The organism is Kordiimonas sp. UBA4487 (assembly GCF_002389025.1).
GTDB classification, from domain to species: Bacteria; Pseudomonadota; Alphaproteobacteria; order Sphingomonadales; family Kordiimonadaceae; genus Kordiimonas; species Kordiimonas lacus.
Window position 1 is genome coordinate 1 of sequence record NZ_DGNR01000015.1, and the last position, 109377, is coordinate 109377.

General features: G+C 57.3%; 123 protein-coding genes, 1 tRNA gene and 1 pseudogene (1 of these 125 only partly in view). 83 read left to right on the forward strand and 42 right to left on the reverse strand.

The features are described from left to right. The first annotated feature begins 112 nt into the window (after nt 1-112). The 28 genes from rpsJ (at nt 113) to B3Z17_RS16470 (ending at nt 15350) form a co-directional block, all read left to right on the forward strand. Entirely contained in the window at nt 113-427 is a 315-nt protein-coding gene (gene rpsJ / locus B3Z17_RS16335; protein ID WP_068144725.1) for a 30S ribosomal protein S10, read from the forward strand. A 5-nt stretch (nt 428-432) separates the two neighbouring features. After that, nucleotides 433-1185 carry a 50S ribosomal protein L3 gene (rplC, locus tag B3Z17_RS16340; RefSeq protein WP_068307077.1) on the forward strand — a complete coding sequence of 251 codons (753 nt, stop codon included), beginning with the start codon at nt 433-435 and terminating at the stop codon, nt 1183-1185. 5 nt (nt 1186-1190) lie between these two features. Beyond that, complete coding sequence (gene rplD, locus B3Z17_RS16345; RefSeq protein ID WP_068307076.1) at nt 1191-1811, forward strand: 50S ribosomal protein L4; 621 nt, start codon at nt 1191-1193, stop codon at nt 1809-1811. After that, a complete protein-coding gene (locus tag B3Z17_RS16350) occupies nt 1808-2101 on the forward strand; it encodes a 50S ribosomal protein L23 (protein ID WP_068144713.1) in 294 nt (97 codons plus the stop codon). Before rplD ends, B3Z17_RS16350 begins: the two co-directional genes overlap by 4 nt. 3 nt (nt 2102-2104) lie before the next feature. After that, complete coding sequence (gene rplB, locus B3Z17_RS16355; RefSeq protein WP_068307075.1) at nt 2105-2941, forward strand: 50S ribosomal protein L2; 837 nt, start codon at nt 2105-2107, stop codon at nt 2939-2941. A gap of 12 nt (nt 2942-2953) precedes the next feature. Beyond that, nucleotides 2954-3235: a 30S ribosomal protein S19 gene (gene rpsS / locus B3Z17_RS16360; RefSeq protein ID WP_068144706.1), complete on the forward strand. Its 282-nt coding sequence runs from the start codon at nt 2954-2956 to the stop codon at nt 3233-3235. Nucleotides 3236-3297: 62 nt separating this feature from the next. Next, nucleotides 3298-3618, forward strand: a complete 321-nt coding sequence (gene rplV / locus B3Z17_RS16365; protein WP_241493421.1) for a 50S ribosomal protein L22 — start codon at nt 3298-3300, stop codon at nt 3616-3618. Next, nucleotides 3618-4313, forward strand: a complete 696-nt coding sequence (gene rpsC, locus B3Z17_RS16370; protein WP_068307073.1) for a 30S ribosomal protein S3 — start codon at nt 3618-3620, stop codon at nt 4311-4313. The genes rplV and rpsC overlap by 1 nt, the downstream gene beginning before the upstream one ends. 31 nt (nt 4314-4344) lie before the next feature. Next, nucleotides 4345-4755 carry a 50S ribosomal protein L16 gene (gene rplP, locus B3Z17_RS16375; RefSeq protein WP_068307072.1) on the forward strand — a complete coding sequence of 137 codons (411 nt, stop codon included), beginning with the start codon at nt 4345-4347 and terminating at the stop codon, nt 4753-4755. Nucleotides 4756-4774: 19 nt separating this feature from the next. Beyond that, nucleotides 4775-4966: a 50S ribosomal protein L29 gene (gene rpmC / locus B3Z17_RS16380; protein ID WP_068307150.1), complete on the forward strand. Its 192-nt coding sequence runs from the start codon at nt 4775-4777 to the stop codon at nt 4964-4966. 11 nt (nt 4967-4977) lie between these two features. Continuing rightward, complete coding sequence (gene rpsQ / locus B3Z17_RS16385; RefSeq protein ID WP_068307071.1) at nt 4978-5214, forward strand: 30S ribosomal protein S17; 237 nt, start codon at nt 4978-4980, stop codon at nt 5212-5214. Nucleotides 5215-5260: 46 nt separating this feature from the next. Then, complete coding sequence (rplN, locus tag B3Z17_RS16390; RefSeq protein WP_068307070.1) at nt 5261-5629, forward strand: 50S ribosomal protein L14; 369 nt, start codon at nt 5261-5263, stop codon at nt 5627-5629. After that, nucleotides 5630-5947: a 50S ribosomal protein L24 gene (rplX, locus tag B3Z17_RS16395; RefSeq protein WP_068307069.1), complete on the forward strand. Its 318-nt coding sequence runs from the start codon at nt 5630-5632 to the stop codon at nt 5945-5947. Next, on the forward strand, nt 5940-6500 hold the full coding sequence (gene rplE, locus B3Z17_RS16400) for a 50S ribosomal protein L5 (protein ID WP_286830841.1): 561 nt from the start codon (nt 5940-5942) through the stop codon (nt 6498-6500). The genes rplX and rplE overlap by 8 nt, the downstream gene beginning before the upstream one ends. A 24-nt stretch (nt 6501-6524) precedes the next feature. Continuing rightward, nucleotides 6525-6830 carry a 30S ribosomal protein S14 gene (gene rpsN, locus B3Z17_RS16405; RefSeq protein ID WP_068307067.1) on the forward strand — a complete coding sequence of 102 codons (306 nt, stop codon included), beginning with the start codon at nt 6525-6527 and terminating at the stop codon, nt 6828-6830. 12 nt (nt 6831-6842) lie between these two features. Beyond that, on the forward strand, nt 6843-7241 hold the full coding sequence (gene rpsH, locus B3Z17_RS16410; RefSeq protein ID WP_068307066.1) for a 30S ribosomal protein S8: 399 nt from the start codon (nt 6843-6845) through the stop codon (nt 7239-7241). Nucleotides 7242-7256: 15 nt separating this feature from the next. After that, nucleotides 7257-7790, forward strand: coding sequence for a 50S ribosomal protein L6 (gene rplF / locus B3Z17_RS16415; RefSeq protein ID WP_068307065.1), 534 nt, complete (start codon nt 7257-7259; stop codon nt 7788-7790). A gap of 12 nt (nt 7791-7802) precedes the next feature. Then, a complete protein-coding gene (gene rplR, locus B3Z17_RS16420) occupies nt 7803-8156 on the forward strand; it encodes a 50S ribosomal protein L18 (RefSeq protein ID WP_068307064.1) in 354 nt (117 codons plus the stop codon). 22 nt (nt 8157-8178) lie between these two features. Further along, nucleotides 8179-8754: a 30S ribosomal protein S5 gene (gene rpsE / locus B3Z17_RS16425; protein ID WP_068307063.1), complete on the forward strand. Its 576-nt coding sequence runs from the start codon at nt 8179-8181 to the stop codon at nt 8752-8754. Nucleotides 8755-8760: 6 nt separating this feature from the next. Then, nucleotides 8761-8949, forward strand: coding sequence for a 50S ribosomal protein L30 (rpmD, locus tag B3Z17_RS16430; protein ID WP_068307062.1), 189 nt, complete (start codon nt 8761-8763; stop codon nt 8947-8949). A 23-nt stretch (nt 8950-8972) separates the two neighbouring features. After that, nucleotides 8973-9428, forward strand: coding sequence for a 50S ribosomal protein L15 (gene rplO, locus B3Z17_RS16435; protein ID WP_068307061.1), 456 nt, complete (start codon nt 8973-8975; stop codon nt 9426-9428). Between the two features lie 56 nt (nt 9429-9484). Next, the gene (secY, locus tag B3Z17_RS16440; protein WP_068307060.1) at nt 9485-10816 is read left to right on the forward strand and encodes a preprotein translocase subunit SecY; all 1332 of its coding nucleotides are present in this window, start codon (nt 9485-9487) and stop codon (nt 10814-10816) included. Beyond that, the gene (locus B3Z17_RS16445) at nt 10813-11460 is read left to right on the forward strand and encodes an adenylate kinase (protein WP_286830842.1); all 648 of its coding nucleotides are present in this window, start codon (nt 10813-10815) and stop codon (nt 11458-11460) included. The genes secY and B3Z17_RS16445 overlap by 4 nt, the downstream gene beginning before the upstream one ends. A 115-nt stretch (nt 11461-11575) precedes the next feature. After that, nucleotides 11576-11944: a 30S ribosomal protein S13 gene (rpsM, locus tag B3Z17_RS16450; RefSeq protein WP_068144644.1), complete on the forward strand. Its 369-nt coding sequence runs from the start codon at nt 11576-11578 to the stop codon at nt 11942-11944. 51 nt (nt 11945-11995) lie between these two features. After that, a complete protein-coding gene (gene rpsK, locus B3Z17_RS16455; protein ID WP_068307058.1) occupies nt 11996-12385 on the forward strand; it encodes a 30S ribosomal protein S11 in 390 nt (129 codons plus the stop codon). Between the two features lie 88 nt (nt 12386-12473). Beyond that, nucleotides 12474-13490 (forward strand): DNA-directed RNA polymerase subunit alpha, encoded by a 1017-nt coding sequence (locus B3Z17_RS16460; protein ID WP_068307057.1) that lies wholly within the window; start codon nt 12474-12476, stop codon nt 13488-13490. 133 nt (nt 13491-13623) lie between these two features. Continuing rightward, nucleotides 13624-14049 (forward strand): 50S ribosomal protein L17, encoded by a 426-nt coding sequence (rplQ, locus tag B3Z17_RS16465; protein ID WP_068307056.1) that lies wholly within the window; start codon nt 13624-13626, stop codon nt 14047-14049. 182 nt (nt 14050-14231) lie between these two features. Continuing rightward, on the forward strand, nt 14232-15350 hold the full coding sequence (locus tag B3Z17_RS16470; RefSeq protein WP_286830843.1) for a calcium-binding protein: 1119 nt from the start codon (nt 14232-14234) through the stop codon (nt 15348-15350). Nucleotides 15351-15463: 113 nt separating this feature from the next. Here B3Z17_RS16470 and B3Z17_RS16475 read toward each other — a convergent pair whose 3' ends face one another. Beyond that, entirely contained in the window at nt 15464-15784 is a 321-nt protein-coding gene (locus B3Z17_RS16475; RefSeq protein ID WP_068307054.1) for a hypothetical protein, read from the reverse strand. Between the two features lie 347 nt (nt 15785-16131). Between B3Z17_RS16475 and B3Z17_RS16480 the strand changes: the two genes are divergently transcribed. The 5 genes from B3Z17_RS16480 (at nt 16132) to B3Z17_RS16500 (ending at nt 21484) form a co-directional block, all read left to right on the forward strand. Continuing rightward, on the forward strand, nt 16132-17190 hold the full coding sequence (locus tag B3Z17_RS16480) for a calcium-binding protein (protein WP_286830844.1): 1059 nt from the start codon (nt 16132-16134) through the stop codon (nt 17188-17190). A 124-nt stretch (nt 17191-17314) separates the two neighbouring features. Beyond that, nucleotides 17315-17845 carry an NUDIX hydrolase gene (locus tag B3Z17_RS16485; RefSeq protein ID WP_286830845.1) on the forward strand — a complete coding sequence of 177 codons (531 nt, stop codon included), beginning with the start codon at nt 17315-17317 and terminating at the stop codon, nt 17843-17845. 87 nt (nt 17846-17932) lie between these two features. Continuing rightward, nucleotides 17933-18538 carry an O-methyltransferase gene (locus tag B3Z17_RS16490; RefSeq protein WP_206594946.1) on the forward strand — a complete coding sequence of 202 codons (606 nt, stop codon included), beginning with the start codon at nt 17933-17935 and terminating at the stop codon, nt 18536-18538. Between the two features lie 151 nt (nt 18539-18689). Then, nucleotides 18690-20150, forward strand: coding sequence for a Do family serine endopeptidase (locus tag B3Z17_RS16495; RefSeq protein ID WP_286830846.1), 1461 nt, complete (start codon nt 18690-18692; stop codon nt 20148-20150). Nucleotides 20151-20152: 2 nt separating this feature from the next. Beyond that, a complete protein-coding gene (locus B3Z17_RS16500; protein ID WP_286830847.1) occupies nt 20153-21484 on the forward strand; it encodes a replication-associated recombination protein A in 1332 nt (443 codons plus the stop codon). Nucleotides 21485-21486: 2 nt separating this feature from the next. On the opposite strand, the gene B3Z17_RS16505 is transcribed toward B3Z17_RS16500, so the two are convergent. Continuing rightward, nucleotides 21487-23295 carry a bifunctional metallophosphatase/5'-nucleotidase gene (locus tag B3Z17_RS16505; protein WP_286830848.1) on the reverse strand — a complete coding sequence of 603 codons (1809 nt, stop codon included), beginning with the start codon at nt 23293-23295 and terminating at the stop codon, nt 21487-21489. Between the two features lie 83 nt (nt 23296-23378). Here B3Z17_RS16505 and B3Z17_RS16510 point away from each other — a divergent pair, with 83 nt between their 5' ends. The 13 genes from B3Z17_RS16510 to B3Z17_RS16570 all read left to right on the forward strand — a co-directional run bounded on the left by B3Z17_RS16510 (nt 23379) and on the right by B3Z17_RS16570 (nt 33883). Further along, complete coding sequence (locus B3Z17_RS16510; protein ID WP_286830849.1) at nt 23379-24266, forward strand: hypothetical protein; 888 nt, start codon at nt 23379-23381, stop codon at nt 24264-24266. 75 nt (nt 24267-24341) lie between these two features. Beyond that, nucleotides 24342-24719, forward strand: coding sequence for a fluoride efflux transporter CrcB (crcB, locus tag B3Z17_RS16515; protein WP_286830850.1), 378 nt, complete (start codon nt 24342-24344; stop codon nt 24717-24719). Next, the gene (locus B3Z17_RS16520) at nt 24716-25696 is read left to right on the forward strand and encodes an RluA family pseudouridine synthase (RefSeq protein WP_286830851.1); all 981 of its coding nucleotides are present in this window, start codon (nt 24716-24718) and stop codon (nt 25694-25696) included. Before crcB ends, B3Z17_RS16520 begins: the two co-directional genes overlap by 4 nt. Further along, nucleotides 25693-26367: an HAD-IA family hydrolase gene (locus B3Z17_RS16525; protein ID WP_286830852.1), complete on the forward strand. Its 675-nt coding sequence runs from the start codon at nt 25693-25695 to the stop codon at nt 26365-26367. Before B3Z17_RS16520 ends, B3Z17_RS16525 begins: the two co-directional genes overlap by 4 nt. Nucleotides 26368-26371: 4 nt before the next feature. Further along, nucleotides 26372-26827: a hypothetical protein gene (locus B3Z17_RS16530; protein WP_286830853.1), complete on the forward strand. Its 456-nt coding sequence runs from the start codon at nt 26372-26374 to the stop codon at nt 26825-26827. Nucleotides 26828-26830: 3 nt separating this feature from the next. Further along, entirely contained in the window at nt 26831-27544 is a 714-nt protein-coding gene (locus B3Z17_RS16535) for an ATP12 family chaperone protein (RefSeq protein WP_286830854.1), read from the forward strand. 106 nt (nt 27545-27650) lie between these two features. After that, complete coding sequence (locus B3Z17_RS16540) at nt 27651-29183, forward strand: acyl-CoA carboxylase subunit beta (RefSeq protein WP_068307041.1); 1533 nt, start codon at nt 27651-27653, stop codon at nt 29181-29183. Between the two features lie 24 nt (nt 29184-29207). Beyond that, nucleotides 29208-29426, forward strand: coding sequence for a hypothetical protein (locus B3Z17_RS16545; RefSeq protein WP_068307040.1), 219 nt, complete (start codon nt 29208-29210; stop codon nt 29424-29426). Between the two features lie 6 nt (nt 29427-29432). Beyond that, on the forward strand, nt 29433-30179 hold the full coding sequence (locus tag B3Z17_RS16550) for a TMEM175 family protein (RefSeq protein WP_286830855.1): 747 nt from the start codon (nt 29433-29435) through the stop codon (nt 30177-30179). Next, nucleotides 30179-30415, forward strand: coding sequence for a hypothetical protein (locus tag B3Z17_RS16555; RefSeq protein WP_068307038.1), 237 nt, complete (start codon nt 30179-30181; stop codon nt 30413-30415). Before B3Z17_RS16550 ends, B3Z17_RS16555 begins: the two co-directional genes overlap by 1 nt. Before the next feature lie 12 nt (nt 30416-30427). Beyond that, a complete protein-coding gene (locus B3Z17_RS16560; RefSeq protein ID WP_286830856.1) occupies nt 30428-32413 on the forward strand; it encodes an acetyl-CoA carboxylase biotin carboxylase subunit in 1986 nt (661 codons plus the stop codon). Between the two features lies 1 nt (nt 32414). Next, complete coding sequence (gene argE, locus B3Z17_RS16565) at nt 32415-33578, forward strand: acetylornithine deacetylase (protein ID WP_286830857.1); 1164 nt, start codon at nt 32415-32417, stop codon at nt 33576-33578. Between the two features lie 11 nt (nt 33579-33589). After that, nucleotides 33590-33883 (forward strand): acylphosphatase, encoded by a 294-nt coding sequence (locus B3Z17_RS16570; protein ID WP_286830858.1) that lies wholly within the window; start codon nt 33590-33592, stop codon nt 33881-33883. On the opposite strand, the gene B3Z17_RS16575 is transcribed toward B3Z17_RS16570, so the two are convergent. Beyond that, nucleotides 33880-35223 carry a PDZ domain-containing protein gene (locus B3Z17_RS16575; RefSeq protein ID WP_286830859.1) on the reverse strand — a complete coding sequence of 448 codons (1344 nt, stop codon included), beginning with the start codon at nt 35221-35223 and terminating at the stop codon, nt 33880-33882. The two genes, B3Z17_RS16570 and B3Z17_RS16575, sit on opposite strands and share 4 nt — an antisense overlap. Before the next feature lie 125 nt (nt 35224-35348). On the opposite strand from B3Z17_RS16575, the gene B3Z17_RS16580 reads away from it, so the two are divergent. After that, nucleotides 35349-36155, forward strand: coding sequence for a LytR/AlgR family response regulator transcription factor (locus B3Z17_RS16580; protein WP_286830860.1), 807 nt, complete (start codon nt 35349-35351; stop codon nt 36153-36155). A 143-nt stretch (nt 36156-36298) separates the two neighbouring features. Here B3Z17_RS16580 and lipB read toward each other — a convergent pair. Beyond that, a pseudogene (gene lipB, locus B3Z17_RS16585) lies at nt 36299-36934 on the reverse strand (lipoyl(octanoyl) transferase LipB); the annotation flags it as partial. Nucleotides 36935-37117: 183 nt separating this feature from the next. Here lipB and B3Z17_RS16590 point away from each other — a divergent pair. The 6 genes from B3Z17_RS16590 (at nt 37118) to B3Z17_RS16615 (ending at nt 44067) form a co-directional block, all read left to right on the forward strand. After that, entirely contained in the window at nt 37118-37360 is a 243-nt protein-coding gene (locus B3Z17_RS16590; RefSeq protein WP_068307032.1) for a FliM/FliN family flagellar motor switch protein, read from the forward strand. Nucleotides 37361-37475: 115 nt separating this feature from the next. Further along, nucleotides 37476-37563, forward strand: a tRNA-Leu gene (locus B3Z17_RS16595). Between the two features lie 487 nt (nt 37564-38050). Continuing rightward, nucleotides 38051-39709, forward strand: a complete 1659-nt coding sequence (locus tag B3Z17_RS16600) for an AAA family ATPase (RefSeq protein WP_286830861.1) — start codon at nt 38051-38053, stop codon at nt 39707-39709. A 282-nt stretch (nt 39710-39991) separates the two neighbouring features. After that, entirely contained in the window at nt 39992-41464 is a 1473-nt protein-coding gene (mgtE, locus tag B3Z17_RS16605) for a magnesium transporter (RefSeq protein WP_241493413.1), read from the forward strand. Nucleotides 41465-41476: 12 nt separating this feature from the next. Beyond that, the gene (locus tag B3Z17_RS16610; RefSeq protein WP_286830862.1) at nt 41477-42277 is read left to right on the forward strand and encodes a response regulator; all 801 of its coding nucleotides are present in this window, start codon (nt 41477-41479) and stop codon (nt 42275-42277) included. Between the two features lie 143 nt (nt 42278-42420). Continuing rightward, nucleotides 42421-44067 carry a M20/M25/M40 family metallo-hydrolase gene (locus B3Z17_RS16615; protein WP_286830863.1) on the forward strand — a complete coding sequence of 549 codons (1647 nt, stop codon included), beginning with the start codon at nt 42421-42423 and terminating at the stop codon, nt 44065-44067. A gap of 63 nt (nt 44068-44130) precedes the next feature. Here the strand turns inward: B3Z17_RS16615 and panC are convergent, their stop codons facing one another. After that, a complete protein-coding gene (gene panC / locus B3Z17_RS16620) occupies nt 44131-44988 on the reverse strand; it encodes a pantoate--beta-alanine ligase (protein WP_286830864.1) in 858 nt (285 codons plus the stop codon). Between the two features lie 27 nt (nt 44989-45015). Continuing rightward, complete coding sequence (locus B3Z17_RS16625) at nt 45016-45936, reverse strand: glucosaminidase domain-containing protein (protein WP_286830865.1); 921 nt, start codon at nt 45934-45936, stop codon at nt 45016-45018. A 151-nt stretch (nt 45937-46087) separates the two neighbouring features. Here B3Z17_RS16625 and B3Z17_RS16630 point away from each other — a divergent pair, with 151 nt between their 5' ends. The 5 genes from B3Z17_RS16630 to B3Z17_RS16650 all read left to right on the forward strand — a co-directional run bounded on the left by B3Z17_RS16630 (nt 46088) and on the right by B3Z17_RS16650 (nt 50346). Further along, nucleotides 46088-46966, forward strand: coding sequence for a division plane positioning ATPase MipZ (locus tag B3Z17_RS16630; protein ID WP_068307027.1), 879 nt, complete (start codon nt 46088-46090; stop codon nt 46964-46966). A 5-nt stretch (nt 46967-46971) separates the two neighbouring features. After that, nucleotides 46972-47418: a J domain-containing protein gene (locus tag B3Z17_RS16635; protein WP_286830866.1), complete on the forward strand. Its 447-nt coding sequence runs from the start codon at nt 46972-46974 to the stop codon at nt 47416-47418. A gap of 11 nt (nt 47419-47429) precedes the next feature. After that, nucleotides 47430-48194, forward strand: coding sequence for a substrate-binding periplasmic protein (locus B3Z17_RS16640; RefSeq protein ID WP_286830867.1), 765 nt, complete (start codon nt 47430-47432; stop codon nt 48192-48194). Between the two features lie 97 nt (nt 48195-48291). Next, nucleotides 48292-49671 (forward strand): phosphoglucomutase/phosphomannomutase PgmG, encoded by a 1380-nt coding sequence (gene pgmG, locus B3Z17_RS16645; protein WP_286830868.1) that lies wholly within the window; start codon nt 48292-48294, stop codon nt 49669-49671. Nucleotides 49672-49770: 99 nt separating this feature from the next. After that, complete coding sequence (locus B3Z17_RS16650; RefSeq protein WP_286830869.1) at nt 49771-50346, forward strand: DUF998 domain-containing protein; 576 nt, start codon at nt 49771-49773, stop codon at nt 50344-50346. Nucleotides 50347-50363: 17 nt separating this feature from the next. Here B3Z17_RS16650 and B3Z17_RS16655 read toward each other — a convergent pair whose 3' ends face one another. Further along, nucleotides 50364-50834 carry a nuclear transport factor 2 family protein gene (locus tag B3Z17_RS16655; protein ID WP_286830870.1) on the reverse strand — a complete coding sequence of 157 codons (471 nt, stop codon included), beginning with the start codon at nt 50832-50834 and terminating at the stop codon, nt 50364-50366. A gap of 305 nt (nt 50835-51139) precedes the next feature. Between B3Z17_RS16655 and clpS the strand changes: the two genes are divergently transcribed. From clpS to B3Z17_RS16670, 3 genes are all read left to right on the forward strand, one after another. Continuing rightward, the gene (gene clpS, locus B3Z17_RS16660) at nt 51140-51466 is read left to right on the forward strand and encodes an ATP-dependent Clp protease adapter ClpS (RefSeq protein WP_068307021.1); all 327 of its coding nucleotides are present in this window, start codon (nt 51140-51142) and stop codon (nt 51464-51466) included. A 55-nt stretch (nt 51467-51521) separates the two neighbouring features. Further along, nucleotides 51522-53900, forward strand: a complete 2379-nt coding sequence (gene clpA / locus B3Z17_RS16665; RefSeq protein WP_286830871.1) for an ATP-dependent Clp protease ATP-binding subunit ClpA — start codon at nt 51522-51524, stop codon at nt 53898-53900. Nucleotides 53901-54032: 132 nt separating this feature from the next. Further along, entirely contained in the window at nt 54033-54578 is a 546-nt protein-coding gene (locus B3Z17_RS16670) for a GNAT family N-acetyltransferase (RefSeq protein WP_286830872.1), read from the forward strand. Nucleotides 54579-54615: 37 nt separating this feature from the next. Here B3Z17_RS16670 and B3Z17_RS16675 read toward each other — a convergent pair whose 3' ends face one another. The 7 genes from B3Z17_RS16675 to B3Z17_RS16705 all read right to left on the reverse strand — a co-directional run bounded on the left by B3Z17_RS16675 (nt 54616) and on the right by B3Z17_RS16705 (nt 60209). Then, complete coding sequence (locus B3Z17_RS16675) at nt 54616-55764, reverse strand: GNAT family N-acetyltransferase (RefSeq protein ID WP_286830873.1); 1149 nt, start codon at nt 55762-55764, stop codon at nt 54616-54618. A 1-nt stretch (nt 55765) separates the two neighbouring features. Further along, nucleotides 55766-56524, reverse strand: coding sequence for a glycerophosphodiester phosphodiesterase family protein (locus tag B3Z17_RS16680; RefSeq protein WP_286830874.1), 759 nt, complete (start codon nt 56522-56524; stop codon nt 55766-55768). A gap of 1 nt (nt 56525) precedes the next feature. After that, entirely contained in the window at nt 56526-56990 is a 465-nt protein-coding gene (locus B3Z17_RS16685; protein ID WP_068307016.1) for a RidA family protein, read from the reverse strand. Nucleotides 56991-57180: 190 nt separating this feature from the next. Beyond that, the gene (locus B3Z17_RS16690; RefSeq protein WP_068307015.1) at nt 57181-57885 is read right to left on the reverse strand and encodes a GGDEF domain-containing protein; all 705 of its coding nucleotides are present in this window, start codon (nt 57883-57885) and stop codon (nt 57181-57183) included. A 92-nt stretch (nt 57886-57977) separates the two neighbouring features. After that, nucleotides 57978-59282: a DNA polymerase IV gene (locus B3Z17_RS16695; RefSeq protein WP_286830875.1), complete on the reverse strand. Its 1305-nt coding sequence runs from the start codon at nt 59280-59282 to the stop codon at nt 57978-57980. Beyond that, complete coding sequence (locus tag B3Z17_RS16700; RefSeq protein ID WP_286830876.1) at nt 59279-59929, reverse strand: hypothetical protein; 651 nt, start codon at nt 59927-59929, stop codon at nt 59279-59281. The genes B3Z17_RS16695 and B3Z17_RS16700 overlap by 4 nt, the downstream gene beginning before the upstream one ends. A 4-nt stretch (nt 59930-59933) precedes the next feature. Beyond that, nucleotides 59934-60209, reverse strand: a complete 276-nt coding sequence (locus tag B3Z17_RS16705) for a DUF3572 domain-containing protein (protein ID WP_286830877.1) — start codon at nt 60207-60209, stop codon at nt 59934-59936. A 218-nt stretch (nt 60210-60427) separates the two neighbouring features. Here B3Z17_RS16705 and B3Z17_RS16710 point away from each other — a divergent pair, with 218 nt between their 5' ends. Then, nucleotides 60428-60793, forward strand: coding sequence for a response regulator (locus B3Z17_RS16710; RefSeq protein ID WP_020401241.1), 366 nt, complete (start codon nt 60428-60430; stop codon nt 60791-60793). A 6-nt stretch (nt 60794-60799) separates the two neighbouring features. Then, the gene (locus B3Z17_RS16715; protein WP_068307011.1) at nt 60800-62179 is read left to right on the forward strand and encodes a PleD family two-component system response regulator; all 1380 of its coding nucleotides are present in this window, start codon (nt 60800-60802) and stop codon (nt 62177-62179) included. Nucleotides 62180-62327: 148 nt separating this feature from the next. On the opposite strand, the gene rpmG is transcribed toward B3Z17_RS16715, so the two are convergent. Further along, the gene (rpmG, locus tag B3Z17_RS16720) at nt 62328-62495 is read right to left on the reverse strand and encodes a 50S ribosomal protein L33 (RefSeq protein ID WP_068307010.1); all 168 of its coding nucleotides are present in this window, start codon (nt 62493-62495) and stop codon (nt 62328-62330) included. A gap of 212 nt (nt 62496-62707) precedes the next feature. Here rpmG and B3Z17_RS16725 point away from each other — a divergent pair, with 212 nt between their 5' ends. Beyond that, nucleotides 62708-63472, forward strand: coding sequence for an Hpt domain-containing protein (locus B3Z17_RS16725; RefSeq protein ID WP_286830878.1), 765 nt, complete (start codon nt 62708-62710; stop codon nt 63470-63472). A gap of 122 nt (nt 63473-63594) precedes the next feature. On the opposite strand, the gene rnr is transcribed toward B3Z17_RS16725, so the two are convergent. The 12 genes from rnr to B3Z17_RS16785 all read right to left on the reverse strand — a co-directional run bounded on the left by rnr (nt 63595) and on the right by B3Z17_RS16785 (nt 76558). Then, nucleotides 63595-65928 (reverse strand): ribonuclease R, encoded by a 2334-nt coding sequence (gene rnr, locus B3Z17_RS16730; protein WP_286830879.1) that lies wholly within the window; start codon nt 65926-65928, stop codon nt 63595-63597. A 60-nt stretch (nt 65929-65988) separates the two neighbouring features. Next, entirely contained in the window at nt 65989-68574 is a 2586-nt protein-coding gene (gene topA, locus B3Z17_RS16735) for a type I DNA topoisomerase (RefSeq protein ID WP_286830880.1), read from the reverse strand. Between the two features lie 102 nt (nt 68575-68676). Next, nucleotides 68677-69849, reverse strand: a complete 1173-nt coding sequence (dprA, locus tag B3Z17_RS16740) for a DNA-processing protein DprA (protein WP_286830881.1) — start codon at nt 69847-69849, stop codon at nt 68677-68679. Nucleotides 69850-69909: 60 nt separating this feature from the next. Next, entirely contained in the window at nt 69910-70509 is a 600-nt protein-coding gene (plsY, locus tag B3Z17_RS16745; protein WP_286830882.1) for a glycerol-3-phosphate 1-O-acyltransferase PlsY, read from the reverse strand. A gap of 2 nt (nt 70510-70511) precedes the next feature. Then, entirely contained in the window at nt 70512-71753 is a 1242-nt protein-coding gene (gene pyrC / locus B3Z17_RS16750; protein ID WP_286830883.1) for a dihydroorotase, read from the reverse strand. Next, entirely contained in the window at nt 71750-72754 is a 1005-nt protein-coding gene (locus tag B3Z17_RS16755) for an aspartate carbamoyltransferase catalytic subunit (protein ID WP_082714655.1), read from the reverse strand. Before B3Z17_RS16755 ends, pyrC begins: the two co-directional genes overlap by 4 nt. 115 nt (nt 72755-72869) lie before the next feature. Beyond that, nucleotides 72870-73442, reverse strand: coding sequence for a carboxymuconolactone decarboxylase family protein (locus tag B3Z17_RS16760; RefSeq protein WP_068307004.1), 573 nt, complete (start codon nt 73440-73442; stop codon nt 72870-72872). A 105-nt stretch (nt 73443-73547) separates the two neighbouring features. After that, nucleotides 73548-73889, reverse strand: a complete 342-nt coding sequence (locus B3Z17_RS16765) for a winged helix-turn-helix transcriptional regulator (protein WP_286830884.1) — start codon at nt 73887-73889, stop codon at nt 73548-73550. Nucleotides 73890-73900: 11 nt separating this feature from the next. Continuing rightward, the gene (locus tag B3Z17_RS16770; RefSeq protein ID WP_286830885.1) at nt 73901-74404 is read right to left on the reverse strand and encodes a GNAT family N-acetyltransferase; all 504 of its coding nucleotides are present in this window, start codon (nt 74402-74404) and stop codon (nt 73901-73903) included. Beyond that, a complete protein-coding gene (gene ruvX / locus B3Z17_RS16775; RefSeq protein ID WP_286830886.1) occupies nt 74394-74852 on the reverse strand; it encodes a Holliday junction resolvase RuvX in 459 nt (152 codons plus the stop codon). Before ruvX ends, B3Z17_RS16770 begins: the two co-directional genes overlap by 11 nt. Then, nucleotides 74849-76000 carry a DUF3089 domain-containing protein gene (locus B3Z17_RS16780; RefSeq protein WP_286830887.1) on the reverse strand — a complete coding sequence of 384 codons (1152 nt, stop codon included), beginning with the start codon at nt 75998-76000 and terminating at the stop codon, nt 74849-74851. The genes ruvX and B3Z17_RS16780 overlap by 4 nt, the downstream gene beginning before the upstream one ends. Before the next feature lie 42 nt (nt 76001-76042). Next, entirely contained in the window at nt 76043-76558 is a 516-nt protein-coding gene (locus tag B3Z17_RS16785; RefSeq protein ID WP_286830888.1) for a GNAT family N-acetyltransferase, read from the reverse strand. Between the two features lie 211 nt (nt 76559-76769). Here B3Z17_RS16785 and B3Z17_RS16790 point away from each other — a divergent pair, with 211 nt between their 5' ends. From B3Z17_RS16790 to B3Z17_RS16810, 5 genes are all read left to right on the forward strand, one after another. Then, on the forward strand, nt 76770-77264 hold the full coding sequence (locus tag B3Z17_RS16790; RefSeq protein WP_286830889.1) for a hypothetical protein: 495 nt from the start codon (nt 76770-76772) through the stop codon (nt 77262-77264). 140 nt (nt 77265-77404) lie between these two features. After that, the gene (gene gatC / locus B3Z17_RS16795; protein WP_068306997.1) at nt 77405-77695 is read left to right on the forward strand and encodes an Asp-tRNA(Asn)/Glu-tRNA(Gln) amidotransferase subunit GatC; all 291 of its coding nucleotides are present in this window, start codon (nt 77405-77407) and stop codon (nt 77693-77695) included. Nucleotides 77696-77704: 9 nt separating this feature from the next. Beyond that, nucleotides 77705-79180: an Asp-tRNA(Asn)/Glu-tRNA(Gln) amidotransferase subunit GatA gene (gene gatA, locus B3Z17_RS16800; RefSeq protein ID WP_286830890.1), complete on the forward strand. Its 1476-nt coding sequence runs from the start codon at nt 77705-77707 to the stop codon at nt 79178-79180. Nucleotides 79181-79185: 5 nt separating this feature from the next. Beyond that, complete coding sequence (gatB, locus tag B3Z17_RS16805; protein WP_286830891.1) at nt 79186-80673, forward strand: Asp-tRNA(Asn)/Glu-tRNA(Gln) amidotransferase subunit GatB; 1488 nt, start codon at nt 79186-79188, stop codon at nt 80671-80673. A gap of 112 nt (nt 80674-80785) precedes the next feature. Continuing rightward, nucleotides 80786-81472: a hypothetical protein gene (locus B3Z17_RS16810; protein WP_286830892.1), complete on the forward strand. Its 687-nt coding sequence runs from the start codon at nt 80786-80788 to the stop codon at nt 81470-81472. A gap of 52 nt (nt 81473-81524) precedes the next feature. Here B3Z17_RS16810 and B3Z17_RS16815 read toward each other — a convergent pair whose 3' ends face one another. The 4 genes from B3Z17_RS16815 to B3Z17_RS16830 are packed head-to-tail and all read right to left on the reverse strand — an operon-like array spanning nt 81525 to nt 83914. Continuing rightward, entirely contained in the window at nt 81525-82283 is a 759-nt protein-coding gene (locus B3Z17_RS16815; protein ID WP_286830893.1) for a DUF799 domain-containing protein, read from the reverse strand. A gap of 11 nt (nt 82284-82294) precedes the next feature. Continuing rightward, nucleotides 82295-82654 carry a DUF4810 domain-containing protein gene (locus tag B3Z17_RS16820; protein ID WP_286830894.1) on the reverse strand — a complete coding sequence of 120 codons (360 nt, stop codon included), beginning with the start codon at nt 82652-82654 and terminating at the stop codon, nt 82295-82297. A gap of 22 nt (nt 82655-82676) precedes the next feature. Continuing rightward, nucleotides 82677-82979, reverse strand: a complete 303-nt coding sequence (locus B3Z17_RS16825) for a hypothetical protein (protein ID WP_286830895.1) — start codon at nt 82977-82979, stop codon at nt 82677-82679. Then, complete coding sequence (locus B3Z17_RS16830) at nt 82979-83914, reverse strand: CsgG/HfaB family protein (RefSeq protein ID WP_286830896.1); 936 nt, start codon at nt 83912-83914, stop codon at nt 82979-82981. The genes B3Z17_RS16825 and B3Z17_RS16830 overlap by 1 nt, the downstream gene beginning before the upstream one ends. Before the next feature lie 411 nt (nt 83915-84325). On the opposite strand from B3Z17_RS16830, the gene B3Z17_RS16835 reads away from it, so the two are divergent. Then, nucleotides 84326-85435 (forward strand): glycine zipper 2TM domain-containing protein, encoded by a 1110-nt coding sequence (locus B3Z17_RS16835; protein ID WP_286830897.1) that lies wholly within the window; start codon nt 84326-84328, stop codon nt 85433-85435. A 358-nt stretch (nt 85436-85793) separates the two neighbouring features. Here B3Z17_RS16835 and B3Z17_RS16840 read toward each other — a convergent pair whose 3' ends face one another. After that, nucleotides 85794-86450 (reverse strand): hypothetical protein, encoded by a 657-nt coding sequence (locus B3Z17_RS16840; RefSeq protein ID WP_068306991.1) that lies wholly within the window; start codon nt 86448-86450, stop codon nt 85794-85796. Between the two features lie 147 nt (nt 86451-86597). On the opposite strand from B3Z17_RS16840, the gene B3Z17_RS16845 reads away from it, so the two are divergent. The 3 genes from B3Z17_RS16845 to B3Z17_RS16855 all read left to right on the forward strand — a co-directional run bounded on the left by B3Z17_RS16845 (nt 86598) and on the right by B3Z17_RS16855 (nt 89076). Continuing rightward, the gene (locus B3Z17_RS16845) at nt 86598-87776 is read left to right on the forward strand and encodes an ATP-binding protein (RefSeq protein ID WP_286830898.1); all 1179 of its coding nucleotides are present in this window, start codon (nt 86598-86600) and stop codon (nt 87774-87776) included. A gap of 185 nt (nt 87777-87961) precedes the next feature. Further along, complete coding sequence (locus B3Z17_RS16850; protein ID WP_068306989.1) at nt 87962-88240, forward strand: SEL1-like repeat protein; 279 nt, start codon at nt 87962-87964, stop codon at nt 88238-88240. 77 nt (nt 88241-88317) lie between these two features. Beyond that, nucleotides 88318-89076: an SDR family NAD(P)-dependent oxidoreductase gene (locus B3Z17_RS16855; RefSeq protein ID WP_068306988.1), complete on the forward strand. Its 759-nt coding sequence runs from the start codon at nt 88318-88320 to the stop codon at nt 89074-89076. Between the two features lie 76 nt (nt 89077-89152). Here B3Z17_RS16855 and B3Z17_RS16860 read toward each other — a convergent pair whose 3' ends face one another. From B3Z17_RS16860 to B3Z17_RS16880, 5 genes are all read right to left on the reverse strand, one after another. After that, entirely contained in the window at nt 89153-91825 is a 2673-nt protein-coding gene (locus B3Z17_RS16860) for a zinc-dependent metalloprotease (protein ID WP_286830899.1), read from the reverse strand. 195 nt (nt 91826-92020) lie between these two features. Then, complete coding sequence (locus tag B3Z17_RS16865; protein ID WP_286830900.1) at nt 92021-92359, reverse strand: hypothetical protein; 339 nt, start codon at nt 92357-92359, stop codon at nt 92021-92023. Between the two features lie 77 nt (nt 92360-92436). Next, nucleotides 92437-92949, reverse strand: a complete 513-nt coding sequence (locus B3Z17_RS16870; protein ID WP_068306985.1) for a DUF6702 family protein — start codon at nt 92947-92949, stop codon at nt 92437-92439. Nucleotides 92950-92975: 26 nt separating this feature from the next. Then, nucleotides 92976-94058, reverse strand: a complete 1083-nt coding sequence (locus B3Z17_RS16875) for a GGDEF domain-containing protein (RefSeq protein ID WP_068306984.1) — start codon at nt 94056-94058, stop codon at nt 92976-92978. Nucleotides 94059-94315: 257 nt separating this feature from the next. Beyond that, entirely contained in the window at nt 94316-96685 is a 2370-nt protein-coding gene (locus B3Z17_RS16880) for a M1 family metallopeptidase (protein ID WP_286830901.1), read from the reverse strand. Between the two features lie 205 nt (nt 96686-96890). Between B3Z17_RS16880 and B3Z17_RS16885 the strand changes: the two genes are divergently transcribed. Beyond that, complete coding sequence (locus B3Z17_RS16885; protein WP_286830902.1) at nt 96891-97478, forward strand: EF-hand domain-containing protein; 588 nt, start codon at nt 96891-96893, stop codon at nt 97476-97478. Nucleotides 97479-97634: 156 nt separating this feature from the next. On the opposite strand, the gene B3Z17_RS16890 is transcribed toward B3Z17_RS16885, so the two are convergent. Continuing rightward, nucleotides 97635-99446, reverse strand: coding sequence for a methyl-accepting chemotaxis protein (locus B3Z17_RS16890; protein ID WP_349680338.1), 1812 nt, complete (start codon nt 99444-99446; stop codon nt 97635-97637). A 362-nt stretch (nt 99447-99808) separates the two neighbouring features. Here B3Z17_RS16890 and dapA point away from each other — a divergent pair, with 362 nt between their 5' ends. Both dapA and smpB read left to right on the forward strand, forming a co-directional pair. Further along, nucleotides 99809-100699: a 4-hydroxy-tetrahydrodipicolinate synthase gene (gene dapA, locus B3Z17_RS16895; protein WP_286830904.1), complete on the forward strand. Its 891-nt coding sequence runs from the start codon at nt 99809-99811 to the stop codon at nt 100697-100699. Between the two features lie 5 nt (nt 100700-100704). Continuing rightward, nucleotides 100705-101196, forward strand: coding sequence for an SsrA-binding protein SmpB (gene smpB / locus B3Z17_RS16900; RefSeq protein ID WP_068306980.1), 492 nt, complete (start codon nt 100705-100707; stop codon nt 101194-101196). On the opposite strand, the gene B3Z17_RS16905 is transcribed toward smpB, so the two are convergent. Beyond that, nucleotides 101193-101978, reverse strand: coding sequence for a cyclic nucleotide-binding domain-containing protein (locus B3Z17_RS16905; protein ID WP_286830905.1), 786 nt, complete (start codon nt 101976-101978; stop codon nt 101193-101195). The genes smpB and B3Z17_RS16905 overlap by 4 nt on opposite strands. A 148-nt stretch (nt 101979-102126) precedes the next feature. Here B3Z17_RS16905 and B3Z17_RS16910 point away from each other — a divergent pair, with 148 nt between their 5' ends. Beyond that, on the forward strand, nt 102127-102366 hold the full coding sequence (locus B3Z17_RS16910; protein ID WP_068306978.1) for a hypothetical protein: 240 nt from the start codon (nt 102127-102129) through the stop codon (nt 102364-102366). Nucleotides 102367-102453: 87 nt separating this feature from the next. Here the strand turns inward: B3Z17_RS16910 and B3Z17_RS16915 are convergent, their stop codons facing one another. The 3 genes from B3Z17_RS16915 to B3Z17_RS16925 all read right to left on the reverse strand — a co-directional run bounded on the left by B3Z17_RS16915 (nt 102454) and on the right by B3Z17_RS16925 (nt 104062). Further along, on the reverse strand, nt 102454-102753 hold the full coding sequence (locus B3Z17_RS16915) for an antibiotic biosynthesis monooxygenase family protein (RefSeq protein ID WP_286830906.1): 300 nt from the start codon (nt 102751-102753) through the stop codon (nt 102454-102456). After that, nucleotides 102750-103394, reverse strand: coding sequence for a uracil-DNA glycosylase (locus B3Z17_RS16920; protein ID WP_286830907.1), 645 nt, complete (start codon nt 103392-103394; stop codon nt 102750-102752). Before B3Z17_RS16920 ends, B3Z17_RS16915 begins: the two co-directional genes overlap by 4 nt. A gap of 74 nt (nt 103395-103468) precedes the next feature. Next, nucleotides 103469-104062 carry an NYN domain-containing protein gene (locus B3Z17_RS16925; protein ID WP_068306975.1) on the reverse strand — a complete coding sequence of 198 codons (594 nt, stop codon included), beginning with the start codon at nt 104060-104062 and terminating at the stop codon, nt 103469-103471. Nucleotides 104063-104212: 150 nt separating this feature from the next. Here B3Z17_RS16925 and folK point away from each other — a divergent pair, with 150 nt between their 5' ends. The 6 genes from folK to B3Z17_RS16955 form a co-directional block, all read left to right on the forward strand. Further along, nucleotides 104213-104791 (forward strand): 2-amino-4-hydroxy-6-hydroxymethyldihydropteridine diphosphokinase, encoded by a 579-nt coding sequence (gene folK / locus B3Z17_RS16930; protein ID WP_286830908.1) that lies wholly within the window; start codon nt 104213-104215, stop codon nt 104789-104791. Nucleotides 104792-104912: 121 nt separating this feature from the next. Further along, complete coding sequence (rpoZ, locus tag B3Z17_RS16935) at nt 104913-105224, forward strand: DNA-directed RNA polymerase subunit omega (protein WP_068306973.1); 312 nt, start codon at nt 104913-104915, stop codon at nt 105222-105224. A gap of 167 nt (nt 105225-105391) precedes the next feature. Then, the gene (locus B3Z17_RS16940; protein ID WP_286830909.1) at nt 105392-107530 is read left to right on the forward strand and encodes a RelA/SpoT family protein; all 2139 of its coding nucleotides are present in this window, start codon (nt 105392-105394) and stop codon (nt 107528-107530) included. 107 nt (nt 107531-107637) lie between these two features. Next, complete coding sequence (gene pyrE, locus B3Z17_RS16945; RefSeq protein WP_286830910.1) at nt 107638-108222, forward strand: orotate phosphoribosyltransferase; 585 nt, start codon at nt 107638-107640, stop codon at nt 108220-108222. A gap of 62 nt (nt 108223-108284) precedes the next feature. Continuing rightward, on the forward strand, nt 108285-108809 hold the full coding sequence (locus B3Z17_RS16950) for a DUF2062 domain-containing protein (protein ID WP_160328630.1): 525 nt from the start codon (nt 108285-108287) through the stop codon (nt 108807-108809). Between the two features lie 18 nt (nt 108810-108827). After that, nucleotides 108828-109377: the 5' portion of a pyridoxine 5'-phosphate synthase gene (locus B3Z17_RS16955; RefSeq protein ID WP_286830911.1), read on the forward strand. The gene runs 185 nt beyond the window's last position; 550 of the gene's 735 nt are visible here — the first part of the coding sequence; its start codon is at nt 108828-108830; the stop codon falls past the right edge of the window.

The following is a 109377-nucleotide window of genomic DNA, read 5'->3' on the forward strand; positions in this document are numbered from 1 at the left end:
CGATCCGCGAAGGTGGCCGTACTGTCGGCGCCGGCGTTGTTGCTAAAATCATCGCGTAATTCAATCACGGCGCCGGGCCTCGTTCCGGCGCCACTGTTAAGGTGTTAGATCAATGGAAGCGCAAAATATTCGCATCCGCCTGAAGGCATTTGACCACCGTGTGCTTGACCAAGCCACCGGTGAAATCGCCAACACGGCCAAGCGTACGGGCGCCATGGTTCGCGGGCCTATCCCGATGCCAACCAGGATCGAAAAATTCACGGTACTGCGTGGCCCACACGTAAACAAAAAGTCTCGTGAACAATTCGAAATGCGTACCCACAAACGCTTGCTCGACATTGTCGACCCAACTCCACAGACCGTAGACGCGCTGATGAAGCTCGACCTCGCTGCTGGTGTTGATGTTGAAATCAAACTGCAAGGATAAGACCCATGCGTACAGGTTTGATTGCAAAAAAACTCGGTATGACCCGCGTATTCAATGACGCCGGTCACCACGTGCCAGTAACTGTTCTGCAGCTCGACGGCTGTCAGGTTGTTGCTCAGCGCACGGTAGAGAAAGACGGGTACACCGCCGTACAGCTTGGCGCCGGTGTCCGTAAAGTAAAGAACGTTTCGAAGGCACAGCGTGGCCACTTCGCGAAAGCTGAAGTTGAGCCAAAGGCAAAAATTGCGGAATTCCGCGTTGCCGCTGATGCGCTCGTTGAAGTTGGTGCTGAACTGACTGCAGATCACTTCCTGGTAGGCCAGCGCGTTGACGTTGTTGGTACTTCCAAGGGTAAGGGTTTTGCTGGTGCAATGAAGCGTCACAACTTCGGCGGTCTGCGTGCTTCCCACGGCGTATCCATCTCCCACCGTTCGCACGGTTCCACGGGTCAGTGTCAAGACCCAGGCCGCGTGTTCAAGGGCAAGAAGATGGCTGGTCACATGGGTGACGCGCGCACGACTGTGCAGAGCCTTGAAATTGTTGAAACGCGGGTTGATGAAGGTCTCATCCTCGTTAAAGGCGGTATCCCTGGTTCCAAGTCGGGCTGGGTACTGATCTCTGACGCTGCGAAAAAGGCCGCTCCGGAAGGTCTGCCAATGCCGGCAGCGTTCCGCGCCCCTGCGAAAGCAGAAGCTCCTGCTGCTGAAGCTCCGGCTGAAGCACCAGCAGAAGCCCCTGCAGAAGCTAGCGAGGAATAAGCGTCATGAAGACGAACGTCCTTACATTAGACGCCAAGAAAGCCGGCGACATCGAACTCGATGAGGCGATCTTTGGCGTAACTGCACGTGCAGACATCCTGCACCGTGTGGTGAACTGGCAGCTTGCCAAGCGCCGGGCCGGTACTCACGCTGTGAAGTTCCGTTCCGACATCGCTCGCACGGGTAAAAAGTGGGGCCGCCAAAAAGGTGGTGGTACCGCTCGTCACGGTGATCGTCGCTCCAACATCTTCATTGGTGGTGGTCGCGCGTTCGGTCCTGTTGTGCGCGATCACGGCTTCGACCTGCCGAAAAAAATCCGCAAGCTCGGCCTCAAGTCGGCTCTGTCTGCTAAACAAGCGGACGGCAAGCTGATCGTGGTTGATGTTGCTGAACTCAAGGATGGCAAGACGAAAGAACTGGCAGCCAAGCTCGCGAAGCTCGGCCTTGCTAACGCTCTGTTCGTTGACGGTGCTGAAGTGAATGAAAACTTCAAGCGCGCCGTTGCCAACATCCCGAACATTGATGTGCTGCCAAGCCAAGGTGCGAACGTGTACGACATTCTGCGTCGTGACACGCTGGTTCTCACCAAAGCTGCAGTCGCCAAACTCGAGGAGAGGCTCAAATGAGCATGGTCAAGCATTATGACGTGATCAAGAGCCCTGTAATCACCGAGAAGGCGACGCTCGGCTCTGAAAACAACCAAGTAACCTTCAAGGTTGCGATCGATGCTACTAAGCCAGAGATCAAAGCCGCTGTCGAAGCTCTCTTCGACGTGAAGGTGAAGAAGGTCAATACGCTGCGCCAAGAAGGCAAGGTAAAACGTTTCCGTGGTGTAACCGGCAAGCGCGCCGAATACAAAAAAGCCATGGTAACGCTTGCTGAAGGTAACAGCATTGACGTGACGACGGGGGTTTAACCGATGGCACTCAAGCAATATAAACCGGTGACCCCAGGCCAGCGCGGCCTCGTTCTTGTTGACCGTGACGGTCTGCACAAGGGCAAGCCTGTAAAAGCGCTGACTGAAGGTCTCACCAAATCCGGTGGCCGCAATAACAAGGGCCGCATCACTGCACGTCGCATTGGTGGTGGTCACAAGCGTACCTACCGGGTAATCGACTTCAAACGTGCGAAATGGGACGTGCCAGCAACTGTTGAGCGTCTTGAGTACGATCCTAACCGGACCGCATTCATCGCACTGATCAAATATGAAGACGGTGAACTGTCCTACATCATCGCGCCACAGCGTCTCGCCCCTGGCGACACTGTGATTGCCGGTGAAAAAGTGGACGTGAAGCCAGGCAACGTTATGCCGCTCGCCAACATGCCAATCGGTACCATCATCCACAATGTGGAGATGAAGAAAGGCAAAGGCGGCCAGATCGCTCGTTCCGCTGGTGCTTACGCTCAGCTGATCGGTCGTGACCGCGGTTACGCCCAGCTTCGTCTGTCTTCTGGTGAGGTACGCGTGGTACGCGGCGAGTGTGTCGCAACCGTTGGCGCTGTGTCGAACCCTGACAATCAAAACACCAAGCTCGCTAAAGCGGGCCGGAATCGTTGGCTGGGCAAACGCCCAAGCGTTCGTGGCGTTGCCATGAACCCGGTTGATCACCCACATGGTGGTGGTGAAGGCCGGACGTCTGGTGGTCGTCACCCAGTGACGCCATGGGGCAAGCCAACTAAAGGTAAGAAGACTCGGTCTAACAAAGAGACTGACAAACTTATCATCCGGTCGCGCCACGAGCGCAAGAAACGCTAAGGAGTCCTGAATATGGCACGCTCTGTATGGAAAGGCCCTTTCGTTGACATGCACCTTCTCAAGAAGGTGGAAGGCGCCCTGGAAAGCGGCAAAACGGCTGCAGTAATTCAGACCTGGTCTCGCCGGTCTACAATTCTGCCAAACTTCGTTGGCCTGACCTTCAATGTCTACAATGGGCAAAAGTTCATTCCGGTTTATGTGACCGAAGACATGGTTGGTCACAAGCTGGGTGAATTCGCTCCAACGCGGACCTACTACGGTCACGCTGCGGACAAGAAAGCGAAGAGGAAATAACTGTGGGTAAGCAATCTGCAAAACGCCGTTTGGCGGATAACGAAGCAGTAGCAACCGCTACAATGCTTCGCGGCTCGCCACAGAAATTGAACCTCGTGGCAGCCTCGATCCGTGGCATGAAAGTGGAAAAAGCTCTGGCAAGCCTGAGCTTCAACCGCCGCCGTACCGCGATTGATGTGAAGAAAGTTCTGCAGTCTGCAATTGCAAACGCAGAAAACAACCACAACCTGGATGTGGACAGCCTCGTTGTTGCTGAAGCAACTGTGGGTAAAGCGCTGACGATGAAACGTTTTCGCGCTCGTGCTCGTGGTCGCGTTGGCAAGATCGTTAAGCCGTTCAGCCGCCTGCGCATCGTTGTGCGCGAAGTAGAGGAGACTGCATAATGGGTCAGAAAGTAAGCCCTGTTGGTCTGCGCCTGGGTGTGAACCGCACCTGGGATTCGCGCTGGTACGCCGAAGGCGAAGAATACGGCTCGATGCTGCATGAAGACCTGAAAATCCGCGAGTTCATAACCAAGGAACTGTCGCAAGCCGGCATTTCCAAGGTTGTGATCGAGCGCCCGGCAAAAAAATGCCGCGTGACCATCTACTCGGCTCGCCCGGGTGTGATCATCGGTAAAAAAGGCGCCGACATTGAGAAGCTCCGCCGCAAGGTGGCAAACTTCACTTCTTCTGAAGTAAGCCTCAACATTGTCGAAGTCCGTAAGCCGGAAATCGATGCGAAACTGATCGCCGACAACATTGCACAACAGCTGGAGCGTCGTGTTGCGTTCCGTCGTGCGATGAAGCGTGCGGTACAAAGCGCAATTCGTCTTGGTGCCGGTGGTATCCGGATCAACTGTGCCGGCCGTCTGGGCGGTGCTGAGATCGCACGGACCGAATGGTACCGCGAAGGCCGCGTGCCGCTGCACACTCTGCGTGCCGACATCGACTACGGTGTGGCTGAAGCCCTGACTGCCTACGGCATCTGCGGCATCAAAGTATGGGTGTACAAAGGCGACATCATGGAACACGACCCGATGGCTCATGAACGCCGTGCTAACGAAGTTCAAAGCCAAGGAGGCCCGTCCCGCCGCTAGGCGTGGACGGCTAGAGTAGGAGCGACAAACGATGTTGCAACCGAAGCGTACTAAGTTCCGTAAGGCCCACAAGGGCCGCATCCACGGCACAGCCCCTGGCGGAACCTCGTTGAACTTTGGTCAGTTTGGTCTGAAAGCGACCACGCCTGGCCGCGTAACCGCTCGTCAAATCGAGGCGGCTCGCCGCGCCATGAACCGCCACATGAAGCGTTCTGGTAAAGTCTGGATCCGCATCTTCCCAGATGTGCCCGTGACTGCGAAGCCTGCCGAAGTACGGATGGGTAAAGGTAAAGGCTCTGTCGATCGTTGGGTGTGCAAGGTTAAGCCTGGCCGCATCATGTTTGAGATCGACGGCGTCTCTGAAGAACTGGCCCGCGGTGCATTTGAGCGCGCAGCTGCAAAGCTTGCTGTTCAAACTCGCATCGTGGAACGGATGCATTAAGAGCTAACGGAGAAAAATGATGAAGGCAGCTGATCTTCGCCAAAAGTCGCAAGACGAGCTCCGTAAAGAGCTCGAAGACCTGAAAAAAGAGCAGCTTAACCTGCGCTTTCAGGCGGCGTCTGGCCAACTCGAAAACACGGCTCGCGTACGCGAGATCCGTCGCGACGTAGCCCGGATCCAAACGATCCTGGGTCAGTCGGCTGAGGCGTAAGGAGTAAACCCATGCCAAAGCGTATTCTGCAAGGAACTGTGGTAAGCAACAAAGGCGAAAAAACCGTTGTTGTAAAAGTAGAACGTCGTATTAAGCATCCTTTGCTTGACAAAATTATTCGACGCTCTAAGAAGTACCACGCTCACGATGAGAGCAACAGCATTCAGGTTGGGGAGACAGTCCGTATTGAGGAATGTCGTCCTATTTCGAAACTGAAGACCTGGCGTGTAGTAGGCGGTGAGGCTTAGGCCTCACCTTCTTGCTATTCGTCGGCAATAACAAAGGGTGTAACCCATGATTCAGATGCAAACCAACCTCGACGTGGCCGATAACTCCGGGGCCAAGAGGGTGCAGTGCATTAAAGTGCTTGGTGGTTCCAAGCGCAAAACCGCTGGAGTAGGCGACATTATTGTCGTCTCCGTAAAGGAAGCGATCCCACGGGGTCGTGTAAAAAAAGGTGACGTGCATCGCGCCGTCATCGTTCGTACTGCTAAAGAAGTTCGCCGCAACGATGGCACTGCCATCCGTTTCGACCGTAACGCTGCAGTACTGGTAAACAAGAACCATGAGCCGATTGGTACCCGTATTTTTGGCCCAGTCGTGCGTGAACTGCGTGCAAAGAAGCATATGAAAATCATCTCGCTTGCACCGGAGGTACTCTAAATGGCCGCGAAACTTAAAAAAGGTGACAAGGTCGTTGTGATTGCCGGTAAAGACAAAGGCAAGCGCGGCGAAATCACGTCTGTTATCCCTAAGCAGGGTCGTGCCGTTGTATCGGGTGTAAACCTGATCAAGAAGCACAACCGTCCTACTCAGGCGAGCGCAGGCGGTATTGAGACGAAAGAAGCTGCTATCCAGCTCTCCAATCTGATGATTGAAGATCCGAAGGACGGCGCTCCTACTCGTGTTGGTTTCAAAGTTCTCGAAGACGGTCGCAAGGTTCGCTTTGCGAAAAAGTCCGGGGAGGTGATCGATGGCTAAAGCAACTAAAGCATTGCCACGTCTTCGTACGATGTACGAAGAAAAAGTACGTGCTTCCCTGCAGGAGCAGTTCGGCTACAAAAACCCGATGCAGGTTCCAAAACTCGACAAGATCGTCATCAACGTTGGTGTTGGTGAAGCTGTTGCCGACAAGAAGAAGATCGACAAGGTTGTTGACGAGATCACAGCCATTGCTGGTCAGAAGCCTGTTGTTACGAAAGCTCGCAAGTCCATCGCAGGTTTCAAACTGCGTGAAGGCATGCCTCTTGGCGTGAAAGTGACTCTGCGTAGCGAACGTATGTACGAGTTTCTCGACCGTCTGATCACCATTGCAATGCCACGTATCCGTGACTTCCAGGGCGTAAACCCGAAGTCTTTCGACGGCCGCGGCAACTACGCAATGGGTCTGAAGGAACAAATCGTCTTCCCAGAAGTGAACTACGATGAAGTTGATCAGGTTCGCGGGATGGACATTATCATCTGCACCACGGCTCCAACCGATGACGAGGCGCTCGCGCTTCTCGCCGGTTTTGACATGCCGTTTAAGAAATAACGGCAGCCGAAGGAGGGTTTTGATATGGCTAAGAAAAGCGCCATGAACAAGAACGCACGGCGGGAAAAGCTGGTAGAGAAGTATGCTGCCAAGCGCGCTGAGCTCAAAGCGATTGTCTATGACAAGAGCCTGGGCGAAGATGAGCGTTGGCTTGCTGCACTCCAGCTCGCTAAACTACCACGTAACGGCGCTGCTACGCGTCTTCGCAATCGTTGTGAAGTCACGGGTCGCCCACGTGGTTACTACCGTAAATTCAAGATGTCCCGTATCGCGCTGCGTGAGCTAGGCTCCGCTGCGAAGATCCCGGGCGTCGTAAAATCCAGTTGGTAAGGGGATAGGCTCATGTCGATGACAGATCCGATCGGCGATATGCTGACCCGTATCCGCAACGGTTTGCAGGCTCGCAAAACCGTTGTATCCACGCCAGCCTCCAAGACGCGTCAGCGCATCTTGGACGTGCTTCAGCGTGAAGGTTACATTCGCGGCTATTCGCGTGAAGAAGGTGAAGGCAACAAAGCCTCCATCTCCATCGAACTCAAGTATCACGAAGGCGAACCGGTTATCCGCACGATCAATCGTGTGTCCAAACCTGGTCGTCGCGTCTACAGCTCAGTTCGTGACTTGCCACGTGTTCACAACGGCCTTGGTATTTCGATCGTCTCCACACCGAAAGGTGTGCTTTCCGACGCTGAAGCGCGGGAAAGCAATGTGGGCGGCGAAATTCTTTGCACCGTATTCTAAGGAAGGGAAGAAGACATGTCCCGTATCGGTAAAAAGCCAGTGGCGATCCCGTCCGGCGTGACCGTTTCCTTGAACGGCGCGGACCTGACGGTAAAAGGCCCTAAAGGCGAACTCGCAATGACGTTCGTTCCTGAAGTAGAAGTTGCTCAGGACGACGCCGGCATCGCGGTAACGCCAGTAAACGACACCAAGCGTGCTCGCTCCATGTGGGGTATGCAGCGCACGATGGTTTCCAACATGATCGAAGGTGTAACCGACGGCTTCTCCAAGAAGCTTGAGATCACCGGTGTTGGTTACCGTGCTGCAATGAAGGGTTCTGCCCTTAACCTGCAGCTTGGCTACAGCCATGATATTGATTTCCCGGTTCCAGCAGGCATCAAGATTGAGACGCCTGATCAGACCACGATCATTATCTCGGGCATCGACAAACAACAGGTCGGTGAAACTGCAGCCAAGATTCGCGAATTCCGTAAGCCTGAACCTTACAAAGGTAAGGGTATCAAGTACGCAGGCGAATATATCTTCCGCAAGGAAGGTAAGAAGAAATAATGGGTGGCACGAATGGCTTCTATTGATAAATTTGAACGGCGCCGCCAGCGCAACCGCATCGCGCTTAAGAAGCGCGCAGGCGGTCGGCCGCGTCTTTCTATTCACCGTACAAACCAGCATATCTATGCGCAGATTATCGACGATGTGAAAGGTGCAACCCTTGCGGCTGCTTCCACCGTTGAGAAGGACCTGCGTGCAGATTCGTCCAAGAATATCGAGGGCGCTTCTAAAGTTGGTAAGTTGATTGCCGAGCGAGCCAAGGCTGCGGGCGTTAAATCAGTGGTCTTCGACCGTGGTGGTTTCATCTACCATGGCCGTGTGAAGGCTCTTGCTGATGCGGCGCGCGAAGGCGGCTTGGAATTCTAAGAAGAGATAGAAAGGAAATCCAATGGCACGCCCAGAACGCAATCGCGAAGAAAGCGAACTGATTGAAAAATTGGTTCACATTAACCGCGTAGCTAAAGTTGTTAAAGGTGGTCGTCGGTTTGGTTTCGCCGCTCTCGTAGTGGTTGGTGACCAACGTGGCCGTGTAGGTTTCGGTAATGGTAAGGCCCGTGAGGTTCCTGAAGCCATCCGGAAAGCAACTGAAGCTGCAAAGAAAAACATGGTTCGTGTACCTCTCCGTGAGGGTCGCACGCTGCACCACGACATTAAGGGCCGTTGGGGCGCTGGTCGGGTACTGCTGCGGACTGCTCAGGCTGGTACCGGTATCATCGCAGGTGGTCCGATGCGCGCAGTGTTTGAAGCACTCGGCGTACAGGACGTGGTGACGAAGTCGCAGGGCTCATCGAACCCGTACAACATGGTACGGGCTACGATCGACGCTCTGACGAAACAGAACTCCCCACGTCAGGTCGCAGCGGCCCGTGGCAAGAAAGTAGCTGACATCGTAGCTCGTCGTGGCGACATCAAAGTCGTTGACGGTGCTGCTGACGACGCTGCTGACGAAGCACAAGCGGAGTAATGATCAATGGCTGCGAAGAAAAAAACTATTAAAGTCACCCAGATTGGTAGCCCAATCCGCCGCCAGAACGACCAGCGTCAGACGCTGGTTGGCCTGGGTCTTAATAAAATGCACAAAACGCGTGAGCTCGAGGATACTCCTGCTGTACGCGGCATGATCAACAAGGTGCACCACCTGGTGCGCGTTGAAGATTAAGCCGGCGCGTTCGGAGAAGACTGATGAAAATCAACGAACTTCGTGACAACCCAGGCGCTCGCAAATCTGCAATGCGCGTGGGTCGTGGTATCGGTTCCGGCAAAGGTAAAACTGCCGGTTCCGGTCACAAAGGCCAAAAAGCCCGTTCAGGTGTGGCGATCAACGGTTTTGAAGGTGGTCAGATGCCAATCTACCGCCGCCTTCCAAAGCGTGGTTTCACCAGCCTGAACAAGAAGGACTTCCAGGTTCTCAACATCGGCCGTCTGCAAAAGGCGATCGACGACAAGAAGCTGGACGCCAAGAAGCCAATCACTGTTGAGACGCTGGTGGAAGCCGGTGTTGTTGGCAAGGTTGTCGACGGCGTACGTCTGCTGGCCAAAGGTGAACTGAAAGCCAAAGTCGACATCACTGTGACTGGCGCATCCAAGGGTGCGGTAGAAGCTGTTGAAAAGGCTGGCGGCAAGGTTACCGTCGCTTAAGCTAAGCAAAAGCGAAGGCCGAGATATAAGAACAGATCAAGGGGCTTGGAGTATTTATGGCATCCGCTGCGGAACAATTAGCGTCCAATATTAGTTTGGCATCCATCGGCAAAGCCGAAGAGCTTAAAAAACGAATTTGGTTCGCGCTTGGTGCACTGATTGTGTACCGCCTGTGTAGTTACATCCCCCTTCCAGGGTTGGATGCTGATGCAGTAGCAAATATGTTCGCGCAGATGGGTAGCGGCATGCTGGATATGGTGAATACCTTCTCCGGCGGCGCACTCCAACGCACCTCGATCATTATGTTGGGCATTATGCCCTATATCTCGGCCTCCATTATCATGCAGCTCCTTACCACCATGAGCCCGACTTTGGCTCAGTGGAAGAAGGAGGGCGAAACAGGTCGCCGGAAAATCAACCAGTATACCCGCTACGGCACCGTGCTTCTGACGGTGGTGCAGGGTTATGCAATCGCCACTGGCCTTGAAAGCCAGCCAGGTGTTGTGGTTGACCCAGGCCTCTTCTTCCGTCTGACAACGGTGATTACCCTTGTCGGCGGTACCATGTTCCTGATGTGGCTTGGTGAGCAGATCACCCAGCGCGGCATCGGTAACGGTATTTCCCTGATTATCTTCGCAGGTATCGTGGCTGAACTGCCATCGACCCTTGCGCAAGCCTTTGAACTGAACCGTACGGGCGCCATGTCTGTCGGCATCCTGCTGGCCCTTCTGGTTGGCGCCGCTGCCCTGGTTTGGTTTATCGTCCTGTGTGAACGCGCCCAGCGCCGGGTTATTATCCAGTACCCCAAGCGCCAGCAGGGTAACCGCATGTTCCAGGGCGACAAGTCGCACCTGCCCATGAAGCTTAACGTGGCTGGCGTGATCCCGCCGATCTTCGCATCGTCGCTGCTCCTTATGCCTCTGACCGTTGCCAACCTGTATCAGGCTGGTGGTCCAGAGTGGCTGAGCACCGTGACGGCGATCCTCGGCCCGGGCAAACCGCTCTATATCGCGCTTTATGTGGCGATGATCGTATTCTTCTGCTTCTTCTACACGGCCATTCAGTTCAACCCTGAAGACACGGCCGATAACCTGAAGAAGCACGGCGGCTTCGTGCCGGGTATCCGCCCAGGCAAGCGCACCGCCGAGTATCTTGATTATGTCCTGACACGCCTGACCGTGATTGGCTCTGCCTATCTCTCCATCGTGTGTGTCATTCCTGAAGTGCTGATCAGCCAGGCAGCTGTGCCATTCTATCTTGGTGGTACAAGCCTTCTGATTGTTGTGAATGTGACCATGGACACCGTAAGCCAGATCCATTCACACCTGATGGCACAGCAGTATGAAGGACTTCTGAAAAAGACACGCCTGAAAGGGGGCCGCCGGTGATCATCATTCTGTTTGGCCCTCCGGGTGCAGGTAAAGGCACACAGGCTCAGCGGATTGAAAAGTCCCGTGGGCTGGTGCAACTTTCCACAGGTGACATGCTGCGTGCAGCTGTGGCCGCGGAAACTGAAATGGGCAAGGCCGCCAAAGCTGCAATGGACAGCGGCAGCCTTGTAACTGACGAAATCGTAATCGGCATCATCCGTGATCGCATCCAGGAAGAAGACTGCAAGAACGGTTTTATCCTGGACGGCTTCCCGCGCACCGTTGCGCAGGCTGAAGCCCTCAACGTGATGCTGGCAGAGCAGGGTCTGAACCTTGACGCCGTTATCGAAATGAAAGTCGATGACGAAGCGCTTGTGGACCGGGTCTGCGGACGTTATACCTGCGCCAAGTGTGGCGAAGGCTATCATGACACGAACCTGAAGCCGAAGGTGGAAGGTGTGTGTGATGTATGTGGTAGTACGGAATTCACCCGTCGCAAGGATGATAATCCAGAGACGTTTGGAAGCCGTTTGCGAGCTTATTACGCAGATACGGCGCCAGTGTTGCCATATTATGCGGATAAGGGGACTTTGCAGCAAGTTGATGGCATGGCTGCCATTGATGAAGTTGCTGCACAAATCGACGCAGTTTTGGCTGCGTAAAGAAACTGTCACTTGACGGTTGACGAACGGGGGTTAGTTCATATAATCCCCGGCTTCAACACGTCTTGTGATTCGTAATGTATAGACGTGAACTTGTTTATTAGGAGAAACGGTCGTGGCGCGTATTGCTGGCGTTAACATTCCGACCAACAAGCGAGTAGAAATCGCTTTGACCTACATTCACGGTATTGGCCGCACCAAGGCCACGGAAATCTGCGAAAAGCTCGGTTTCCCCCGTGAGCGTCGTGTGTCGGAACTGACGGATTCTGAAGTTATTCAGATCCGTGAAATGATCGATACCGATTTCACTGTTGAGGGTGACCTCCGCCGTGAAGTTGCGATGAATATCAAACGGTTGATGGACCTCAAGTCTTATCGTGGTCTCCGTCACCGTGCAAAACTGCCGACACGCGGTCAGCGCACGAGCACGAACGCTCGTACTCGTAAGGGTAAAGCTGTTCCGATTGCCGGTAAGAAGAAGTAATCTTGGGTATCCGCTGTTTAGGACTCCCCTTAATTATAGGGTCTGCTAGAGATGGCTAAAGACACAGGGCGCGTTAAGCGCCGTGAGCGTAAGAACATCACCAATGGTGTTGCTCACGTAAATGCATCGTTCAACAACACGATGATTACAATCACAGACGTACAGGGTAACGCGATCTCCTGGTCGTCTGCAGGTATGATGGGTTTCAAAGGTTCTCGTAAATCGACGCCTTACGCTGCACAGGTTGCTGCAGAAGACGCTGGTAAGAAAGCCCAGGACCATGGCGTTAAATCATTGGAAGTGGAAGTGAAGGGTCCTGGCGCTGGTCGCGAGTCCGCTCTGCGCGCGCTTCAGGCTATTGGCTTTGTAATCACGAGCATTCGTGACGTAACGCCAATTCCACACAATGGTTGCCGTCCACCCAAACGCCGCCGCGTATAACGCACAAGAGTTCGGGTAAAGAGTATTGGCGCGAATCCTTTGGCGCTGAATTTGTAATAACAGCGTCATTCAAAAAGAGGGTTACACCGTGATCCAGAAAAACTGGCAGGAACTGATTAAACCAAATGGCGTTACGATTGAGCCGGGTGCAGACCCGCTTCGTAAAGCCAAAATCGTTGTAGAGCCGCTTGAGCGGGGCTACGGCATGACGCTTGGCAATGGCCTGCGTCGCGTGCTGTTGTCTTCCCTGCAGGGCGGTGCTGTTACAGCGATCCAGATTGAGGGTGTTCTGCACGAATTCTCTTCCGTACCAGGTGTGCGCGAAGACGTGACAGACATCGTCCTCAACATCAAACAGCTTCCCGTTCGCGTGCTGTGCGACGGCTCCAAGCGCCTGCACCTGACCGCTTCTGGTCCAGGTGAGGTGAAGGCCGACGCCATCAGCGAAGTGGCTGACGTTGAGATCCTGGATAAAGATCTTGTTCTGTGTCACCTCGATGAGGGTGCCACGCTGAACATGGAACTGACTGTAGCATCTGGTAAAGGCTATGTGCCTGCAGACCGCAACCGTCCGGAAGATGCGCCAATCGGCCTTATTCCTGTGGATGCGCTCTACAGCCCGGTCAAAAAAGTAAGCTACAAAGTTGAGAACACCCGTGAGGGCCAGGTTCTTGACTATGACAAACTGACGATGGAAGTTGAAACTGACGGCACAGTAACGCCTGAAGATGCACTGGCATTCGCTGCTCGCATCCTGCAGGACCAGCTGGCTGTTTTCGTCAACTTCGACGAGCCAGAGGAAGCCACCAAGCAGGAAGAAGACGAAGAACCAGCGTTCAACCGTCAGCTTCTGCGCAAAGTGGACGAACTCGAGCTCAGCGTTCGTTCGGCAAACTGCCTCAAGAACGACAACATCGTTTACATTGGCGATCTGGTTCAGAAAACCGAAGCAGAAATGCTCCGCACTCCGAACTTCGGTCGCAAGTCGCTCAACGAAATCAAGGAAGTTCTCGCGTCCATGGGCCTGCGCCTCGGCATGGAACTCCCAGCTTGGCCGCCTGAGAATATCGAAGAGCTCGCCAAGAAACTTGAGCAAGAATACTAAGCCTGGGGTAGGGAGCCTCTCCGATGAGGGGCTCCACGCTCTTTTTTAAAACCTCCCACATGTGAAGTGGGACACCTGCCGGTACTAGGTGAATGGTTCACCCAAGGCCGGATAGGCAATCAGGAGTAAGACAATGCGTCACGGTAAATCTGGCCGCAAACTCAATCGGACCGCTAGCCACCGTAAGGCTATGTTCATGAACCTCAGCCAAGCGCTGATCAAGCACGAGCAAATCGTTACGACCCTGCCAAAGGCGAAAGACCTGGCACCGATCGTAGAAAAGCTGATCACACTGGCGAAAAAGGGTGGCCTTGCTAACCGTCGTCTGGCGATTTCCCGCCTGCAGGACGAAACGCTCGTGTCCAAGATGTTCGACGAGCTGGCTGACCGCTACAAAGAGCGCGCTGGTGGTTACACTCGCGTTCTCAAAGCTGGTTACCGTCACGGCGACAACGCGCCGATGGCTGTGATCGAGCTGGTTGACCGCAACGAAGATGCCAAAGGCCAGGACAGCGGCCCAACCGCTGAAATGGAAGAGGCAGCTGACGACGCGGCATAAGCCAACCGTCACTGACGATATTCGAGAAGGGCGTCCCACACCGGGGCGCCCTTTTTCTTTGTGCCGCCATGGCCGCCGCTGTTAACGGCGCTGTTCAGCCAGCGTTCATTCGGTTGGGCGTATAGATACCACCATAGGTAATTAGAAGCTTTTTAAGGCACAAGACAGAATGGAGGTACGAGATGACATCCACGCTGAGATTGGATTATGAAGGCACGCCCGGTGGTGACGTTTTGGTTGGCGGTGAAGAACTTTCTGTCATTTCAGGCGGGGCAGGCAATGATGTGCTTGTCGGCGCACAGGGCCGGGACAGGCTCATGGGCGGTGACGGAGACGATATTCTGATTGGTGGTGGTTTGCGCTCCGGCAATTGGGATGTCAGTACGGATCTGGCCGAGAGCCAGGTGATCGAAATCGCCTGGATCGAAGAACCGCATCCGTCCTTCTTTGCTGAAGTTCTCGTGGGGGGGAATGGCAATGACCTGATCTTTGGCGGCAGTTGGGATGACACCGGAGATGACGGCGAATATCTGTATGCCGACGCGTCTGCCTTTGCGGAATTGATCCTGGACGGGTCTGGTGAACTCGGCGACGGCGGCAACGACATGTCAGGCCCGGTTGGTGATGAACGCTTCGCAGAAGGCTTCAACAATATCGTCTGGGCCGGTGAGGGGGCAGACACAGTCTATGGCGCGAATGGCTTTGATACCATTGGGGGCGGTGCCGGCGACGACATACTGTATGGCCTTGGTGGCCCGGATATCATTTATGGCGGCGATGGCGACGATGCCATTTATGGCGGCAACGGAGATCCCACCAATTTTCATAGGCTGAGCGAAGGCGAGTCCTTCACGATTGTACAGCGCCTGTTTGGCGGTGAAGGTAATGACAGCCTCATAGGCGGTGACGGCGCCGAACTGCATTATGGCGGCACGGACAATGACAAGCTTTATGGCCGTGGTGGCGATGATACCCTTCATGGCGGCGCAGGCGATGATTGGCTCAGTGGCGGGGACGGAAACGATACCTTCATCACGGGCGACGGAGCCGATACCGTCTATTTTGATTTCGACAACAGCGTTAATACCGTGACCGATTTCGATGTAGCTGAGGACCGCATTGTGATCGACAACCATGCTTGGGCGGTCCTGTTTGAAACAGGGTTGCAGAATGCCACCGAGGAAACGATGGACGGTCAAAGTGGGCTGTTGATTGACGCGGAGGCCGGGGCGCTGTTTCTTGTCGGTCTGACGATGTCCGATATCGAGGATATTGAGGTTGTGGTTTTCTGGCCCGATTAAGCCTGACCGCTGGGAAAAGCCACGCAAATCACAGCGTGGCTTCCTTTGGGCCTGTAGGCCCGCGAACCTGCACGGCCATCCCATCCGAAAGCGGCGATATCTGCGTTAGCGGCTCAGTTCAGTTCGGGATAGATGGTCAGGAGGCGCCGCTCCCTTTCGGTCGTCATGGGGCAGCAATGCAGCTCAACCGGGCGTTCATTCACTTTGGCCGACACCAGTTCTTCGAGATGGTTACCCAGATAGGGCGACATCCTGAGCATGAAGACATCATCGCGAGGTTGGTCGGTGCACAGGAACTGTTTGACCTTCTGCGTTGGCTGCACATCCAGCTCCAGCGAGACAAAATAGGGTCCGTCGTCATGCTTGCCTTTGGTGCAGACATAAACGCCAATCTTGTCACCGCGGCGTAGATAGCTGTAATTCAGGCTGATCATTTCATACTCCCCAATCGTTAGAGTGTAAAAGCCAGGCGCTATGGTGCATTTTATTACTTTTGCGACAGTAATACAATTTTACCGTAAATTTTTATCTATCATATGGGGAATTGATCGCCATTTGCGGGAAAACCAGCCAATTCAAAGGGGTATGAATGCAAGCGACAGGCATGGTTTTGGTGAATGGCATGCCGCGACGGAAACAGTTAGAGCGACCAACCCTTTTTGTGCCCGCAGCGGGCTCAGGCATTCAGCGCACGTTCAGGTTTTTTCGGGTAGTCAGCTACTGCAGTTACAAGACTGACATTTAACTATTCACGACATGACACTGACAGACGGGGGACACTATGTCTGACATCATTTTGGACGATACAATTGTGGGCGGTGACGGCGACGATACCGTAACAGGTGGCCAGGGTAACGATATTATTGCCGCAGGCGCAGGTAATGACTTGGTGATCGGCGACATCAGCCAGGACCGCATGTATGGCGAGGACGGCGATGATATCATGGTTGGCGGCCAATATGCCTCCGGCATTGGTGACGGAGAAGATCGCCTAAGCGAAGATGCCGGCGTCGATATCGCCTATCTGCTGAGGCCTCTCCCCGAAGGATTTGCGGAAAGGCTGTTTGGCGGTGAAGGGGCCGACGTGATCGTTGGCGGCAATTGGCGCGACCTGGACGAAGACGGCACCGTCAGCATGGATGAGCTTGGCCTGGGGTCCGCCGCCCTTGAGTATCAACCGGGATTTGCGAACCAGCTTTGGGGCGGGGCGGATGATGACACCGTCTATGGCGCCAATGGGTTCGACACCATCGGTGGCGGCGCGGGCGATGACGTGCTGCGCGGCTTTGGCGGCGTGGACATTATTTTCGGCGGTGACGGCAACGACGAGATTTTCGGTGGCGACGGTGATCCTGAATATTTCCATCAGTTCGATGGGCCGGGATCAACCCGAGTTGAAACGCTGTTCGGCGGCCAGGGAAACGACACTGTGTGGGGCGAAGGTGGCGACGACATCATCTATGGTGGTGCGGGCGCGGACAGGCTCTATGCCGGTGCGGACGATGACACCATCCATGGCGGTGACGGGGATGACTGGCTCAGCGGCGGCGAAGGCAGTGATGTTATCAATACCGGGGCAGGCAGCGACAGGATCGAATTCGATTTTGATGGCAGTCGCGACGTGGTGACCGACTTTGATCTGACAAGCGACAGCATTATGATTGAGGGCACCGAAGCTGGGCAGGCCTTCGAAGATGCCCTGTCCAGTGCAGTTGCGGCCACCGTCAATGGTGAAGAAGGCCTGATGATTGATACCGGCAATGGTGCGATCTTCCTTCAGGGTATAACCGTTTTCGACATCGAAAACATTCAGGTCACGGTGTTCGTTTCCGGGGACTAGCAAGCACCATACCGGCCATTGGTCTGGTACTGGAAAGGGCGGGCTTCGGCTCGCCCTTTTTTCCTGGCGACTTTCGCGCTAGCCTTCGCCGGGCGCATATGCCTGTCTGGTCATGGAGATATGAATGAGTGACGACGTAACACTGAAGCAATCATCCACGGTTTACAGCAACCCCTACCTTGAAGTGGAAGACCGCACCTATTCCCACGATGGCAGGGAATACCGTTATGTTGTTGCCAAGCAGCCGGAATTTTCCGTTGTGGGCGCCGTGACAAAAGAAGGCAAAATCCTGATGATGCGACAGTTTCGTCCGGGACCAGGGCATTTCACCCATGAGCTGCCAGCCGGTATGGTTGATCCCGGAGACACCCCGGAGGAGACAGCGCGTAAAGAGCTGTTGGAGGAGACCGGTTACACAGGCCGGATCGAGGCGGTCACCACAGCCTATGTCATGGCCTATTCAACGGCAAAGAGACACATCTTCCTGGCCCATGACTGCGAAAAGATTGCAGAACCAGAGGAAGACCCCGGGGTGATTGGCGAACCGTTTCTGTTGGACCCGCAGGATTTTGCCGGGCTGCTGCGATCTGGAGACATGCTGGACCTCGATGCAGCCCTTATTCTCGCAGCTCGGTTGGGCATTCCTGTTTTCTAGTCTTTAACGCCATCAGCTTGCCCTTTTTTGTTCCTAGCATCCGGTTTATCGGGCAGCCCGTTTGGGGCAGACATCAGGGAGCAGAAAATGGACGGGACAAAACAACCGCCAAACACAATACACCATGCTTATGACATGCCGCGGGCCATCCGCGCTATTCAGGCCGAAACGAAAATCATGGGCTTCCAAATGGCGTCAGAGCCCGCTGTGGGCGCGCTTCTAAAGACACTGGTGGCCAGCAAGCCGGGGGGCACCATGCTGGAACTAGGCACCGGTACGGGCCTGTCGACGGCCTGGATGCTGGATGGCCTGTGCATGGAAGCCAAGCTGGTGAGCGTGGACAATGACAAGGCCGTCCAGGCCGTGGCCGCGCGCCACCTGGGCAAGAACCCACAATTGACGCTGTGCTGCACGGATGCGGGGGAATTTCTGGATGCCCTTGAACCCATGCAGTTCGATTTGATTTTCGCAGATGCCTGGCCCGGTAAATACAGCCACCTGGAACGCACGCTTTCGCTGCTCAGGGAAGGCGGCATCTATGTGGTGGATGATCTTCTGCCGCAGCCCAATTGGCCCAACGGGCATCAGCGCAATGTGGACGATTTCATCAAGCATATCACCGCCAAGCCCGGGTTTGAAACCACCTTCATGGGCTGGGCAACTGGCGTCCTGATCGCATCCCGTATCGGGTAAAAGCATCGCGCAGAAAAGGCGCTTCATCGCCATTGCCCTTGCGCATGGGCAATGGCTCAGCCATATAAAGGCAGGGAATTTGTCACCTGGCGCGTACCAGTGCAGTGCTACAGCCGGGATTGACCCAAAAACCGTAACGAGAGGTATGTTCATGAAGCGCGTTATCACAGCAATCGGAATATTGATCGCTGGCATCACAGCAAGCTTTACAGCCGGTCAGGCGCAGGATGGGGACGTGGTCCGCATGGTGCCGCAGTCCGAAATGCAGGTGAAGCTTTCCTACGCACCGATCGTATCGGAAGCCGCGCCTGCCGTGGTGAACATCTACACCAAGAAGATCGTACGCTCGCGCCGGTCGGCCTTGTTTGATGATCCGCTGTTCCAGCGCTTCTTTGGTGACCGCTTCAGCTTCGGCGCGCCGCAGGAACGGGTGCAGGGCTCGCTGGGGTCTGGCGTGATCGTGCGCCCGAACGGTGTGATCGTGACAAACAACCACGTGATCGAAGGCGCCGACGAAATTCAGGTGGTCCTCAATGACCGGCGTGAGTTCGATGCCAAGATCGTTCTGGCCGACCCGCGCACGGACCTCGCCATCCTCAAGATCGATGCAGGCGATGAGCCGCTTGCCAGCCTGCGCCTGTCGGATTCAGACAATGTGCTGGTGGGTGATATCGTACTGGCGATTGGTAACCCTTTCGGCGTGGGCCAGACCGTGACAGGCGGGATTGTGTCCGCCACGGCGCGCACGCAGCAGGGTATCTCTGATTTCGGCTTCTTCATCCAGACAGACGCAGCGGTGAACCCCGGTAACTCGGGCGGTGCGCTTGTCGGCATGGACGGTGAGCTTCTGGGCATCAACACCGCTATCTACAGCCGCACGGGCGCGTCGAACGGTATCGGTTTTGCGGTGCCGGCCAACATGGTGAAATCCGTCCTCAAGGCGGCGCTTAATGAAGGTCAGCTGACGCGACCATGGCTGGGCGTGCGCGGCCAGAATGTTACAGGCGACCTGGCAGCCAGCCTCGGCCTTGACCGCGCAGGCGGCGTGCTGGTGGACGAAGTCTATGAAGGCGGCCCCGCCGCAATCGCCGGCATCATGCCGGGCGACGTGATCATGGCCATCGGCGGCAAGGAAGTGATCGACGAACCGGGCCTCAATTTCCGGATCGCCACGATGGACGCGGGCGCTGAAGTATCGCTGGCTGTATTGTCGGAAGGCTTTATCCAGCAGCGCATGGCGACGCTGGCGTTGCCACCAGAGGACCCAGAGCGCAATGTGACCAAACTTGATGGCCGCCACCCGTTCCAGGGTGTAACGGTGGGCAACCTGTCGCCGCGCTTCAATGACGAACTTCAGATCGATCCGTTCCTCAGGGGCGTGGTGGTACTGAAGGTGGATGGCCGCACGCCGGCTGCCCGCTTCCAGCTGCTGGTGCCGGGCGATATCCTGCTGAAGGTCAATAATGTGGACATTACCCGCGTTGAAGACCTTGAGGCTGCCTTGCCTGAGAACGCGAACGAGTATCTCTACCAGATCCAGCGTCGCGGCCGTATTCAGGAATGCCTGCTGGCGGGCCAGAGCCGGTCGTACCGCTGCCGGGTGGTGCAGTAAGCATGTCGACCCTCTTTGAACAGGCTGGTCTTGAGACGGGCGCGCCGCGCCCGCTCGCGGACCGGCTGCGCCCCAAGGCGCTCGAAGAGGTTGTCGGCCAAAGCCATCTCTTGGGCGATGACGGGGCGCTTGGCCGCATGGTCAAGTCGGGCCGTATCTCCAGCCTGATCCTGTGGGGCCCACCGGGCACGGGAAAAACCACCATCGCGCGCCTGCTGGCCAATCACGCTGACCTGGCATTTGAACAGATATCGGCGATCTTTTCTGGCGTTGCGGACCTCAAGAAGGTGTTTGAGGCCGCCAAGGCCCGCCGCATGGGCGGGCGCGGGACGCTTTTGTTCGTGGACGAAATTCACCGTTTCAACCGGTCCCAGCAGGATGGCTTCCTGCCTTATGTGGAAGACGGCACGATCACGCTGATTGGTGCCACCACGGAAAACCCGTCGTTCGAGATCAATGGCGCACTCCTTTCCCGGATGCAGGTGCTGGTGCTGAACCGGCACGATGACACAGCGCTTGATGAACTGCTGGAGCGCGCAGAAGCCGAAATGGATGCGCCGCTGCCGGTGGACGCCGACGCGCGCGTGGCGCTGAAGGCCATGGCGGACGGTGACGGACGGTTTCTGCTGAACTGCGTTGAGACGCTCTATGACCTTGCGGCTGGCGAAACGCTGGGGCCGCAGGACCTGGCGAAGCTGCTGCAGAAGCGTGCGCCAAGCTATGACAAGGACCGGGACGGTCACTATAATCTGATCTCGGCGCTACATAAGTCGCTCAGGGGCTCAGACGCTGACGCGGCTCTTTACTGGACCGAACGCATGTTAACGGCGGGGGAGGACCCCTTGTATGTGATCCGCCGGCTTGTGCGCTTCGCTTCCGAGGATATCGGCCTCGCCGACCCGGAAGCCATCCATCAGGCGTTGGCGGCGAAGGATGCCTATGAGTTCCTCGGCAGTCCCGAAGGCGAAAGCCAGATCGCGCAGGCGGTAATCTATCTGGCCACGGCCCCCAAATCCAACGCGGCCTATAAGGCGGAAAAGGCGGCGAAGAAAGCGGCCAAGACGCACGGCAACCTGATGCCGCCGTCGCATATTTTGAATGCGCCGACCAAGATGATGAAAGACATGGGCTACGGTGCTGGGTACGCCTATGACCATGACACGGCCGCGGGCGTGTCAGGGCAGGACTATTTTCCCGAAGATATGCAGCGACAGGAATTCTACCGCCCGGTGGAACGCGGGTTTGAGCGCGAAATTCAGAAGCGCCAGGCCTATTTTGCCCGTATCCGCGCCGAATATGCCGCCAAGCGTAAGCCCGACGCGGAAAACGATTAAGCCTATTCCTTGGTCACACGGCGGGTATCGTCCGTCAGGTCCTCAGTTGGGCCAACGCCCTTACCGTCCGCAGCGTGGAACGCCTCAAGCGCCCAATCCTTCAGGTCAAATACCGTGTCGCCGTCCATGACCGGTTTGGCTGTGGCGCTTTCAAGGCCTGCCATGATGCGCTGTTCGCATTGGCGGCGCGCGCCGTCAGTAGACCAGTCAACGCCGCTGCCTTCACCGCACACTGGCCACATCTGGTAACCGTCCCCACGGGAAGCCGTATAGCCGTTGGCAATCACACGCACCGGATCGGCCGGCCCCACGGGTTTACCGCCTGAGGTCACCTCATGCACGGTGGCCGTGCGCGTAGCGGGCTCATAGCTGTAGCGCACGTTCACGCCGCTCAGGTGCGGCCAGCGGCCTTCACCCGGCGCGCCCAGCCCGTTTTCCAGCGCAGCCTTAAGTTCCGTGCCAGTCATGCAGATCGCCACGAGCGGCAAGGAGAAGGGGAACAGCTCTTCCACTTCACGCCGTTTCAACTCGAAACTCGCTGGCAGGTCATAATTGAGCCGCAGCCCCCCGGCGGTCAACAGACCCACAGTGGGGGAGGCGGCATCGCACCCTTCAAAGGTCGGCGTTTCCGGCGCCAGCATTTGGTCCGCCAGCCAGTTGCCGATGGCTGTCTCCATTTCCCGGTTGCTGTTCTCTTCCAGCTGCCAGGCAATCTGGGTAATGCCCATGCCGTCAGACAGGCAACCGTCTCCAAGGCCCTTCTTGGCGCAGAAAGCCGCTTCATGCGCCGCCATCTTCTGGTCGACAAATGCCTGCACCGTCGGGTCTTTGGTCGGGCTGTTGCCCTTGAGTTCATAAACCGTGCGCTCGGAGGCCGAAAGTGTGCCGTCCTTGGCGCGGGTGATCGTCAGTGCGCCCACGTCGCGCGCATCCGCCGTTTGCTTGTAGATGTATCGCCCGTTCACTGGTCCCACTTTCATCGCAGCATGGTCGTGCCCGCCGATGATCAGGTCCGGGCCCGCGTCCCCCAGCGTTTCAAGGATCGCGCGGTCCTGCGGTTTGGCCAGATGGGTCACGCCGATGATATACTCAGCACCCTTCGCGCGCAGCTCTGCCGTCAGGCGCTTGGCGGCGGCGATGTAGCTGTCTGTCAGCGTGTCAGTGCCTTCGCGGTCAGTCAGCAAACCTGCATAAGTGGATTCGCTGATGGTCAGGCCAAACAGGCCGATCCTGATGCCGTGCATGTCCACAATCTGGCGGGGGACGACATTCTTGGCATTCGCAAGCGGGGCGAAGCCGTCACCGCTGGCACATTTGCTGAAATCCAGGTTGCCGGCCAGCCAGGTGAAATCGGACGTCTGCACCTGCGCCACCAGCGCGTCAGGGCGGTCGCATGAGGAGACATCAAACTCGTGATTGCCGAAGGTAACGAACAGGCGGCTGTCGTGGTCGTCGTCACCGTCCAGGAGATTGAGCGCCTCCACCATCTGCGCGCCCTTGTACATGTCGCCCAGAAGCGATGGCGATAGCGCATCACCCGCGTGCAATATCAGCAGCTCACCATGCTTGGCTTCAAGCTCGGTGCGGATGCTGGCGATCCGCGCAAGCCCACCTTCACTGCCGCGCTTGATGCCACCTATACGGTAGATATCATTCATGAACAGGATGGTGGCGCTTTCAGGCGGCTTATGGCTTTCGGTTTGATAGACGGCATAGCCTGCCGTCGCCACCATGGCCGCAAGGCCAAGTGTGCCCCAAAAACGGGTTGTCTGTGACGGTCCCGGGTGTACCCTGCTGCTCGTGCCGGTCATGGCCTGCTCCCCCTTAGTCGATATAGCGGGGCAAGCCTAGCGCCGTACAGCCTTGAAGGGAAGAACGAAACCCATGGGATATTATGCCACACGCTGACTTCAGCCATTTTGTCGGGATCGACTGGACAGGCGCCAAAGGCAAACGCCACGCCGGGCTTGCCGTTGCCGTCTGCGAAGCGGGCGAGGGCGCGCCGAAGATGGTCTCACCGCCTTCCGGCCACCGCCGCTGGAGCCGCCAGGACTGCGCAAGCTGGCTGGCGGGTGGATTGGGGCGCAGGAAAGGCGAACGGGTGCTGGTGGGCATTGATTCGTCCTTTGGCATGCCCTTCGTGGACGAAGGCGCCTACTTGCCCGGCGATGTGCTGCCCGCAGACGTCAAGGCCCTGTGGGCTCATGTGGCCGACCTGTGTGGCCCTGAGGGTGATTTCTATGGCGGGCCGTTCGTGGACGAACACGCGGCCTATTATCTCCGGAGCAGGGGCGCAGAAACATTGAAGGGTCGGCATTATAGCCGCCGCATGCGCGTGCCTGAACAATTGGCGGTGGATAGCGGCGCGGGCCCGTGCGAAAGCGTGTTCCATCTGATTGGCCCCAGCCAGGTGGGGCTGTCGGGCCTGTCGACCATGGCGATGCTGCATCACCTGAACAGGCAGGACCATATCGCCATCTGGCCGTTCGACGACATGACGGATGCCCGGACCGTGGTGGTGGAAATCTACGCCGCCGCCTTTGCCGCACTGGGTGGGCACCGGGGCAAAATCCGCGACATGGCGGCATTAAGGCCTATCCTTAACCGGCTGGGCGCAAAGCGCATGCCGCGCCTGGGGCTGGACTTCACGGACCATGCCGCAGATGCCTGTGTGACAGCCGCCGCGCTCCGCCAAATTCACCATGATCGCAAATACTGGAATCCGCAGGCACTCTCGGCTATGGTGCGCCGCACCGAAGGTTGGGTTTTCGGTATAGAATAACGATTTGTTCTGCTAGAGAAGGGCTGAAGCCTCTCAAAGGGCAATCAAAGCTATTGGGCTAATAAGGAATCAGGCATGCCGATGCTGCTTGCAATCGCTGTTGGGGGCGCCGCCGGTGCGCTGTCTCGCCACTTTGTGGCTGGGGCCATCATGCGCGCCCTGGGAACGGGCTTTCCGTACGGTACGTTCGCGGTGAATATCCTCGGCAGCTTGTTCATGGGGTTCCTGATAACCGCCTTTGCCCACAAGCTTGACATCACGCAGGAGCTTCGCGGTTTTCTGGCGGTTGGCTTCCTTGGCAGTTTCACAACTTTTTCAACCTATTCACTCGAGACCGTGCTGCTTATTGAGCGCGGCGACTGGACCGGCGCCGGGCTGTATGCCCTCGGCTCGCTGCTTCTGGGTGTGGTGGGTCTTTTTGCAGGCATCTGGCTTGGGCGAATATTGGTATGAGTAACGTAAAAAACATCACAGTGAAGGCCGACGATGACGGCATTCGCATCGACCGCTGGTTCAAGCGCCATTTCCCTGAGGTGCCCTTTGGCACGCTGCAGAAAAAGATGCGCAAGGGCGAAATCCGCCTGGACGGCAAGCGGGTCAAGGGCCCGGAGCGGGTCGAGGAGGGCCAGGTGGTGCGCGTGCCGCCGCTTGGAGACATGCCGGAACCGCCAAAGCGCGAGCCGAAACCACGCCTGAGTGATAAGGACATCAAGGAAGTCCAGAGCTGGGTGCTTTATAAAGACGACCATGTGATCGCGATCAACAAGCCAGCGGGGCTGCCCACACAGGGCGGCACGGGCCAGACACGTCACCTGGACGGCCTTCTGGATGCCCTGAGGTTTGGGTCAGAGCACCGGCCGCGCCTTGTGCACCGGCTGGACAAGGACACGTCAGGCGTGCTGCTTTTGGGGCGTACCCCGAACGCTGCTGCGGCGCTCGCCAACGCCTTCAAGACCAAGGAAACCGACAAGCGCTATTGGGCGCTGGTGATCGGCTGCCCGAACCCGCGCGACGGCCGGATTATCCTGAATATGTCCAAGGCCCCCATCAAGGGGAACGAGCGCATGGTTGCAGACCCAAATGGCCAGCATTCCTTAACCGACTATGCAGTGGTGGATAACGCCGGGCAGCAGGCCGCATGGGTGGCGCTGAAGCCGCACACGGGCCGCACGCACCAGTTGCGCCTACACTGCACGGAAATGGGCCACCCGATTGTGGGGGACGGCAAATATGGCGGTGGGGACGCGTTCCTCTCTGGCGCGATTTCCAAGAAGCTGCACCTTCACAGCCACACAGTGCGCTTCCCGCACCCGGCGGGTGGCCGCGCCAGTGTGACGGCGCCGCTGTCACCGCATATGGCTGAAAGTTTCAATATGCTCGGCTTCGAGGTCGGCGAATATGAGGATCCGCTGGTGGAGGACGGTGCATGAATGCGCCGAACCGGCTGGTAATCTTTGACTGCGACGGCACGTTGGTGGACAGCCAGCATATGATTGTCGGCACCATGCACGAGACGTTCGAGGAGCTGGGTCTGCCGGTTCTGACGGACGCCGAAGTGCGCGCAATCGTGGGGCTGAGCCTGGTGGAAGTCATGGCAGCACTGTTGCCTGAAGCGGAGCGCGCCTTCCACGAGATGGCGACAGAGAAATACAAGGCCAATTTCTACAAGCGAAGGGTGGAACAAGCCGCAGGGCCAGACCCACTGTATCCCGGCACGCTTGAGGTTCTTGAAAGCCTGAACGCCGATGGTTATGTGCTGGGTGTGGCCACGGGCAACAGTGTGCGCGGACTTGAGCGGGTTTTGAAGGAACACAGCATCGGGCATCATTTCGTCACACTGCAGACCGCCGACGGGCACCCGTCAAAGCCGCACCCGTCCATGATCCACACCGCGATCGCGGAGGCTGGCAGCCATAGAGAGCAGACGGTGATGATCGGCGACACCAGCTTTGATATGATGATGGCCAGGAATGCGCCGTGCGGCGGCATTGGTGTGGATTGGGGCTATCACCACACGGATGAACTGACAGACGCAGGCGCGGCCCACGTGGCGACATCCTTTTACGACATACCAAAGGCCGTTAAGGCCTTGATTGGATAGAGACATGATACGCGACAAACTGAATAAAGAAGAAAAAGACGACCTTCAGGCGGAGGCTCTGCGTCCGCGCATCGGGTTCCTGATTGCGTCTGCGATCACAGGTGCGGCGGCGGTGGTCGCCTATTTCGCCCTGGCGGCGCAAAGCGGTGATTTCCTCTATGTTCTGCTCATTGGTTGCTTGATCTTCCTCGCCATGTTTTTGCTGCTGTGTTACCGCCAGCCCCAACTGGGCAACCGCTTCCTGGGTTATGACATCGTCAGCACGCCGCGGCGCGAGAAGGAAAAATCCAGCCTCAATTATGCAGGCAGCTTTGAGGTGGAAAGTGGAGCCACGGAAAAACGCATGGCCAGCAAGCGCAAGCAGGCGCGTCATTCGCGCCGTAAACTGGCCGAAGTGACCCGCCAGATGAAGGCGGAAAAGGCGCCGGATACAGAAGCTGGCAAGAAGACAGACGACTGAAGCATGAAACGATTTTACGAGAATGTCGCTACCGAAGCGGCGGATACCGGCCATGTGATCACGCTGGACGGGCGGCTGGTGAAGACGCCTGCCAAGGCAACACTTGTACTACCGACCCGGTCGCTGGCGGAAGCTGTGGCGGACGAATGGCGCGCGCAAAGCGACAAGATTGTGCCCGCCACCATGCCCAAAACCCAATTGGCCTACACGGCACTGGACCGCGTGGCGCTGCGCCACGACGATGTCGTGCGTGAAGTGGCAGCCTTTGGCGCCACGGATTTGCTATGTTACCGGGCAGCGGAACCCGAGGACCTCGTGGCCCGCCAGAAAGAGGTCTGGGACCCGTATCTGGCTTGGGCAAGCGAGACATTGGGCGCGGACCTCACGGTGACAGACGGCATCATGCCGGTGGCGCAGGACGATGAGGCCCTGAAGGCCTTGATGGCTGACGTTGCGGGCTATGACGCCTTTGAACTGACGGTATTGCATGCCTTCACCAACGTTCTTGGTTCGCTGGTTCTGGCGCTGGCTTACATGAAGGGCTATAGTCCGCTCGAAGCTGTGTGGCAGGCCAGTATACTCGACAGCCTGCATCAGGAGGAACTTTGGGGCCTGGACGCGGAAGTGGAAGACAAGCGGGAAGCCGCCTATGCCGACCTTGTGACGGCAGGCGAGTTCCTTTCGCACCTGCGAAATAAAACGCTGGAAACTGTCTGAAGGACAGGATAATAAGAGTCAATATTTGCGGCGGTAAAGGCTGCTAAGGGGCGCTGGCACTGGCATTTGCTGCCCTGCACAATAAAAACCGAGGGAAGGCGGATCTATGAAGGAAATCCTGGAGCGGTTGGAAGAAAAGCGGGCGCAGGCCCGCCTGGGCGGTGGCCAGAAGCGTATCGACGCACAGCACGCACGCGGCAAGCTCACAGCGCGGGAGCGGATCGAGCTTCTCCTCGATGAAGGCAGCTTTGAAGAATATGACATGTTCGTCGAACACCGCTGCAACGATTTCGGCATGGGCGACACCAAGTTCGCGGGCGACGGTGTGGTGACTGGTTCGGGCGCCATCAATGGCCGCCTTGTCTATGTCTACAGCCAGGATTTCACCGTTTTCGGTGGATCTCTCTCGGCCACACACGCGCAAAAAATCATCAAGGTCATGGATATGGCCATGAAGGTGGGCGCGCCGGTGATCGGCCTGAACGACAGTGGCGGTGCGCGTATTCAGGAAGGCGTTGCGGCGCTTGGCGGATATGCCGACGTATTCCAGAAAAACGTGCTGGCGTCCGGCGTGGTGCCGCAGATTTCCATGATCATGGGCCCATGCGCGGGGGGTGCTGTCTACAGCCCTGCCATGACAGACTTTATCTTCATGGTCGAGAACAGCTCCTACATGTTTGTGACCGGCCCGGATGTGGTGAAAACGGTCACCAACGAGGTGGTCACCCAGGAACAACTGGGCGGGGCCTCGACCCACACCACCAAATCCGGCGTCGCGGACAAAGCGTTTGCGAATGACGTCGAAGCGCTGGCGCAGCTCAGGCGCTTCTATGACTTCCTGCCGCTCAATAACCGGGAAAAGCCGCCGGTTCGCCCAAGTTTCGACAAGTCGGACCGGATTGAAAAATCGCTGGATAATGTGATCCCGTCGAACGCCAACAAGCCGTACGACATGCATGAAGTGATCACCAAAATGGTGGACGAGGGCGACTTTTTCGAGCTTCAGCCAAACCACGCAGGCAATATCATCATCGGTATGGCCCGCATGGACGGCGAAACGGTCGGTATTGTGGCCAACCAGCCGATGGTACTGGCAGGCTGCCTGGATATCGACAGTTCGAAGAAAGCCGCGCGGTTTGTGCGTTTCTGCGACTGTTTCAATATTCCGATCATTACGCTTGTAGACGTGCCGGGCTTCCTGCCAGGCACAGCGCAGGAATATGGCGGCATCATCAAGCACGGCGCCAAGCTGTTGTTTGCCTATGGCGAAGCCACGGTACCGAAAATCACGGTTATCACGCGCAAGGCCTATGGCGGCGCTTATGACGTGATGGCCTCCAAGCACCTGCGCGGGGACCTGAACTACGCCTGGCCGACGGCTGAGATCGCGGTGATGGGCGCCAAGGGCGCGGTGGAAATCCTGTACCGCAAGGATCGGGACGATCCGGAAAAGATCGCCGAGCGCACCAAGGAATATGAAGACCTGTTCGCCAATCCGTTCGTGGCGGCGCAGCGCGGCTATATCGACGAAGTGATCATGCCGCACTCAACGCGCAAGCGCATCATCACGGGGCTGAAGAAGCTGGCGAACAAGCATCTTGAGAACCCTTGGAAGAAGCACGACAATATTCCGCTCTAAGCGAAAGCCGGGGAGGGCTGTAGCGTGACGACGACACAGAAAATTGGCATCTGGGGCTGCCTGATCGTGGGGCTGATCATGGTTGTGGGCACGTACCTCAGGTACGGCACCGACGATCTGATGCGCTATGCAGGCGGCGTGAGCCTGTTGATGTTCGCCTTCGCCTTCTGGCTGTTCAAGAAGAACGCCGACATGATGAAGGACATCGGCAAGGACGATAAACAGGACGATAAGGGGGAGTAAACTGGGATGCGGCGGCATATGCTGACATCGGTGGACGAGGAAATGTCCGGCATTCGGGTGCGGGGGACGCATGTCAGCCGCCTTGAAGGCCTGACTGACGCTGTGATCGGTTTTGCCATCACGCTTCTAATCGTCTCCATGGAAGTGCCGACATCGCTGGATGAGCTGTTCGCCATGGTGCTGGGCTTTCCGGCCTTCGCGCTGACATTCATGCTGCTGGTCTTTATCTGGTACTGGCATTACCGCTTCTTCAGGCAGTTTGGCCTGAATACCGGGAAAGTGGTGTGGGCGAACGGCGTGCTGCTGTTTCTGGTGCTTCTGTTTGTCTATCCGCTGAAGTTCCTCGCCACTGTGGTGGTGAATTATGTGATCCTCTCCGGGTGGCTGGGGCTTGAAATGCCGACGATGGTGACCTTCAGGCCTGATCAGTTTGTTTTGCTATACACCCTTTATGCGGGCGGCTTTTCAGCTGTGTTCCTGTGTTTTGTGTGGTTCTACCGGATTGCCCTTGCCAGCGCGGACGATCTGGAACTGACGGACGTTGAACGCACCCACGTGGAAACTCACGCCAACATGTTCCTGATTGTGGCCATCATTCCGCTTCTGACCATCGGTGCGGCCTTCCTGCCGATCCAGCTTGCCCCCATGTGGGCAGGGTGGGCCAATATGCTGATCTGGCCGGCCACTGTGATCTATGGCCGCATGGCTGACAGGAAGCTGAAGGCCCTGACAGCCAAAGCAGGAGGTGCTTAATGGCCAGACCAATCCCCAAGGACGCGGAAGACAAGGTTGGCGGTATCGCCAAGCGCTCCGAGCTTCGCTCTGTTGCCGTTTGGGCCTTTGTGCTGGGCGGCGTATTCGGCTTCGCGCTGGGCGCCACCATGTTCAGCGGTGGCGGCGGCAGTATCTATTTCATGCTGGGCGCTGCCGTCATTGGCGCGCTCTGGTATCTGGCGTCAGGGCGCCGGAAAAAGAAAAACAAGGAATAAGGGAACCGTTCTATGTTCAGTAAGATCCTGATTGCCAACCGGGGTGAAATTGCGTGCCGTGTGATCAAGACGGCGCGGCGTATGGGCATCAAGACGGTTGCCGTTTATTCCGATGCAGACGCTGACGCGCTGCATGTGGAAATGGCGGACGAGGCTGTTCATATCGGCCCACCAGCGGCTGCGGAAAGCTATCTGCTGGCGGACAAGATCCTGCAGGCCGCGAAGGATACGGGCGCCGAGGCCATTCACCCTGGTTATGGGTTCCTGTCTGAGCGCGCGAGCTTCGTGGAGGCCGTGCAGAAGGCGGGCATTGCCTTTATCGGGCCCGACCCCAAGGCCATCAATGCCATGGGCGACAAGATCACCAGTAAGAAGCTGGCGGCGGAAGCGGGTGTGTCGACAGTGCCGGGCCATATGGGCATCATCAAGGACGCAGACGAGGCCGCCAAAATCTCCGCCGAGATCGGCTATCCCGTGATGCTGAAGGCGTCTGCGGGCGGTGGCGGCAAGGGCATGCGCATTGCCTATAATGACGACGAGGCTAAGGAAGGCTTTATCTCTGCCCAGAATGAAGCGCGCACATCGTTCGCCGATGACCGCGTGTTTATCGAGAAATTCGTTGAAGAACCCCGCCACATTGAAATCCAGGTGCTGGGCGACAAGCATGGCAACGTGATTTACCTGGGCGAGCGCGAGTGTTCGATCCAGCGCCGCCACCAGAAAGTGGTGGAGGAAGCGCCAAGCCCGTTCCTCGATGAAGCCACGCGCAAAGCCATGGGCGAGCAGGCGGTGGCGCTCTCTAAAGCCGTGGATTACTGCAGTGCCGGTACGGTGGAATTCATCGTCGACAAGCACAAGAACTTCTATTTCCTTGAAATGAACACCCGCCTGCAGGTGGAGCACCCGGTGACCGAGCAGGTCACGGGCGTGGACCTTGTGGAGCAGATGCTGCGTGTGGCGAACGGCGAAAAGCTGACGTTGAGCCAGGCCGACGTGAAGCTTGAGGGCTGGTCCATCGAGACGCGCGTGTATGCGGAAGACCCGTTCCGCGGCTTCCTGCCGTCCATTGGCCGCCTGTCCCGTTATGTACGCCCATCCGAGGATGAGGCCGTGCGCGTGGACACTGGCGTGTTCGAGGGCGCTGAGATCTCCATGTTCTATGACCCGATGATCGCCAAGCTGATCACCACGGGCAAAACACGGGACGAGGCCATCGCGGCCCAGCGCCGGGCCTTGGACGAATATTATATTCGCGGTATTGGCCATAATATCCCGTTCCTTGCGGCCCTGATGGCGCACCCGCGCTTCCAGGCGGGCGACATGACCACCAATTTCATCGCCGAGGAGTATCCTGACGGCTTTGAAGGTGGTGTGCTCAGGGACGAGGTGAAGGAAGCCATGATCGTGGCGGCCACCTTTATCAATGCGGTTGAAAAATCCCGCGAGACACAGATTGAGGGCCAGATTTCGGAGCCTCATGGCCCGCAGGAGCGGCCATGGGTGGTGTCGATCAACGGGGACAGCGTCACGACCGGTATTATCCCGCAGGAAGACCACGCGGAAGTCATCATCGGCAAGAAGCATGTGGATATTGTCAGTGACTGGATGCCGGGTGAGCCGGTGTTCCATGCCACCATAGGCGATGTGGACTATGCCATGGAGATCGACCGCCTGCCGATTGGCGTGCGCCTGACGTGCGACGGCGTGTCCATGGACATCCGGGTGCAGACCGAACGCGCGGCCAAGCTCTATGAGCTGATGCCCGAGAAGGTGGAGCTGGATACATCCAAATTCCTCCTGTGCCCGATGCCGGGCCTTGTGGTGTCCCTGAATGTGGGTGAGGGCGATGAGGTCAAGGCCGGCCAAGCGCTGGCGGTCGTCGAAGCCATGAAGATGGAAAACATCCTGCGTGCGGAAAAAGACGGTGTGGTGAAAGCGGTGAATGCGGCGGCGGGCGATAGCCTGGCGGTCGATGCCGTGATCCTTGAGTTCGAATAGGGTGGCCAGCGAAACACAAAACACGCAGGCCATTCTTGAAAGGCTGGTGGGGTATGATACCACCAGTCGGCTCTCGAATCTTGAATTGATAAATTACATTCAAAGTTACCTGCAAGACTTTGATATCGAATCAAAAATTCAATTCAATGGCGAGAAGTCTAAGGCCAATATTGTCGCCACCATCGGGCCCGATGTGCCGGGTGGTGTTGTGCTGTCGGGCCACACCGATGTGGTGCCGGTGGACGGGCAGGACTGGGCCACAGACCCCTTCACGCTGACTGAAAAAGGCGGGCAGCTGGTCGGTCGCGGCAGCGCCGACATGAAGGGCTTTATCGCCAGTGCGCTGGCGGCTGTGCCGCAGTTCAAGGCCGCAAACCTGAAACGCCCGATCCATTTTGCCTTCACCTATGACGAGGAAGTCGGCTGCCTGGGTATCCAGTCGCTGCTGCCGGTCCTGAAGGACCAGATCGCCCAGCCGCGTCTTGTGGTGGTGGGTGAGCCCACATCGATGCAGGTGGCCAATGCCCACAAGGGGCAGTATGTGTCGAAAACCCGCATCTGGGGCAGGGAGGCGCACTCCAGCCGCCCAGAGGACGGCGTCAACGCGGTGGCCGTGGCGGCGGAGCTGATTACCTTCATTGGCAGCCTGGCGGCCAAGGCGCGTATCCACGGGCCCCATGACGACAGTTTCGATCCTACCTACACCAGCTTCAATGTGGGGCCGATATCAGGCGGCAGTGCCTTCAATATCATCCCGAACTATTGTGAGTTCGACTGGGAGTTCCGCGCCGTACCCAACGCAGATCCGGCGGCGATCCTGCAGGACTATACCGATTTCCTCAGTGATGTGATCAACCCGCACCTTGAGGCCAGCTTCCCGGAATGCCGGGCGGAAAATGCCGTGTGGGCCTACCTGCCGCCCCTGAAGGCCGAACCGGGATCTGACGCCGAAACGCTGGCGCTGGCGCTCGCGGGCCGAAACGATACCACCGTGGTGGCCTTCGGCACCGAGGCCGGGCATATCCAGTCGATCGATTTCCCAGCCGTGGTGTGCGGCCCCGGCGATATCGCCCAGGCCCACAAACCCAATGAATTTATCGACAAAAGCCAGCTTGACGCCTGCGATGCCTTTATGAAACGCTTGGCTGACGTATTGAGTGCTTAAGAGGTCATCCCATGTCTGACGCCACCAAATGGATCGCTGTGCGCGCCCGCATATACGGCAAAGTGCAGGGCGTCTGGTATCGCGGCTGGACGGAAGAGGAAGCCAAGCGCCTTGGCCTGCATGGCTGGGTGCGGAACCGGCTGGATGGAACGGTGGAGGCCCTGTTCTATGGCCACGCCGAAGACGTCAACCTGATGCTCGAACTGTGCCTGAATGGCCCGCCTGCCGCGGACGTAGAGCGCGTGGAGAAAGAACCGGCGCAGGGCATGGTGCCGCACCGGTTCGAGGTCAAGCCGACCGTTTAGTCAGCCCCCAGGGCGTTAACCTGGCTGTTCAGATCCTTCGCCCATTCCACCAGCTGCCCGCTGATGCGGTCTTCCCACACACCGGGCTTGCCGCCAAAGCTGTTCGCCGGGCTTTCGTGGATTGTGGCCCAATGGTCCATGCCTGGATATTTGTAAAGCTCCGCGTTCTCATGGCCAGCCGCCGTCAGCACCTCCATGATCATGTCATTGTCATACTCCGACATGATCCAGTCATTGGTGCCCCAGCGGATGCGCACGGGGGCCTTCAGTTTCTGCCAGTTGCCGGCCACGTCGAAATCCTGCATCTGGTGATAGAATGTCATGGGGCGGCCATACATATGCATCGGCCCGTGATAGTTATGCTCCGCCAGCATCGGCTTTTCGCGGATCACATCAGCGTATGATTTTTCTTCCATAAGCATGCCATAATAGAGCGGGATATAGGCCCTGTTGATCAGGTCGTTGATGGTGCTTTCATCCATGCCCTGCATTTGCTTGATGCGGCGCTCGATCTCCAGCATATGTTCGAACCAGGTGCGATAGTAGGTACCGTCGGAAATCACCGCATTCAGGCCGAATTTGTTGGCAAAATAGGGTGCCAGCGCGCTGCCCATGCTGTTGCCGTAAACAAGGATACGGCCCGCGTCCACATACGGCAGCGCCTGCAGCTTCCTGAGCGCCACTTCATAGCCGTTCAGCTCTGTCCGGAAACCGGTTTCCGAACAGTTGCCCTCGCTGTCGCCCATGCCGGGCTTCTCAACGCGCATCATTATCATGCCAGATTGCTCCGCCAGGTCTGTCAGGATGCGGATATAATTGGAGCTGCGTCCCGGTGTGGCCTCGATGGATGAACAGCTTAGCCCCTGCAACACAAAGATTGCGGGGCCGGGGGCGTCCGCCGTGATGCCTTCAGGCCGGGTGATGATCACCCGCTGGCGGATGCCGTAATCGCTGGTGATGCTGTCATAGATGGTTTCAAGCCCTTCGTGGCTTTCAAGTGCCACAGGCGGGAAGCTTGCGGAAACGGACAGCACGTCCACGCCGCGGCGCACCAGAAGCTCATAGGGCCGACCAGCCACAAGGGCATCCGTCATGTCGAACCAGCTGGGGCCGGATGTTGCTGTCTGGCCGTTCACTTTCAGTATCGTGTCGCCGACCCTCAGCCCGGCTTCGGCGAGCGGGGAGCCTGCCGTCAGTTCGCGGATTGTCATGCCCGAAGTTTCCTGCGGGTTAAAGCGTGCCTGCCAGCTGGCGCGGCGGGCCAGATCATCGGCGAAAGCGGCGGTTGATGAGAGAAGAAGCGTGGCCAGAAGGCCGGTTTTTAGAAAAGATTGGATCATTGCCATTCCGTCAATTAGCGTGGATACAAAAGCTGTGCAGGACGCAACGATGGGCGGCAGCGGGCCGGTTCGGAAGGCGGCTTTATACGAACAGCGGAGAAATTTACATCAAAGGCGGGGTTTCGATGACGGGGGAACAACCACACGAGCAGATCAGGCAGAGCTTTTACCTGTTCGGGTCACGCGTGCTCACGCATATCCTCTTTTGGGTCGGCTATTATGTGCTGTTCAGCCTTGTGTGGGTGAAACCGGACAAAGGCTATTTCGCGTCCTTCTATCTGGAATTCGTGCTGCTGCCCGCGCGCCTCGCGGCCGTCTATGCCATGATCTATGTGCTGATGCCGCGTTTCCTGCTGGTGCGCCAGTATGGCCGCTTCCTGCTCTCGTACGCCGGTCTGATTGTGCTGGCGGGGCTGGTGCACCGGCTGTCGGCCTATTTCTTCTATGAAAAGCTGCTGTTTGGCCAGGCGGACCCGTTCTTTGACCTTGGTGCGCTGGTGCGGGCCGTCCTTCTGGTGAACACCACGGTGGTGTTTGTGGCGGCGGCCAAGATGTTCCAGCTGTATCTGGTGGAAGCGGAAAAGAACCGGGTGTCAGGGCAGGCTGAGCAGGTGGCGGTACGCGCCAACCGCCGGACATACCTTCTGGACCCAGCCGATATCCTGTATCTGGAAAGCATGGGCAACTATGTCAGCTATTTCCTTGGGGACGGCGAAAAGCTGGTGGCCCACGGGTCCATCAAGGCGGCTCTTGAAGACCTTCCGGAAGGCTTCATTCGCCTGCACCGGTCCTATGTGGTGAACAAGGCCCATATCACTGCCTTCAACAGTGAGAAGGTGCAGGTGGGGGAAACAGACCTGCCGCGCGGCAAGGACGTGGACGACGCCATGCTGACGTCGCTCAAACCATTTGGATCAGCAGAAGCTGTTTAAATCTGGAAGACCGGGTGGCTTTCCTCGATTGGCTCGCCTGCATCCACTTCGCCGCTTTCTGTGGGCTGGGCCTCATACGGCAGCTTAGTGGTCGGCCCCTCGGGTGCTTCCTGATACTCAAGGGTCATCCGGCGGGCTTCAAGGCCGAAGATGTCGTCGAACACTTCTTTTAGCACTACATCCAGGTCATCCATGGTGATCGGCAGGCCGAGGTCAGCCATGGAGGTCACGCCGTGCTCTGAAATGCCGCAAGGCACGATGCCTTCAAAGTGCGAGAGGTCAGGCTCCACATTGATGGCGATGCCGTGATAGGTGACCCACTGGCGCACGCGCACGCCGATGGCGGCCACTTTGTCTTCGCGCCCACCACCACGCTCAACCCACACGCCCACGCGGCCCTTGCGGCGCTCTGCCGTCACGCCGAATTTCGCCAGCGACTGCACGATCACCTCTTCAAGGCCGTAGATGAACTGGCGCACATCCTTGCCGCGTTTCTTCAGGTCCAGAAGGAAATAGACAACGCGCTGGCCGGGGCCATGGTAGGTATATTGTCCGCCGCGGCCCGCGTCATAAACGGGGAAGCGGTCCGGGTCCACCAGGTCGGCCGGGTCGGCACTGGTGCCGGCGGTATAGAGCGGTGGGTGTTCAAGACACCAGACCATTTCAGCCGCTTCGCCCGCACGAATCGCACGCACGCGCTCTTCCATCTCTTCAAGCGCATCGGGGTAGGCGACAAGCTCGTCGCTGATTCGCCACTCAAGGGGAAACTGGTCTGCCATGGCCTTAAACTCACAAAATACCTAAACGTTGCGCGTTACATACCGCTTTTGAGCAGCTGAGCCAAGCAAGTTTCCGGGCCAATTGGCCACGACGGCGCTTGATGTGGCCCAATCTTTTGGGTTAATCATTTGATAAGGATGCCGTGGCAAGCTGGCCCGAAGGCACTTCCGTATGAGGAAACAATGAATTTTCAGGCTGTTAACAGGGTTACCGTTGAAATTACCGTCGTGCTCGGGCGTACCCACATGCCGATCCGGCAGCTCCTTAAAATGGGCCGGGGCGCGGTGATTGACCTGGATGCCAAGCATGAAGACGAATGCTGGGTTTACGCCAACAATGAATTGATCGCCCGCGGCGAAATCATGATCGTGGGCGAGAAAATTGGCGTGTCCATCACCCGCATGATGAGCCAGCTTCAGGTATAGCCCCCACTTTCCCAGCCTGTAGCCCGGAAAACCGGGCTTTTTCAGATAGTTTCAAAATCATGTCATTTTCCGCTTGCGGCATAGGGGCTTCCTTGATAGATAAGCGCCCGACCTCGCGGCCGTGGCGGAATTGGTAGACGCGCAGCGTTGAGGTCGCTGTGGGATAATATCCCGTGGAAGTTCGAGTCTTCTCGGCCGCACCAATGAAAGCCCGTAGGGAACGCCCTGCGGGCTTTCTTTCATTTTGGGCCCATCTGAAAAGTACATCAGAAAGCGCAAAGTTCATGCTCGGGGCACGATTACAAAACGGGGCATTTTATAACTCTAGAGTTTCTGCGGTTTTCAGAATCGTCGATTCCTGGCAATAAAAAGTTAGGCGCGGACGAGGCGGAGCAAATCTGCTTTCTCTTAAATTGGTTGTCGCATAGGCTGTTACGATACCGATTATTGGTTGAGGTACGTAAATTTTGAGGTGAGGTCGTGGATTTTCCTACTACGGTGATGTTTGATTTGGCTCGTGTCGGATTGGAAGCCCAGCAGATATCTCTCCAGATACACAGCGGAGTTACAACGTTTCTGGGGCCGAATGGGGCGGGAAAGACACAGTTGTTGAGAGCATTGAAACCCACCTTGTCTGACTTACTCGGAGGAAGAACGGTTCGGTATGTTTCCGCTGGGCGTCTGGGGCCAATGGAGAACTATCGGTCCAATTTCGACGGACAGCGCGGCCCGCATCCCCAATATGACAACGCTTACTTTGGCCATAAAGGTGACTTAGGGAGGCGGCATGTTGCTGAATCGGTTCTCGGTGATTTTGCTACGCTAGCAGTGAGGCCAGATGTTTTATTGAAGGTGCAGGAAAGGTTGTCGAAGCTCTTCAGGCGGGAAATGCGACTTGATTGGGATGCCGGACGACTTTCTGTACACTTTACTCGTAGTGGTGCTCAAAACTCTTATTCCTCGGCACGAGAAGCGAGTGGGTTGTTACACCTGACCGCTGTACTGACGTCACTGTACGATGACGACGTTGCAGCTTTGTTGATAGATGAACCGGAGGTATCGCTACATCCCCAGCTTCAGTCGTTTGTTATGCAAGAAATTGAGAACGTCGCAGGTGACCCTGACTTGCCATCGAAAAAGCTAATTTTCATGTGCACGCATTCGACTGAGTTTGTATGTGTTAGGACGCCTGAAGACTTAGCATCGTTAGTGTTTTGCAATGATGTACAAAGCCATCCATTGCAGCTTGAGGTCGATATGGAAGAGTTTCAAGGGCGGCAACTCAGGGGTTTAATTGCAAGACTGGGGCAAGATCACAAATTGGCGCTTTTTAGTGAACGTCCGCTTCTTGTCGAAGGGCCTAGTGACCAAATCATGTGTCAGGGACTTGATCGTCGACTTGGGCTTTATATGGAAGCAGCTGGATCACAAGTCCTTCCTGTAATTGGGAAAGGGCAGTTTCCGGTTGTGATCAAGTTGATGCGTCTAGTTGGAAAGAGGCCAGTTGTAATTGCAGATGCAGATGCGTTAGTAGATGATCTCAATCTTGCTGGCTGCTTTTCATCCTTGCCGGGGGCAAACGAGAGGGCTGCTGCGTCGGGTCATCGGGATGCCGCGACATTTATCCGTGACGTGATGCGCGATTTCACGCAACTAGTACAATCTAATTGGGCAGATATAGAAGCTGATGCCACGACGCACCCATACTGGATTAATAGAGATGAAAATGAAGCCGCACTGATCGCTCAGAAGCGTGCTGCATTTTCTGTCTTGATGACAATGGAGGATGCGGATGTTGCCGGGGTAGCAAATGCTGGGCGGTGGCGGGCTATTCGGAAGCGACTTGATAGTGTTCTCTCTCTGCTAGCTGCGGTGGGGTGCTTTATCCTTAGGAAAGGGGCCTTAGAATCCTATTATCTTCATGCAGATGAGTTGACACGGGAAGAGAAACCCAATGCTGCTGCGCATGAAACTACGAATCTGGATGGGAAATCAGATCAAGAAATAGTTGAGACTTATACTGAGTTGGTTGCGGCCGTTAGCTATGCTGCACAAGCAGCTCCAATTAACGAAGCACTAGCAGTCAGGGATTTAGTCTTAGCAGTTGCCGCGCCCGCCCTTGCTTCTTTGTCAGGAACTTCTACCTCTGAATCATTAAATGGGACCGCGCTTCGCTTAGTTGGGCCGGTTTCATCTCTTTTTGATTTGGATGCAGAACATGGCCAAGAGGCCCCCGTGCTGAAGATCTCACTTCAAAGTAAGATTTTGGACGTTGACGGATTTCCAATCAGGATTTCAAAGGGACAAGATTTGATTAACGTTGTGAATCAAAGGCTTAATTTGGACTAAATTGGGGGCACCATACGGGCACCAAAATCAAGTTAAGTGTTTGAAATCGAATCATATGTTGCGGTATCTCGGCCGCACCAATGAAAGCCCGTAGGGAACGCCCTGCGGGCTTTCTTTCATTTTGGGCCCGTTTTCTACTTCCGGCACATATATCCGCATCTTTTTTCATCGTTTCGCTGGAAACCTAAGGACCTTTCTTTTATCACTAGAGGGCATACCATGCACCGGTTGGGGGTGCGCTCGAAAACCAACATGATTTCAGGGACATCAGGGGAGGCATACATGGCTGAAAAGGACAAAAATCCAAACCTGCCTGAAGATGATGTGCTGACCATGCCACCTGAAGGTGAGCCGCCGCACAACAATGACCGCGAGCCGGAAGACGAGCATGCCGAAGGCCCTGAGCTTGAGGTTCACCAGGATAAGGAATTTATCCAGCAGGTCCTGAGTGCCGTTCGCGAAAACAACCAGGACCAGGCTGTCGAGCTGGTTGAAGACCTCCACGCCGCCGATATCGCCGACCTTCTTGAGGTTATGTCGTCGCCGCAGCGGGTTGGCTTCATTGAGCTTCTCGGGGAACGGCTGGACCCGGACGTTCTGGTCGAAGTTGAGGGCGCGGCCCAGGCCGACCTTTACGAGCATATGCCGAACGAGCAGATCGCCGACGCGGTGACCGAGCTCGAGACCGATGATGCGGTCTACGTTCTTGAGGAACTCGGTGCCGAAGACCGGGAAGAGGTTCTGCGCTCGCTGGCCGCTGACGACCGGGTGGCGATCGAGGAAAGCCTGAGCTATCCGGAAGAATCCGCCGGTCGTCTGATGAGCCGCGATCTGGTGGCGGTGCCCGAGTTCTGGACAGTCGGGCAGACCATCGATTATCTGCGGTCGGAAAATGAAGATATCCCGGACGATTTCTATGACATCTTCGTGGTTGACCCGTCGCACAAGCCGGTGGGTACGGTACCGCTGTCGCGCGTGATGCGCACGCACCGGCCTGTCACAATTGGCGAGATCATGGACGATGATCCCACGCTTGTCGACGTTGCGGCCGACCAGGAAGAAGTGGCCTATCAGTTCAGTAAATACCACCTGATTTCCGCCGGTGTGGTTGACCAGAGCCAGCGCCTTGTCGGTGTGGTCACGGTGGATGACGTGGTCGAAGTGATTGGCGACGAGGCCCAGGAAGATATTCTGGCGCTGGCCGGTGTGTCGGAAGAATCCGGCGTGAACGAGAATTTCATCGAGGTCACGAAGGACCGTTTCACCTGGCTTTTCGTGAACCTGGGCACCGCGATTCTGGCGTCTGTGGTGATTGGCCTGTTTGACGCCACGATCGAACAGATGGTGGCCCTGGCGGTCCTGATGCCGATTGTGGCATCCATGGGCGGCAACGCGGGCACCCAGACAATGACAGTTGCCGTGCGCGCAATTGCCACCAAGGAACTCAGCTCGACCAACGCCCTCCGGGTTGTGAACCGGGAACTGATGGCGGCGGCCGTGAACGGCTTCGCTCTTGCGGTCTTCTCCGGGTTTGTCGCCTGGGCATGGTTTGGCAATGCCTTTCTGGGCGGCCTGTTTGCCGTTGCGATGTTGGTGAATATGGTGGTGGCAGGCCTCAGCGGCGTTCTGATCCCCCTTGGGCTCAATAGGGCGGGGGCTGACCCTGCTATTGCCTCCAGCGTTTTTGTCACCACAATCACAGATGTGGTAGGCTTCTTTGTTTTCCTGGGGCTTGCTGCCCTGTTCCTTCTCTAGGGCACGCACAATATGGACAAAGGTCTTGTATTGCTGGTGGATGATGAGCCTGTCGTCCTGCGGATTCAGGCTGCCGCCGTCCAGCAATTCGGCTTTGAAACCCTGATCGCGGAAACTGTTGAGGAAGCCATCAGCGTCACGCGCGCACACAGGCCATCGCTGATCATCAGCGATGTGCAGATGCCAGGCGAGGGTGGGTTCGACTTTGTCGATTCACTTGAAAAACAGGGCCTGAAGAATATGCCGGTGATTTACCTCACGGGCTATGACGACATTGATATCATCCGGGGTGGCCTCAAGGCGGGTGGCGATGATTTTGTCATCAAGGGTGGGTCGGTCGAGCGGCTGAAGAACCGGATTGCTTTCTGGATGGTCAGTGGCTTCCTTGAGCTGCCGTCTGACCTTCGGCGCCGGGCCCTGGCGGACGCCAACGCCATGAAAGGCGATGAATTCTCCCACGTGGAAGATCATATCAAGGTCGACGGCGCCATTACCGAGCGCGTCAGCGCCCGTATTGCCGAAGAAATTGCCATGATGCCGGAAGGCTATGGCCTCCGCCTGGTGGAGCGCGTGTGTTTCCTGGGGCGCTTGTCGAAAATCATCATCGAGGAAAGCCACACTTTTGGCCATTTCCTGCGCTTCCCGGACTATATGATCGGTGCGGTCAACCGGGTGAACCCACCGTGGAAACACGAGCTCTGGCCGCTTCTGAAACGTTTTGAGGATTGGTCCTGCGACACGCGCTTTGTGCTCTCTGGCATGGAACCGCTGAAGCCGTTCCAGCAGTATGAATGGTATATGGACGGGCTCTAGGCCCCGGTCAGTTCGGTTCATCGCCTGAATGGGACGGTTAGTCGCTAAGGCGCATACAGCCAGCGGGGCTGGCCGGTATAACTTTTGGGTGTGTAGCCAGGGGACATGGCCTTGACGCTGACAATTGGTTCAAAAGGAAAATCATGATCAAGAAATCGATTCTTGCCGCATCTGTTGCGATTGGCATCAGCGGTCTTTGGGGCGGCGCCTGGGCAGATGACGCCCCTGACCTGGAGGTGATCTCCAAAATACGGGATGAAGGCTTCAACCACTCGCAGGTAATGAAAACTTTGCGTCATCTGACCGACAGGATCGGCCCGCGCCTGACCGGGTCCCCGGCCATGACGCAGGCAAATGAATGGACGCGCGACCAGCTGACCGCCTGGGGCCTTGAAAATGCCCGCCTTGAAGGCTTCGACTTCGGGCCGGGCTGGACATGGGAAAGTGTGGACGTGCGCATGACGGCGCCGCGCACCGACCAGCTTTATGCCCTGCCGATCAGCTGGCACCCGGGCACCGATGGCCCGGTGACGGGCGAGGTGGTCTTCGCGCCGATGAAATCGAAAGCTGATTTCGAAAAATACAAAGGCAAGCTGAAGGGCAAGATTGTGCTGGTAGACGCTGTCAGGCCCTACAAAGACCCGACAGAATTAAACGCCGAAGACCGGCGGCACGCCAACGAATCGATCCTGCGGTATACGGAAGGTGAGCTTGAGGATGTCAGCGCCTATGACGTGCCTGAAGGCGCACCGGGTGACGATTCCTGGGTGAGCTATAAAAGCTGGGGCTATTATCTCACCGATTTTCTGGAAGCAGAGGGGGCTGCTGCCATTGTGCGCCGGTCCCCGCGCCGCAACCTGCTGATCGACGCCACGGGATACCAGTATCTGGAAGGCGAGTTGCCAAGCATCCCTGCCGTACGCATGGCATCCGAGCATTATGACCGGGCTGTGCGCCTGCTGGACGAAGACCTGCCTGTCAGCCTGAGCCTTGAGGTGAAGGCCCGCTACCACACGGACGATATGCAGTCCTATTCGACACTGGCCGACATTCCGGGGCAGGGGCGCAGGCCTGAGCTTGTGATGCTGGGCGCCCACCTGGACAGCTGGTTCATGGGCGACGGCGCTGTGGATAACGGTGCGGGCGTGGCGGTGACCATGGAAGCTGTGCGCATCCTCAAGGCCATTGGTATCAAGCCCAAGCGCACCATCCGCATCGGGCTGTGGGGCGGCGAAGAGCAGGGCTATTATGGTTCGTACCAATATGTGAAGAACCATCTGGCCACCCGCCCGGCGCGTGAGGACGAAAAGCTCAAATATATGGAACCCTATGCAAGGGAATTCGGCATGTTCCCGATTGCGAAAAAGCCGGAATTCGACCGTTTCTCTGCCTACTTCAACCTGGATAACGGCTCAGGCAAAATCCGCGGTGTCTATGCCGAAGGCAATGCCGCAGCGGCCGCGATCTTCAAGACGTGGCTGGAGCCCTTCCATGACCTGGGCGCTGATACCGTCACCATGAACGATACCGGCGGCACAGACCACGAGGTGTTTGACGATATCGGCCTGCCGGGCTTTCAGTTCATCCAGGACCCGCTCGATTACGACAGCAGGCTGCATCACAGCACTGCCGACACCTATGACCATGCGTTTGAAAAAGACCTCAAGCAGGCCGCGGTGATCATGGCCAGCTTTGTCTATCATGTCGCCATGCGGGACGAACGCTTTCCACGCGAGCCCGAGCCGCGCGAGCGGGAAGAGGACCTGAAGAAGGACGAGGCCGACGAATAGGATTTGTCTGAAACGGTAAAGCTTCAAGCGGGGCGCCCTTGAGTGCCCCGTTCCTATTTGGGCCTATTTGGGTTCAATGGCCATATTGTCCAAGAGCCGCACACTGCCAATGCGTGCCACAGCCAGTACACGCGCGGGCGCACCGATTTTATCGATAAGTTCCAATGAGTTGGCGTCAACTATTGAGACATAATCTACGGCCTTGAAGCCCACGTCCAGCAGCTTCCGGGTGGCGGTTTCTTCGGCGTTTCGCAAGTCTGCTCCTGCCGCCACATCTGCGACCAACTCATGCAGGATCACATTGAACTTGCCTGCGGTGGCGCGTTCTTCAGCGTTCAAGTAGGCATTCCTCGACGAAGCGGCGAGGCCGTCCTCTTCGCGGATCAGCTTGCCGCCCATGATCTCCACCGGGATATCCAGGTCGGCCACAAAGCGGCGGATCACCGCCAGCTGCTGATAGTCCTTTTCGCCAAAGATGGCCACATCCGGCAGGCATTGCAGCAACAGTTTGGTCACCACCGTGGCCACGCCGTCAAAATGGCCGGGGCGGGAGGCGCCTTCAAGCCGGTCCGTGAGGCCCGCGACGGTGACCGTGGAGGCATGCCCGGTGCGGTACATCTCAGCCCCATTGGGCGCGAACACCAGGTTTGCGGGTGTGGTCGCCAGCTTTATCCGGTCTTCCTCTTCCGTGCGGGGGTAGGCGTCGAAATCTTCGCCTTCACCAAACTGGGTGGGGTTGACGAAGATGGACACCACGACCCGATCGACCTTTTCGGCAATCGCACTCACCAATGACAGATGCCCATGGTGCAGCGCGCCCATCGTGGGCACCAGCCCAACCGTCAGGCCCTCGCGCTTCCAGGCGGTTACCTGCGCGCGCAGGTCTTTGACGGTTCGTACGGCGGGGACGGAAGCAGTCATGAAATGGGTATCCGGAAAAGAGTTTGATTATGGGTTCTGAGCCACAAGGCGGGCGCCGTCGAGGCCGTCAAGATCGTTATAGTTGATGATCGACAGGATGTCGCTGACATAGTCCGCGCCACGCTCTGAATAGTGCACAAGCGCAGGTGCAAGGGCCGCCCCTGTGATACCGATGTTCAGTTCCCTGAGTTCTGCTCGACGTTGCCGCAGGTCCTCATAGCTCGGGTGGCGATTGAGGTTGGTCATATAGCTGCGCACGCTATCAAGAAGATACTCGAAGCTTTTGATTTTATGGGTTTTTCCCTCATCGCGATTTTCCGGCAGCAGGCCTTCGGCATCGCCCCACACCCACTCGCCAAACAGGGCATTACCAGCCTGTGCGAACCGGCTGGTGCCCCAGCCCGATTCCATGGCGGCCTGCGCCAAAGCCAGCGAAGGCGGGATCACATCAACCTTATAGAGAAGGAAATCGATATCCTTGGTGCGGAAGTCCTGGCGGCGCTTGAGACGGTATGTCTTTGCCATCTGGCGCAGCCATTTTTTCTCGGCGCGCTTCAGCGGTTCCTGGTTTTCAAGCTTTGTCCGGAGTGTCAGCAGGCGGCCGCGATCTGCGATGATCAGCTCATTGGCGCGCAGCACAATCGGCAGCAGTGTGGACGTAAACAGCCGCTTCTTGCGGTTGGCATCATTCACCTCAGGAAGGCCTTCGGGCAGGCGGGTCAGGAACACCCGCGGCACGGCTTCCACAGCGTGCATCTCTTTCTTCAGCAGCCGCGCCAGCTTGGGCGTCATCTTGACCTTCTTTGGCGGCGGTGTATGCGCCAGGTAATTTGGCTGGTCAGCCAGGAAGGCGTCCGTCCGGCCCTGAGCGAGCATATGGCGCGCAAGCACAATGGGGCCGACAATCATGACGGCCACCACAAACAGAAGTCCTATAATGTTGCGCACGTTTATCTGCACTTTGAGCATTTCTCCCAAGCGATATTTTACCTATATCTAGCTAATAAGTGTAGTTGGAAATCGCAAGATCGTCTAATGATAACCGGTCTGATGCGTGACATGCATGACACAGTCAGTATTGTGTAAGGGAGAGGGCTAGGTGCCAGATAATAAGGCAAACCCAGAGGTTTCGGGCGGTGGGGCCAACACCACAGGCCGTCCGTATCTCATTGTATTAGGAAATGAAAAAGGCGGGTCGGGCAAGTCGACAACCGCCATGCATATTGTTGTTTCGCTGCTGCGCGAAGGCCGCCGTGTGGGCACCATTGACCTGGATGCCCGGCAGAAAAGCCTGACGCGCTATATTGAAAACCGCCGGGCCTATGCCGAACAGAAGGGACTTGATTTGCCGCATCCGATTGAGCTGGTGGTGCCCAAGTCCGAGCTGCGGTCGGCGGATGAAGCCGAAGCGGACGAAAAGCAGCGGTTCGAGGAAGCCTACGTCAATCTGGCGGACAAGGTGGATGTGGTGGTGATCGACTGCCCCGGTAGCGACACGTTCCTGTCGCGCCTCGCGCACACGGCCGCCGACACGCTGGTGACGCCCGTGAACGACAGCTTCGTGGACCTGGACCTTTTGGCGCGCGTTGACGCCACCACCCACAAGGTGGCAGGCCCAAGCCTCTATGCTGAAATGGTATGGAAGGCGCGCCAGCGCCGCGCCATGGCGGACGGCAGCTCCATCGACTGGGTGGTGCTTCGGAACCGGGTGGGCGCGCTGCACGCCAAGAACAAGGAACGGGTGGAGCGGGTGCTGAATGAGCTGACCAAGCGCATCGGCATTCGCCATGTATCCGGCCTGGGCGAACGGGTGATCTACCGCGAGCTGTTCCTGCGCGGCCTGACGCTGATGGATCTCAAGGAAGCGGGCGGCCTGGACGGCAAAGGCCTTTCCATGTCGCATGTGGCAGCGCGGCAGGAAGTCAGGAAACTGATGGACGCGCTGAACCTGCCGTTCCGTAAAGATGAGGAGGCCTGAGCGCCGTGATCGCCTGGTTTGTCATTGGTCTTATCCTGGCTGCTGCGCTGCTTGCTCTCCTGAATTGGTGGGCCAGCGCTGACGTCAAGGCAGCAAAAACCAGCCTGTTCTGGGCCATTGTGGGCCTGTGTGGCCTGTTTGGCCTGGTGATGGTGGCGGCGGGCAAGCCCTTCTTCGCCATCATTCCCGCGGGCTTCGCTGCCTGGCGCATGTTTGGTGCCAAGGCGGCAGAGCGCGTGAAGGGGGGCGGGCAGGGCGCCGGTGGCCGCTCCGGTGGCTCCATGACCCGCAAGGAAGCACTGGATGTGCTGGGGCTCAAGGAAGGTGCCAGTGAACAGGAAATTAACCAGGCCTACCGTAAACTGATGGCGCAGTGCCACCCGGACAAGGGCGGAAACGACTATCTGGCGGGCAAGCTGAACGAAGCAAAACAAACCCTTCTCAGGAGGTAAGGCGCGATCCCATGGGGCGCTGGTACAAACCGCTGGTTATGCTGATGGCGCTTTTGGCGCCAAGTGGCGCGTGGGCGCAGCCAGCGCCAGAGCCCTGGATGGAAGGTCGCCCTGTGCTGGTGGGCACCATCACCCACAACCCGCCTTATGTGTTTGAAAACCCCTCAGCGGGGATCGACCTTGATCTGGTTAGGGAAGCGTTTGCCCATGTGGGGCTGGAGGTTGAGTTCGTTCATGCGCCGCTCTCAAGGGTGCAGGTTTTGCTGGCCACCGGCAAGGTGGATGCCATGACCACCTTCCGCACCATTGAAGACCTGTGCGTCAACAGCATTCCCTTCAGCTATTGGCATGACGGCATTTCCGTCCCGGTCGAATCGGAAGCACCCATCAGCTCCATCGAAGACCTCAAAGGCATGCGCGTGGGCATGTTCCCGGGTGCGGTGAAAGTATTGAAATATCTGACGCCTGACGATGTCATGACCTTCGGAAGCAGCATGATCGTTTACGACAGGGAGCAGCTTGTCAGGGTGCTTCTCTACAGGCGGCTGGACGCCTATATCGGCGACTATTGGGCGCTTGAATATGCCTATCAGCAACTGGCCTCAGACCAGCCGCGGCCCTATAAGGTGGCCGTCCGCTTTGCGCCCACGCCGCGCCAACTGTGCGTGCGCGATGAAGCATTGGTAAAGCGTTTCAATGAGGGCGTGGCGACCATGCTTGCGGGCGACGCCCCGGCAAGGGTCAGGGCCCGCTATCTTCAGCATGGTGAGCCTTAGGCCAGTAAGGCCATTTCCATGTTGACGGGGCGCGCCGGCGCTGACACTTTGGGCGAAATTCACACATTCAATTTGTTGCTTTTCCAGGGATCCTTTCATGGCCGGTCACTTTTTCCATCACACCATCCTGCGCGAATATGATGTCCGCGGCATTGTGGACGACACACTGCATTACGCTGATGCCATTGCGCTCGGCAAAGCCTACGGCACACACGTGCGCCGTGAGGGCGGCACAAGGGTGTGTGTGGGCTATGACGGGCGGGTGTCTTCCCCGAAGATGGCGGAAAACCTGATGGCGGGGCTGGCGTCAACCGGGCTTGAGGTGATCAATATCGGCCTTGCGGGCACGCCGATGCTCTATTTCAGCGTATTCGAGCTGGACAGTGACGGCGGCATCATGATCACCGGCTCCCACAATCCGGCCAACTATAACGGTTTCAAGATGATGATGGGCAAGAAGCCTTGCTTCGGCGAAGCCATTCAGGCCATCGGCAAAACCGCCAACGAAGGCGATTATGAGGTGGGCGAAGGCCGCATCCGGGAAGAAGATGTGTTTGACCGCTACATTGACCGCATGATGCGCGACGTGGATATGCAGGCCTTCACCATCGTGTGGGACCCGGCCAATGGCTCCCTGGGCCCCGCAGTGGAAGCCCTGGTGAAGCGCCTACCGGGCAAGCATATCGTGATCAATGCGGAGGTGGACGGCACCTTCCCGAACCACCATGCCGACCCGACCGTGGAAGAAAACCTGGAGCAGCTCAAGGCCGCCGTGGCCAAGCATGGTGCGGACATGGGGCTCAGTTTCGACGGTGACGGTGACCGCATCGGCGCCACCGATGGGCAGGGCCGCGTGGTGTGGGGCGACCAGATGCTGGCCATCATGGCAGGGGACCTTCTGAAGGAACTGCCCGGTGCGCCGATCATTGCGGACGTCAAGGCCAGCCAGGCGCTGTTTGACCGTATCAAAGAGCTCGGCGGTACGCCGGTGATGTGGAAAACCGGCCATAGCCTGATCAAGGACAAGATGGTGGAGCTGAACGCGCCGCTCGCGGGCGAAATGTCAGGCCATATTTTCTACAAGCATAAATTCTACGGCCATGATGACGCACTTTATGCCGGTATCCGCTTCCTGAATGCCATCACCAAGCAGGGCGGGGACCTTTCCGCGCTCAAGGACGGCCTGCCGGCCGCCATCAACACGCCGGAGCTCAGGTTCGACTGTGACGACGTGCGCAAGTTTGACGTGGTCAAGGAAGTGAAAGCCCGGCTTGAAGCCGCGGGCGCCGAAATGTCCACCGTGGACGGCGTGCGTGTGCAAACGTCAGACGGCTGGTGGCTCCTCAGGGCGTCCAACACGCAAGCTGTGCTGGTCGCGCGATGTGAGGCGTCAACGGAAGCCGGTCTCGCCCGCCTCAAACACGCCCTCGTCGAAGCCCTCAAGGCCTCCGGCGTCGCCGCGCCAAGCGACTTTTAAGGGCGCGCGCTCGGTCATGCCCGCTCTACTTGGCTGCCGTAACGAGCTCAATTGGGGCAGTCCGCCAAGAAATCATAGTTGCCGAAGGGAGGGTCAGGCGTGAAGCATAGTGCAACATTCTATGGCGTCATGGCCGCCGCGATAGCGATGCTGGTCGCCCCCTTCTTCATGGCTGGGGACTATTCCAATATCCATAACGCGGTCAGCGAGCTCGGCGCGCAGAATACGTCCAATTCCTGGGTCATGAATTTGGGATTTGTACTTTTTGGAATCGGCGTTGGTGTGGACGCATCAATGCGGCTCAAGTCAGCTCCAATTGTAGGCGCGGCCTTCCTGATTTATGGGATCGCGATGGTTCTGGTGGGGATTTTCTCTCACAAGCCAATTGATCCTTTGCTGCCTTACGACGCCTTTGAGGATGATTTGCATTCTCTGTTTGCCACTGTTGTAGGCACGACATTTTCAGTGGGGACACTTTCGCAGGCCTTTTGCGAAAGGGCTATGGCAAGGAGAACCGCATGCGTGGCGGCTGCCCTGAGCGCCGTCATCCTGCCTTTGTGTATGCTTCAGTTCCCGGATGTTCAGGGTGTGCCACAGCGGTTCATGTTCGTAATCAGTTTCTTCTGGCTCGTCGGCTTTTTGCCTGAAAAACCACCGGGCAAAACGAACCTCTGATCGATCAATTGTCCGGCCTAAAACATCCCGTTTTCGTTTTTTGATGTCTCCGGCACCGGCATGGCCACGCCCCAGTGCTCCACCATCTTGCCGTCTTTCATGCGGAAGATGTTCACCACCGCGCCGCCCAGCTCATCCGGCGAACGCTTGACATGCATATGCAGCCACACAAGGTCACCGCTGGCGGCTGAGCGTACAATGCGGGCGGAATAGTTTGGGTAGCGCTTGGCTCGTGCGCGAAAGAGCGCAATCACCGCGTCCCGCCCGTCTTCAAGCCGTGGGTGGTGCTGGATGTAGGTGTCGCCAAAGCATTCCTTTGCCGCCGTGTCCACATCCAGCTTGTTCTCAAGTAAGTCCATGCAATAGATGGCCTTCTCAAGGTTGGCGGCTTCAAGGGCATGTTGCTCTGCATCTCCGGCGAAGCCTGGAGCCGTCGTGAAGAAGGCGAGCGCACTGCCTGCAAGGCAACGTAGGGTTTTGGCTGTCATCGTGTCGTGTCCCCATCGGGTTACTATTGAAACCACCATAGCGTCTGGGCGGGCTGGAGACAGGCATATGCGGTCAATCGGTCGTGATGCGCGACAGATCGGGAAAGTGTCACAGTCTTTGCCAAATCCTTAACAGGAATCCCGTTTTCCTTCACCGCATCTTTACCCTTTTGGCACAGTCTGAAGGGGATACAACTGGTGTGAAAATCGTCCATCACTTAATGGTGACGAAAAAAGTACGGACAGCTATTTGTAGTAGGCAATAGATATACTACATTATGTAGGTATGGATTGACGGAGGATCGATGCCTGACAAGCGAAAAGACGGAAATGATGGTGGCGACACGGGTGTGTTAACCCGGTCTGAGGCCAAAACCAAAAAGCCGTCCATGTATAAAGTCCTGCTTCTCAACGACGATTACACCCCTATGGAATTTGTGGTGCACATCTTGCAACGCTTTTTCCGCATGACCATCGAGGAAGCGACCGAGGTTATGCTGCATGTGCATCAGAAGGGTGTGGGCGTGTGTGGTGTCTTTACCTATGAGGTGGCCGAAACAAAAGTAAATCAAGTACTTAGCTTCGCCCGCCAGAATGACCACCCGCTCCAGTGTACGCTTGAGAAAGAATGAGTTCCCACGCGCCGCTAAGGTTTCTTAGGGGCGCTGACAGCCGAAGGAAAAAAGAGTGCCAAGTTTCTCCCCACATCTTGAAGAGACCCTCCACAGAGCACTGAAGGAAGCCAACGAGCGCAGCCACGAGTATGCCACGCTTGAGCATCTCCTGCTGGCGCTCCTTGATGACCCTGAGGCCGTCGCGGTTCTGAAGGCCTGCGATGTGGATATCGATGTGCTCCGCGCCCAGATCATCGAGTATCTCGACGACGACATGGAAAACCTGAAGGTGGAAACCGACGGGCTTGAAGCCACGCCGACCGCCGGCTTCCAGCGCGTGGTGCAGCGGGCACTCCTGCATGTCCAAAGCTCGGGTCGCGAGGAAATGACCGGCGCCAACCTGCTGGTGGCGTTGTTCTCCGAGCGTGAAAGCCACGCTGTCTACTTCCTGCAGAGCCAGGACATGACGCGGCTTGATGCGGTCAGCTATATCTCCCACGGCATCGCCAAGGTGCCTGAATTCGGTGAAGAGCGCCGGGTGCGTGGCGCCGCCGAGGAAGAGGAAACCGTTCAGGCGGAACCTGCCGCCAAGCCTGAGAAGGCAGATACCGCCCTCGCGGCTTATTGCGTGGACCTTAACCAGAAAGCCCGCGACGGCAAGATTGACCCGCTCATCGGCCGGGAGGCCGAGCTTGAGCGCGCGGTGCAGATCCTGTGCAGGCGCTCCAAGAACAACCCGCTGCTGGTGGGTGACCCGGGCGTGGGCAAAACCGCCATCGCCGAAGGCCTGGCGCGCCGCATCATTGAGAAAGATGTGCCTGGCGTGCTTGAAGACGCGACGATCTATTCGCTCGATATGGGCGCGCTTCTGGCGGGCACCCGGTATCGCGGTGACTTTGAAGAACGCCTGAAGGCCGTGGTCAAGGAGCTTGAAAATCTCGAGGGCTCGATCCTGTTCATCGACGAAATCCACACGGTGATCGGGGCAGGGGCGACGTCTGGCGGCGCCATGGATGCTTCGAACTTGCTCAAACCAGCGCTGGCCTCGGGCTCGATCCGCTGCATGGGCTCCACCACCTACAAGGAGTTCCGCAGCCATTTCGAGAAAGACCGCGCGCTTCTGCGCCGTTTCCAGAAGATTGACGTGAACGAGCCAACAGTTGAAGACACGGTGAAAATCCTCAAGGGCCTGAAGCCATACTTTGAGGACCACCATAATGTGCGCTTCACGGCGGACGCCATCAAGACGGCAGTGGAACTGTCGGACCGCTATATCTCAGACCGCAAGCTGCCGGACAAGGCCATCGATGTGATCGACGAGACAGGCGCGGCCCAGATGCTGCTGCCGCCCTCCAAGCGCAAGAAAACCATCAGCGTGAAGGACGTGGAAGCCGTGGTCGCCAAGATTGCGCGCATCCCGCCCAAATCCGTGTCCCGCGACGAAAGCCGCGTGATGCAGACGCTGCAGAAAGACCTGAAGCGCGTGGTGTTCGGCCAGGACAAGGCCATCGATGCCCTGTCGGCGTCGATCAAGCTGTCGCGTGCGGGTCTTCGTGAACCGAACAAGCCAATCGGCTCTTATCTCTTCTCGGGCCCCACGGGTGTGGGTAAAACCGAGGTGGCGCGCCAGCTCTCCAGCCTTCTGGGCGTTGAGCTGCACCGCTTCGATATGTCCGAATATATGGAACGTCACTCGATTTCACGCCTGATCGGTGCGCCTCCGGGCTATGTGGGCTTCGACCAGGGCGGTCTTCTGACCGACGCGGTCGACCAGCACCCGCACTGTGTGCTTCTGCTGGACGAAATCGAAAAAGCGCACCCGGACCTCTTCAACGTGCTTCTGCAGGTGATGGATAACGGTACGCTGACAGACCATAACGGCAAGAAGATCGACTTCCGCAATGTGATCCTGATCATGACCACCAACGCCGGCGCGGCTGAGCTTAGTAAATCCGCCATCGGCTTCGGGCGTGAGACGGACGAGACCGCATCCGATGACGCGATCAAGAAGATGTTCAGCCCCGAATTCCGTAACCGGCTGGATTCGACCATCGCGTTCGACTTCCTGCCGCCTGAAGTGGTGGCCCGTGTGGTTGAGAAGTTCGTGCTGCAGCTTGAGCTTCAGCTGGCGGACCGCAATGTGGAAATCAGCCTGACGGAAGAAGCCAAGGCTTGGCTCGCTGAGAAGGGCTATGACCGCCACTATGGCGCGCGGCCGCTTTCCCGCGTGATCCAGGAGCATATCAAGACGCCGCTGGCCGACGAACTGCTGTTTGGCAAGCTCGCCAAAGGCGGCGAAGTGGTCGTGAAGGTGAAGGACAAGGAAATCGCCTTCGAAATCACGCCTCATGCGCCCACACCGCCAAAAGCGAAAGCGCCGAAGAAAAAGACAGCCAAGTCTGGCGTGCCCGCCACCCGCAAGGAAGGCAAGCCGCCAGTTCCGGTGAAATAACGTACCGGTGAAATAAGGTTCTGTGAGACCAATAATGAAGGCCAGCAGCTTCGGTTGCTGGCTTTTTTCTTGATTGGTGATCCGGTGCGCGCTAAAGACGGCGCCCTTTCACTGCATTCCTGGGGACCTGCCATGCTGACAACCGACCGCCTGATCCTGCGCCCGTGGGTTGACGCGGACCGCGAACCCTTCGCCGCCATCAACGCCTGCGCGGATGTGATGCGCTATTTCCCCAGCGTGCAAACGCGCGCGCAATCCGACGCCACGGTCGACCGTCAGATGAAGGCGCAGGCCGACAGGGGCTATTGCTTCTGGGCCGCAGAAAAGCGCGACGACGGCCAATTCATTGGCTTTATCGGCATCCAGGACGTGCCGGATTATTACGGTATGAAGGGCGGCATCGAGATCGGCTGGCGCCTGGCCGCCAGCACGTGGGGGCAGGGGCTGGCGCCAGAGGGCGCGCGGGCCTGCCTGGCTTATGCTTTTTCAAAACTTGGGGCGCCAGAGGTGGTGGCCTTCACGGCCAAAGTGAACAAGCCGTCGATGCGGGTTATGGAAAAGATCGGCATGACGCGCGATCTGGCGGGTGACTTCGACCATCCGATGATTGATGAGGGCCACCCTATTCGCCCGCACGTGCTTTACCGCATCAAAGCGGACGCTGTTCTTTCCTGCTGATTGTCATGCCGGGGCATTGACCCCGGTATGACGGAGTTTACTTTTTCCTGAACGGCGAATGGTCAGTGAAATAGGCGATGTCGCCTTCGACCGCCTGGCGCTCTCCGCGCAGGTAGCGGTCGACCGCATCATGGAAGCCTGGGTCGCGCAGGTAGTGGGCGCTGTAGGTCTTTACCGGTTCATAGCCGCGGGCCAGCTTGTGCGGGCCCTGGGCGCCGGCTTCGACGAACTTGAGGCCATGCGTGATGGCAAAATCAATGGCGCGGTAGTAACAGGCTTCGAAATGCAGGCAGGCATGGTCTTCCACGCAGCCCCAGTGGCGGCCATAGAGCGTGTCATGGCCGATGAAATTCAGCGCTGACGCGACGGGGCGGCCTTCAAAGCTGCAATGCACCAGAAGTATACGGTCTGCCATCCGTTCGCCAATCAGCGAAAAGAATTCCCGGTTCAAGTACGGCTGGCCCCATTTGCGCATGCCGGTATCAACGTAGCAGGTGAAGAAATGGTCCCAATGTGCTTCCGTGATGTCGCTGCCGGTCAGGCAGTCGATCTGGATACCGGCTTCAGCAACCGTGCGCCGTTCCTTGCGGATCTGCTTGCGCTTTCTAGACGACAGGGCCTCGAGAAAATCTTCAAAATCGCGGAAGTCGCGATTGCGCCAATGGAACTGTTGGTCATTTCTGATCAGGTAGCCGTTCGCGCCCGCGAGCGTGGCTTCCTTTTCCGGCAGGAAAGTCAAATGAATGGAAGACAGCCCCAGCTGGTCCGTCAGGCCCCGCCCGGCTTCCAGAAGCGCCAGCTGGCCCATCTCGTCCGCGCGCGACAGCAGCCTTGGGCCGGTGGCGGGCACAAAGGGGATGGAAGACTGGAGCTTGGGGTAATACTGCCCGCCTGCGCGCTCATAAGCCTGGGCCCAGGCATGATCGAACACATATTCGCCGTAGGAGTGGCTTTTCATATAAAGCGGCATCACGGCGAGGGGTGCGTCCATGCCCTCAAGGCTGATGCGCGCGTGATAAGGTTGCCAGCCTGTTTCAGCTGCCGCGCAGCCGCTCTCTTCAAGGGCCTCAAGGAAATCATAGCTGAGGAAGGGGTTGCCGGAACCCGCGCAGGCGTCCCAGGCGTCGCGGCCGATCTCGGTAATAGCGTTTGCGAAGGAAGCCTGGATTTGGGCTCCGTCAGGCATGCTAGAAATCCTCGCCCACCACCGCCGGGGGCTCAAAAATCACGGCGTCCGCGTGCTCGCGCCCGATGGCTTCAAGGCGGCTGTCGCGCACCGTCCAGGTCAGCAGTGGCTTACCCTTGGCGCGCCATTTGGTGCAATAGGTGTTCGGCAGCAGGTTGATATCGCAGGCCAGGAAATCCGGCTTGCATTTATGGACCGCGAGCTGAAGCCCGAGACGCTTCCTGACGCCCAGCAGCACCTCTCGCCCAATGACTAGCCCGCGGGCATATTTGGGCATATAGGTTTTGAACCAATGCACGATGCGTGGGTCGAAACTCATCACCGCCACAGGGCCTTGGTAGCCTTCAAACGAATGGCGTACACCCGCGCACAGCTTCTGGATGTCCATTTTGGGATGGGATTTGATCTCGATAAACAGCGGCACGTGGCCATCCACCGCATCCATCACATCGGGCAGGCTGGGGATTGGCTTACCGCTTTTCCCCACCATGAATTTCCGAAGCTGCTGAAAGCCCCATGAACTAACGGGGCCCTTGCCGTCGGTCATGCGGTCGATCGTATCATCATGAAACACGACGATAATGTCGTCACCGGTGGCCCGGACATCAATTTCAACGGCATAGCCCGCATGCACGGCATCCGACACGGCGGCGATGGTATTTTCCTCAGTCACTGTACCGGGTTTGTGAAGCCCGCGGTGGGCCACGTCTTTTTCGGTCAGCCAAGGAAACTCACGGGATGCTTTCTTGCCGTTTGCCATGTCAGTCCCTGATTTCAACGAGCGCGTCAATTTCCACCGGTACATTCAGCGGCAGAGCGTTCACGCCTACGGCTGAGCGGCTGTGGCGCCCCTTGTCGCCGAATACCTCAACCATCAGGTCGCTCGCGGCATTGATGATCTGCGGCTGGCCGCCGAAACCGTCGGTGCAGTTCACGAAACCACCCAGCTTCACGACGCGCACAACGCGGTCCAGATCACCGTCGCAGGCTGCTTTCATCTGGGCAATGAGGTTGATACCGCACAGGCGGGCCGCCGCCTTGGCGTCGTCTTCGGATACCGGGTCACCCACTTTGCCTTCAAATGCCAGCTTGCCGTCCTGCATCGGGATCTGGCCGGAGATGCTGACCAGATTGCCGCTTCTGACAAACGGAACATAGTTGGCCACAGGGGCGACAGGGGTTGGCAGGTCAATGCCCAGCTCGTTGAGGCGTGCTTCAATGCTCATAAGGGTATCCAGATTCAAGAAAAACTTAAGAAACTTAAGCCCTTATAGCAAACGATCCGGCATAAAAAAAGGGCCTTGGCGGCCCCTGAGGCGTCATTCGCCGGCTTGACCGGCGAATCCGCTTTTCTGTCTGTGTTCGTGGCGATGGACTCGCCGATCAGGTCGGCGAGTGACGAACATAGATATTGTCTTAGGCCGTCTTCAGGTGCGCACCTTTGCGCGCCTGTTTGTCGTGGTACATGGCCTGGTCCGCGGCTTCAATGAGGGTCGCTGGGTCAGTCGTGCCGTCAAACGCCTGCACGCCGATGGAGCATTTCACCGGAATCGTGGCCCCGCCATAGCGGACCTTGCCGGCGTTGATTTCCTTTTGCAGGGTCCGAAGCCGTTTCATGCCTTGGTCGGCTGAACAGCGCTTCAGGATGACGGCAAACTCGTCGCCCGCGATGCGCGCTACAGTGTCGGACGGACGGGTGTGTTGCTTGAGCGCCTTGGCAACATACCGAAGCACTGCGTCCCCGGCCATATGGCCGTGCACGTCATTGATATGCTTGAAACCGTCCAGATCAATGAAACCAAGCACGCCGGATTCACCGTGGCGCCCTGCGGACGCCAGCGTCTGGCCGAGGGCAGAGCGGAGGCCGCGCCGGTTCGGGATGCCTGTCAGTTCATCAGTAACAGAAAGCTGTTCCAGGAACGAGATGCGCTCTTGCTGCTCGGACATGCGCTGTTCGGCGGCGGCAGCAAAGCTCAATACTTCGGTAATCAGTTGCCAGCCCGCGCTGTCGAACTTCATTTCGGCATTGGCAGCCGTCTGCATCAGCTTGCTCGCAAGGTTGCTGACATAGGGATTGATCTCTGCTTTGTCGTTCAGCTTATTCTTTGACTGCTCGATCATGCGTCTCTCCAAACGTTGGTTACTCAGGAGAAGACTAGCAAGTCCTGTGCCACGGTCGGCGCGTAGTCATGGTATTGAAATATAAGGGTTTTCTATTTCTTGGTGGGGGAGGGGGCATCTTTTGCCGGGAGAGAACTGCGCCCTTTGACGATGGCAGCCGTGCCAAATTTGCCGCGTAGGGCATCCATGGCCTTTTCGGCTGTCTGCCTTTTGGTGCGCGCGGGCTCGATCAGGTCGGGCTGGTCTGCTTCCGTGAGCGGCCGGAAATGGCTGACACCGATGCCGATCAGCCGGTAGGGCGATCCGTCGGCGAGCGGGCGCAGCAGCTGCTGGCCGATCTCGAAGATGGTGCCCGCAAGCTGGGTCGCGCCTGAGATGGTGCGGGACCGGGTGATAATGCGGTGCATGCTGGTCTTGAGCTTGAGCGTGATGGTCACGCCCGCTAGCTCTTTGCGCTTCAGGTCGGCGGAGACATTTTCACACAGGCCCCACAGCTTTTCCTCCAGCGCGTCATAGTCTGCCAGGTCTTTATCCAGCGTGCGTTCGCTCGATACGCTCTTGGTCTCGCTTTCCGGGCTGACGCGGCGGGTGTCTATGCCGCGTGACAGGCGGTAAAGCCGCTGGCCGGTTTCGCCGTAGCGACGGATCAGGGTGCTTTCCTCCATCTCCTGCAATTGGCTGATCTGGCTCAGACCGTCCTTTTCGAGCGCCTTGGCGGATTTTGCACCGATGCCGTAGATGCGGGTGATGGGCAGGCCCGCGAGCACGGCTTTCTTGTCGCTCTCGCCAATCACGGTGAAGCCGCGCGGCTTGTCCATGTCTGACGCCAGCTTGGCCAGGAACTTGTTGGCGGCAAGGCCGACCGAGACCGTGATGCCCACCTCGCGTTCCACATCCAGCGCGAACTTGGCCAACAGCTTGGCAGGCGAGGCCTTGTGCAGGCGCTCCGTGCCCGTCAGGTCCAGGAAGGCCTCGTCGATCGACAGCGGTTCTACAAGCGGTGTCAGGTTGCGCATCATCTCGCGCACCTGACGCCCGACCGCCTGATAGTGGCTCATACGCGGGCGCAGGATCACTGCATCCGGGCACAGCTTCTTGGCCTTATACATGGGCATGGCCGACCGGACACCGTTCATCCGCGCGATATAACAACAGGTGGATACCACGCCGCGGTGTTCGCCGCCAATCATCACCGGCTTGGCTGCCAGCTCAGGGTTGTCGCGCTTCTCAATGGAGGCATAGAAGGCGTCACAATCGATATGCGCCACTGTCAGGTCAAACAGTTCCGGATGCGAAATTGTCCTTGGCCTGTCGCACTTCGGGCAAATCTTCCCGCCCTCATATTGGTGCAGGCACACCCGGCACAGGCTGGGGCGCGGTGCGGTGGCGGGTGTCATGACGGGTGCCCTTGCATGAGGTCCTTCAGGTGGCTTTCAAGGGTGGGCCAGTCATCGAACCGCACATGGGCGTCGGGCGCCTTGCCAATGAGAGCCGCCAGCCTTGGGTCGCCAATGAAATGTACCCGGTGGATATCCGGCGCGTGGGCCGCGACTGACGCATGCTGGGGCGGCAGATCGTCCACAAACACTGTGTGGGCGCGGATGGCGTCCGCCAGCTGTTTGGCGCCGGGGCCCTTGTCGCCCTTGTTGGCGATGACGGGAAAATCCAGCCCCTGCGCCTTCAGGCTGGCTTCACGCCGGGCACGACAGCGGCTTGGCACATTCGACAGGATCGCGATCTGATAATGCTCGCGCAGACCGTCCAGTGCCTCCAGTGCACCGTCCACCAGGGGGACTTCATCAACGCAGGTATCAAAAAAGCCGGCGATATGGTCGCGAACCTGTTCCCCAGGTACAGGCGCATCACCGCCGAGCGGAAAGATGTTGCCGCTCAGCTGAAAGCTGGTCAGCCGAAGCTCCACGCCCTGGTTGACCAGGTATTGCTCCAGCGTTTCCACGAACCGCAGCAGCACTTCGTCCGCGTCCAGAAGAAGGAGCGGGCGGTGAGGATCGATGCCGGTGATCAGGTCGCTTACGCTTGTCATGGGCTTACCAATCCAGCCCATCGCCGCCGCCCAGGGTGCGCCATGCGGCCACCAGCGTTTCCGGTTTTTCGCCCAGCGTTTCGGCGCAGGCCATCAGGTCAGGCTCGAAGTTCACCAGGAATTCGAGGATTGAGGCCAGGAAGGCAGGGTCCGCGATACGCGCGCGGATATCGTCCACATCCACGCCAGACAGGGCCATGAAGCGGTCGCGGATATCATCCTCCTGGAAGATGAAGCCGGCGCTCTGGAGCGCGATGGTTTGGGCGGTGTCGGGAGTCATGGATTTTGCCTCGCAAGCGGTCGTTTTTATTCGTGTTGGTGCTATTGTCCCAAATTCCACCCGACTGGGAAATGACTTTTTTGGCACAAGCGCGGGCTTTTCGCGGAAAAATATATTTTAATCCCTTGACGGGCTTGTATTTTTACCGAAAGCACGACTATTATCAAAAAGGTTGGGTAATGAACCAAAGCGCCTTGTGGAGGGGCCAGGGGAACCGTATGGGTAAAAAGATCCTGATAGTCGAAGACAACGAACTCAATATGAAGTTGTTTTGCGATCTTTTAGAAGCTCACGATTATGAGACGATCCAGACTCGGGACGGTATGGCTGCCCTTGATCTGGCGCGCGAGCACAATCCCGACCTGATTCTGATGGACATCCAATTGCCGGAGGTCTCCGGTCTTGAAGTGACCAAGTGGCTGAAGGAAGACGAAGACCTCAGGAAGATTCCTGTGGTCGCCGTTACCGCTTTTGCCATGAAGGGTGACGAGGAAAAAATCAGAGAAGGGGGCTGCGAGGCCTATATCGCCAAGCCTATTTCCGTGGGACACTTCCTCGAAACCGTAAAACAGTTCGTAGGATAGAGGGCGATGACAGCTCGGGTGCTGGTGGTTGATGACGTTCCGCCGAACGTCAAGCTTCTCGAAGCTAAGCTGACAAGCGAATATTTTGACGTGCTGACTGCATTCAGTGGCCCTGAGGCGCTGGATGTGATTTCGCGCGAGCACCCCGATATCATCCTGCTGGATGTGATGATGCCGGGCATGGACGGTTTCGAGGTCTGCCGCCGGATCAAGGCAGACCCCGCAACGGCCCATATTCCTGTTGTTATGGTCACAGCGCTTGACCAGCCGTCCGACCGGGTGGCCGGGCTTGAGGCTGGGGCTGACGATTTCCTCACCAAACCTGTGCAGGACTTGGCGCTGTTCGCCCGCGTCCGTTCGCTGGTGCGGCTGAAGGTCATGATGGACGAGCTTCGGAACCGTGAAGCCACCGGCGCCAGCCTGGGCTGGGAAAACGAGGAAGAGCCAACCCTTGAGGTTGACGCACCCACAGACGGCTCAATCCTGATCGTAGACGAGCAGGAGCGGGTCATGGAGCGTATCGCGCGGGCGCTGGAGGGTGTCGGCGAGCTGACCTTCATGGCCGGCGGTGAGGACGCGGCCGAGCGTGCGCGCGAAAAGAATTTCGACCTGATTATCGTATCCCTCACCATGCGCAACACGGACGGCCTTCGGGTCTGTTCCAAACTCAGGTCATTCGAGGAAACCCGCCATGTGCCCATTCTGGTGATGGTGGACGACGGTAACACCAAACTACTGGTGCGGGCCCTTGAGATGGGCGTGAACGACTATGTGGTGCGCCCGGTGGACCGGATGGAGTTCCTGGCGCGGGTCAAGACTCAGCTGAAGCGCAAGCGCTACGCCGACAAGCTGTGGGAAAACTTCCACCTGTCGATGCAGCTGGCGACCACGGATGCCGTGACCGGCCTTTATAACCGCCACTATCTCACGAGCCACCTTGAGACCCGCCTGCAGGCGGCGCAGAAGTCCGGCAAGGCGCTGAGCGTCCTGATGATGGACATCGATCATTTCAAGAAAGTGAACGATACCTACGGCCACGCAGTGGGTGACCTGGTGCTGAAGGAATTCGCCAACCGGATCGGCAAGAATATCCGCGGCGTTGACCTGGCCGCGCGCTATGGCGGTGAGGAATTCGTGGTGATGATGCCCGAAACGCCGACAGACTGGGCCTTCATGATCGGGGACCGCTTGCGCCAGGAGGTGTTCGATAACCCGTTCGATGTTGGGGCCGCTGACGGCCCGCTGACCATCAGTGTCTCCATCGGTGTTGCCACCAGCGACGAGGGGCAAACCCCAGCTGCGCTTCTGGAGGCCGCCGACAAGGCGCTTTATGAGGCCAAGGAAAACGGCCGTAACCGGGTGATTATCGCCGAAGCCAACCGTTAGGCGGCGCTCCTCTAAAACCGAAGACCGTCAGGCCGGGCATTGTCCGGCCTTTTTTGTGGCTGTTGCTTTTAGCTGGGCTGGGCGCAATAAAAAACGCCGCGGCCTATGGTGGGGCGCGGCGCTTTTAAGATCAATCCGAAAACCAAGATTACTTGATCTTAGTTTCCTTGAATTCTACGTGCTTGCGAACAACCGGGTCATACTTGCGCAGGACCATTTTCTCGGTCAGTGTCCGCGGGTTCTTTTTGGTTACATAGAAGTAACCAGTGTCCGCAGTGCTAAGCAGCTTGATCTTGATGCTGGACGGCTTGGCCATCTTATTAACTCCAAGAAAACATTGTTCCAGGCCGCTTTTGACTACGACCACGTTGAGGGCGCAAAATACCCACACCGGCCCATAAGTCAAGCGCTGTTTCTCGGAATTTACATTATTTTCCGAGGGCCTTGCAAAACTAATTGAAAATGCTAACGCTCGGGTAACCATTTATGTGCCACAAGAATGGGTAACCAAGAGATAAAGGCCGGTTTATGTCCACCACTGATAATGATCTTCTTGAAGAACTTCGCACCGAAGCCATCGATACGGTTGAAGACCGTTTGCGCAACCTCACGGAAGCCGTGCAGGACTTCCAGGCGGGTATCATCCAGGGCAATGACGCACTGGCCGCGATCCGGCTTGAGGCGCACTCACTGAAGTCTGTGGCGCAAAGCTTCGAGATGAAATCCCTGAAGGTCATGTGCCACCGGTTTGAAGATTATTTCTTCAACATGAAAGAGCTGACGCCTGAGTCGTGCAAGGACATCCTGTTCTACGCTGACCGCATGGCCGAGTGCCTTGAGGCCTTCATCCAGAATCGGGAGATCGACGTCTCCCAGATGATGCGCAAGCTGCCGAACAAGGGCGGCTTCAATGTGGGCGATATCACGGTGACGGATATCGAGGTGATGCTGGTGATGGAACCGGGGATCGCCACCAAGATTGTCACGCGCGAGCTTCTGGAGTGCGGCTACCGTATGATCAATGTGGCCTCCACTATGGACGCCATCCAGCTGATCCCATCCATGCGGCCTGATGCGGTGATTGTCTCCCGCGTGATGCCGGAGCTGACAGGCATTGACCTGGCGTGTGCGCTCAAGGCCATGCCGTCCACGCGCGACATCCCCGTGGCGTTGATTGCCACCAGCCAGAGAGAGAAATACACCGACCTGCCGGCTGATGTGCCTGTGCTCAGGAAAGGTGCCAACTTCGCCGACGATGTCGCCGATGTGTTCGTCGAGCTGGGTATTCTCTGACGGTGCCTTGTGGCGTCCGTCAGTTAACCTATTGTCATGCCGGGACTTGATCCCGGCATCTCTGTTTCTGGTCGCGTCGGAAAGAGATCCCGTGGTCAGGCCACGGGATGACAGGTTGACGTTCAGTCGCGCTTGCGGCGGCTGGTGCCCGGCTTGCCGGGTTTGCTGCCGCCCCGGCCTTTGCCTTTGGGCTTGCCGCCCTTGGCTCCTCGGGGGCGGTCATGGCGTTTGGCCAGCTTTGGCGCGCGCTTGCCGCCTTTCTCAACGAAATCCGGCAGGTTGCCTTCGCCAACGAGCGACAGCTTCAGGCCGCCTGTGAATTTGTTGGCTTCTTCAAGCCGCACCTCAACCCGGTCGCCCAGGCGGAAGACTTCACCGAAGCGTTCACCCACAAGGCGGTGATGCGCTTCGTCCAGCTCATAATAATCCGCGCCGATCTCGGAAATCGGGATCAGGCCGTCGCCGCCTGACGGCTCCAGGCTGACAAACAGGCCAAAGCGGGTCACGCCGGTGATTCGGCCAACGAACTCCTTGCCTACCTGATCCGAGAGATAATTGGCCAGATAGCGGTCAGTACTGTCGCGCTCTGCCGCCATGGCGCGGCGTTCGGTGTTGGATATCTGTTCGCCAATCGCGGCCAGTTCTTCAACCTCAAGGTCGGTCATGCCGTCTTTGCCGAGCTTCAGCGCCCGGATCAGGCCGCGGTGCACGATCAGGTCGGCGTAGCGGCGGATCGGCGAGGTAAAGTGGGCATAGCGGGGCAGGGCAAGGCCGAAGTGGCCCATATTGTCCGGGCCGTAGTAGGCCTGGGTCTGGGACCGCAGCACCACATCATTGATCAGATGTTCCTGCGGCGTGTCCTTCACCTTATGCAGGATGCCATTGAACAGGCGCGGCATCATCACCGCCCCCTTGGCCAGATTGAGGTCCATGGTCGCCAGGAAGTCCCGCAGGCTCTCAAGCTTTTCCATCGGCGGTTCTTCATGGATGCGGTACATGGTCGGCAAGTGATGCTTTTCCATCTCTTCCGCGGCACACACGTTGGCAGAAATCATGAATTCCTCAACCACCCGGTGGGCGTCGAACCGGTCCCGGAGGGTGATGCCTGTCACATGGCCGTCCTCATTGATCTCCACCCGGCGCTCCGGCAGGTCCAGGTCCAGCGGCTCACGCTTGGCGCGGGCTTCCATGATGGATTTGAACGCCCCCCACAGCGGTTTCAGCACGGGTTCCAGCAGCGGGCCCGTCAGGTCAGACGGTGTGCCGTCAATGGCTGCCTGGGCTTCGGTGTAGCTGACGTTGGCGGCGCTTTTCATCAGGCCGCGCACGAACTTGTGGCGTATCTTGCGGCCCTTGCTGTCAAACCACATGTGTACAGCCATACAGGCACGCTCCACGCCCGGCATCAGGCTGCAGAGGTCCGCTGACAGCGCTTCCGGCAGCATGGGCACCACACGGTCCGGAAAATAGCAGCTGTTGCCGCGCTTAAGCGCTTCGCGGTCCAGCTTGCTCTCCGGCTTCACATAGTGGGCCACGTCTGCGATGGCGACAATCGTGTGCCAGCCGCCCTTGTTCTCGGGGTCCGGGTCCGCTTCGGCCCAGATGGCATCGTCATGGTCGCGCGCGTCCGCGGGGTCGATGGTAATCAGCGGAATATCGCGCAGGTCCGTGCGGCCCTTCAGGTCCACCGGCTTGGCCGCTTCCGCTTCCTTGATCACATCATCGGGGAATTCATACGGGATATCATGCGCGTGGATCGCAATCATGCTGATCGCCTTGGCACTGGAGATATCATCCAGCCGCTCTTTCACGCGGGCACGCTTCGGCCCCATCTGACGGCGGCTGTTGACCGGGTCGGCCAGCACAAGCTCGCCTTCCTTGGCACCGGCTGTGTCGTCGCGGTCAACCCAATATTCGTCGCGGTTTTTCTTGTCCACCGGGTGGATGCGGCCACCGTTCTCATTGCCGTGGAAGATGCCCATGACGGCACTCGGTGCCGGCTTCAGCACCTTCAGCACCATGGCCTTGTAGGTGGGTGGCTCGTCCTTGATATGCGTCAGCCGCACCAGTGCCCGGTCGCCGCGCCCAAGGGCAGGGCCGCCTTTGCCGCGGCCGCGTTTCTTTTCCTTGAGGAAAATGATCGGCACTTCACCGCCACCCTCAAAATTCACCGGCTTGACCAGGACCTCGCCCTGTTTGGTAAGGCCTGCAAATTCAACAACCTGCACGCCGGGCAGGCGGTCAGCAGGCCGCAGCGCATGGCTGGTGTCCTTCGAAAGGATTCCGTCTTCCGACAGTTCTCTGAGCGCTTTTTTCAGGTGCACCTTGTCCGGGCCCTTCACGCCAAAGGCGCGGGCAATATCGCGTTTCGTGACCTTGCCGCCCTCGAAACCGCGGATGAACTCCATGATTTCTTCTTTAGTGGGTATCTGGCCGGGTTCTGTTTTACGCGCCAAGGGCGGTATCCTTTCGGGAGTGCGGGCGGCTGAGGCACCGCCCGTCGGAATGGTTTGGCCTTAGGAAGCCTTTTTCTTCGGCGCAGCCTTTTTCTTGGCTGGGGCTTTCTTCGCCGCCGCTTTTTTCTTTGCGGCAGGCTTCTTTTTGGTGGCTTTGGCGGCCAGCCACTCAAGCGCCTGCTCGAGTGTTACGCTCTCTGGCTCCGTGCCCTTCGGAAGCGTTGCGTTGGTTCTCTTGTGGTTCACATACGGGCCATAGCGGCCATCCAGAACGCGAACCGCATCGCCGTCGTCCGGGTGCTCACCCAGTTCTTTCAGGACTGTCTTGCCGCCGCCCTTTTTGGCTTTGGCGTCCGCCACCAGGGAAACCGCACGATTGAGGCCCACGGTGAAGACTTCCTCGGATGACTGAAGCTTGGCGTAGGTGCCGTCATGCGCCACATAGGGGCCATAGCGGCCAATGGCGCTGGTGATCATCTTGCCGTCTTCTGGGTGCGCGCCAATTTCACGCGGCAGGGACAGAAGCGCCAGGGCTTTTTCAAGGTCCACATCGCCGGTGTCTATATCCTTGGGGATGCTGGCGCGCTTCGGCTTTTCGCCCTTCACCGCTTCACCCACCTGGATATAGGGGCCAAAGCGGCCGGTGCGGATGGAAATCGGCTCACCGCTCTCGGGGTCATTGCCCAAAGTCGCTGGCTCGTCCGCATTGCCGTCACCGTCTGCGTCACCCTTGTTGCCGAACTGGCGGGTATAGCCGCATTCCGGATAGTTGGAGCAACCGATAAAGGCGCCGTAGCGGCTGGTCTTCAGGCCCAGGCGGCCATCGTCGCATTTCGGGCACTTGCGTGGGTCTTCGCCGCCTTCCTTGGCTTCCGGGAACATCATATGCTCAAGGAACTCATCAAGGGCGTCGATAACGACCGAGTTACGGACACCAATGATTTCTTCGGTCTTCGGCTTGAAGGCCTCCCAGAATTCGGCCAGCACCTTCTTCCAGTCTTCCTGACCGGCAGAAATATCATCCAGCTGTTCTTCAAGGTTCGCCGTGAAATCATATTCCACATAGCGGGTGAAGAATTTCTCCAGGAAGGCGGTAACCAGGCGGCCCTTGTCGTCCGGGATGAAGCGGTTGCGCTCCATATGCACATAGCTGCGGTCCCTGAGGACCGACAGGATCGACGCGTAGGTGGACGGGCGGCCGATGCCCAGCTCTTCCATGCGTTTCACCAGGCTTGCTTCCGTGAAGCGTGGTGGCGCGTCGGTGAAATGCTGCTTTGGTTCAACGCCTTCAAGGGTCAGAACTTCGCCTTCCTTGATCATTGGCAGGCGGGTTTCATCCTCGTCGCCTTCGTCATCCTTGCCTTCTTGGTAGACAGAAAGGAAGCCGTCAAACTGGATGATGGTGCCGGTGGCGCGTAGCTCGGCTGTCTGGTCGGCGTTCATGATGGTCACGGTGGTGCGCTCGGCAACCGCGCTTTCCATCTGGCTGGCGATTGTGCGGCGCCAGATCAGCTCATACAGCTTCTTTTCGTCCGCATCCAGCGTGTGCGCGACCTCACTTGGTGTGCGCATCGGGTCGGTTGGTCGGATTGCTTCGTGCGCTTCCTGGGCGTTCTTCGCCTTGGTCTTGTATACGCGCGGGCTGTCCGGCAGATATTTGTCGCCATACCGGCTCTCAATCACCCCGCGGGTCGCGTTCATGGCTTCCTGCGCGATGGTCACGCCGTCGGTACGCATATAGGTGATCAGACCGGTCACTTCACCGTCGATCGGTTTACCTTCATAAAGGCTCTGCGCCACGCGCATGGTACGCTGGGCCGGGAAGCCAAGCTTCCGTGCCGCTTCCTGCTGCAGGGTGGATGTGGTGAACGGTGGTTGTGGGTGGCGGCGGGCGGGCTTGCGCTCAACGCCTGACACTTTCAGCGGGGTGCGCTCAATCAGCGCCGCGGCAGTTTTCGCGTCCGCCTCATTGTTCAGGTCATATTTCTTCAGCTTGTCGCCGTTCATGGCGAACAGGCGGCTCATGAAGCTTTTGCCTTCGTCGCCTTTGACGCCGGCTTCCACGCTCCAATATTCCTGGGGTACGAATTTTTCGATCTCGGCTTCGCGCTGGCAGATCAGGCGCAGCGCCACAGATTGCACGCGGCCCGCAGACCGGGCGCCCGGCAGCTTGCGCCACAGCACAGGCGACAGCGTAAAGCCCACAAGATAATCCAGCGCGCGGCGGGCGAGGTAGGCATGCACCAGCTCGTCGTCCAGGTCGCGCGGCTCGGCCATGGCCTTCAGGATCGCGGATTTGGTGATCTCGTTGAAGACCACGCGTTTGACAGTAACGTCCTTCAGCGCCTTCTTCTTGTTCAGGACCTCAAGCACATGCCAACTGATGGCTTCCCCTTCGCGGTCGGGGTCAGTCGCGAGATACAGTTTATCCGCGCCTTTGACGGCGTTGGCGATCTCGGTCAGGCGTTTGTTCGAATCGCGGTCGACCACCCAGTCCATCGCAAAGTCTTCATCCGGCTTCACGGAACCGTCTTTGGCAGGCAGGTCCCGGACGTGGCCAAAACTGGCTAAGACCTTGTAATCCTTACCAAGATATTTGTTGATGGTTTTTGCCTTCGCTGGCGATTCCACGATTACGACGTTCATACGTCAGCCCGTTCCTTACTTTATAATAATGGTGCGCTATAGCGCTTTGCCTTTGCTTTCACCTAGTTCGAAGCGGCGGCGATTGCAATGACCTTCTTCATTTCAGGCGTAATTTCGGGAAACCCGACCGCCCGAATGACGGGTGATTTCGCCGGCAAGTTCCAGTTCCAGGAAGGCGGCCAACACCTCTTCTGTGCTCGCGCCTGACTGCCGCACAACGTCATCCATGTGAATGGGTGTACTCGTCAGCAGGCCAAGCAGATCACTTGTGCCTGTTGGCGCCTTGGGGGCAGGGGCGGGGGAAATGGGCCCTATGGGTGTGCCCTTTTGTGCCACGGGGGCACTATTTTGGGCACGACGGATGCGCGGGGTGTGCCCCTTTTGCCCAGGGTCGGGCAGGGTTTGCATTTCGGCTAAAATATCGTCGGCGCCTTCCACCAGTACGGCGCCGTCCTTGATCAGGTGGTTGCCGCCTTTGGCGCGCGGATCAAGGGGCGAACCGGGGATGGCAAACACCTCGCGACCCTGCTCGGCGGCGAAGCGCGCGGTAATCAGCGAGCCGGACTTGATTGCGGCTTCGACCACCAGGATGCCCTGCGAAAGCCCGGAGATCAGCCGGTTCCGGCGCGGGAAATGGCGTGCCTGGGGCCGCGTGCCCATGGGCATTTCCGATACCAAAAGGCCGACTTCCGCGATCTGGCGTTGCAGCGCCTCGTTCTCGGGTGGGTAGAAGATATCCAGCCCGCCCGCCACGCAGGCGATGGTGCCATGGTCAACAGATGCCTGGTGGGCCGCGGTATCGATCCCGCGCGCAAGGCCTGATGTAATGGTGACGCCCGCGTCTGCGAGCGCGCTCGCGATGGTGCGGGTCAGCTTCAGTCCGGAAACGCTGGCGTTCCGCGCCCCCACGATGCCAACACTGCGGCCATGGAGCAAGTCCAGCCGCCCGATAGTAAACAGCACGGGCGGGGCGTCCTCGATGGCTGCCAGTTGGGGTGGGTAGTCAGCACCATTCAGGAACAGGGCGTGGCCACCAACCTCGGTGATGCGCTCCAGCTCCTGTTCTGCGGCAGACTGTGAAGGGGGCTTGAGCGGCTTCTTGCGCCCGCGCCGGGCGGCAAGGTCCAGCGCACCTTCAAGCGCCTGAACCGCGTTCCCGAACCGGGCCAGAAGCCCCCTGAAGGTCACGGGCCCAATGCCTTCCGTACGAATAAGCCGCAGCTGCGCGAGCTTTTCTGCGTCCGACAGGGACTGGTCTGTTTCCGTTTTGTTCATGGTGGCAGAGTGCCGCCGGTGTGCACCAAAGTCAATCACTGGTGGCAGGAGTGCGCGCCTTTATTTGTTTTTCTTGCCGATTTTAGGTTCTTCGCCACGCATCAGGCGCGCGATGTTTTCCTTGTGGCGGATGTAGATCACCAGCGTCATGAAGGCGATGAAGATCCAGCTGTCAGGGCCCACGATATAATAGCTGATCGCGGGTGCCAGCAGCGACGCAATCAGGGCTGACAGGCTTGAAAAGCGGAAGACTGCGGCGGCCAGAAGCCACGTCACGCCGCACGCCAGCCCCAGAAGCGGGTTGATGGCGAAGACGGTACCAAAGAAGGTGGCAACGCCCTTGCCGCCTTTGAACTTAAGGTAAATCGGGAAACAGTGGCCAATGAAGGCCGCCGCACCCGCAAGAGGCGCGAGGGCAGGGTCCACCATATAGCGGGTCAGCAGAACCGCAATGGCGCCTTTGCCGGCATCCATGACGAGGGTCGCGAGCGCCAGGTCCTTGCGGCCAGTGCGCAGCACATTGGTGGCGCCGATGTTGCCGGAACCCACGTCCCGGATGTCACCAAGCCCGGCCATTTTGGTGAACAAAAGGCCAAAGGGCACAGACCCCAACAGATAGCTCAGGGCCAGTACCAGCCCCATCTCCCCCGAGAATGTCATCGCTACTCTCCGCTATAGAGCGCCTTGCCGCCCACGATCGTCTGCCAAACCTGCCCCTGAACGGGCAGCGTGTCAAACGGTGTGTTCTTGGCGCTGGCGCGGAAGGCTTCGCGGTCAATGCGCCACGGCTTGTCCGGGTCGAAGATCACCAGGTCTGCGGGTGCGCCGGCTTCGAGCTTGCCGCCGGGCACGCCCAGAAGCTCAGCCGGTGTGGCTGTCAGGGCCTTCAGCATGGTGATGAGGTCAACCTTGCCCGCATGCACGGGACCGAGCGCGAGGGCGAGTAGTGTCTCGAAGCCCACGATGCCGGCAGCGGCCTGACCAAACGGCAGGCGCTTGACGTCTTCGCTTTTCGGGTCGTGGTCGCTGACGACGGTATCAATGGTGCCGTCTGCAATACCGGCAATCAGCGCCAGCCGGTCTTCCTCAGACCGAAGCGGCGGGCTGACTTTGGCAAACGTGCGGTAGCCTTCCATGGCATTGTCATTGAGGTGCAGATAATGGGGGGCGGTAGAGCAGGTGACCTTCACGCCGCGTTCCTTGGCGGCGCGCACGGCTTCCACGCCTTCGCGGCTTGAGATCAGCGCGAAATGGATCGGCGTGCCTGTCATTTCACTGAGGCGCGCGTCGCGTTCGATCTGGATCACTTCGGCCATGGCCGGGATGCCGGCGAAGCCGAGCCGCGTCGCGATTTCGCCCTCATGGGCGATGCCGCCGTTCGCAAGCCCCACGTCTTGTGGGAACTGCACGATCACGGCACCAAAGTAGCTGGCATATTCCATCAGTCGGCGCATCACCTGGCTGCTAGATACCGGTTTGCGGCAATCAGTGAAGGCCACGGCGCCTGAGGCCTTCATCTGGCCGATTTCTGCCAGTTCCATGCCTTCCATGCCGCGCGTTGCAGCACCCATGGGGTAAACGTTGACCGTGTGTGTGTCTTCGGCGCGGCGGCGAATGCGTTCCACCACCGGGTCACTGTCGATCAGGGTTGTCTGGTCTGGCTGCAGGATCACGGTGGTAATGCCGCCGGCAAGGGCGGCATCCGCATCAACCGAATGGGCGCGCATGTCAATGAAGCCTGGGCACAACACACGTCCCTTGCAGTCTGTGACGGTTGCATCGTCCGGCACCGTTACATCAGGGCCGAAATCAGCAATCTTGCCGTTGTTGACGATCAGCGTGCCTTTGGTGTCGAGGCCGCTTGCCGGATCAATCAGGCGGGCGTTGGTGTAAGCCGAAATCATACCGCGTCCTCCCCGCGCAAATTCCGTGTCAGGATATCCAGGCAGGCCATGCGGACAGCCACGCCCATTTCCACCTGTTCTTCGATGGCTGAGCGGTCAAGGTCATCGGCTACGTCAGAGGCGATCTCCACGCCCCGGTTCATGGGGCCGGGGTGCATTACCAGGACGTCTTCCTTGGCGTATTTGAGCGTGTCGCGCGTCAGGCCCCAGAAGCGGTAGTATTCGCGAAGGCTTGGCAGGAAGGCGCCTTGCATGCGCTCCTGCTGCAGGCGCAGCATCATCACCACGTCCGCGCCCTTGAGGCCTTCGTCCATGCGGTGAGACACTTCCACACCCAAGCGGTCAACATCCTTGGGCAGCAGGGTTGGTGGGGCAACAAGTCGGACCCGCGCGCCCATGGCGTTAAGCAGATAGATGTTTGAGCGGGCGACCCGGCTGTGGGCCACATCGCCTGAAATCACGATGGTCTGGCCATGCAGCTTGCCTTTGCGGCGGCGGATGGTCAGCGCGTCCAGCAGCGCTTGGGTCGGGTGTTCGGCCCGGCCGTCGCCTGCGTTGATCACCGCGCAGTCCATTTTCTCAGACAAAAGCTTTACCGCGCCGCTGTCCGCGTGGCGCATCACCAGCACGTCCGGGTGCATGGCATTCAGCGTGGCGGCGGTGTCCAGAAGTGTCTCGCCCTTCTTGATCGAACTTGAGCCGGTGGCCATGGAGGTCACTTCCATGCCCAGGCGCTTGCCTGCGATCTCGAAGCTCATCAGCGTCCGGGTCGAGTTCTCGAAGAACAGGTTGATCTGCGTCAGGCCCGCGCACTTGGGCGAGGACTTTTTCGGCTGCCTGTTCTGCTCGACATAGGCGTCGGCCACATCCAGGACGTGCTTGATCGCCGTTGGATCAAGATTCCAGATGCCTAGCAGATGTTTATGAGGGAAAAGGTGGCCCGAGGGCGGAGAAACTTCCGCGCGCGGGTAGGACTGTGTGTCGGTCTGTTGCGTGCTCATTAAGCCCGCCTTATAGGCCCAAAATTTGAGACCTGCAAGCACCTTGTCCGCCTGATGGATTTGTCTGTGATCAGGGGCGGCGTGGCGGCCCGGTAACCACCACGCTTTTGGCCTTTTATTCTGCGGCTTTCGGGAAGCCGCCTGCCCAGGCTTCCGGGCCGTCGCAACAGGTGTTGGCGACCTTGGCGACCGTCTGGTACCAGCCCGTGAGCACGGTAATTGCCAACAGGCATTCTTTATCGAAGTGCGCACGCGCTTCGGCCTTGGTGGCCTCATCGGCTGTCTGGCCTGCGCACAAGGCGTCACACAGCCGGATGGCTGCGGCTTCCGCGGCTGTCCAGCGGTCGTCATCTGCGCCTTTTCGGTGCAGCGCATGGATATCGTCTGCGGACAGATTCGCAGCGGTACCAAAGGCCGTGGCGTGAATGCCCCATTCGTAACCGCAGCCGCTGTTTGTGCAGGTGCGCAATATCAGGATTTCCCTGAGCCGTACCGTGAGCGGGCTTTGGCCGCCCAGGAAATAGGCCCCCAGTGGCAGCATGGCCGACATCAGGTCTGGCGTCTGTGCCAGTGTGCGAAAGAGACTCAGTGGCTCAAACGGTGCGCCAGGCGGCATCCATTTCTTGAGGAGGGCTTCAGTATCCGCGTCATATGGCGGGGTGATTGGGGCAACGAGAGATGCAAACATAATGTATCCGCTTTTAATTTAGTATCGATACTAAAAAAGTAGCGTATGTTTGAAGTGTTTCAAGAGACGTTGACTCATTTACTTTCAAGGGGAAGCAGGAACGGTCTAGAAAGCGTCTTTCCAGCCTTCGGACCAGTCATTGAGCGGCGCAATGGTCTGGTTGAGGTCTGTCCCGAGGGCGGTCAGCTGCCACTGCTGGTCTTCTGTGGGCTCGATCAGCCTGGCCTCATGAAGTTCCTTCAGGCGGGTTGAGAGCACGCTGGGCGACATACCGTCGCAGCGGGCCTGCATGGCGCGGAAGCCGACGGGGCCGTCACGCAGCTCCCAGACGATCCTGAGTGCCCAGCGTCGACCCAGAAGGTCCAGCGCCGCCATAATGGGCCTGCCGGTTTTCGATCCCTTGACCGGTCGTCCGGGCAGGGGTGTCTTTCTGAGGCGCGAGGGCATCCTATTCCCCCCTATTCGTCATAGAACCTGCGGTCATATTCGACGCGGCCCTTCAGGCCCTCAAGGGCGCCTTGCCAACATTCAAGCGCCATGAAGGCGGCATTCTGCTCCGCGTCGTCGCTGAAGGTCAGGCCATAAGTGGCTGCGGGCTTGAAACCAACCTTTTCATAGAAAGCAGTATGGCCCAGAAGGACTAGGGCGTCGGCGTCAACTTCCTTCAGGCTTTCTTCCAGAAGCTTGCGGCCAAGGCCGGTGCCTTGATAGTCGGTATGGATGGCCATGGGGCCAACGCCGAGTATCTGGCGTTTGGTTTCCATGCCTTCGATGGTGACCGGTGAATAGGCAATATAGCCCACAAGCGCGCCCTGGTCCCACAGGCCGTGCTCTGCTGCCATGATGCGGCGTGTGCGCAGGCTTTCCACCAGATGGGCTTCAAATTCGCTGGGGTAGACCGTGCGCAGCAGGTGGTCGATGTTTGGGCCGTCTTCGGCTGTCAGTTCTGTCTCAAATCGCATGGAGGGCTCCTTGCAAAATGTAGGCGGCCGCCATCTTGTCGATCACATCCTTGCGCTTGGCACGGCTGCTGTCAGCTTCCAGCAGGGTGCGCTCAACCGCGCTGGTGGACAGGCGTTCGTCCCACAGGGTTTGCGGCAGGTCGAACACCTTCGCCAGGTTTTCCGAAAAGGCCTGAACGGACTGGCACCGTGGCCCCAGTGACCCATCCATATTCACCGGCCAGCCAATGACAAACCCGCCGACATTTTGTTCTTCAACGATTTGCTGAATACGGGCCGCATCGTCCTTGAAGCGCTTGCGCCGGATGATTTCCATTGGCGTTGCGATCATCAGCGTGGTGTCTGAAAGCGCGAGGCCAATGGTTTTGGTGCCCGGGTCCATGCCCAGTAGACGTTGGCGCGGCTTCAGCCGGGCCCTCAGTTCCGATATGGAAACCTGCTGGCTCACCGGTGTTTCTCCAGCCAGGCGCTCGCGCGGTCTGCCGCATTCTCGCGCAGGTTCATATAGAACAGGTTGATGTCATAGGTATGATAGTTGCCGCCGGCCATCTGATACTGGCTCCAGGAACCTTTCGGCGGGCGGGTCAGATATAGGATGCCATCCTTGCCGCAGCGTGCGCCGGTCAGCGCCGGGATCGGCTCGGCGATGGGGCCGGGTTCGGGAAGCAGTTCCAGGGCGCCACGGTTGGCAGCCTTTGTGGCTTCACCGTCCACTTTCCAGTTCAGCGGGTTGGTGCACAGGATTTTCGTGCCGCCACGGGGTTTGCCGTTGAGGCCCGGTGTTGTGGCGATGACTTTCAGCAGCGAGGTGGCGTCGCCATCCTTGTCGAAACTTTGGTAGGACACCACACAGCCGGTGTCGTTCTTGGTCTGGCAGGCCTCGATGCCAGGCAGGACTGCCAGGTCCCCTTCATGGCTGACCGGCCAACCGATGATATAGGCCGCTACCATCAGGTCCCGCAGGTTTGTGGGCGAAACCCGTTCGCCCAAAAGCAGCAGGGCATGCAGCGCACCCTGGCTGTGACCTACAATGATGAAGGGACGGCCTTTGTTTCTTGTGGCGATGAAATTATCGAACGCCGCGAGGATGTCGTTGTGGGCATTAAGGACAGCCCGGACGCCCTGGCCGCTATCGTCAAAGAAGGCGCCGAATGTCGCCTGGCGGTAGCGCGGGGCGTAAACCTGGCCAGCCAGGTTGAACGCACTGGCCTGATACCGGAGGGCGAAATTGTCGGTCCAGCGCATGGCTTTTTCATTGCCGTCATAAGGCGCGTTCCAGCGTTCCTTCTCAAAGTAGGTGGTGGGGTGGATATAGAAAACGTCCACTTCCGGCACCATGGCCGTGCGCATTACGCCTTCAGGCATCATTTGGGCACTTGAGGTCTTGCCTGGAAGCGCGGCCCAGGCCGCATCCGATGTGTAATCCGGTGTAGGGGTAGCCTCTTCGCTGGCGATTTCATGGGACGGCACAAATGCGAACTTCAGCGCTGCTTTCTCGTTCAGGTTCAGAATAATGCCGCCGATCAGGATCAGGACGATCACAACAGCGATCGCCAGCAGGAATTTTGCCGCCGGTGCAGTTTTATGCTTTGCCATAATGGCGTTCACCCCCTTGGTTAGGCCGGTTCTTCCAGTCTGTTATGGCCACAAGGCCATGATATGGTCGTCAACGGTACGGCCGTCTTCATACCGGACAGCATTTTTCCTGATGCCTTCCTCCTGAAAACCGACCGCCCGGTAGAGCGCTATAGCTGCCAAATTGTCACTGTGGACATGCAGCTCGATCCGCTCGAGTATCTTATGTTTTTGCACCCATTCGGTGAAATGCAAAAGCAGTTTTTTGCCCACGCCCCGACCGCGCCAGTCTTTTGCCACGCTCATGGCAAAACAGGTGGAATGGCGAACGCGGTGCCGACGGTCAGTCCAGCTGTCCAGCATCCCAACGATTTTATCACCTGAGGTGGCAAGGAGACAGATTTCATAAGGGCTGCTCTGCTTGCGCGCGATCCAGAAACGTTGCCGCCAGCGACCCATGCGGAATTCTGCTGCCCGCGTAATCAGGTGATTGGCGTCAGCAAAGGTTTCCCTGATATATTCATTCAGGGGTCCAGCGTCAGATGACCTAGCTTCCCGAAGTATAATTTGGTCGCTCAAAGCTCTCATCTCCGCAAGCAGCTAACAGCCGATTTGTGCGTGTCGGCGGTGCAAATGCAAGTCGATTCTTGTAGTTTTCTGCAACTTACAAAATTGTACAGTTGCAACAAGGCGCGTGATTAGGCACTTTTATCTGTACCTGCCATTCTAAAGATGCAGGGCGCGGGAGGTCAAAATTTCTTCTTTTGATTCGACAACGGACCTCATTGGTTTGAAGCAAGGGTACGGAGACGGGAATTATTCCCTCTATCCCGCAAAAGATGCGCCTGTATTCGGCGAGGACTTCGCCACTATCCTGAAGCACTTTGAAGCGTGTCGGGGCATTCGCGCCTTTAACCAGAAAAAAGATGTGTCACCAGTCGCCCTGAAGACCTACCTGCCGTGGGTGTCACTGATAGAGCCTCTCTGGGGAGGTGATGGCCGATTGGCAGACGGCCGCGTTACCCTGCATGGTAGTGCAGTAGCTGGCGCCTATAGTGAAATCACCCACAAGCGCGTCCGGGAGGCTCACAAGCCCGATGTGGCCGACCGTGTGATTGCGTCCATGCAGCATGCAATTGATATCAGAGCGGCTGTGATTGGGGTTAGCGATGAGCGTCACGTAACGCCACATGTGCACCTTCATATCCTCTATGTGCCACTGTCGGAAGATGGTGAAACGGTCAATCGTTTCTTTTCCTATGTACGGCTTGATCCGCTCGATTGAGGGCCTGATGGGTCGTCATCGGTGTCCCAGCGCCCAGAATCTGCACCAAAGCGCGTATAAGCCCTTGCTCACAGGGTTGTCAGGCGTTAAGTTCCGCGCTGATTTCACGCATTTTCCTGGCTAGTATCATAGGAATTTTCATGTCGGATATTGACAAGGCAACCGTTGCCAAAATTGCGCGGCTTGCGCGCATCAAAATTGAAGAAGACAAGCTGGAGCCCCTGGCGGGCGAGCTTAACAACATCCTTGGGTGGGTGGAGCAGCTTGACGAAGTGAACACCGACGACATCGAGCCGATGTCGAGCGTAGTGGACGCAAAGCTGCGTTGGCGCCAGGACGAAGTGACCGATGGCGACAAGCAGGCTAGCGTTCTCAAGAATGCGCCGAACGCTGAGTATGGCTTCTTCGCCGTGCCAAAAGTAATCGAGTAGGGGGCGGCCATGACGGATTTGACCAAACTGACGATCGCGGATGCCCGCGACCTTCTGAAAAAGGGCGACATTACGTCCCGCGAGCTGACGGAAGCGCATATCGAAGCCGTTGAAGCGGCGGATGCGCTGAACGCCTATATTGCCAAGACGCCTGAGATGGCGCTGGAGATGGCCGACAAGGCTGACGCCAAAATCAAGGCGGGCGAGCAAACCGGCATGACCGGTATTCCTGTGGGCATCAAAGACCTGTTCGCCACCAAAGGCGTGCACACGCAGGCCTGTTCGCACATCCTTGACGGCTTCAAACCAGAGTATGAGAGCACGGTTTCCCAAAAGCTTTGGGACGACGGCGCTGTGATGCTCGGCAAGCTGAATATGGACGAGTTCGCCATGGGCTCGTCGAACGAAACCAGCTTTTATGGCCCGGTGAAAAACCCATGGCGCCGCGGCGATACCGACACGGTACCTGGCGGCTCCTCCGGTGGGTCCGTGGCTTCCGTGGCGGGCTTTGCTGCGATGGGCGCAACGGCATCCGATACAGGTGGTTCCATCCGCCAGCCAGCGTCCTTCACCGGCACGTTCGGCTTCAAGCCAACCTACGGCCGCTGCAGCCGATACGGCATGGTAGCATTTGCAAGCTCGCTCGATCAGGCAGGTACGATTACCCGCACCGTGCGTGACGGTGCAATCATGATGGAAAGCATCGCCGGCTTTGACGCCAAGGACAGCACCAGCGTTGATATGCCGGTGCCGAACTTTGAAGCGGCGCTCACTGGCGACATCCGCGGTATGAAAATCGGTATCCCGCAGGAATATCACCTAGCAGGCATGCCGGGCGAAATTGAAGCGCTGTGGCACCAGGGCATTGAGTGGATGAAGGCCGCGGGCGCGGAAATCGTCGACATCAACCTGCCGCACACCAAATATGCGCTGCCGACCTATTATATCGTGGCGCCGGCTGAGGCTTCCTCGAACCTAGCGCGCTATGACGGCGTTCGTTACGGCCTGCGCGAGACCGTGCAGGGCGGTGGCCTTGTGGACATGTATGAAGCAACCCGTGCCGCTGGCTTTGGTGACGAAGTGAAGCGCCGGATCATGATCGGCACTTATGTGCTGTCCGCCGGTTACTATGATGCCTACTATCTGAAGGCCCAGAAGGTGCGCCAGCTGATCGCCAACGATTTCAAGCGCGCTTTTGAAAAGGTTGACGCGATCCTGACGCCAACAGCGCCATCGGCGGCGTTTGCGCCGGGTGAAAAGTCTGATGATCCGATCGCCATGTACCTGAATGACGTCTTCACCGTTCCAGCGTCGCTTGCGGGCCTGCCGGGCTCCAGCGTTCCGGCAGGGCTTGATGCCAATGGCCTGCCGCTTGGCCTGCAGATCCTGGGTAAGCCATGGGATGAAGAAACCGTGTTCAAAGTATCGGGTGTGATGGAAGAGGCCGCGAACTTTACGGCCAAACCCACAGAGTGGTGGAGGTAAGCGTCATGAGCAATTATCGTATTCAAGGCGCCACAGGTGATTGGGAAGTTGTCCTCGGTCTTGAGGTCCACGCCCAGGTTGTCTCCAACGCCAAACTGTTTTCCGGTGCATCTACTGAATTCGGCGCTGAGCCAAACGCGCAGGTGTCGCTCGTTGACGCGGCCATGCCCGGCATGCTGCCAACCATCAACGCGGAATGTATCCGCCAGGCGGTGCGCACAGGCCTCGCGCTCGGTGCCCAGATCAACAAATTCTCGGTCTTTGACCGCAAGAACTATTTCTATGCCGACCTGCCGCAAGGCTATCAGATCAGCCAGTTCAAGCACCCGATTGTGGGTGAGGGCACTGTCACGCTGGATATGGGCGACGGCAAAACCAAAGACGTGGGCGTGGAGCGTATCCACCTTGAGCAGGATGCGGGCAAGTCCATGCACGACCAGCACCCACAGCTGACCTACGTCGACCTGAACCGGTCTGGCGTGGCGCTGATGGAAATCGTCTCCAAGCCGGATATGCGCAGCCCTGAAGAGGCTGGCGCTTACCTGACAAAGCTGCGCACCATCCTGCGCTATATCGGCACCTGTGACGGCAATATGGAGCAGGGCAGCATGCGGGCGGATGTGAACGTTTCTGTGCGCAAGCCGGGTGACCCACTGGGCACACGCTGCGAGATCAAGAACGTGAACTCCATCCGCTTTGTGCGTCAGGCGATCGAGTATGAAGCACAGCGCCAGGTGGACATCCTGGAAGAAGGCGGCGTGATTGACCAGGAAACGCGCCTGTTCGACCCGTCCAAAGGCGAAACGCGGTCCATGCGGTCCAAGGAAGAAGCACACGATTACCGCTACTTCCCTGACCCCGACCTGTTGCCTGTAGAGTTCGATGATGCCTTCATTGAAGCCGCGCGCGAAAGCCTGCCTGAACTGCCGGACGACAAGAAGGCCCGTTTCGTTGAGGAGCTGGGCGTGTCTGACTATAACGCCAGCGTGCTTGTGGGTGAGAAAGAGTCCTGTGACTATTTCGAAGACCTTCTTTCGGCGCTCGCGGAGAAAACGGGTAAGCCAGCCCAGAAACTGGCGGCCAAGGCTTCCAACTGGGTAATGGGTGACCTTTTCGGTGCGCTCAATAAAGCCAGCAAAACCGTGAACGAAAGCCCGGTATCCGCCAAGCAGGGCGCTGACCTACTGGCGCTGGTGGAAGACGGTACAATTTCTGGCCGGATTGCCAAGGACGTGTTCGAAATCATGTTCGAGACCGGCAAGGACGCCGAGGCCATCGTTGAAGAAAAAGGCCTGAAACAGGTTTCTGACACAGGCGAGATCGAAAAGATCATCGACGAAGTGATTGCGGCCAACCCGGCACAGCTGGAACAGTACCGTGCAGGTAAGGACAAGCTGATCGGCTTCTTCGTGGGGCAGGTGATGAAAGCCACGGGCGGCAAGGCCAACCCAGGCATGGTGAACCAGCTTCTGAAGCCGAAACTGGACGGCTAGTCAGCCTCGACTTTGTCAAAATTTCAGATCACAGTAAAAGCCACCGGTATTGCCGGTGGTTTTTCTTTATGCTAATATTGTTATATTATAACCATTCTGGTGGGGGGTCATCATGAAAAACTGGATTGTGTTCGGGTTGTTCTTCGTGCTTGCGGCGTGTGGCGGCGACGAGGTCCCTCAGGCGCAGTTTGCATCGCCGCAGACCGGGTGGCGGCATGAAGCGGGCGGCGACCTTCGCCATGGACCGAGCGGTATCGGCTTCCCGGAAGCGGTTGGCGCCTATAAGCGCATGAAGGTTATTGACTTCGCCAAGGACGGCAGTGATGTGGGTGTGGTTTACAAAGCGCCGGAGGGGCCAGACGGCGCTGCTGACGAAATCACGCTTTATGCGACCTATCATGAAGGTATCTCGGCACAGCAATATCTGAATTCCGCGACGCAGGCGATTGTCGACCGTTTCGAAGGGCTTGAGTTTGTCCAGGAAGGCACCTTTACCCCTGAAGGCGGAAACCCAATTGTCGGGCCGTACCGGTTGTTCAAGATCACGCTTGGCGGAACCGGCTACCGTACAGGCGTCTGGGTGGCCAAGGATGGCAACTGGATGCTGAAGGCACGGTTCACTTATCCAGCCAACAAGGATGAAGTCGCGGCCCTCGTCGATGCCATGATGTCGGAACTGTCAGCTTCCACGCCCGAGGGTGTGAGCCCCATAAGCTATACGGTGACCAACAACGAAGGCGTCGCCCTGGATATGGTGCCTGTGGCGGACGTGCTCAAGGCTGTGCGGTGGTCGGAATAAAAAAGCCCGCCAGTGAGGCGGGCTTCCGGTGTTTGACAGGCTATGCAGAAAGCTATTCAGCTGCAGGCTCAACCTCTGCCTCGGTTGCTGCGTCAGCGTCCTGGAGAGCGTCAGGCTTTGGTCCGCCGATCCAGCCGGAGCCGGTCTTGGGGAAAGCTTCGATGTCTTTCGGATCGTTGTACAGAGCCGAATACGGGCCGCTTGGAATGCCGCGACCTGCCGTGTACAGCGCAAAGGAATTGGCAGTGCGGGCAAGCGGGGTGTAGTCAGATTTCATGCTGTTGATGGCGCCGGCAACCGCTGTGGCGATAAGGTCAGTAATGAAGTTCCCCGAGTTCCCAGATTGAGAATGCACGAATTCCTGCTCGTTCTGCCACAAGGTTTCACCGGTTGCTGCGCTCTTGAGCGTGTAGCGGAACGACACGGTGATGTTGGAGGAAATCACAACATAGTTGGATTCCCATTTCATGATCTCGACGAACAGGATTGAATCCGTATTGAACAGGCCGCCCAATTTTACAGGGTCTGCTTCATGGACGAGGCTGGCGTCAGCGAGGCCATCGGCCTCCATTGTCCGCTTCACCATGTTCACCGGGAACACATAATAGCCCCGCTCGGCCAATGCGAACGGCAGGGTCGTGAGGAAGAAGTCAGCAGCGTCTGCTTCGTTGGAACTGTTCATCACAGGAACAACCAGGATCGAATGTGGATCCTGGGTACGATAAGTAGTGTAGTCGTATGGATCCACTTGAGTGGTGGCACAGGCACCCAGCATGACGAGGGCGGAAAGTGCGATCAGTTTTTTAATCATGGCGGATTCCCTTATCTCGAAGTGCCGGAGAGCCGGTCAATCACCGACGTCATGAATGGAGCGGACTCTGGCCATGCATCGCGTTCCTTGGCGAAATAGACCATTGCTTCGTCCACATTGCCGGAATCATAGAGGGCATAGCCATAATCTGCATAAAGCCCAGGAGGAACCTGACCGTCTTTTCTTTCGATTTTCTCGATGATTTCCTGCAGGGAAAGCGCGAGCTCATCCGACGCAGTACCGTCTTTATAATGCTTGAGAAGGGCATAGTCGTACCCTTCCCACTGATACATGGTCTCAGGACCACAAGCCGCCAAGGTCGACACAAGCGCCAGAGCCAGCACGCCTTTTTGCATATGTTTGATGTTCATTTTGGCCTCGAACATTTGGTGGTTAAGAAACAGGAAGTGAGCGTGTGATATTCTTGGTGAAATACAGGTCACCGTCATACAGGACACGCCCCATCGCATCGATCACACGTACGGCATGCGTACCTGCGGGTGCGGTGAATTTGCTGATATCCTCGGTTACGGTGCCAACCATCTGTCCATCCACATAGACTGTGGTGCCGGGAGCAGCACCCACAAGATCAAGGGTCGGGGCCTCGTCGGCCGTATTCGTGGAATGTGTAGGCATATGGCCACAGGCGGCGAGGCTGATCAGCGCTGCCGCCACCAGTATATGTTTGACTGCCATTATTTGTCCTCCGTCACATAAAGGCCTTCCGGGCGACCGTCTTTGATTTCGCCGGAAATGATTTTGGTAACTGCGCCTTCATTCATTTCGGAATCACCGAAAAGCTGCGTTACCTGGATTTTTGCAACGGGTGTTGCGGGCAGGGTGATATCAAAGCCCGTCTGTGCGCTTTTGATAACCTGACCGGCTTTAACGACGGACAGAATGTCGCCAACCTTCAGCCCCTGACGCTCGCCGCCGGAAATAAAGACCTGATCTCCAGCGACTTGCAGGATATCGCTTTTCCATGATCGACCATCCAGCTTTGTCGTCAGCTCATTGATCACGGCTGAGATCGCCGCAGAAATGGCTTGGTCGTTCAAAGTGGCATCATACTCGGCTGTTGATCCAACGCCGAGGACGGTTTTTGTCGTGGTGCTGGATTCACCGCTGCCGGTCGCAGAATGGAAGACCAGGCCGGTTTTCACATCGACAAGGCGGATGGTAACAGTCGCCCGGGCCGATTGGGTTTTTTTGCGGTTGAACAGGCCGCGTTTGCCATCGGTTGAGCGACCGAATTCAACAATCGATCCCAGAATAAGTGTGTCGACGCCAATCACAGACCCCTCGGAGCGCTCCTGTTCGCGTTCGATTTTCTGAATGTCAGGGCGTTCAAAAACCAGGAACCGATTGGTTTCGGTCAGCATGCTGGTGAGGATATCGGATGCTTGTTTTCCCAGCGGATCAAGATCTTGATCGCGCAACAAGCTGCGACCATAGCGCGTTTCATTCGAGAAGCGGCCAACGGCCAGTTTGATTTTCAGGTTCTTCTCTGATTCTTGCTGAACGTCTTGTGCCGCCACAGGCGAAACTGGGTATGTGGTGTGAGCAGCTGTTGCAAGCAAGCAAGCAGCAACCAGCGTTGCCCTCCGGGAGAGAGACGAAGCGAATACCATTATATGTGGCCCCCATCGAGAATTATAAAGTTGTGTAAAAAAAACACGAAATACAGTGATATCTGTGTACCGGCTAAATTGCAATAGGTCCGATTATAATAAAACTATAAAATCTTCAGCGAAGAAAACACTTGTAGCACCGCGACAATTTTACCTGCCTCAATTTTGCCACTAGCGCGTTTCAAGCTTCCTTTAAGTTCAGTGTTGAGCCAGGAAGTGATGAGAGAATTCAGCTTTCGCAGCCTGCCAGCTGGAGCAAATAACATCGTATGCACGAACAAGCATGCGATGTTTTTGCGCAATCAAACGGTACCTATTCCAAGCTTTCCTACAGCCTGCGCCGGGGTTCATGCACCGTTCAGTTTCCTTGGGGTATCTTTGGCCTCATGATAGAAGGAGGGTATGATGCGAATGACATCCCTTAAACTGTGGGCCCCGCTTTTGATGGCAACAACGATGCTTGCTTTGCCATCGGTTGACGTGGCGGCAGACGACAAGAAAGAGCGCCGGGCCGAACACCGCCGCGAGGCAGCCGCTGAGCAGCGCCGGGAAGCCCGGCAGCATGCACCCCGCCGGGTTCGGACTGAGCAGCGTGCCCCAAGGCAAGTGCGCAGCGAACCGCGCGCCCCAAGGGAAGTCCGTACGCAGGAGCGCTCCACCCGTCAAACGGGGCGGGAAAGGTCCAGGCGGGGCAATGCCAGTGACCGGCGCGATGTGCACAATGATGGCGCCCGCCAGGTGTTTCGGGAAGAGCGCCGCGCGCGGGCTGATGCCAGCCGTACGCGTGCAGAGGCCAACCGGGAAAGGCGCAGCTACGACACGCGTGAAAACTGGCGGTCCCAGCACCGTGGCCGTGACCATCAGCGAAGCAGTAGTTGGTGGCGGGACCGTAGCCGCGACAGGGACCGTTATTGGGACCGCCGGTATGACCGGGACTATAGCCGCGGTTACTGGAAAGGCTACAGGAAGGGATATCGCCACAGCTATCACAGCTGGTGGTATGGTGTGCCCAGCTACACAAGTTATTATTACTTCGGCCACTGGCCTTATTATTCCGGGTACTGGAATGCCCATGCCTCCTGGCGGTGGCACAACCACCACCATCACTATCACTATGGTGGCTATTGCCCGGGCTTCGACTATCATTATGATACCCATTATTCGGTGGGCTACCATGGTGGTGGGTCCGGTAATGTCGCCGGCACGATCCTTGGTGGTGTGATTGGCGGTATCCTGGGGTCTGAGATCGATGGCGGCCGCAACCGCTCAGCGGGCATTGTTATCGGTTCGCTCGTGGGCATGGCCATCGGTAATGCGGCAACAAGCGACGATGGTTATAGCTCCAGGTCATATGACTATGATGGCTATGACGGCTACCGCAGCAACGACCCGAACCGCTACTCGCTTGAGGATGACGTCTACAATCCGCCGCGGGAAGTGCGCAAATGTATCGAGTATGCGTATCGGCAGGGCGAATATGTCTGCCGTAAATGGGAAGTCGAATATCAGTATGACGACTGACCTAAGTAATTGAATTGACGAAATGATCAAGGCTACCATGTGCAAACGTGGTAGCCTTTTTGATGAGGTGAGTTTAGGCAAACTTGGTGCTGACGAATTTTCTATATGTGACTGCCGCAGCGATGTGCTTCATTGGCCTGTTGCTGCTTTATGCATCTTATAGAGATGGCGATTTCGAACTATCTCTGTATGGAGTTTTCGTCATGGTTGGTGGGGTATTGGCTCTCAATACGGCCAGGAAGAAATGACTTTCGCGGATGGCCCAGTTTCGGCAGTGAAAAAGGCGGCAAAAGCCGCCTTGTCAGGGATTTCAAAGTTGGAGGTTTGGGCAGGGCGGTTGCCTGACCATGCTTGGCTTCTAGCCTGCTGGCTCGTCGGCAGGTTCAAAGTCCTCAAGCCCGTCACTTTCATATTTGCGCGGGACATAGCCCTGATCTTGTGGCTCATAGGTGCCATAACGGTCCGCGTCTTCATAGGCATTGTGGTCAAGCCGGATGCGCGTCCGGTCTCCGCTGAACACCAGAATAACCGGGGTGCCTTCAGCGAAGGGATGGCGGTCAGCCTGAACGATGGTGATCAGGTTCCCGCTTTCGGTGCGGATGATATACTCAAAGCCTGACGTCTTGCTGCCTGCTTTATCGATACTGTTGCCGATCAGGCCCCCCAGTAGCGCACCGCCGATAGCACCAATGACATTTTCTGCGCCGCTGTTGCCGACGGTGGAGCCCGCGGCTGCACCAATACCAACGCCTGCAGCTGTGCCGACGCCGCTGTTGGATTTTCGGATTTCGACCCATCGATAGCTGTCCACGACACCGCGTTCCACACGCCGGGCTTCACCGACAGCATACGAGTCATAACTATGGGGTGAAACGGATTGGCTACATGCTGTTGCAGTCAAGGCGAGTGGCAGCAAAAGCGCCAGTTTTTTATTGTTGAGAGACATGGTGCTGAACTCCTGGTTTTCCTCACCCATGAAATATTTGCCAGAAACGCGGCCATTTAATGGCAGCAATCTTTGTTCTCCTGAACCATACGCGTGTGGGCCTGAATGGCCGATGAACGGCTTTTTCGCCCCTGTCGCAAAGGCGCAATGAAACTGTCATCACACCGTAACGACCGCTGCTGATAAGGGCATGAAACAGTGAGGAACCATAAGTAGATGCAAGACATCACCTTAATTTCGGCACCTGTTCGGCCCGAGGTGCCGGAAGCACATTGTGGCACGGTGTTTGAACGTTTTCAGGCAGACCCAAACCTTGTTGCCATCCCGGTGCTCCAGCGCGGTGTGCCGATCGGCCTTCTCAAGAGAACCGAATTCCTGGTGCGACTTGCCGACCGTTTTGGGCGTCCGCTCTATGAAAACAAGCCAGTGACAGAGCTGATGGACCACGCCCCACTTATCGTGGACCAAGACATGTCCATCGACAGTCTCTATGCGATGCTGATTGATGACCAGCGGCATGCGCTTCAGGAAGGCTTTATTGTCACAGAAGGAGGCCTCTATAAGGGCATTTGTACGTCACATACGCTTCTCCAGCTCCATATGAAGCGGGCAGAAAAGCGTATGCGGGCGCTCGACGCTGCCCGAATTGAAGCAGAGGCCGCCACCCGTGCCCGCAGCCAGTTTCTTGCCAATATGAGCCATGAGCTCAGGACGCCGCTCAACGCCGTGATTGGGTTTGCAGATTTTATTCTGGCGGAGCAAGCCAGGGGGCGATCGCCGGACAATGTCTGGGGCTATGTGGCGGATATTCGGGACAGCGGGTCTCATCTTCTGGGCGTGATCAACTCGATCCTCGATTTTTCAAAAATCGAGGCCAACGCGTTCAGCCTGCGGGAAGATTACGAGGCGCCACAGGAGATTATTCACAGGGTGGTGCGCATGATGACCGCAGCTGCGCGAAAGAAGAAGATTATCCTGAAGGCGGATGTTGAAGACCTGGGTGTAGAACTTTTTGCTGACCTCCAAGTGGTGAAGCAGATGTTGATCAATCTTGTTTCCAATGCTGTAAAATTTTCACCGGACGGCTCAGAAGTGACTGTATCGCAGAAACTCACTGTAGATGGCGGTATCGAGATCGTGGTGTTGGACAACGGCCCGGGCATGAACCAGCAGCAGCTTGAATTGGTTTTGCAGCCCTTCATTCAGGGGGATGTCGGGCTTTCGCGGCGACATGAAGGCACTGGCCTTGGGTTGCCTTTGGTGAAAGCGTTTGCAGAAGCCCATGACGGCAAGCTTGTTCTGGAGAGCCAGCCCGGGGTTGGGACCCGTGCAGTGATCCGATTCCCGGCGGATCGGTCTGTAACGCGAGAAGGTCGCGAATACGCTTACATCTAAGTGGTACTGGTTGGCCTATTTGCTTCTGGTTTTCAGAAAATTTTGCTATGCTCGCCATTGAGCACTGCCGCAAAGAAGCAGCTGCCGGTCCGTTCAAACATTTATGTGTGTCTCCCACTGTGGCGTTTTTCACAGACGGCGGGCGCGTGCCTGTTTCGCTCTGCCGATAGGGATGGAGGAATGGTATGGGACAAAAAGACCGGGATTTATTCGACTATGTAGCTGAACGTATCGCCAAGGCTGAAGCCGGTGCGCCTGATGCGCTTTATGACCTTGGGCTGTTGTATTCCACGGGCCAAGGGGTCCAGCGCGACTATATCCAGGCACACAAATGGTTCAATCTGGCTGCTATCAGGGGCCTTTCGCGCGCCCAGGTGGACCGGTGTGAGCTCGCCAAGGATATGAGCCGTCAACAGATTGCCGAGGCCCAGCGCCAAGCTAGGGAATGGCTGCAGGTGCATTGATGGCGTCTTTGCCAAAGAGCCATAGTCAAACGCCGTAAAAAAACTATACTGCCCCAAACAAACAGGAGCGGGGCAGCATGATCCATTTTTCCGAAAACCAGACTTTTCTTGTAACCGGTGCATCACGCGGCATTGGGGCTGCAACTGCGCGCATTCTGCTTGAGGCAGGCGCGTCCGTGGTTGGTAGCTACAATTCAAGTGAGGGCGCCTTGAATGACCTGCAGGCTGAATTTGGCCAGGATCGTATTCTGGCGGTGCGGTCTGATCTGGGGGAATTGGGAGCCGGAAAGGCGCTGTGGAGTGAGGCGATGGCTTTTAAAGGTCGCCTGGATGGGTTGGTGAACAATGCCGGGATCATGCCGGAAACCCCACTGGACCTGTCTGATGATGCCTGGCACCAGGCATGGTCAGATGTCATGACCGTAAATGTACAAGCCGTGGCGGACCTGTGCCGTGAAGCGATCCGCGATTTTGGTAAAACCGGGGGTGGCAGGATTGTCACGATCGCAAGCCGTGCATCCTTCCGGGGGGACGGCCCGGAGTATCTGAATTATGCCGCGAGCAAGGGCGCTGTTGTGTCCCTGATGCGCTCCATTGCCCGGGGGTTCGCCGACAAGGGCATCTATGCCTTCACCATTGCGCCCGGCTGGGTGAAAACCGACATGGCGTCTGTGGCGTTTGAGCCAGGCAACGAATGGATGCTCAAGGAAGTACCGATGGGCGCGGCAGCCCCACCAGAGAATATCGGTAGCATGGTCGCCTTTTTCCTGAGTGGGCTGATCGATCATTCCACAGGCTGTGCGATCGATATCAACGGGGCAAGCTACGTGCGCTGAATGGTGTTAAGCGACAGAAACAAAAAACGGCGCCTGGTGGGGCGCCGTTTTCATTTGGTTGATATTCACTGGCCTTCTAGCCCTTGTGCACCTCAAGTGCTTTCTCGATCAGGAAGGCCAGGTGGTCACGGTGCGCGCGGGTTGCTGCGTCACCCCGCCAGCGAGCCATATCCTTGCCCAGTGTCTTGAGCGACGAGAAGGCGTTGGAGCGGGCGACATAGTCATAGTCGTCGCTTTCCAGGATGCCGATCAGGCGCTTGACATAATGCACCTGCAGTTCCTGGCGGAAGGTGTTTACGGCACCGCGGCTGTCATCTTCAAAGATGGCGTCCGTCAGGTCCGTCATCATTTCTGTAACATCGTAGCTGTTGCCGTAAAGTCCGCTGTCCGTGATCCGCATCAGCGTATTCGGATGCAGCAAGTGCGCCAGAATGTCTGCCTGGATGCTCAGCGCCCGGCCATGCAGGGTAGGGTCTTCATTCGACGTGAAGTGGAAGAAACCGCGGCGCTGGATTGCCAGATGCTGGAACAGGGCAGGGTCAGCCTGGAAGGCATCCGGCGCGAAGATATAGTCGCGCAGCAGCTTCATGGCTTGTTCCTGCTTGTCTTTCTCCACCGGGCGATACGGCGCTGTGGCACCGTCCTGGCCTGCGACCGCTCGGTCCACATACACGCCGCCCACATAGCGGCTTGCCACGCGGCCCTGCCAGGCCATGTCAGCGGTCAGGATCAGATAGGCGTTCCTGAGTTCCTGATAGCTTTGGCCTTCTGTGGTGAACTTGGCCCGCAGCTTGCCCATGGCGTCGCGGTCAAGCCTCAACCGGTCCTGCGCGAACTGAACGGCGTCGTCCGTCATGTCATAGATGTTAACGCGCGGGTCAATGGCTTTGCCGGGTGCCCGCATGTCGTCGGCGTCATTGCCGAACACCAATGCTTTTTCCGTCGAGCGCGCCAGATGCGCTTCCATCTTGGCCGGGTCGTCCAGATCCGGGTCATAGCCAAACTGGATGGCCCAGATGTCATAAGTCCCTGGCGTGACGGTGTAATAATGCGCCTGCTTTTCACCCGGAGGAGCAAAGTTGATGCTTGGATAGTCCATCACGGAGCCCGCAAGGCCGTTCGCCTGCTTGTCGATGTCATGGGCTTCGTCATAGGCGCGGGCCTGGGTGGCCTTCATATTGTGGTTGAGGCCCAGCGTGTGCCCAACTTCGTGCAGCATCAGGTAATAGATGGCTTCTTCCACCAGCTTCTCGCTGGCCTGTGGGCCTGCTTCGTTGATGGCTGCCAGCGTTTTACCCAGCATATTGTTGATCTGCAGGTGGCCTGCGAGGTTACAGTTGCGCCCATGGCCTTTAACAGATGCCATGAAGTCTTCCATCTGGCTGTCCTGGCTCTCCAGGCCAAGAGCCGCGCTTTCAAACACCTTGCTGGCGTTCATGCGGTTGGTCAGGAAGGTATATTCCAGCATGATGTCAGCGGCCAGGATCTGACCAGTGCGTGGGTTGGAGAAGCTTGGACCATAGCCGCCGAACGGAGGCTGCGGGCTGGAAGTCCAGCGCAACACGTTATAGCGGATGTCACCAGCGTCCCACTCAGCGTCGTCAGGCTGCTCTTTCACCACCACTGCGTTTTTGAAGCCAGCTGCTTCAAACGCAATGTTCCAGGCTTCAACTGCCTTTCGGATGGTCGGGCGCAGCTCGGTTGGTGTTGTGTTTTCAATCCACCAGGTGATCGGCTCCACAGGCTCTGAAATCTCGGCGCTTGGGTCCTTCTTCACCAGGTTCCAGCGGTTGATCATGTCACGCCACGGGGTTGCGCCGTGGTCTGTCATGTCGTTGACATAGTCCAGGAAGTAGCCAACGCGGGGGTCGTCAAAACGCGGCTTGAAATCATTTTCAGGCATGGCCACCAGCGTGTGCTGAACGGAAACGGTCACGTTCCGGGCATCCGTAATCTCAAACCATTGACCGCGGTTCATCGGCGTTGGGTTGGAGTAAACATAATTGACCGTGACAGCCGTGTTTTCTGGATAGTTGTTGACCGCCTGGATCTTGGTTTTTGCGCCATTCAGCTTGCCCAGGTTGAAACGCTCCCAAGGCTTGAGGCGCGGATTGGGTGTTGGCTTGACCTGGTCGAACGCTTCGGACTGGAACAGGCCGGTCACACTGATCAGATAGCTTTTGCCGTCCTCGGATTTGGCGTCGATCGTGTGGGTCGCGATGGTCGCCGATGAAATATTGGCGTCCTTGGCTTTCGACAGCGCATTGTCGGGATCGAAATAGAAGTAAGGGTTCACTTCAACGAATTCGAGCTTGTTGAAATGCTTCTCGATGCGGAAGACTTTCTGCTGCCGGTATTGGCCGCGGAAATGTCCACCTTCAACCACGCCGTCAGCGGTATGGGAGAAATAGATGAACTCCTTGCCAAGCTGGTCTTCGCGGACCTCCATCATCAGAGAGCCGTTCTTGGGGTCCTGATACATTTTAAAGAGGCCATCAAGCTCGGTCATGTCCTTGACCTTTTCAGCGATGGTTTTCTCTTTTTTCTTTTTATCTTCGTCTTCGGCTTCTTCAGCCTTGTCGTCGGCCTTTTCTTCTTCTTTGGCCTCTGCGTCCTCATCCTGTTTCTTGGCAACTGCCGGTTTGGCCGGCTTGTCATCTTCTGCGGCGATTGTCGGCGCGACAAATGCCACTGCGCCCAGGGCAACGCCTGTCAGCAGGAAACGGAATTTTTGGTCTAGGTTTTTCACCTTGCTTCTCCTCGATGTAGTGGCCGCTTTGGCGCGGTCCTCCCCTTAATCCCAGCTATCGCGTGTCCCACGCGCCGGGTCCTTATTGTCCCATAAGCAAAAAACGAGTGTCACCACCCCGTTCAGGCAAGTCAATGCCTGTGTGTTCGTCTGATCCTTCAGGGAAAACAGTTCGTCGCATTTCGGCGGGCGGACTTAGCGTGCCAGCCGGACCGATTCTTCAAAGCCTGCCACAAAGGCGTCACAGCCTTCTGCAGGTTCACGGGCGGCCGCGCCTGCCAGGACATTCTTGAATTCCAGCTTGCCCAGGACTTTTTCATAGTCGTCCTTGGCAAGGATCGCCAAGCGGGCTTCCGCCTTGGTGACGAATTCGTCGATCATGTCCTCGTCAGCTTTGCAGTATTGAGCGCCGCCAGCGATAATTGCGCTGCTGCGGGCGAAGCTCAGGAGCTCGCTTTCGTCTGCGTGAGACGCTGGGAAGCCGCTGCCGATCATGGTGGCCATCATAAGGCCCAGTGCGATGTTATTTTTCATTGCCATCATTCTTGTTCTTGATACCTGACGTCACATTAGCGAGGCAAAATGTGGCATGCAAGTGACCTCACGAATATTTAGGGGAACTCGAATTCAAGTGGTTCGCCACTGGACGCGATGTCGCCAGCAATACGTTGGCCTTTCACCAGCGCAATGACCGAGTTGACCTGACCCGGCAGGCGATCGATCAGCAGGCTGTTCATGACTTCCATGCGTTCCGGCGCCTCTGGCAGGTCGCTTTCAAGGTACACGAACACTTCCTGGTCGCGGTACTCGAGCCCCAGGAAGGTCAGGTCTACCGGATCGCCATTCACCACAATGCGCAAGTGATCGGCCATGAGGGGGGCGGTGCCACTTTCCAGCAGATCAAAATGTTCTGGGTTCAGGAAGCTCAGCCGACTACCGTGATCAATGGACACCCGCGCCTCCAGAAGTTCAGCATGAATCTGCATGATTACTTCCAGCGACTGGTCGCTTTGGTTCCATTCAATTTCTGTGAGCGTGGCAAAAGCGTTGTGGGCCCAGGCGCCGGTTGTAGCAAGCGCAAGGAAGGTCAGATGCACGGCGTAGGTGCGCAGTGTTTTTATCATTACAGGTCAACTTCTAAAGTAAAGGGTCAGGCTGTCGCATATTCAAAGCCAACGACACGGTTTCTGCCGTAGGCTTTGGCACTATAGAGCGCCTGGTCGGCCCGGTCGAGTGCCGGCTCAATGGTGATTTCTTCCTGCATCCACTGGGCCACACCAATACTGGCCGTGAAGCGGAATTTTTCAGCCTCGCAGACGGTCTGGTTTTTGGCGGTCGCCTTGCGAATGTCTTCTGCGAGGCGGATGGCCTCATGCATGTCTGAGCCGGGCAGGATAGCGGCGAATTCCTCGCCACCCATACGGCCCACAAATCCCTTTTCGCCAACGCAGGTCTTGGCAATATTGGCGAAATCCTTGATCGCCACATCGCCAGCAGCGTGGCCATAGGTATCATTGATGCGCTTGAAGTGATCAATATCCATCATGATCACCCATATTTCGGTGTTTTTTGCACTGGATACGGCTTCTTCCCCGCGGGATGTGAAGCGTCGGCGGTTCAGCAGGCCGGTCAGGGAATCTGTATTTGCAAGGCGCCGCAGTTCAGCCTGTTTGGCCTCGAGCTCTGCCTTGGCATGATACAGTTGTTCCGCCAGTTCTGCGGTGCGGGCGGCATCGGCCTCCACCATGGACTGGTGCATGGCGCTGTCGTGGTTGGCCTGCTGGACATGGGTAATGTCACGCAGAAACCAGATGCGTTTTCCTTCATCGTCAAGGGGGCGCGTGTTGCGTTCGATCACGCGGCCGTCCTTGAGGTTCAGCAGTTCGGAAAACTGGATGTCTGGCGATGCCAGCACAGCGTCGACAACCTGGTCGGCCTGGGACCGATCACCTAGCTCACGGTGCCAACCATCAAACAGCTTCTTGATATCGCTTGTTGGGTCGAAATTGGTGATCAGGCGCTGGGCGACGGCATTAGCCGTCAAGACGCGACCGTCAATGCCGGAAATCACCACGCCGTCCGGTAGGCGGTCAGGGTCCAGCAGCACCTTACCTGAGGCCCGCGGCCTCTGGGGTGATTTCAGGATGCCATAAAGCGTGAGCAGGAACAGCGCACCGAGAAGCAGGAGACCGGCAATAAACAAGGGAAGCTCAAACGGCACATCGCTACCCATTCCACGCCCAAGCAAAAGAAGCGTGAATGAAGCTAATCCCAAAATTGCTTTAGCTATATCTAGCTTAGCCATAGTTTCCGCAAAAAATCCTCCGACCCCGCAGGCAAAGGACCCCACATCGCGGTCATTGTCAAGTGGTCAGCCCGGGTCATCACCAGACTACCGTGCCAAAAGTAAAATTTTGGAGAATACGGGCAAAAAAAGAAAGGGAGGCCAGAGCCTCCCTTGTGTCTGCTGGATGCGAGTGTGCGTCCGGATTAATCCTTCTTGGGCGAATCAGCTTGTTTCTCGCCGTCCAGAACTTCCTTCATCAGGTTACGGGACGCTTTGCGCTTATAAAGCTCAACCCGCGACAACACCGGTTTGGCCGGCCAGGCGTTGTTGGTTTCATCGGCGTCTGCAATTTCATGATACGGGTCAAGGGTTACAGACTTGATCTCTTTGTCACGAACCAGAAGCTTGGTCACCTTCTGGGCATTTTCGCGCCAGATTTCCGCAGGGATGCGAACTTCCTCGCGGCTTCCGTCCTGATACTCCACGTCGAGGACAAGCGGCATCACCAAGCCACCGATATTCTCAAAGTCGATGAAATAGAGTTCATGGCCAAACTTCAGCAGCTCTTTTTCCCAGTCCTTGAGGTCCTTGAGCTTGCCCGCATAAGCCTTCTTCTGCTTCTCTGTCACAATGAAATCGTCGTTTTCATTGTAGAAATCCAGAAGATCCGGGAAGCGGTCCACCCGGTGTTGGAAGCCAGCCGCCTGATCGCGCATCTCGCCGATATAGACCTTGTCCTTGCGGTCTTCTTCGCGCTTGATCGGGTTCTCGACCTCTGGGTTCTGGGTGTTGATGCGAGCGTGGGTAACGCCAGTGACGGCAATATCCACATGGTCGGTCGTGTACCACCAGCCGCGGAAGAACCAGTCAAGATCCTTGGCGCTGGCGTCTTCCATGGTGCGGAAGAAGTCGGCCGGGTAGGGGCGTTTGAATTTCCAGCGGCGGCTATATTCATGGAAGGCGAAATCAAAGAGTTCGCGGCCCATGATGGTCTCGCGCAGGATATTCAGCGCCACAGCAGGCTTGGTATAGGCGTTGGGGCCGTAGCCGATGATACTGTCTGACTGTGTCATGATCGGCGTCTGGTCCGGGCTTGTCATATAGGAAATGACGCCCTTTGGGACAGACCGGCGAGCCGGGTAATCGGCTTCCCACTCACGCTCTGCCATGGTTTGCAAGAAGCTGTTGATGCCTTCATCCATCCATGCCCAGTTACGTTCGTCGGTGTTTACGACCATTGGGAAATAAATGTGCCCGATTTCGTGGATCACGACAGAGATCAGCCCATACTTCGTGCGCCGCGAATAGGTGCGGGTTTCCGTACCGTCATCGTTTTTCTCAATCTCCACCGGATAGCCGTTGGATGTGATCATCGGATATTCCATGCCGCCGCCGATTGGGCCGTGCACGGACCAGGCTACAGGGTAAGGGTATTCGAATGAATAACGGCTGTAGGTGTCCAGCGTGTGGGCGATGGCCTGGGTCGAATATTTGTCCCAAAGCGGCATGGCTTCGTCAGGATAGAGCGACATGGCCATTACAGTACGACCGCTGTCTGGCAGTTTCACGCCCCAGGCGTCCCAGACAAACTTGCGCGACGTTGCAAAGGCGAAATCGCGCACATTGTCGGCCTTGAAGTGCCAGGTTTTGGTGGCGTCCGTGCCTTCTTTTTCGTTCTCCAGTGCTTCTTCGCGGTTCACGATGAAGACGGGGCGGTCAGCAGTGCGGGCTTCTTCAAGACGGTCCCGCTGTTCCTTGGTCAGCACGTCTTTCGGGTTCTGCAATTCACCGGTTGATCCAACGATATGGTCGGCGGGGACAGTGATTTCCACATCATAGTCGCCAAACTCCAGCGTGAACTCGCCAGTGCCCAGGAACTGTTTATGCTCCCAGCCCGCAAGGTCTGTATAAGCTGCAAGGCGCGGGAACCACTGGGCGACAAAATAGATGTCGTTGCCGTGGCGCTCATAGGGCTGATAGCCGCCGCGTGCCCACATGGCCTTGCCTTCAGGCACGTTGAAATGCCAATCGATGGCGAAATCGAAGCTGGCGCCAGGCTTCAGCGGCTTGGGCAGGTCGATGCGCATCATGGTATCGACCACGGTATATTTCAGGTCCTTGCCACCGGATTGCACGCTATTGAGGTTGAAGCCCCAATCCTTGCCTTCGGTACGAGCTATGAAACGCAGCGTCGAATAGCCCATCTTTTTGGACGCTTTTTCGCCCATGTCCATTGTGGTGTAGGCATCAGAGTGCTTGGCGAAACGGTTCTGATCCAACTGCAGCCAAAGGTACGTCAGCGTATCCGGGCTGTTGTTCTTATAGTGGATGGTCTCTGAACCGTGAATCTGGCGGGCCTTTTCGTCCAGCCGCACCTTGATCTTATAATCGACCTCTTGCTGCCAATAGGCATGCCCCGGCGCACCTGAAGCGGTGCGATAAACATTAGGGGTAGGAAGATCGGCTTCCAGCTGTCGGAATTTGTCCCTGAACGATCCTTTGGTCTGTTCATTGGCGTCACCGTGGGCCGGGAAGGCAACCAAAGCTGCCAAAAGAATCCCGAAAAGTCTCATGTTTCTGCCCTCACTAGATTGGGTTGTTAGCTTTTGTTGGGCGCGACCCTAGGCCACAAATTCCGCCTCGGCAAGACTATGGCGAAAATGTGACGCCAGAATAATCCAAAGTTTAGCAAGGGCGGCGAAGGGGTGTCGGGGCATGTACCGTAAAAGGAGTGGACGCGCAGAAATGACGAGAGCCAACAAGATGAGGACCATAACGATGAAAGTATGGAAAAAGACGATAGCGATTTCTGCAACGGCACTGTTCACGACCGGGGTGCTTGCAGCAGATAATATGAAAGAGCGCATGGAACAGCGCTTCAAGGAACTGGACCGGAATGGCAATGGTATCATCACGCACGCTGAGATGATGTCCATTGTTCAGGAAAAGTTTGGAGAGTTTGACAAGAACCGTGACGGGTTTCTGAGCCTTGCCGAGCTGCCGAAGGAAATGCCGGTGCCGGAGCATGTCCGGGAGCGCATGGAAAAGCGTTCTGAGAGGATGCAGGAACGGATGGCAGAGCAGGGGGAAGAGTTCGACCCTGAAGACATGCCACCACCTCGGGGGCCTCGCGGCGCGCGCTTTGACGGCAAGCCGACCCGCCTGCATTTTGTCGCCAAGCATGACCGTGACGGAGACGAGCGTGTTTCGCTCGAGGAATTTGCCGTCAAGGCGCTCCGCCACTTTAAGCGGATGGATGTCAATGGCAATGGTGAAGTCACCAAGGATGAAGCATTCGAGGCTGCCAAAGAGCACAGGATGAAAAGAGGGAAGGGCCACCCGAAGCAGCCCCATCACGGACGGTGACCCAAAGACACTCCTCCCGAGTGAGACTGATCTTCTGACTGATACCCTGCTTTGATCAGGGGAGCCTCAGACATGCCCGACCGTTGGTCTTACCCCCAATGGCCGGGCATGTTGTGTCTTGCCGCCGACGACAGCGGCGCCCTGTGCGCCAACACGTCAGCGCAGCGTGCGATAAAGCTCAATCCCTTCACTTGAAAGCTCGGCCGCTTTACCTGCGGATGCGACGATGCCCCTGAGGGCTTCTTCAATGCTGTCAACTGCCTGGGAAGCTTGCTGAATGCTTGCTGAAATCTCATGCGTCGTCGCGTTCTGTTCCTCAACGGCGCCAGCGACGCCAGTTACTGAACTATGGACTGCTTCCACCTGGCGTTGGATGGCTGAAAGCCGACTTACAACATCGTCAGAGATACCCTGGATACCGTCGATTTGTTCGGAAATAGTCGTGGTGGCCGACGCAACCTGGCCGGCCAGATTTTTAACCTCGCTGGCGACAACGGCAAATCCTTTGCCGGCCTCACCAGCCCGCGCAGACTCAATCGTGGCATTCAGCGACAGCAGGTTAATCTGGCTGGCAATCTGCTGGATGATTTCAACAATGCTGTTCATGGCCCCAGCAGATTCGGCCATCTGCCTGGTGGAGCTGCTTGCAGCATTCACTTCATCCAGCGCGTCGGAGACAGACTTTTGGGAGTTGGCCATGCTTTGTGCCACTTCATTGACAGAGGCGCTGAACTCTTCAGTGGCGGCAGCCACCGTCTGCACGGTGCTGGCTGATTGTTTGGATGCTGCGGCGGCAGAGGCTGCCCTTGATTCCACATCATTCGCGGAGGATTGGATTTCCCGCAAGCTGCTATCCACTTGGGTTCCAACGCGCTCGCGTTCGGCCCGCATCTGCACCTGGGCCGTACGGTCCGTCGCAAACTTGATGACCTTGAAGGGCTTGCCCTTGGGGTCTAGGATTGGATTGTAGGATGCTTGAATCCAGACCTCCTTTCCACCTTTGCCCAGGCGCTTATATTCGCCGCTTTGGAAGTTGCCCTTCCGGAGCGACTCCCAAAATGAGAGGTATTCTTCGCTTTTCTCGAAGCCGGGCTCAACAAACATGCTGTGGTGTTTACCTTGAATTTCCGCAAGGCTGTAGCCCATCGCGCCAAGGAAGTTTTCATTGGCATAGGTGATCGTGCCGTCCAGTTCGAAATGGATCACTGCTTGCGCCTCGTTGATGGCGGCCACCTGGCCTTCATGTTCTGCAGCGCGTAACATTCGGTCCGTGATATCAGTCGCGAATTTCACAACCTTATAGACCTTGCCGGACGGATCTTTGATAGGATTGTAGGCAGCCTGAATCCAGACTTCCCTGCCGCCCTTGCTAATTCGCATATACTCAGCGGCCTTGAACTCGCCCTGGCCCAGCTCCTTCCAGAAGGTCTTATATTCCTGGCTGTCCCGCTGATCTGGTGCAACGAACATGCTGTGATGCTTGCCCTGGATTTCATCAAGGCGGTAGCCCATGGCGTTCAGGAAATTGTCATTCGCTTCCAAAATGGTGCCGTCCGGTTCAAAGTGAATAATAGCCTGAGAGCGATTGAGCGCATCAATCTGGCCCTGAAATTCAGCGTTTTGCCGTTTTGCATCTGTAATGTCGGTAGCGAATTTCACCACCTTTACCGGGTTGCCAGCTGCGTCCTGTACGGGATTATAGGAGGCAAGAATCCAGACTTCTTTGCCGCCTTTCCCCAGCCGCTTGTATTCCGCCATCTGAAATTTGCCACTTCTGAGCTGTGTCCAGAAGTCTTTATATTCTTGCGTTGTCTCGAAGCCGGGCTCAACAAACATGCTGTGATGTTTGCCCTGGATTTCTGCAAGGCTATAGCCCATCACCTTCAGGAAATTGTCGTTCGCTGAGATGATTGTACCGTCAAGATTGAAGTGGATCACCGCCTGAGATTTGTTGAGAGCGGATATCATCGCGTCATCAGTTGCGGATGTGCGCAGTTTGAAACGATCGAACAAGATAATTCTCCGTTCGACCCCCCTAGGAACGCGTGCTTTGGTGACTAATACCATCACTGATTCTGGCAATAATATCAATAGTTTAGTTAAGCAATTGTAAAACACCCGCTGGATGCAATTGCTCGCTTCAATGTGGTGTTTCTCCAAGGTGAAAAGCCGCGTAAGCTAGCGATGAAAAGCAAAACTTCTTGTCGGCGGGAATTATTCTCGTGCATCTGGCGGCCTCCGGTGCAAGGGGCCTATTGCCCTTTCAGGTGTCCGGCGTTAGGGTGCGCCGTGATTTTTGCCAAGATTTTGTCAGTACAAAGGCCATCGGTATGTTTAAAGGCTCCATTCCCGCGCTTATCACCACCTTTACTGCGGACGGTAAAGTTGATGGTGACACGTTCCAGAAGTTTGTCGATTGGCAAATCAAGGAGGGCAGTAGCGCGCTTGTGCCCGTGGGTACAACGGGTGAATCCCCTACCTTGAGCCACGAAGAACACAAGCTTGTTGTGGAACTGTGTGTGGAGGCTGCAGGTGGTCGGGTGCCTGTGATCGCCGGTGCGGGTTCCAACAATACGTCTGAGGCCATTGGTCTGATCAAGCACGCTGAAAAGGTGGGCGCGGACGGCGCGCTTGTGGTGACGCCTTACTATAACAAGCCGAGCCAGGCTGGTCTTTATGCCCACTTCAAGGCGGTTCATGACGCCTCTGACCTGCCAATCATTATTTATAACATCCCCGGTCGGTCCGTCGTGGACATGACCACAGACACCATGGCGCAGCTGTTTGAACTGCCGCGCATTGTGGGCGTCAAGGACGCGACAGGTGACCTGGACCGCTGCGCCAGCCAGCGTGCAGCCATGGGGCCTGATTTCATCCAGCTGTCCGGCGAAGACGCCACAGCGCACGGCTTTAACGCCATGGGCGGTGTGGGCTGCATTTCCGTAACCGCCAACGTGGCGCCAGGCCTTTGCGCCAAGATGCAGGCAGCCTGCCTCGCGGGTGACTATAAAACTGCGCTTGCCATCCAGGACAAACTGCTGCCGCTGCACCGCGCCATGTTCGCGGAGCCCAGCCCGGCACCGGCGAAATATGCTTGCTCAACGCTTGGCATCGGCACTGACATGGTTCGTCTGCCGCTGTTGCCAGCAACGGAAGCGCTGCGCTCGACCATCGATGCCATCCTGCATGATCTCGAGCTTGAGCCAGTAACACTCGGATAAGCATCATGGCGGGCAAAAACAAAAATAAAAGCAAGAGCACCCTGCCAAACCGCGTCGCGGCGGATAACCGCAAGGCGCGGCACCTCTATCATATTGAAAGCGAATATGAGGCCGGTATCGCGCTTACGGGTACAGAGGTAAAATCGCTCCGGAACGGTGAAGCCAACATCCGCGAAAGCTATGCCGAAGAAAAAAACGGTGAACTGTGGCTGGTGAATGCCCACATCCCGGAATTTTCGCACGGTAATCGCTTTAACCACGAGCCACGCCGCCCTCGGAAGCTTCTGATGCACCGGCGGGAAATCAACCGGCTTGGGGGGGCTGTGCAGCGCCAGGGCTATACGCTGGTGCCGCTCAAGATCTATTTCACCGAACGGGGTAGGGCCAAGATTCTGATCGGCCTCGGCAAGGGCAAGAATGTCCGTGACAAGCGTGAGGACGTCAAACAGCGTGACTGGGATCGCCAGAAGTCCCGCCTGTTGAAGGAAATGAGCTAGGCGTCACCTGCGCCCGGCGGTACGGTAATCAGAAACTTGACGGGGCTTTCAGGCCCACCCGCCGCTACGTGGTTGCGGCCGGTCTTCAGTTTTGCCGTGGCGTTCATCGTATATTTCCCCAGCTTCTGGCCGTTCACCATGGTGCCGTGCTGGCTTCCCAGGTCCCGCACCCAGATACTGCCGTCGCGTTTGATCACTTCGAAATGACTGTCCGACAGTTCAGGCGTGTTGTTGAGCGGCACTTTCATGCCGGCAGGCGTCGCCACTGCATGGTCGCTCTTGCTGGCGATGTTTCCGACGCTGAAGGGGAAATCCTTCACCTCTACAAAGGTCAGCAGCTTGTCGGCCACCAGCCGACTTTCACCCTCGATAATAGGGTGTTGGCTTTTATAGTGGGCAGGCTGGTCCGTTTTGGCTGCGATGGCGTCTTGCACCGCGTAAGAGCTCCTGAGCCGGTTGGCCAGCGTGTGCACCACATGGCGGACCAGAGGGTCTGCGAAGCTTTTGCGAAAGGCTTCTGCCGTAATGAACAGTGCAGTGGTATCGCGCGATGCCCGCGCGGTCACAGAATGCTTCTTCTTCTCGATAACGCTGACCTCGCCCAGCAGGTCACCGCTGCCGAGGGCCGCGATATGGTGACTGTGCTCGCCCTCATAACGCCAGATGTCAATCTGGCCTTCAAGGATCATATAGACGCCGGTGCTGTCATCACCTTGTGCGTAGATTGTGTCGCCTTTCTTGAAAGCGACCTGTTCCCCCATGCTTGATGGCTGGATGGTCATAGAGCCTCCTAATCCTGCCTGTGGGTCGATTCTACTCTGTTTTTGGTGTCCGGTAAATGCGCGTGAAACACTATATATTGTGGTCTTATCTGAAAATTAAGGAATTTATAGTGTAATTGAGTCGTCTAGAACGACAAAGGTGAAAGCAATGGCAGACTATATCCTCCCCCGGACTTATGCACATACCATTGCAGCCATGCGCCCAAACTTGACGCGGGCGCTGATCATGGCGGTGGAAAGTGGTGACGCGGCGACGGCCGCCAGCCTGTTCCCCGTCGTTGCAGGCCCTGGGGCCGCAGCCCATATGGGCCCCCGGGATGTGCTTGATAAGGTCGGAGCCTGGCTCTCCAGCCAGTCCGAACTAGCAAACGAAGTGGCGGCGGCGTAAGGCATCCGCCACTTTCCTCCTGATGTTTCGAGTATCCGTTCCGAGTATGAGCGGCGGCGTGTCCCCCAAGACGCCGCCGCTCACCTTTTATGCGGTGATGACCGGCGCGGCGTAATGCTCAACCGTAGGGAAGGGCTCATAGAAATGATGCAGGTGCTGCTTCCATGCCTGGTATTCTGGGGACCCACGGAAACCTTCCGTGTGATCCTCGAGCGTCTCCCATCTCACCAGCAACAGATACTGGCCGGTTCGTTCAAGGCAGGGGCGCACCTCCAGCCCCTTGAAGCCCTTCATGCCTGCGATGATGGCCTTGGCGTCCGCCATGGCAGCTTCGAAGGCGGCTTCTTCGCCGGCTTTCACATTCAGGATCGCGTGTTCCAGAATCATAGGTCTGCGGCTTCCTTGAGCTCATTGAGCGCGCCCAGGAACATTTCCCGGGTCAGGCGCTTGGTGTTCACATTATAGCGCGAGCAGTGATAGCTATCGACCAGAACAAGGCCATTTGGCAGCGTGTGCACGGCCTGATGGGCGAACGGATAGTCTGCCAGGCGTAGCCCCAGCGTGCGCAGCGTGGCGTCATGCGCAATTTTTCCAAGCGCGAACAGGGCTTTGAGGTTGGGAAGTGCGCGGATGCGGGTTTCCAGAAACGGTCGGCACTTGGCGACTTCAGCGGCTGTCGGCTTGTTTTCTGGCGGCACGCAGCGTACCGCATTGGTGATCATGATGCCCGCAAGGTCAAAGCCGTCTTTGGGATCATTTTCAAACACGCCGGATGTCAGCCCAGCTTCCGCAAGGCAGCTGTATAGCATTTCGCCAGAGGCATCACCCGTGAACACCCGTCCGGTCTTGTTGGCACCGTGCAGGCCTGGGGCCATGCCGACAATCAGCGCGGAGGCCGTCTCCGGCCCGAAACTGGGCGCCGCCCCATTGAAATAGGTGGGGTACGCCTGCGCGTTCTTGCGCCGGAAGGCGACAAGGCGTGGGCAGCGGGTGCAGCCTGCTTTTGGTTCTGCCGGGTATCGGGGCATTGTGGGACCTCTGGACACGGAAAAGGCGGCCGAAGCCGCCCTGTTGGATCGTCTGCTAAACTTTAGCGTGGCGCTCAGGCGCTTTCAACCGCCAGTTCTTCATAGGCCTCGCGCGGGTCGGGCTGGCGCGAGGTGCCACCCGAAGATCGCCCGATCACATCGCGCAGGTCTTCAAGGTCCACGAACTGGTCGGCCTGACGCCGGAGCTCATCGGCGATCATCGAAGGCTGGGTGCGGTTCGAGCTGACAACTGTCGCCCGCACCCCGCGACGCTGGATGGCCTCCAAGAGACGCCGGAAGTCCCCGTCGCCGGAAAACAGCACCACATGGTCGAGCGCTTCGGAGATATTCAGCATATCAACCGCGATTTCGATATCCATGTTGCCTTTGATCTTGCGGCGACCGTGTTCGTCGGTGAATTCCTTGACCGGTTTGGTCACCAGCGTGAAGCCGTTATAGTCGAGCCAGTCGATGAGAGGCCTGAGTGGGGAATATTCCTGGTCTTCAAGGATTGCAGTGTAATAAAATGAGCGGATCAACCGGCCCTTTTCTGAAAAATGAGCCCGCAGGCTTTTATAATCAATCTCCATGTCGAGAGCACGGGCAGTGGCATATAAATTGGCGCCGTCGATGAAAAGGCCGAGACGCTCCTCCGGATAGAAAATCATAAGGGGTCCAATCTATTCAAAATTTAAAAATCACTCAGCAACAAAATCGCGTACAAACTATGATTCAAGAATGCTGTCTACGCCTTAAAGTTTGGTAAATTTCAGCCGAAAAATCCACCGTTTCAAGTAAATGTTATCCGGGGTAAGCAATTGAAAAAACAACAGGTAACACTTTCGTTTGGTGCAAACCTGCCGTCTCGGGCGGGCCAGCCAATTGATACCATCCGCGCTGCAATTGATGACCTGGCGTCAAGCGCTGGCGAGATACTTGCCGTGTCTGCATTTTACCGTACCAAAGCTGTCACGCTTGATGGAGCCGAAAGCGTGCCGGACTTTGTGAACGCCTGCATCCTTTTGGAAACAAACCTTGCCCCTGAAGCGCTGCTTGGGGTTTGCAAGGCGCAGGAGGCAGCCTATGGCCGTGTGGCTTCCGCCCGCTGGAGCGCGCGTCCTCTGGATATCGATATTATCGGCTTTGGTGACTGGGTCTTGCCGTCACTTGACGTGTGGCGGGCGCTGGCAGGAAGCGATGATCCGGCGGCCTTCATTGAAGAGCCCATGGTGCCACATCCGCGCGCGCATGTGCGGGACTTCGTGCTGGTCCCGCTTCGTGATGTTGCGCCGGACTGGGTGCATCCTGTTTTAAAACAATCGGTTAGGCAGCTATGCTCTGAAATTGATTCAGGTGCACGTGGCGGCGTAATCAAGAAAATTTCCGCTGGCGCATGACCGGATTGCGATTATAGTGATTCCAAGCTTTACAGGGGTGTTTGGCGCCTGTATAAGCGGGCGCTCGTATGCCGGACGGCTGTTGTCGTGGCCGGCGGACAGATGAATTGGAGAATAAAGCATGGCTCGCGTTACCGTTGAGGATTGCGTTGATAAAGTAACCAACCGGTTTGACCTGGTTCTCGCTGCTGCACAGCGGTCCCGTCAAATCTCTTCCGGTGCCCCGCTTGAGGTGGAGCGCGACAACGACAAGAATGCCGTTGTGTCGCTGCGTGAAATCGCGGAAGAAAAAGTCGTGGCTGATGACCTGATGGAATCAGTGATCCACGGCCTCAGGAAAGTGGTTGAGTCCGACGAGCCGGAAGAAGTGGATATGTCCATTCTGATGGCCGGCATGGAAGATGGCGCTGCCAAGAAAGACAGCGCGGAATAAGCCTTGTTCCAAACGGAATTCCAGAAAAGCCCGGCCTGTTGGTCGGGCTTTTTTTATGCGCCTGACGAAGAAGCGCCATAAGCCTCAATAAGGGCTGGATTAATCCGTCAGAACCATTATTTCTGTCTATTCGGTGTTTAGTTTAGAAGACGAAGTGAGAAGAACGCGTGATCCGTCAGTTTGAGCTTGTTGAGAAGGTCAGGGCTTACGACAAGAATGTCGATGAGGCGCTTTTGAACAGGGCTTATGTGTTTGCCATGAAGGCACACGGCAGTCAGACCCGCGCGTCAGGTGATCCATACTTCTCTCACCCGCTTGAAGTGGCAGGCATCCTGACGGACATGAAGCTGGACGGCAACACCATCGCCACAGCGCTTCTGCATGATGTGGTCGAGGATACTGTCGCCACGATTGAGGAAATCGAAGAACTGTTCGGTCCAAAGGTGGCCGAGCTGGTCGACGGCGTTACCAAGCTTTCGAAGATCGAGATGCAGACCGAAAGCCTCAGGCAGGCAGAAAACTTCCGCAAGTTCCTTCTGGCCATGTCAAACGACATTCGCGTGCTGTTGGTGAAGCTGGCGGACCGGCTGCATAACATGCGTACGCTTTTCTATATCAAGAAGCCTGAAAAGCGCCGCCGTATATCGCTTGAGACCCTTGAGATCTATTCGCCGCTGGCGGAACGCATCGGCATGCACGAACTGAAGGACGAGCTGGAGCACCTGTCGTTCCAGCACCTTGACCCGGAAGCCATGGAATCGATCAATGCCCGCCTGCATTATCTGATCGAGGAAAGCCCTGATCTTGAAAAGGACATGGTCGAGGCACTGACGAACCTGATGGTGGATAAGGGCATCAAGGCGAAGGTCAGCGGACGGATCAAGCGGCCATATTCCATCTGGCGCAAAATGGAGCGCCAGAACATCACCTTCGAACAGCTATCGGACGTGATGGCTTTCCGCGTCAAAGTGGTTGACGTGGAAGAATGCTATAAGGCCCTTGGCGTGGTGCACCAGACCTTCCCGATGGTGCCTGGGCGCTTCAAGGATTATATTTCCACGCCCAAACGGAACTTCTACCGGTCGATCCATACAACGGTGATCGGGCCACAGAATTACCGGCTCGAGATCCAGATCCGCACCCACAAGATGCATGAACAGGCCGAAATCGGTGTGGCCGCCCACTGGCAATACAAGCAGGGCGCCGAACAGGTTGAAGGCTCGCAGTACCGCTGGGTGCGCGAACTACTGGAAATACTGGAACACACCAACGACCCCGAAGAATTCCTTGAGCATACCAAGCTTGAGATGTTCCAGGACAAGGTCTTCTGCTTCACGCCGAAGGGCGAACTGGTTTCCCTGCCGCGCGGGTCATCAACAGTTGATTTCGCTTATGCGGTGCACACCGAAGTCGGGGACCACTGTGTGGGTGCCAAGGTCAATGGCCGCATGGTGCCGCTTCGCCATCAGCTGCAGAATGGTGACCAGGTCCAGATCCTGACATCCAAAGGCCAGTCGCCGTCCCCGCGCTGGGAAAGCTTTGTCATTACCGGCAAAGCACGGTCGGCTATCCGCCGGCACGTCAAGCACAAGCGCAAGGTGGAATACAGCCAACTGGGTCACACACTTATTGAGAAAGCCTGTCGCCGGAACGGCCTTGATTTCTCGGACCGGGTGATCGAACAGGCGGCCAAGGTGCTCAATCTGGATGACGCCAAGATGCTTTATGCACTGGTGGGGCAGGGCACGCTGACAGAAGAAGAAATCCTGCGCGCGGCCTTCCCGGGCTTCAAGGAAGATGCGCGCGGTGAAGGCCTGCCGGAAGTTCACCACGACTGGGAAGAAATGGGCGGCAATGCAGTACCCATTTCCGGTATCAACCAGGAATCCGCCATTCATTTCGCTGAATGCTGCCACCCAGTGCGCGGCGACCGTATTGTAGGCATTCGCGTGCCGGGGAAAGGCGCGGAAATCCACACCATCGATTGCAGCACCCTGTGTCACTATGACGACCATCCTGACCTGTGGCTGGACCTGAGGTGGGAAGACGGTGAAGACGACGGCATCTTCTATACTGGGCGCCTGCGCCTGGAAGTGGTCAATGAACGCGGGGCGCTGGCATCCATTGCGGCAACAGTGTCCAAGGGCGGGGGCAATATCTCCAACCTCGAAATCCCGGAACGCGACCCAGAGTTTTATGTGATGGTGGTGGATGTGGAAGTGCGCGATGTGAAGCACCTGAACGACATCAGCCGCGCGCTGCGCGTCAGCCGGGTGATCAGTCGGGTCGACCGAGTGATCGGATAGAGTGGGCAATTCGCCGCAAAAAGCCTGAAAATACTTGACCTAGAGCCATGCGCGCACTATCCGCGCTATAGCAATTTTTATATTCGCACAAGGCAGGAGCAACAGCCATGGACCAGGAAGCGGTTTTGAACGAATTTCGCGCGGCAGACGCGCTTCTTGAAGGTCATTTCAAGCTGTCGTCCGGTTTGCATAGCTCTGTTTACCTGCAGTGTGCGCGGGTTTTGATGAACCCTGAGCGCGCGGGCCGCCTGTGCGCCGCCTTCGCTGAAAAGCTGAAAGCCACGGGTGTAGAGATCGACCTGGTCGTCAGTCCGGCCATGGGCGGCGTGATCGTGGGCTATGAAGTGGCCCGCCAGTTGGGCGTGGACGGCATCTTCACAGAACGCGTGGACGGCGAATTCGCATTGCGCCGCGGCTTTGAAATTCCGAAGGGTGCGCGTATCCTGATGATGGAAGATGTGATCACCACGGGCCTGTCATCACGCGAATGTATCAAGACCATTAACGAATGGGGTGGTAATGTTGTGGCTGCAGGTGCCCTCATCAACCGCTCCGGCGGTAAAGCTGAGGTGGGCGCGCCGATCACGGCCCTCGCGACCATCGACGCCCCGACCTATAAAACTGAGGACTTGCCAGAAGATTTGAAGGCAATCCCGGCCATCAAACCCGGGAGCCGTGGGCTCAAGGCCTGATAGCCAGAAGGCATAACAGAAAGTAGACCGATATGCTGTTTCGGCGCCGCCAGCAGCTTCCGATGTGGAAAAAGATACTGGGCTGGCTTTGGCCACGCTCGGGGCTGACGCGCGCCGGTCAGTATCTTTGGCACCGGATTGCGCGGCTTCCGGGCACGCCGCACAGCATTGCCGCGGGTGTGGCATCGGGTGCAGCGGTCTCGTTCACACCGTTTCTGGGGCTGCATTTTCTGATGGGTTTTGCTGTGGCCTGGGTGGTGCGCGGCAATATGCTGGCCTCAGCCATCGGAACAGCAGTGGGCAACCCCTGGACATTCCCCTTTATCTTTGCGCTTACCGGGCAAGTTGGGGGATTGATATTGGGTGACAGTGTTGTGTCCGAAATTCCAAGCTGGAACTGGGACGCATTGCTAAGTGACCCGGTGACCTATCTCTCTGCTTTCCTACCGATCGTGTTTCCGCTACTTGTAGGGGGCGTGCCGGTAGCGATCGTTGTGTGGCTCCTTTTCTATTTTTCTTTCAAAGGGCTACTGACGGGCTATCATGCCGCCAGATTGAACAGACGACAGGCAAAAAAGTCGCAATAAGCGACGCAGAGGCATCAAATGAACAAGAGCAGACTTCGTCTCGGGGTCAATATTGACCATGTGGCAACCATCAGGAACGCCCGCGGCATCCGCCATCCCGACCCGGTGCGGGCGGCAGGCCTTGCTGTGCTCGCGGGCGCAGACGGCATCACCGCGCACCTGCGCGAAGACCGCCGGCATATCTCGGATGAAGATATCGCAACACTGTCTGATGTACTGTCCGTACCGCTGAACCTTGAGATGGCTGCCACCGAGGAAATGCTGGAGATCGCCCTCCGCCACAAGCCGCACGCTGTGTGCCTGGTGCCGGAAAAACGTCAGGAATTGACGACAGAGGGCGGCCTGGATGTGGCTGGCCAGTTTGACCGGCTGAAGCCTTATGTCGATGCCCTGAACAAGGCAGGCTGCCGCGTTAGCCTGTTCATCGACCCGGACGAGGCCCAGCTGGATGCATCCGTTGCATTGGGCGCGCCGGTCACGGAGCTTCACACAGGCGCCTATTGTGAACTTTCGGGCGAGCCACAGCAGGAAGAGCTTGAGCGTATCCGCAAGGCGACAGCCTACGGCG

What these genes read in the sequence shown, in the direction of transcription:
- B3Z17_RS16715 (WP_068307011.1), top strand. Translation starts at nt 60,800, where the DNA reads ATGACAGCTCGGGTGCTGGTGGTTGATGACGTTCCGCCGAACGTCAAG.
- B3Z17_RS16535 (WP_286830854.1), top strand. Translation starts at nt 26,831, where the DNA reads ATGAAACGATTTTACGAGAATGTCGCTACCGAAGCGGCGGATACCGGC.
- rpoZ (WP_068306973.1), top strand. Translation starts at nt 104,913, where the DNA reads ATGGCTCGCGTTACCGTTGAGGATTGCGTTGATAAAGTAACCAACCGG.
- rplX (WP_068307069.1), top strand. Translation starts at nt 5,630, where the DNA reads ATGGCCGCGAAACTTAAAAAAGGTGACAAGGTCGTTGTGATTGCCGGT.
- rpsH (WP_068307066.1), top strand. Translation starts at nt 6,843, where the DNA reads ATGTCGATGACAGATCCGATCGGCGATATGCTGACCCGTATCCGCAAC.
- B3Z17_RS16920 (WP_286830907.1), bottom strand. Translation starts at nt 103,394, where the DNA reads ATGCCCCGATACCCGGCAGAACCAAAAGCAGGCTGCACCCGCTGCCCA.
- rpmG (WP_068307010.1), bottom strand. Translation starts at nt 62,495, where the DNA reads ATGGCCAAGCCGTCCAGCATCAAGATCAAGCTGCTTAGCACTGCGGAC.
- B3Z17_RS16505 (WP_286830848.1), bottom strand. Translation starts at nt 23,295, where the DNA reads ATGACCGGCACGAGCAGCAGGGTACACCCGGGACCGTCACAGACAACC.
- B3Z17_RS16640 (WP_286830867.1), top strand. Translation starts at nt 47,430, where the DNA reads ATGGGGCGCTGGTACAAACCGCTGGTTATGCTGATGGCGCTTTTGGCG.
- B3Z17_RS16685 (WP_068307016.1), bottom strand. Translation starts at nt 56,990, where the DNA reads ATGAGCATTGAAGCACGCCTCAACGAGCTGGGCATTGACCTGCCAACC.
- B3Z17_RS16690 (WP_068307015.1), bottom strand. Translation starts at nt 57,885, where the DNA reads ATGATCGAGCAGTCAAAGAATAAGCTGAACGACAAAGCAGAGATCAAT.
- B3Z17_RS16760 (WP_068307004.1), bottom strand. Translation starts at nt 73,442, where the DNA reads ATGTTTGCATCTCTCGTTGCCCCAATCACCCCGCCATATGACGCGGAT.
- B3Z17_RS16540 (WP_068307041.1), top strand. Translation starts at nt 27,651, where the DNA reads ATGAAGGAAATCCTGGAGCGGTTGGAAGAAAAGCGGGCGCAGGCCCGC.
- B3Z17_RS16870 (WP_068306985.1), bottom strand. Translation starts at nt 92,949, where the DNA reads ATGATAAAAACACTGCGCACCTACGCCGTGCATCTGACCTTCCTTGCG.
- B3Z17_RS16600 (WP_286830861.1), top strand. Translation starts at nt 38,051, where the DNA reads ATGGAGAACTATCGGTCCAATTTCGACGGACAGCGCGGCCCGCATCCC.
- B3Z17_RS16810 (WP_286830892.1), top strand. Translation starts at nt 80,786, where the DNA reads ATGAAAAACTGGATTGTGTTCGGGTTGTTCTTCGTGCTTGCGGCGTGT.
- rplR (WP_068307064.1), top strand. Translation starts at nt 7,803, where the DNA reads ATGGCTTCTATTGATAAATTTGAACGGCGCCGCCAGCGCAACCGCATC.
- rplP (WP_068307072.1), top strand. Translation starts at nt 4,345, where the DNA reads ATGTTGCAACCGAAGCGTACTAAGTTCCGTAAGGCCCACAAGGGCCGC.
- pyrE (WP_286830910.1), top strand. Translation starts at nt 107,638, where the DNA reads ATGGACCAGGAAGCGGTTTTGAACGAATTTCGCGCGGCAGACGCGCTT.
- topA (WP_286830880.1), bottom strand. Translation starts at nt 68,574, where the DNA reads ATGAACGTCGTAATCGTGGAATCGCCAGCGAAGGCAAAAACCATCAAC.
- smpB (WP_068306980.1), top strand. Translation starts at nt 100,705, where the DNA reads ATGGCGGGCAAAAACAAAAATAAAAGCAAGAGCACCCTGCCAAACCGC.
- rplB (WP_068307075.1), top strand. Translation starts at nt 2,105, where the DNA reads ATGGCACTCAAGCAATATAAACCGGTGACCCCAGGCCAGCGCGGCCTC.
- rplV (WP_241493421.1), top strand. Translation starts at nt 3,298, where the DNA reads ATGCTTCGCGGCTCGCCACAGAAATTGAACCTCGTGGCAGCCTCGATC.
- B3Z17_RS16510 (WP_286830849.1), top strand. Translation starts at nt 23,379, where the DNA reads ATGCCACACGCTGACTTCAGCCATTTTGTCGGGATCGACTGGACAGGC.
- rpsC (WP_068307073.1), top strand. Translation starts at nt 3,618, where the DNA reads ATGGGTCAGAAAGTAAGCCCTGTTGGTCTGCGCCTGGGTGTGAACCGC.
- B3Z17_RS16580 (WP_286830860.1), top strand. Translation starts at nt 35,349, where the DNA reads ATGACGGGGGAACAACCACACGAGCAGATCAGGCAGAGCTTTTACCTG.
- B3Z17_RS16725 (WP_286830878.1), top strand. Translation starts at nt 62,708, where the DNA reads ATGTCCACCACTGATAATGATCTTCTTGAAGAACTTCGCACCGAAGCC.
- B3Z17_RS16855 (WP_068306988.1), top strand. Translation starts at nt 88,318, where the DNA reads ATGATCCATTTTTCCGAAAACCAGACTTTTCTTGTAACCGGTGCATCA.
- B3Z17_RS16765 (WP_286830884.1), bottom strand. Translation starts at nt 73,889, where the DNA reads ATGCCCTCGCGCCTCAGAAAGACACCCCTGCCCGGACGACCGGTCAAG.
- rplD (WP_068307076.1), top strand. Translation starts at nt 1,191, where the DNA reads ATGAAGACGAACGTCCTTACATTAGACGCCAAGAAAGCCGGCGACATC.
- B3Z17_RS16590 (WP_068307032.1), top strand. Translation starts at nt 37,118, where the DNA reads ATGAATTTTCAGGCTGTTAACAGGGTTACCGTTGAAATTACCGTCGTG.
- gatC (WP_068306997.1), top strand. Translation starts at nt 77,405, where the DNA reads ATGTCGGATATTGACAAGGCAACCGTTGCCAAAATTGCGCGGCTTGCG.
- crcB (WP_286830850.1), top strand. Translation starts at nt 24,342, where the DNA reads ATGCCGATGCTGCTTGCAATCGCTGTTGGGGGCGCCGCCGGTGCGCTG.
- rpsK (WP_068307058.1), top strand. Translation starts at nt 11,996, where the DNA reads ATGGCTAAAGACACAGGGCGCGTTAAGCGCCGTGAGCGTAAGAACATC.
- B3Z17_RS16705 (WP_286830877.1), bottom strand. Translation starts at nt 60,209, where the DNA reads ATGACTCCCGACACCGCCCAAACCATCGCGCTCCAGAGCGCCGGCTTC.
- B3Z17_RS16815 (WP_286830893.1), bottom strand. Translation starts at nt 82,283, where the DNA reads ATGATTAAAAAACTGATCGCACTTTCCGCCCTCGTCATGCTGGGTGCC.
- rpsJ (WP_068144725.1), top strand. Translation starts at nt 113, where the DNA reads ATGGAAGCGCAAAATATTCGCATCCGCCTGAAGGCATTTGACCACCGT.
- B3Z17_RS16825 (WP_286830895.1), bottom strand. Translation starts at nt 82,979, where the DNA reads ATGGCAGTCAAACATATACTGGTGGCGGCAGCGCTGATCAGCCTCGCC.
- B3Z17_RS16560 (WP_286830856.1), top strand. Translation starts at nt 30,428, where the DNA reads ATGTTCAGTAAGATCCTGATTGCCAACCGGGGTGAAATTGCGTGCCGT.
- B3Z17_RS16845 (WP_286830898.1), top strand. Translation starts at nt 86,598, where the DNA reads ATGCAAGACATCACCTTAATTTCGGCACCTGTTCGGCCCGAGGTGCCG.
- B3Z17_RS16680 (WP_286830874.1), bottom strand. Translation starts at nt 56,524, where the DNA reads ATGGCAAACGGCAAGAAAGCATCCCGTGAGTTTCCTTGGCTGACCGAA.
- B3Z17_RS16835 (WP_286830897.1), top strand. Translation starts at nt 84,326, where the DNA reads ATGACATCCCTTAAACTGTGGGCCCCGCTTTTGATGGCAACAACGATG.
- B3Z17_RS16820 (WP_286830894.1), bottom strand. Translation starts at nt 82,654, where the DNA reads ATGAACATCAAACATATGCAAAAAGGCGTGCTGGCTCTGGCGCTTGTG.
- B3Z17_RS16830 (WP_286830896.1), bottom strand. Translation starts at nt 83,914, where the DNA reads ATGGTATTCGCTTCGTCTCTCTCCCGGAGGGCAACGCTGGTTGCTGCT.
- B3Z17_RS16520 (WP_286830851.1), top strand. Translation starts at nt 24,716, where the DNA reads ATGAGTAACGTAAAAAACATCACAGTGAAGGCCGACGATGACGGCATT.
- rplQ (WP_068307056.1), top strand. Translation starts at nt 13,624, where the DNA reads ATGCGTCACGGTAAATCTGGCCGCAAACTCAATCGGACCGCTAGCCAC.
- rpmC (WP_068307150.1), top strand. Translation starts at nt 4,775, where the DNA reads ATGAAGGCAGCTGATCTTCGCCAAAAGTCGCAAGACGAGCTCCGTAAA.
- mgtE (WP_241493413.1), top strand. Translation starts at nt 39,992, where the DNA reads ATGGCTGAAAAGGACAAAAATCCAAACCTGCCTGAAGATGATGTGCTG.
- B3Z17_RS16500 (WP_286830847.1), top strand. Translation starts at nt 20,153, where the DNA reads ATGTCGACCCTCTTTGAACAGGCTGGTCTTGAGACGGGCGCGCCGCGC.
- plsY (WP_286830882.1), bottom strand. Translation starts at nt 70,509, where the DNA reads ATGACATTCTCGGGGGAGATGGGGCTGGTACTGGCCCTGAGCTATCTG.
- rpsS (WP_068144706.1), top strand. Translation starts at nt 2,954, where the DNA reads ATGGCACGCTCTGTATGGAAAGGCCCTTTCGTTGACATGCACCTTCTC.
- B3Z17_RS16575 (WP_286830859.1), bottom strand. Translation starts at nt 35,223, where the DNA reads ATGATCCAATCTTTTCTAAAAACCGGCCTTCTGGCCACGCTTCTTCTC.
- B3Z17_RS16350 (WP_068144713.1), top strand. Translation starts at nt 1,808, where the DNA reads ATGAGCATGGTCAAGCATTATGACGTGATCAAGAGCCCTGTAATCACC.
- B3Z17_RS16910 (WP_068306978.1), top strand. Translation starts at nt 102,127, where the DNA reads ATGGCAGACTATATCCTCCCCCGGACTTATGCACATACCATTGCAGCC.
- rplN (WP_068307070.1), top strand. Translation starts at nt 5,261, where the DNA reads ATGATTCAGATGCAAACCAACCTCGACGTGGCCGATAACTCCGGGGCC.
- rpsN (WP_068307067.1), top strand. Translation starts at nt 6,525, where the DNA reads ATGGCTAAGAAAAGCGCCATGAACAAGAACGCACGGCGGGAAAAGCTG.
- dapA (WP_286830904.1), top strand. Translation starts at nt 99,809, where the DNA reads ATGTTTAAAGGCTCCATTCCCGCGCTTATCACCACCTTTACTGCGGAC.
- B3Z17_RS16495 (WP_286830846.1), top strand. Translation starts at nt 18,690, where the DNA reads ATGAAGCGCGTTATCACAGCAATCGGAATATTGATCGCTGGCATCACA.
- B3Z17_RS16700 (WP_286830876.1), bottom strand. Translation starts at nt 59,929, where the DNA reads ATGACAAGCGTAAGCGACCTGATCACCGGCATCGATCCTCACCGCCCG.
- rpmD (WP_068307062.1), top strand. Translation starts at nt 8,761, where the DNA reads ATGGCTGCGAAGAAAAAAACTATTAAAGTCACCCAGATTGGTAGCCCA.
- panC (WP_286830864.1), bottom strand. Translation starts at nt 44,988, where the DNA reads ATGACTGCTTCCGTCCCCGCCGTACGAACCGTCAAAGACCTGCGCGCG.
- B3Z17_RS16485 (WP_286830845.1), top strand. Translation starts at nt 17,315, where the DNA reads ATGAGTGACGACGTAACACTGAAGCAATCATCCACGGTTTACAGCAAC.
- B3Z17_RS16615 (WP_286830863.1), top strand. Translation starts at nt 42,421, where the DNA reads ATGATCAAGAAATCGATTCTTGCCGCATCTGTTGCGATTGGCATCAGC.
- B3Z17_RS16890 (WP_349680338.1), bottom strand. Translation starts at nt 99,446, where the DNA reads ATGATATCCGCTCTCAACAAATCTCAGGCGGTGATCCACTTCAATCTT.
- B3Z17_RS16875 (WP_068306984.1), bottom strand. Translation starts at nt 94,058, where the DNA reads ATGGGTAGCGATGTGCCGTTTGAGCTTCCCTTGTTTATTGCCGGTCTC.
- B3Z17_RS16555 (WP_068307038.1), top strand. Translation starts at nt 30,179, where the DNA reads ATGGCCAGACCAATCCCCAAGGACGCGGAAGACAAGGTTGGCGGTATC.
- B3Z17_RS16525 (WP_286830852.1), top strand. Translation starts at nt 25,693, where the DNA reads ATGAATGCGCCGAACCGGCTGGTAATCTTTGACTGCGACGGCACGTTG.
- rplC (WP_068307077.1), top strand. Translation starts at nt 433, where the DNA reads ATGCGTACAGGTTTGATTGCAAAAAAACTCGGTATGACCCGCGTATTC.
- B3Z17_RS16490 (WP_206594946.1), top strand. Translation starts at nt 17,933, where the DNA reads ATGGACGGGACAAAACAACCGCCAAACACAATACACCATGCTTATGAC.
- B3Z17_RS16755 (WP_082714655.1), bottom strand. Translation starts at nt 72,754, where the DNA reads ATGAGCACGCAACAGACCGACACACAGTCCTACCCGCGCGCGGAAGTT.
- B3Z17_RS16770 (WP_286830885.1), bottom strand. Translation starts at nt 74,404, where the DNA reads ATGCGATTTGAGACAGAACTGACAGCCGAAGACGGCCCAAACATCGAC.
- pyrC (WP_286830883.1), bottom strand. Translation starts at nt 71,753, where the DNA reads ATGATTTCGGCTTACACCAACGCCCGCCTGATTGATCCGGCAAGCGGC.
- B3Z17_RS16570 (WP_286830858.1), top strand. Translation starts at nt 33,590, where the DNA reads ATGTCTGACGCCACCAAATGGATCGCTGTGCGCGCCCGCATATACGGC.
- gatA (WP_286830890.1), top strand. Translation starts at nt 77,705, where the DNA reads ATGACGGATTTGACCAAACTGACGATCGCGGATGCCCGCGACCTTCTG.
- rplF (WP_068307065.1), top strand. Translation starts at nt 7,257, where the DNA reads ATGTCCCGTATCGGTAAAAAGCCAGTGGCGATCCCGTCCGGCGTGACC.
- B3Z17_RS16675 (WP_286830873.1), bottom strand. Translation starts at nt 55,764, where the DNA reads ATGCCTGACGGAGCCCAAATCCAGGCTTCCTTCGCAAACGCTATTACC.
- pgmG (WP_286830868.1), top strand. Translation starts at nt 48,292, where the DNA reads ATGGCCGGTCACTTTTTCCATCACACCATCCTGCGCGAATATGATGTC.
- rpsQ (WP_068307071.1), top strand. Translation starts at nt 4,978, where the DNA reads ATGCCAAAGCGTATTCTGCAAGGAACTGTGGTAAGCAACAAAGGCGAA.
- rpsE (WP_068307063.1), top strand. Translation starts at nt 8,179, where the DNA reads ATGGCACGCCCAGAACGCAATCGCGAAGAAAGCGAACTGATTGAAAAA.
- B3Z17_RS16470 (WP_286830843.1), top strand. Translation starts at nt 14,232, where the DNA reads ATGACATCCACGCTGAGATTGGATTATGAAGGCACGCCCGGTGGTGAC.
- B3Z17_RS16905 (WP_286830905.1), bottom strand. Translation starts at nt 101,978, where the DNA reads ATGACCATCCAGCCATCAAGCATGGGGGAACAGGTCGCTTTCAAGAAA.
- B3Z17_RS16885 (WP_286830902.1), top strand. Translation starts at nt 96,891, where the DNA reads ATGAAAGTATGGAAAAAGACGATAGCGATTTCTGCAACGGCACTGTTC.
- gatB (WP_286830891.1), top strand. Translation starts at nt 79,186, where the DNA reads ATGAGCAATTATCGTATTCAAGGCGCCACAGGTGATTGGGAAGTTGTC.
- rplE (WP_286830841.1), top strand. Translation starts at nt 5,940, where the DNA reads ATGGCTAAAGCAACTAAAGCATTGCCACGTCTTCGTACGATGTACGAA.
- secY (WP_068307060.1), top strand. Translation starts at nt 9,485, where the DNA reads ATGGCATCCGCTGCGGAACAATTAGCGTCCAATATTAGTTTGGCATCC.
- B3Z17_RS16530 (WP_286830853.1), top strand. Translation starts at nt 26,372, where the DNA reads ATGATACGCGACAAACTGAATAAAGAAGAAAAAGACGACCTTCAGGCG.
- B3Z17_RS16865 (WP_286830900.1), bottom strand. Translation starts at nt 92,359, where the DNA reads ATGAAAAATAACATCGCACTGGGCCTTATGATGGCCACCATGATCGGC.
- B3Z17_RS16610 (WP_286830862.1), top strand. Translation starts at nt 41,477, where the DNA reads ATGGACAAAGGTCTTGTATTGCTGGTGGATGATGAGCCTGTCGTCCTG.
- B3Z17_RS16480 (WP_286830844.1), top strand. Translation starts at nt 16,132, where the DNA reads ATGTCTGACATCATTTTGGACGATACAATTGTGGGCGGTGACGGCGAC.
- B3Z17_RS16655 (WP_286830870.1), bottom strand. Translation starts at nt 50,834, where the DNA reads ATGACAGCCAAAACCCTACGTTGCCTTGCAGGCAGTGCGCTCGCCTTC.
- B3Z17_RS16475 (WP_068307054.1), bottom strand. Translation starts at nt 15,784, where the DNA reads ATGATCAGCCTGAATTACAGCTATCTACGCCGCGGTGACAAGATTGGC.
- clpS (WP_068307021.1), top strand. Translation starts at nt 51,140, where the DNA reads ATGCCTGACAAGCGAAAAGACGGAAATGATGGTGGCGACACGGGTGTG.
- B3Z17_RS16780 (WP_286830887.1), bottom strand. Translation starts at nt 76,000, where the DNA reads ATGGCAAAGCATAAAACTGCACCGGCGGCAAAATTCCTGCTGGCGATC.
- B3Z17_RS16670 (WP_286830872.1), top strand. Translation starts at nt 54,033, where the DNA reads ATGCTGACAACCGACCGCCTGATCCTGCGCCCGTGGGTTGACGCGGAC.
- B3Z17_RS16880 (WP_286830901.1), bottom strand. Translation starts at nt 96,685, where the DNA reads ATGAGACTTTTCGGGATTCTTTTGGCAGCTTTGGTTGCCTTCCCGGCC.
- B3Z17_RS16550 (WP_286830855.1), top strand. Translation starts at nt 29,433, where the DNA reads ATGCGGCGGCATATGCTGACATCGGTGGACGAGGAAATGTCCGGCATT.
- B3Z17_RS16925 (WP_068306975.1), bottom strand. Translation starts at nt 104,062, where the DNA reads ATGATTTTCTATCCGGAGGAGCGTCTCGGCCTTTTCATCGACGGCGCC.
- B3Z17_RS16695 (WP_286830875.1), bottom strand. Translation starts at nt 59,282, where the DNA reads ATGACACCCGCCACCGCACCGCGCCCCAGCCTGTGCCGGGTGTGCCTG.
- dprA (WP_286830881.1), bottom strand. Translation starts at nt 69,849, where the DNA reads ATGAACAAAACGGAAACAGACCAGTCCCTGTCGGACGCAGAAAAGCTC.
- B3Z17_RS16710 (WP_020401241.1), top strand. Translation starts at nt 60,428, where the DNA reads ATGGGTAAAAAGATCCTGATAGTCGAAGACAACGAACTCAATATGAAG.
- B3Z17_RS16850 (WP_068306989.1), top strand. Translation starts at nt 87,962, where the DNA reads ATGGGACAAAAAGACCGGGATTTATTCGACTATGTAGCTGAACGTATC.
- rplO (WP_068307061.1), top strand. Translation starts at nt 8,973, where the DNA reads ATGAAAATCAACGAACTTCGTGACAACCCAGGCGCTCGCAAATCTGCA.
- B3Z17_RS16950 (WP_160328630.1), top strand. Translation starts at nt 108,285, where the DNA reads ATGTGGAAAAAGATACTGGGCTGGCTTTGGCCACGCTCGGGGCTGACG.
- B3Z17_RS16915 (WP_286830906.1), bottom strand. Translation starts at nt 102,753, where the DNA reads ATGATTCTGGAACACGCGATCCTGAATGTGAAAGCCGGCGAAGAAGCC.